The sequence below is a fragment of the Actinoplanes derwentensis genome, assembly GCF_900104725.1.
Taxonomy (GTDB): Bacteria; Actinomycetota; Actinomycetes; order Mycobacteriales; family Micromonosporaceae; genus Actinoplanes; species Actinoplanes derwentensis.
The window spans coordinates 9,682,364-9,797,706 of the sequence record NZ_LT629758.1; the positions used below are offsets into that span (position 1 = coordinate 9,682,364).

At 69.8% G+C, this 115,343-nt stretch carries 105 protein-coding genes and 2 pseudogenes (2 of these 107 running past the window's edge); 76 read left to right on the plus strand and 31 right to left on the minus strand.

Annotated elements, in window-relative coordinates; genetic code table 11:
* Positions 1 to 389: the 3' portion of an ATP-binding protein gene (locus tag BLU81_RS43280; protein WP_092554995.1), read on the plus strand. The gene continues 1,060 nt to the left of window position 1, outside the view; only the last 389 of its 1,449 coding nucleotides appear in the window; the start codon falls outside the window, past its left edge; it ends in the stop codon at positions 387 to 389.
* Between the two features lie 226 nt (positions 390 to 615).
* On the opposite strand, the gene BLU81_RS43285 is transcribed toward BLU81_RS43280, so the two are convergent.
* Together BLU81_RS43285 and BLU81_RS49395 are read right to left on the minus strand one after the other, a co-directional pair.
* Positions 616 to 2,253: a RecQ family ATP-dependent DNA helicase gene (locus BLU81_RS43285; RefSeq protein WP_092554997.1), complete on the minus strand. Its 1,638-nt coding sequence runs from the start codon at positions 2,251 to 2,253 to the stop codon at positions 616 to 618.
* Positions 2,254 to 2,319: 66 nt separating this feature from the next.
* Positions 2,320 to 2,460, minus strand: coding sequence for a hypothetical protein (locus BLU81_RS49395; RefSeq protein WP_172890738.1), 141 nt, complete (start codon positions 2,458 to 2,460; stop codon positions 2,320 to 2,322).
* Between the two features lie 135 nt (positions 2,461 to 2,595).
* On the opposite strand from BLU81_RS49395, the gene BLU81_RS43290 reads away from it, so the two are divergent.
* The gene (locus tag BLU81_RS43290; protein ID WP_092555000.1) at positions 2,596 to 4,152 is read left to right on the plus strand and encodes a glycoside hydrolase family 3 protein; all 1,557 of its coding nucleotides are present in this window, start codon (positions 2,596 to 2,598) and stop codon (positions 4,150 to 4,152) included.
* 2 nt (positions 4,153 to 4,154) lie between these two features.
* Here the strand turns inward: BLU81_RS43290 and BLU81_RS43295 are convergent, their stop codons facing one another.
* Positions 4,155 to 4,439, minus strand: coding sequence for a GNAT family N-acetyltransferase (locus BLU81_RS43295; RefSeq protein WP_092555002.1), 285 nt, complete (start codon positions 4,437 to 4,439; stop codon positions 4,155 to 4,157).
* Between the two features lie 43 nt (positions 4,440 to 4,482).
* Here BLU81_RS43295 and BLU81_RS43300 point away from each other — a divergent pair, with 43 nt between their 5' ends.
* From BLU81_RS43300 to BLU81_RS43330, 7 genes are all read left to right on the plus strand, one after another.
* Positions 4,483 to 4,809 (plus strand): hypothetical protein, encoded by a 327-nt coding sequence (locus tag BLU81_RS43300; protein WP_092555004.1) that lies wholly within the window; start codon positions 4,483 to 4,485, stop codon positions 4,807 to 4,809.
* A gap of 59 nt (positions 4,810 to 4,868) precedes the next feature.
* On the plus strand, positions 4,869 to 5,690 hold the full coding sequence (locus BLU81_RS43305) for a DUF1206 domain-containing protein (protein ID WP_092555007.1): 822 nt from the start codon (positions 4,869 to 4,871) through the stop codon (positions 5,688 to 5,690).
* Positions 5,691 to 5,811: 121 nt separating this feature from the next.
* Positions 5,812 to 6,981, plus strand: coding sequence for a mechanosensitive ion channel family protein (locus BLU81_RS43310; RefSeq protein WP_092555009.1), 1,170 nt, complete (start codon positions 5,812 to 5,814; stop codon positions 6,979 to 6,981).
* A gap of 49 nt (positions 6,982 to 7,030) precedes the next feature.
* On the plus strand, positions 7,031 to 7,465 hold the full coding sequence (locus tag BLU81_RS43315) for a phage holin family protein (RefSeq protein WP_092555011.1): 435 nt from the start codon (positions 7,031 to 7,033) through the stop codon (positions 7,463 to 7,465).
* Positions 7,462 to 7,824, plus strand: coding sequence for a DUF3618 domain-containing protein (locus tag BLU81_RS43320; RefSeq protein ID WP_092555014.1), 363 nt, complete (start codon positions 7,462 to 7,464; stop codon positions 7,822 to 7,824). Before BLU81_RS43315 ends, BLU81_RS43320 begins: the two co-directional genes overlap by 4 nt.
* Positions 7,824 to 8,096: a DUF4235 domain-containing protein gene (locus BLU81_RS43325; RefSeq protein WP_092555016.1), complete on the plus strand. Its 273-nt coding sequence runs from the start codon at positions 7,824 to 7,826 to the stop codon at positions 8,094 to 8,096. The genes BLU81_RS43320 and BLU81_RS43325 overlap by 1 nt, the downstream gene beginning before the upstream one ends.
* A 343-nt stretch (positions 8,097 to 8,439) precedes the next feature.
* Complete coding sequence (locus BLU81_RS43330; protein ID WP_011905669.1) at positions 8,440 to 8,643, plus strand: cold-shock protein; 204 nt, start codon at positions 8,440 to 8,442, stop codon at positions 8,641 to 8,643.
* 98 nt (positions 8,644 to 8,741) lie between these two features.
* Here BLU81_RS43330 and BLU81_RS43335 read toward each other — a convergent pair whose 3' ends face one another.
* Both BLU81_RS43335 and BLU81_RS43340 read right to left on the minus strand, forming a co-directional pair.
* Positions 8,742 to 9,014 carry a hypothetical protein gene (locus BLU81_RS43335; RefSeq protein WP_092555018.1) on the minus strand — a complete coding sequence of 91 codons (273 nt, stop codon included), beginning with the start codon at positions 9,012 to 9,014 and terminating at the stop codon, positions 8,742 to 8,744.
* On the minus strand, positions 9,008 to 9,985 hold the full coding sequence (locus BLU81_RS43340) for an aldo/keto reductase (protein WP_092555020.1): 978 nt from the start codon (positions 9,983 to 9,985) through the stop codon (positions 9,008 to 9,010). Before BLU81_RS43340 ends, BLU81_RS43335 begins: the two co-directional genes overlap by 7 nt.
* Before the next feature lie 63 nt (positions 9,986 to 10,048).
* Between BLU81_RS43340 and BLU81_RS43345 the strand changes: the two genes are divergently transcribed.
* Both BLU81_RS43345 and BLU81_RS43350 read left to right on the plus strand, forming a co-directional pair.
* Entirely contained in the window at positions 10,049 to 10,777 is a 729-nt protein-coding gene (locus BLU81_RS43345; RefSeq protein ID WP_092555022.1) for a trans-aconitate 2-methyltransferase, read from the plus strand.
* 11 nt (positions 10,778 to 10,788) lie between these two features.
* Positions 10,789 to 11,811 carry an adenosine deaminase gene (locus BLU81_RS43350; protein ID WP_092555024.1) on the plus strand — a complete coding sequence of 341 codons (1,023 nt, stop codon included), beginning with the start codon at positions 10,789 to 10,791 and terminating at the stop codon, positions 11,809 to 11,811.
* Here the strand turns inward: BLU81_RS43350 and BLU81_RS49400 are convergent.
* The 4 genes from BLU81_RS49400 to BLU81_RS43365 form a co-directional block, all read right to left on the minus strand.
* Positions 11,802 to 11,948, minus strand: coding sequence for a hypothetical protein (locus tag BLU81_RS49400; protein WP_172890740.1), 147 nt, complete (start codon positions 11,946 to 11,948; stop codon positions 11,802 to 11,804). The genes BLU81_RS43350 and BLU81_RS49400 overlap by 10 nt on opposite strands.
* 28 nt (positions 11,949 to 11,976) lie before the next feature.
* Positions 11,977 to 14,205 carry an RICIN domain-containing protein gene (locus tag BLU81_RS43355; protein ID WP_092555026.1) on the minus strand — a complete coding sequence of 743 codons (2,229 nt, stop codon included), beginning with the start codon at positions 14,203 to 14,205 and terminating at the stop codon, positions 11,977 to 11,979.
* A gap of 221 nt (positions 14,206 to 14,426) precedes the next feature.
* A complete protein-coding gene (locus BLU81_RS43360; protein WP_172890742.1) occupies positions 14,427 to 15,848 on the minus strand; it encodes a HAMP domain-containing sensor histidine kinase in 1,422 nt (473 codons plus the stop codon).
* A gap of 2 nt (positions 15,849 to 15,850) precedes the next feature.
* Positions 15,851 to 16,540, minus strand: coding sequence for a response regulator transcription factor (locus BLU81_RS43365; RefSeq protein WP_092555028.1), 690 nt, complete (start codon positions 16,538 to 16,540; stop codon positions 15,851 to 15,853).
* 97 nt (positions 16,541 to 16,637) lie between these two features.
* Here BLU81_RS43365 and BLU81_RS43370 point away from each other — a divergent pair, with 97 nt between their 5' ends.
* The 4 genes from BLU81_RS43370 (at position 16,638) to BLU81_RS43385 (ending at position 22,252) form a co-directional block, all read left to right on the plus strand.
* Positions 16,638 to 17,555 (plus strand): ADP-ribosylglycohydrolase family protein, encoded by a 918-nt coding sequence (locus BLU81_RS43370; protein WP_092555030.1) that lies wholly within the window; start codon positions 16,638 to 16,640, stop codon positions 17,553 to 17,555.
* 52 nt (positions 17,556 to 17,607) lie between these two features.
* A complete protein-coding gene (gene thrS, locus BLU81_RS43375) occupies positions 17,608 to 19,605 on the plus strand; it encodes a threonine--tRNA ligase (RefSeq protein WP_172890744.1) in 1,998 nt (665 codons plus the stop codon).
* A 78-nt stretch (positions 19,606 to 19,683) separates the two neighbouring features.
* Positions 19,684 to 21,690, plus strand: a complete 2,007-nt coding sequence (locus BLU81_RS43380) for a GGDEF domain-containing protein (protein WP_092555032.1) — start codon at positions 19,684 to 19,686, stop codon at positions 21,688 to 21,690.
* An 85-nt stretch (positions 21,691 to 21,775) separates the two neighbouring features.
* Positions 21,776 to 22,252, plus strand: a complete 477-nt coding sequence (locus tag BLU81_RS43385; RefSeq protein ID WP_092558492.1) for an HIT family protein — start codon at positions 21,776 to 21,778, stop codon at positions 22,250 to 22,252.
* On the opposite strand, the gene BLU81_RS43390 is transcribed toward BLU81_RS43385, so the two are convergent.
* The gene (locus tag BLU81_RS43390; protein ID WP_092555034.1) at positions 22,245 to 24,380 is read right to left on the minus strand and encodes an elongation factor G-like protein EF-G2; all 2,136 of its coding nucleotides are present in this window, start codon (positions 24,378 to 24,380) and stop codon (positions 22,245 to 22,247) included. The two genes, BLU81_RS43385 and BLU81_RS43390, sit on opposite strands and share 8 nt — an antisense overlap.
* Before the next feature lie 177 nt (positions 24,381 to 24,557).
* On the opposite strand from BLU81_RS43390, the gene pgsA reads away from it, so the two are divergent.
* Genes pgsA through BLU81_RS43405 form a run of 4 tightly spaced genes read left to right on the plus strand, consistent with a single transcriptional unit; the run spans position 24,558 to position 27,760 of the window.
* A complete protein-coding gene (pgsA, locus tag BLU81_RS51200) occupies positions 24,558 to 25,178 on the plus strand; it encodes a phosphatidylinositol phosphate synthase (protein ID WP_231953810.1) in 621 nt (206 codons plus the stop codon).
* Complete coding sequence (locus tag BLU81_RS51205; protein WP_231953811.1) at positions 25,175 to 26,041, plus strand: phosphatidylinositol mannoside acyltransferase; 867 nt, start codon at positions 25,175 to 25,177, stop codon at positions 26,039 to 26,041. Before pgsA ends, BLU81_RS51205 begins: the two co-directional genes overlap by 4 nt.
* A gap of 9 nt (positions 26,042 to 26,050) precedes the next feature.
* Positions 26,051 to 27,187: a glycosyltransferase family 4 protein gene (locus BLU81_RS43400; RefSeq protein WP_092555036.1), complete on the plus strand. Its 1,137-nt coding sequence runs from the start codon at positions 26,051 to 26,053 to the stop codon at positions 27,185 to 27,187.
* Positions 27,188 to 27,217: 30 nt separating this feature from the next.
* A complete protein-coding gene (locus BLU81_RS43405; protein ID WP_092555038.1) occupies positions 27,218 to 27,760 on the plus strand; it encodes a hypothetical protein in 543 nt (180 codons plus the stop codon).
* 241 nt (positions 27,761 to 28,001) lie between these two features.
* On the opposite strand, the gene pdxS is transcribed toward BLU81_RS43405, so the two are convergent.
* Positions 28,002 to 28,898 (minus strand): pyridoxal 5'-phosphate synthase lyase subunit PdxS, encoded by an 897-nt coding sequence (gene pdxS, locus BLU81_RS43410; RefSeq protein ID WP_092558496.1) that lies wholly within the window; start codon positions 28,896 to 28,898, stop codon positions 28,002 to 28,004.
* A gap of 113 nt (positions 28,899 to 29,011) precedes the next feature.
* Between pdxS and pdxT the strand changes: the two genes are divergently transcribed.
* The 4 genes from pdxT to BLU81_RS43430 all read left to right on the plus strand — a co-directional run bounded on the left by pdxT (position 29,012) and on the right by BLU81_RS43430 (position 31,128).
* Positions 29,012 to 29,608 carry a pyridoxal 5'-phosphate synthase glutaminase subunit PdxT gene (gene pdxT, locus BLU81_RS43415; RefSeq protein ID WP_092555040.1) on the plus strand — a complete coding sequence of 199 codons (597 nt, stop codon included), beginning with the start codon at positions 29,012 to 29,014 and terminating at the stop codon, positions 29,606 to 29,608.
* Between the two features lie 18 nt (positions 29,609 to 29,626).
* Positions 29,627 to 30,382, plus strand: coding sequence for a YebC/PmpR family DNA-binding transcriptional regulator (locus tag BLU81_RS43420; RefSeq protein WP_092555042.1), 756 nt, complete (start codon positions 29,627 to 29,629; stop codon positions 30,380 to 30,382).
* A gap of 138 nt (positions 30,383 to 30,520) precedes the next feature.
* Positions 30,521 to 30,796, plus strand: a complete 276-nt coding sequence (locus BLU81_RS43425) for a type II toxin-antitoxin system VapB family antitoxin (protein ID WP_157752023.1) — start codon at positions 30,521 to 30,523, stop codon at positions 30,794 to 30,796.
* Positions 30,793 to 31,128 carry a PIN domain-containing protein gene (locus BLU81_RS43430; protein ID WP_092555046.1) on the plus strand — a complete coding sequence of 112 codons (336 nt, stop codon included), beginning with the start codon at positions 30,793 to 30,795 and terminating at the stop codon, positions 31,126 to 31,128. The genes BLU81_RS43425 and BLU81_RS43430 overlap by 4 nt, the downstream gene beginning before the upstream one ends.
* Here the strand turns inward: BLU81_RS43430 and BLU81_RS43435 are convergent, their stop codons facing one another.
* Positions 31,129 to 31,641, minus strand: a complete 513-nt coding sequence (locus BLU81_RS43435) for a hypothetical protein (protein WP_092555048.1) — start codon at positions 31,639 to 31,641, stop codon at positions 31,129 to 31,131.
* A gap of 147 nt (positions 31,642 to 31,788) precedes the next feature.
* Here BLU81_RS43435 and ruvC point away from each other — a divergent pair, with 147 nt between their 5' ends.
* The 11 genes and pseudogenes from ruvC to BLU81_RS43480 all read left to right on the plus strand — a co-directional run bounded on the left by ruvC (position 31,789) and on the right by BLU81_RS43480 (position 42,246).
* Positions 31,789 to 32,304, plus strand: a complete 516-nt coding sequence (gene ruvC, locus BLU81_RS43440; RefSeq protein WP_092555050.1) for a crossover junction endodeoxyribonuclease RuvC — start codon at positions 31,789 to 31,791, stop codon at positions 32,302 to 32,304.
* On the plus strand, positions 32,301 to 32,903 hold the full coding sequence (gene ruvA, locus BLU81_RS43445) for a Holliday junction branch migration protein RuvA (protein WP_092555052.1): 603 nt from the start codon (positions 32,301 to 32,303) through the stop codon (positions 32,901 to 32,903). The genes ruvC and ruvA overlap by 4 nt, the downstream gene beginning before the upstream one ends.
* 210 nt (positions 32,904 to 33,113) lie before the next feature.
* Positions 33,114 to 34,160 (plus strand): Holliday junction branch migration DNA helicase RuvB, encoded by a 1,047-nt coding sequence (ruvB, locus tag BLU81_RS43450; RefSeq protein WP_092555054.1) that lies wholly within the window; start codon positions 33,114 to 33,116, stop codon positions 34,158 to 34,160.
* Positions 34,161 to 34,307: 147 nt separating this feature from the next.
* The gene (yajC, locus tag BLU81_RS43455) at positions 34,308 to 34,700 is read left to right on the plus strand and encodes a preprotein translocase subunit YajC (protein ID WP_092555056.1); all 393 of its coding nucleotides are present in this window, start codon (positions 34,308 to 34,310) and stop codon (positions 34,698 to 34,700) included.
* Positions 34,701 to 34,861: 161 nt separating this feature from the next.
* Positions 34,862 to 36,733, plus strand: coding sequence for a protein translocase subunit SecD (gene secD, locus BLU81_RS43460; protein WP_092555058.1), 1,872 nt, complete (start codon positions 34,862 to 34,864; stop codon positions 36,731 to 36,733).
* Position 36,734: 1 nt separating this feature from the next.
* Positions 36,735 to 37,889, plus strand: a complete 1,155-nt coding sequence (gene secF / locus BLU81_RS43465; RefSeq protein WP_092555060.1) for a protein translocase subunit SecF — start codon at positions 36,735 to 36,737, stop codon at positions 37,887 to 37,889.
* 216 nt (positions 37,890 to 38,105) lie between these two features.
* Positions 38,106 to 38,162, plus strand: a pseudogene (locus BLU81_RS52195) (helix-turn-helix domain-containing protein); the annotation flags it as partial.
* Between the two features lie 31 nt (positions 38,163 to 38,193).
* Positions 38,194 to 38,658 carry a hypothetical protein gene (locus BLU81_RS51210; RefSeq protein WP_231954916.1) on the plus strand — a complete coding sequence of 155 codons (465 nt, stop codon included), beginning with the start codon at positions 38,194 to 38,196 and terminating at the stop codon, positions 38,656 to 38,658.
* The gene (locus tag BLU81_RS50045) at positions 38,550 to 39,092 is read left to right on the plus strand and encodes an RNA-guided endonuclease TnpB family protein (RefSeq protein ID WP_197686042.1); all 543 of its coding nucleotides are present in this window, start codon (positions 38,550 to 38,552) and stop codon (positions 39,090 to 39,092) included. Before BLU81_RS51210 ends, BLU81_RS50045 begins: the two co-directional genes overlap by 109 nt.
* Positions 39,093 to 39,168: 76 nt before the next feature.
* A complete protein-coding gene (locus BLU81_RS43475) occupies positions 39,169 to 39,687 on the plus strand; it encodes an adenine phosphoribosyltransferase (protein ID WP_231954895.1) in 519 nt (172 codons plus the stop codon).
* A 165-nt stretch (positions 39,688 to 39,852) separates the two neighbouring features.
* Positions 39,853 to 42,246 (plus strand): RelA/SpoT family protein, encoded by a 2,394-nt coding sequence (locus BLU81_RS43480; RefSeq protein WP_092555064.1) that lies wholly within the window; start codon positions 39,853 to 39,855, stop codon positions 42,244 to 42,246.
* Between the two features lie 54 nt (positions 42,247 to 42,300).
* Here the strand turns inward: BLU81_RS43480 and BLU81_RS43485 are convergent, their stop codons facing one another.
* Entirely contained in the window at positions 42,301 to 43,176 is an 876-nt protein-coding gene (locus tag BLU81_RS43485) for a peptidylprolyl isomerase (RefSeq protein ID WP_373873252.1), read from the minus strand.
* Between the two features lie 32 nt (positions 43,177 to 43,208).
* Positions 43,209 to 44,090, minus strand: coding sequence for a peptidylprolyl isomerase (locus BLU81_RS43490; RefSeq protein WP_092555068.1), 882 nt, complete (start codon positions 44,088 to 44,090; stop codon positions 43,209 to 43,211).
* A gap of 183 nt (positions 44,091 to 44,273) precedes the next feature.
* Between BLU81_RS43490 and BLU81_RS43495 the strand changes: the two genes are divergently transcribed.
* From BLU81_RS43495 to BLU81_RS43530, 8 genes are all read left to right on the plus strand, one after another.
* A complete protein-coding gene (locus BLU81_RS43495) occupies positions 44,274 to 44,972 on the plus strand; it encodes an MBL fold metallo-hydrolase (RefSeq protein ID WP_092555070.1) in 699 nt (232 codons plus the stop codon).
* A gap of 24 nt (positions 44,973 to 44,996) precedes the next feature.
* Positions 44,997 to 46,343, plus strand: a complete 1,347-nt coding sequence (gene hisS, locus BLU81_RS43500) for a histidine--tRNA ligase (RefSeq protein ID WP_092555073.1) — start codon at positions 44,997 to 44,999, stop codon at positions 46,341 to 46,343.
* A 36-nt stretch (positions 46,344 to 46,379) separates the two neighbouring features.
* On the plus strand, positions 46,380 to 47,309 hold the full coding sequence (locus tag BLU81_RS43505) for an acyl-ACP desaturase (protein WP_092555075.1): 930 nt from the start codon (positions 46,380 to 46,382) through the stop codon (positions 47,307 to 47,309).
* Between the two features lie 29 nt (positions 47,310 to 47,338).
* A complete protein-coding gene (locus BLU81_RS43510) occupies positions 47,339 to 48,145 on the plus strand; it encodes a cyanophycinase (protein WP_231953812.1) in 807 nt (268 codons plus the stop codon).
* Entirely contained in the window at positions 48,142 to 50,880 is a 2,739-nt protein-coding gene (gene cphA / locus BLU81_RS43515) for a cyanophycin synthetase (RefSeq protein ID WP_092555077.1), read from the plus strand. The genes BLU81_RS43510 and cphA overlap by 4 nt, the downstream gene beginning before the upstream one ends.
* A gap of 357 nt (positions 50,881 to 51,237) precedes the next feature.
* Entirely contained in the window at positions 51,238 to 53,163 is a 1,926-nt protein-coding gene (locus BLU81_RS43520; RefSeq protein ID WP_231953813.1) for a serine/threonine-protein kinase, read from the plus strand.
* Between the two features lie 224 nt (positions 53,164 to 53,387).
* On the plus strand, positions 53,388 to 53,639 hold the full coding sequence (locus BLU81_RS43525; protein ID WP_092555081.1) for a hypothetical protein: 252 nt from the start codon (positions 53,388 to 53,390) through the stop codon (positions 53,637 to 53,639).
* A gap of 209 nt (positions 53,640 to 53,848) precedes the next feature.
* A complete protein-coding gene (locus BLU81_RS43530) occupies positions 53,849 to 54,763 on the plus strand; it encodes a sigma-70 family RNA polymerase sigma factor (protein WP_231953814.1) in 915 nt (304 codons plus the stop codon).
* Positions 54,764 to 54,846: 83 nt separating this feature from the next.
* Here BLU81_RS43530 and BLU81_RS43535 read toward each other — a convergent pair whose 3' ends face one another.
* From BLU81_RS43535 to BLU81_RS43570, 8 genes are all read right to left on the minus strand, one after another.
* Positions 54,847 to 55,668 carry an urease accessory protein UreD gene (locus tag BLU81_RS43535; RefSeq protein ID WP_092555083.1) on the minus strand — a complete coding sequence of 274 codons (822 nt, stop codon included), beginning with the start codon at positions 55,666 to 55,668 and terminating at the stop codon, positions 54,847 to 54,849.
* 18 nt (positions 55,669 to 55,686) lie between these two features.
* Positions 55,687 to 56,430: an urease accessory protein UreG gene (gene ureG / locus BLU81_RS43540; protein ID WP_373873249.1), complete on the minus strand. Its 744-nt coding sequence runs from the start codon at positions 56,428 to 56,430 to the stop codon at positions 55,687 to 55,689.
* Positions 56,420 to 57,064 (minus strand): urease accessory protein UreF, encoded by a 645-nt coding sequence (locus BLU81_RS43545; protein ID WP_092555085.1) that lies wholly within the window; start codon positions 57,062 to 57,064, stop codon positions 56,420 to 56,422. The genes ureG and BLU81_RS43545 overlap by 11 nt, the downstream gene beginning before the upstream one ends.
* 104 nt (positions 57,065 to 57,168) lie before the next feature.
* Complete coding sequence (locus BLU81_RS43550) at positions 57,169 to 58,887, minus strand: urease subunit alpha (RefSeq protein ID WP_092555087.1); 1,719 nt, start codon at positions 58,885 to 58,887, stop codon at positions 57,169 to 57,171.
* A 28-nt stretch (positions 58,888 to 58,915) separates the two neighbouring features.
* The gene (locus BLU81_RS43555) at positions 58,916 to 59,335 is read right to left on the minus strand and encodes an urease subunit beta (RefSeq protein WP_231953815.1); all 420 of its coding nucleotides are present in this window, start codon (positions 59,333 to 59,335) and stop codon (positions 58,916 to 58,918) included.
* Entirely contained in the window at positions 59,332 to 59,634 is a 303-nt protein-coding gene (locus BLU81_RS43560; protein WP_092555089.1) for an urease subunit gamma, read from the minus strand. The genes BLU81_RS43555 and BLU81_RS43560 overlap by 4 nt, the downstream gene beginning before the upstream one ends.
* A gap of 132 nt (positions 59,635 to 59,766) precedes the next feature.
* Complete coding sequence (locus tag BLU81_RS43565; RefSeq protein ID WP_157752024.1) at positions 59,767 to 61,797, minus strand: acyltransferase family protein; 2,031 nt, start codon at positions 61,795 to 61,797, stop codon at positions 59,767 to 59,769.
* A gap of 212 nt (positions 61,798 to 62,009) precedes the next feature.
* The gene (locus BLU81_RS43570) at positions 62,010 to 62,579 is read right to left on the minus strand and encodes a TetR/AcrR family transcriptional regulator (RefSeq protein ID WP_157752025.1); all 570 of its coding nucleotides are present in this window, start codon (positions 62,577 to 62,579) and stop codon (positions 62,010 to 62,012) included.
* A gap of 48 nt (positions 62,580 to 62,627) precedes the next feature.
* Between BLU81_RS43570 and BLU81_RS43575 the strand changes: the two genes are divergently transcribed.
* A complete protein-coding gene (locus BLU81_RS43575) occupies positions 62,628 to 65,765 on the plus strand; it encodes a bifunctional cytochrome P450/NADPH--P450 reductase (RefSeq protein ID WP_092555095.1) in 3,138 nt (1,045 codons plus the stop codon).
* Between the two features lie 50 nt (positions 65,766 to 65,815).
* Here the strand turns inward: BLU81_RS43575 and BLU81_RS43580 are convergent, their stop codons facing one another.
* The 5 genes from BLU81_RS43580 to BLU81_RS43600 all read right to left on the minus strand — a co-directional run bounded on the left by BLU81_RS43580 (position 65,816) and on the right by BLU81_RS43600 (position 72,581).
* Complete coding sequence (locus BLU81_RS43580) at positions 65,816 to 67,939, minus strand: acyltransferase family protein (RefSeq protein ID WP_092555097.1); 2,124 nt, start codon at positions 67,937 to 67,939, stop codon at positions 65,816 to 65,818.
* Between the two features lie 211 nt (positions 67,940 to 68,150).
* Positions 68,151 to 69,704: a serine/threonine-protein kinase gene (locus BLU81_RS50050; protein ID WP_197686043.1), complete on the minus strand. Its 1,554-nt coding sequence runs from the start codon at positions 69,702 to 69,704 to the stop codon at positions 68,151 to 68,153.
* 44 nt (positions 69,705 to 69,748) lie between these two features.
* Positions 69,749 to 70,129 (minus strand): RidA family protein, encoded by a 381-nt coding sequence (locus BLU81_RS43590; protein WP_092555099.1) that lies wholly within the window; start codon positions 70,127 to 70,129, stop codon positions 69,749 to 69,751.
* Positions 70,129 to 71,340 carry an amidohydrolase/deacetylase family metallohydrolase gene (locus tag BLU81_RS43595; RefSeq protein ID WP_092555101.1) on the minus strand — a complete coding sequence of 404 codons (1,212 nt, stop codon included), beginning with the start codon at positions 71,338 to 71,340 and terminating at the stop codon, positions 70,129 to 70,131. Before BLU81_RS43595 ends, BLU81_RS43590 begins: the two co-directional genes overlap by 1 nt.
* The gene (locus tag BLU81_RS43600; RefSeq protein ID WP_092555104.1) at positions 71,337 to 72,581 is read right to left on the minus strand and encodes a helix-turn-helix domain-containing protein; all 1,245 of its coding nucleotides are present in this window, start codon (positions 72,579 to 72,581) and stop codon (positions 71,337 to 71,339) included. Before BLU81_RS43600 ends, BLU81_RS43595 begins: the two co-directional genes overlap by 4 nt.
* Before the next feature lie 202 nt (positions 72,582 to 72,783).
* On the opposite strand from BLU81_RS43600, the gene BLU81_RS43605 reads away from it, so the two are divergent.
* The 4 genes from BLU81_RS43605 to BLU81_RS43620 are packed head-to-tail and all read left to right on the plus strand — an operon-like array spanning position 72,784 to position 77,148.
* Positions 72,784 to 74,046, plus strand: a complete 1,263-nt coding sequence (locus BLU81_RS43605) for an extracellular solute-binding protein (RefSeq protein WP_092558506.1) — start codon at positions 72,784 to 72,786, stop codon at positions 74,044 to 74,046.
* Positions 74,043 to 74,930, plus strand: coding sequence for a carbohydrate ABC transporter permease (locus BLU81_RS43610; RefSeq protein ID WP_092555106.1), 888 nt, complete (start codon positions 74,043 to 74,045; stop codon positions 74,928 to 74,930). The genes BLU81_RS43605 and BLU81_RS43610 overlap by 4 nt, the downstream gene beginning before the upstream one ends.
* Positions 74,927 to 75,766: a carbohydrate ABC transporter permease gene (locus BLU81_RS43615; protein ID WP_092555108.1), complete on the plus strand. Its 840-nt coding sequence runs from the start codon at positions 74,927 to 74,929 to the stop codon at positions 75,764 to 75,766. The genes BLU81_RS43610 and BLU81_RS43615 overlap by 4 nt, the downstream gene beginning before the upstream one ends.
* 23 nt (positions 75,767 to 75,789) lie before the next feature.
* Positions 75,790 to 77,148 (plus strand): beta-N-acetylhexosaminidase, encoded by a 1,359-nt coding sequence (locus BLU81_RS43620; protein ID WP_092555110.1) that lies wholly within the window; start codon positions 75,790 to 75,792, stop codon positions 77,146 to 77,148.
* Between the two features lie 98 nt (positions 77,149 to 77,246).
* Here BLU81_RS43620 and BLU81_RS43625 read toward each other — a convergent pair whose 3' ends face one another.
* A complete protein-coding gene (locus BLU81_RS43625; RefSeq protein ID WP_092555112.1) occupies positions 77,247 to 78,245 on the minus strand; it encodes an aminoglycoside phosphotransferase family protein in 999 nt (332 codons plus the stop codon).
* 130 nt (positions 78,246 to 78,375) lie between these two features.
* On the opposite strand from BLU81_RS43625, the gene BLU81_RS43630 reads away from it, so the two are divergent.
* The 6 genes and pseudogenes from BLU81_RS43630 to BLU81_RS43655 all read left to right on the plus strand — a co-directional run bounded on the left by BLU81_RS43630 (position 78,376) and on the right by BLU81_RS43655 (position 85,255).
* Positions 78,376 to 79,554 (plus strand): alanine racemase, encoded by a 1,179-nt coding sequence (locus BLU81_RS43630; RefSeq protein WP_092555114.1) that lies wholly within the window; start codon positions 78,376 to 78,378, stop codon positions 79,552 to 79,554.
* Positions 79,555 to 79,581: 27 nt separating this feature from the next.
* Positions 79,582 to 79,755: pseudogene (locus tag BLU81_RS49405) on the plus strand (hypothetical protein); the annotation flags it as partial.
* A 399-nt stretch (positions 79,756 to 80,154) separates the two neighbouring features.
* Complete coding sequence (locus tag BLU81_RS43640) at positions 80,155 to 80,787, plus strand: hypothetical protein (protein ID WP_157752026.1); 633 nt, start codon at positions 80,155 to 80,157, stop codon at positions 80,785 to 80,787.
* Positions 80,788 to 80,877: 90 nt separating this feature from the next.
* On the plus strand, positions 80,878 to 82,680 hold the full coding sequence (gene aspS / locus BLU81_RS43645) for an aspartate--tRNA ligase (RefSeq protein WP_092555118.1): 1,803 nt from the start codon (positions 80,878 to 80,880) through the stop codon (positions 82,678 to 82,680).
* Between the two features lie 165 nt (positions 82,681 to 82,845).
* The gene (locus tag BLU81_RS43650) at positions 82,846 to 83,067 is read left to right on the plus strand and encodes a hypothetical protein (RefSeq protein WP_092555120.1); all 222 of its coding nucleotides are present in this window, start codon (positions 82,846 to 82,848) and stop codon (positions 83,065 to 83,067) included.
* Between the two features lie 286 nt (positions 83,068 to 83,353).
* The gene (locus BLU81_RS43655; RefSeq protein WP_092558508.1) at positions 83,354 to 85,255 is read left to right on the plus strand and encodes a replication-associated recombination protein A; all 1,902 of its coding nucleotides are present in this window, start codon (positions 83,354 to 83,356) and stop codon (positions 85,253 to 85,255) included.
* A gap of 152 nt (positions 85,256 to 85,407) precedes the next feature.
* On the opposite strand, the gene BLU81_RS51725 is transcribed toward BLU81_RS43655, so the two are convergent.
* A complete protein-coding gene (locus tag BLU81_RS51725) occupies positions 85,408 to 86,457 on the minus strand; it encodes a hypothetical protein (protein WP_092555122.1) in 1,050 nt (349 codons plus the stop codon).
* A 3,411-nt stretch (positions 86,458 to 89,868) separates the two neighbouring features.
* Here BLU81_RS51725 and BLU81_RS43680 point away from each other — a divergent pair.
* The 10 genes from BLU81_RS43680 (at position 89,869) to BLU81_RS43725 (ending at position 100,091) form a co-directional block, all read left to right on the plus strand.
* A complete protein-coding gene (locus BLU81_RS43680) occupies positions 89,869 to 90,567 on the plus strand; it encodes a hypothetical protein (protein ID WP_092555128.1) in 699 nt (232 codons plus the stop codon).
* Between the two features lie 80 nt (positions 90,568 to 90,647).
* Positions 90,648 to 91,097: a DUF948 domain-containing protein gene (locus BLU81_RS43685; protein WP_092555130.1), complete on the plus strand. Its 450-nt coding sequence runs from the start codon at positions 90,648 to 90,650 to the stop codon at positions 91,095 to 91,097.
* A gap of 36 nt (positions 91,098 to 91,133) precedes the next feature.
* Positions 91,134 to 91,424, plus strand: a complete 291-nt coding sequence (locus BLU81_RS43690; RefSeq protein ID WP_092555132.1) for a hypothetical protein — start codon at positions 91,134 to 91,136, stop codon at positions 91,422 to 91,424.
* Positions 91,421 to 94,102 (plus strand): alanine--tRNA ligase, encoded by a 2,682-nt coding sequence (gene alaS, locus BLU81_RS43695; protein ID WP_092555135.1) that lies wholly within the window; start codon positions 91,421 to 91,423, stop codon positions 94,100 to 94,102. Before BLU81_RS43690 ends, alaS begins: the two co-directional genes overlap by 4 nt.
* A gap of 272 nt (positions 94,103 to 94,374) precedes the next feature.
* The gene (gene ruvX / locus BLU81_RS43700; protein WP_092558510.1) at positions 94,375 to 94,839 is read left to right on the plus strand and encodes a Holliday junction resolvase RuvX; all 465 of its coding nucleotides are present in this window, start codon (positions 94,375 to 94,377) and stop codon (positions 94,837 to 94,839) included.
* Positions 94,840 to 94,928: 89 nt separating this feature from the next.
* Positions 94,929 to 96,017, plus strand: a complete 1,089-nt coding sequence (gene mltG / locus BLU81_RS43705) for an endolytic transglycosylase MltG (protein WP_231953816.1) — start codon at positions 94,929 to 94,931, stop codon at positions 96,015 to 96,017.
* Positions 96,018 to 96,192: 175 nt separating this feature from the next.
* Positions 96,193 to 97,374 carry an endolytic transglycosylase MltG gene (mltG, locus tag BLU81_RS43710; RefSeq protein WP_092555139.1) on the plus strand — a complete coding sequence of 394 codons (1,182 nt, stop codon included), beginning with the start codon at positions 96,193 to 96,195 and terminating at the stop codon, positions 97,372 to 97,374.
* A 104-nt stretch (positions 97,375 to 97,478) separates the two neighbouring features.
* Positions 97,479 to 98,330 carry a shikimate dehydrogenase gene (locus BLU81_RS43715; RefSeq protein ID WP_092558512.1) on the plus strand — a complete coding sequence of 284 codons (852 nt, stop codon included), beginning with the start codon at positions 97,479 to 97,481 and terminating at the stop codon, positions 98,328 to 98,330.
* 79 nt (positions 98,331 to 98,409) lie between these two features.
* Positions 98,410 to 99,588, plus strand: a complete 1,179-nt coding sequence (gene aroC, locus BLU81_RS43720; RefSeq protein WP_092555141.1) for a chorismate synthase — start codon at positions 98,410 to 98,412, stop codon at positions 99,586 to 99,588.
* Positions 99,588 to 100,091: a shikimate kinase gene (locus BLU81_RS43725; protein WP_092555143.1), complete on the plus strand. Its 504-nt coding sequence runs from the start codon at positions 99,588 to 99,590 to the stop codon at positions 100,089 to 100,091. The genes aroC and BLU81_RS43725 overlap by 1 nt, the downstream gene beginning before the upstream one ends.
* A gap of 40 nt (positions 100,092 to 100,131) precedes the next feature.
* On the opposite strand, the gene BLU81_RS43730 is transcribed toward BLU81_RS43725, so the two are convergent.
* Positions 100,132 to 100,854 carry a Clp protease N-terminal domain-containing protein gene (locus BLU81_RS43730; protein ID WP_092555145.1) on the minus strand — a complete coding sequence of 241 codons (723 nt, stop codon included), beginning with the start codon at positions 100,852 to 100,854 and terminating at the stop codon, positions 100,132 to 100,134.
* Between the two features lie 43 nt (positions 100,855 to 100,897).
* Between BLU81_RS43730 and aroB the strand changes: the two genes are divergently transcribed.
* The 4 genes from aroB to nusB all read left to right on the plus strand — a co-directional run bounded on the left by aroB (position 100,898) and on the right by nusB (position 103,481).
* On the plus strand, positions 100,898 to 101,998 hold the full coding sequence (gene aroB, locus BLU81_RS43735; protein WP_092555147.1) for a 3-dehydroquinate synthase: 1,101 nt from the start codon (positions 100,898 to 100,900) through the stop codon (positions 101,996 to 101,998).
* The gene (gene aroQ, locus BLU81_RS43740) at positions 101,995 to 102,414 is read left to right on the plus strand and encodes a type II 3-dehydroquinate dehydratase (RefSeq protein ID WP_092555149.1); all 420 of its coding nucleotides are present in this window, start codon (positions 101,995 to 101,997) and stop codon (positions 102,412 to 102,414) included. Before aroB ends, aroQ begins: the two co-directional genes overlap by 4 nt.
* 75 nt (positions 102,415 to 102,489) lie before the next feature.
* Positions 102,490 to 103,047, plus strand: coding sequence for an elongation factor P (gene efp, locus BLU81_RS43745; protein ID WP_092555151.1), 558 nt, complete (start codon positions 102,490 to 102,492; stop codon positions 103,045 to 103,047).
* Positions 103,047 to 103,481, plus strand: a complete 435-nt coding sequence (gene nusB / locus BLU81_RS43750) for a transcription antitermination factor NusB (RefSeq protein ID WP_092555153.1) — start codon at positions 103,047 to 103,049, stop codon at positions 103,479 to 103,481. The genes efp and nusB overlap by 1 nt, the downstream gene beginning before the upstream one ends.
* A 244-nt stretch (positions 103,482 to 103,725) precedes the next feature.
* Here nusB and bldD read toward each other — a convergent pair whose 3' ends face one another.
* The gene (bldD, locus tag BLU81_RS43755) at positions 103,726 to 104,214 is read right to left on the minus strand and encodes a transcriptional regulator BldD (protein WP_014446326.1); all 489 of its coding nucleotides are present in this window, start codon (positions 104,212 to 104,214) and stop codon (positions 103,726 to 103,728) included.
* Positions 104,215 to 104,522: 308 nt separating this feature from the next.
* Between bldD and pyrR the strand changes: the two genes are divergently transcribed.
* The 9 genes from pyrR to mihF all read left to right on the plus strand — a co-directional run.
* A complete protein-coding gene (gene pyrR, locus BLU81_RS43760) occupies positions 104,523 to 105,083 on the plus strand; it encodes a bifunctional pyr operon transcriptional regulator/uracil phosphoribosyltransferase PyrR (protein ID WP_092555155.1) in 561 nt (186 codons plus the stop codon).
* Positions 105,080 to 106,000, plus strand: coding sequence for an aspartate carbamoyltransferase catalytic subunit (locus BLU81_RS43765; RefSeq protein ID WP_092555157.1), 921 nt, complete (start codon positions 105,080 to 105,082; stop codon positions 105,998 to 106,000). Before pyrR ends, BLU81_RS43765 begins: the two co-directional genes overlap by 4 nt.
* On the plus strand, positions 105,997 to 107,265 hold the full coding sequence (locus tag BLU81_RS43770) for a dihydroorotase (protein WP_092555159.1): 1,269 nt from the start codon (positions 105,997 to 105,999) through the stop codon (positions 107,263 to 107,265). The genes BLU81_RS43765 and BLU81_RS43770 overlap by 4 nt, the downstream gene beginning before the upstream one ends.
* Positions 107,262 to 108,368 carry a glutamine-hydrolyzing carbamoyl-phosphate synthase small subunit gene (carA, locus tag BLU81_RS43775; protein WP_092555161.1) on the plus strand — a complete coding sequence of 369 codons (1,107 nt, stop codon included), beginning with the start codon at positions 107,262 to 107,264 and terminating at the stop codon, positions 108,366 to 108,368. The genes BLU81_RS43770 and carA overlap by 4 nt, the downstream gene beginning before the upstream one ends.
* 5 nt (positions 108,369 to 108,373) lie before the next feature.
* The gene (gene carB / locus BLU81_RS43780; RefSeq protein WP_092555163.1) at positions 108,374 to 111,688 is read left to right on the plus strand and encodes a carbamoyl-phosphate synthase large subunit; all 3,315 of its coding nucleotides are present in this window, start codon (positions 108,374 to 108,376) and stop codon (positions 111,686 to 111,688) included.
* Between the two features lie 85 nt (positions 111,689 to 111,773).
* Positions 111,774 to 112,802 carry a quinone-dependent dihydroorotate dehydrogenase gene (locus BLU81_RS43785; RefSeq protein WP_092555165.1) on the plus strand — a complete coding sequence of 343 codons (1,029 nt, stop codon included), beginning with the start codon at positions 111,774 to 111,776 and terminating at the stop codon, positions 112,800 to 112,802.
* Positions 112,799 to 114,073, plus strand: a complete 1,275-nt coding sequence (locus BLU81_RS43790; RefSeq protein ID WP_092555167.1) for an adenosylmethionine--8-amino-7-oxononanoate transaminase — start codon at positions 112,799 to 112,801, stop codon at positions 114,071 to 114,073. The genes BLU81_RS43785 and BLU81_RS43790 overlap by 4 nt, the downstream gene beginning before the upstream one ends.
* Before the next feature lie 33 nt (positions 114,074 to 114,106).
* On the plus strand, positions 114,107 to 114,937 hold the full coding sequence (gene pyrF, locus BLU81_RS43795) for an orotidine-5'-phosphate decarboxylase (RefSeq protein ID WP_092558514.1): 831 nt from the start codon (positions 114,107 to 114,109) through the stop codon (positions 114,935 to 114,937).
* Positions 114,938 to 115,121: 184 nt separating this feature from the next.
* Positions 115,122 to 115,343 carry the 5' portion of an integration host factor, actinobacterial type gene (mihF, locus tag BLU81_RS43800; protein ID WP_043528493.1) on the plus strand. The gene runs 96 nt beyond the window's last position, so the window shows 222 of its 318 coding nt (coding positions 1–222); the start codon lies at positions 115,122 to 115,124; its stop codon lies off the right edge, out of view.

The window sequence follows — 115,343 nt, forward strand, 5'->3', positions numbered from 1 at the left end:
GATGGCCCACCTGGCGCGGTAGGGCTGTCGAGCCGATCATCCGCGACGCGCTCGCCATCGCTGCGGGCTCCGGCACGTTGCCCTGGACCGACACATGGGAAGTCGGCGGCTGGTGGAACCGGCAGTCCAACCCGGAGATCGATCTGGTCGGAGCCGACCGCGCGCCGATCGCCTCCCGGATCGCGTTCGCCGGTTCCGTCAAGTGGCAGGACGCACCGTTTGACCGCCACCATCTCGACGAACTGCGCCGCCAGGCCACGTTGATTCCGGGTTTTCAACCCGGAATCAGCGGCCTGGTCGTGGTCAGCCGCTCGGGAGCCGACCTCCCCGACGGGGCCGCCGATCTGATCTGGGGCCCGGACGACGTCGTCCGGGCCTGGCCGGTCTGACAGCGGAGGACGTGCGATGACGGCGAGAATGAAGATCGGTGTGGCGCACTCGGCCTGATCGTTGAGCTTCTTCAGTTGAGACCGCCCACGCCGTCGATGGGACGCCGCCGTTGCGGCTGCATCGATGCCCTCCCCGTGTGCACGCGATTCGCGTGTCTACGGGAACGTACGCCGGTGTAGAGGGTTCGGTTCGCTCCTCCGGTTCAGGTTCTCGGCGCTCGGTGAGTCACGCCCGCTCGAGAAGGTTCTGCTTGACCACGACGGGGACGGACAGCGTCTTGTAGCCGACGGTGTCGAACAGGACCGTCATCCGGTCCTCCTCGTAGTTCATCACCATGCCGCTGCCCCACTCACCGTGACTGACCTTGCTGTGGACCGGGAACGGGCCCTCCGGCTCGGCGGCGGCGATCTCGTGGGCGGTGCCGTCGGCGCAGTTGTCGCAGTGGCCGCAGGGCTTTTTCAGGTCCTCGCCGAAGTACGCCAGCAGTGTCTCGGTGCGGCACTGCCGGGATTGCGCGAAGACACGCATCATGTCGGTTCGGGACCGGACCACGGCCTGCTGGCGTTCGTACTCCTCGACCGCCGCCGTGGCCGCGGCGGCCGGCAGTGGCGCGCGGGCCGGGACGGTCAGCTTGTGGCCCGAACCGGCGGTCACCGCACCCACCTGTTCCAGCAGGTTGAGGTACTGGCCCAGTTTGCGGGGCCCCATCCCGGTGGCCTTCTGCAGTGCCGTCTTGCTGGCCGGGCCTTTGTGCAGTTCACCGGCGAGGTCGCGGAGTTCTTCTTCGGACGGCGACCCGCCCTGGAAGAACCGCTGGATGGCCTCGTCCTCGGACCGCCACAGCAGCAGCGCGCGGCCGGGTTCACCGTCGCGGCCGGCCCGGCCGATCTCCTGGAAGTAGCTGTCCGGGGAGTCGGGCAGGGCCACGTGCGCGACCCAGCGGATGTTCGACTTGTCGATGCCCATACCGAACGCCGAGGTCGCCACCATGATGTCGACCTTGTCGTCGCTGAAGTCGGTGTGGCGTTGTTCGCGCAGGCCGGCGGGCATGCCCCCGTGGTAGTACTCGGCCGGGTACCCGGAGGTGGTGAGCCGTTCGGCGAGTTCCTCGGCGGCGCGCCGGGTGGCCACGTAGATGATGCCGGGCCGCTGTTCCTCGTCGAGCATCCCGGTCAGCCGGCGCCACCGATAGCTGTCGTCGGGGCAGTACGCGACTTCGAGGAACAGGTTGCGCCGGTCCAGTCCGGACACGTGGATCTCGGGTTTGTTCAGGCGCAGCCGGGCGATGATGTCCTCGCGGACCGGCGGTGACGCGGTCGCGGTGAGGGCGAGGATCGGCGGCCGGCCGATCTGCTTGATCATCTCGCCGAGGGCGAGGTAGTCCGGACGGAAGTCGTGGCCCCAGGCGGAGATGCAGTGCGCTTCGTCGACCGCGACCAGTCCGGGTTTGAGCGCGCGGACCTCGGCCAGTTTCTCCGGATCGGTGAGCTGCTCCGGAGTGATGAACAGGAATTCGGCCTCACCCCGGCGGAGCGCCTCGAACGTCTCGCGCTGCTCCTTCGCCGTCTCCTGCGAGCTGACCCGGACCGCGCGGATCCGGGAGTCGCCGCGGTCGTTGAGGGCGGCGATCTGGTCCTGCTGCAGGGCCAGCAGGGGGGAGATCACCACGGTCGGGCCGGGCAGCAGTACCGCCGGGATCTGGTAGATGGCCGACTTTCCGGCTCCGGTCGGCAGCACCACCAGGGCGTCCTTGCGGCGCAGCACGGCACGCATCGGCTTGAACTGGCCGGGGCGGAGTTTGCGCCAGCCGAACTGGTTACGGGCGACCCGTCGCAGGCGGGGACCGTAGATGGGGAGTTTCATCGAGCGGAGGCTATCCGATCTTGGGTGGGGGGTGTCCGGGGGCTTTTCGGTGCCGCCCCGTTACCCCTATTTGCCGCCGAACATGCGGCGGATCGCCCAGATCAGGATCAGGACGGCCAGGGCCACGCCGAGTAGGCGGACGGCGTGCACCTCGGACCAGTCGATGTCGGTCCAGTCGGTGCCGGTCGCGGCGAGCGGAGTGAGCACGTGCACATTCTAATGACCACGGCGTCACGGGAAATAGAAAGGTTTGTTGACTAAACCCGGTGGCGCGTGTGAACGTGTTCCCCGCAGGAGACGCGAGGGACGCGGACGACGAACACATCGGAGGTACGGGGGCTCATGTCGATTCACGGCGAATTGCCGGAACTGGCTGCTGCGGTGCTGCAACCCGGTTTTGTCGGCACCACCGCACCGGACTGGGTCCGCCGCTGGCTCGGCGTCGGGCTCGGCGGTGTCGCCCTCTTCGCCCGCAATGTGGAGTCCCCGGCTCAGGTGGCGGCTCTCACCGCGCGGCTGCGCGCGGAGAACCCGGATGTGATCGTTGCCATCGACGAGGAGGCCGGTGACGTCACCCGGTTCGAGTCCCGTCTCGGCAGTTCCCGGCCCGGAAACCTGGCCCTCGGTACGATCGACGACCCGGAACTGACCGAGGCCGTCGCCCGCGACCTCGGCCGGGAGCTGGCCGTCGCCGGGATCACCCTCGACTACGCGCCCGACGCCGACGTCAACAGCAACCCCGCGAACCCCGTCATCGGCGTACGGGCATTCGGCTCCGAGCCCCGGCTGGTCGCCCGGCACACCTCGGCCTTCATCCGCGGTCTCCAGGACGCCGGGGTGGCCGGCTGCGCCAAACACTTCCCCGGCCACGGTGACACCGCCGTCGACTCGCACCACGACGTGCCGGTGATCGACCGCACCGAGGACGAACTGATCGCCTGCGAACTGGTCCCGTTCCGGGCGGCCATCGCGGCCGGCGCCCGTTCGGTGATGACCGGTCACCTGCTCGTCCCGGCCTACGACCCGGAGGTCCCGGCCACCCTGAGCCCGCGGATCCTGACCGGACTGCTCCGCCGGGAACTGGGCTTCGACGGCCTGATCGTCACCGACGGCATCGAGATGCAGGGGGTGCGCCGCCGCTACGGCCTGGAGGGCGCCACGGTCCGGGCCCTCACCGCCGGGGCCGACGCCATCTGCGTGGGCGGCGGCCACGACGACGAACAGACCGCGATCCGCCTGCGGGACGCCATCGTCGCCGCGGTCCGCTCCGGCGAACTGCCCGAGGAGCGGCTGCGCGACGCGGTCGCCCGGGTCCGTGCCCTGGCCGCCTGGACCACGAGCACGCAGACCGCCACCGGAGCCCGCGCCGTCGCCGACGCGGCGGCCGCCGACGGCGCCACCGTCCTCGGCTCGGTCATCGGTTTCGAGGCCGCGCGCCGGGCGGTCCGGGTGACCACCGGCGGAGACGGTCCGGCGTTGCCGGTGCACGGGGTGCCGCACGTCGTCGAGTTCGCGCCACCGCGCAACATCGCGATCGGCAGCGAGACCCCGTGGGGTGTCGGCGGCCCGCTCACCGAACTGCGGCCCGGCACCACCTCGGTGCGGTTCTCCGCCGAGGACCTGGAACCGCTCGCCGACCCGGCCGCCGCGGTGCTCGCCGGGGTGGGGGAGCGACCGTTGATCCTGGTCGTGCGGGACGTGCACCGCCACCCGTGGATCGAGCGGGCGCTGCGTGCCGTGCTCGAGGTCCGCCCGGACACCATCGTGGTCGAGATGGGCATCCCGGTCACCGTGGCCGGTGGGGTGCACATCGCCACCCACGGCGCCACCCGGGCGCTGGGCCGGGCCGCCGCCGAGCTGATCGCCGGTGCCCCGGTGCCGCAGCCGGTGGCCGTCTGAACTCAGTGGGCGACCAGGTCCCGGTACTCCGGGTGCGCGCCGATGTACTCGGCGAAGAACGGGCACGCGGGCACCACGCGTTCGCCGCGTGCCCGGATCTGGTCGAGGGTCTGCCGGGCCAGTTCCCCGGCCAGGCCCCGCCCGCGCATCTCCGGGGCGGTCTCGGTGTGCAGGATGGTCACCACGTCGTCGCGGGTGCGGTAGGTGGCCAGAGCGCCGACTTCACCGTCGACCAGGAGCTCGAAGCGGTGCTCAGGGGCGTTGTCGCGTACCGAAAGGTCACTCACCTCTCACAGCTTATGTTCAACTGAATCCCGTACCGTCGGATGGGTGTTGATCTCCGCTCCTCGCCGCCGCATCGCCACCGCCCTCGCCTCGGCCGCCCTGGGCCTCACCCTCCTGACCGGTTGCAGTGACGACGTGAGCTGTGGTCTCGACCAGTGCACCGTCAGCATCGCGCGGGAGACCAACGCCAAGGTCGAGGTGCTCGGGGTGGAGGCCAAGTTCGTCTCCGCCGACGAGAACACCGTGACCGTGGACATCGCCGGCGAGCAGATCCAGCTCACCAAGGGCCAGCAGGCGGTCGACGTCGGCGGTCTCCAGGTGTCCCTCGCGAGCGTGACGTCCGACGCGATCCAGCTCGAGGTCTCGCGCTAGACGCCAGGTGCGAGATGCGGCAAGTTTGACGATCGTCGCTCCTGGTCACATTGGGGGGCATGTCCACAGCCTCGAACGTCAAGCACACCGCGTCACGGGCCGCCGAGAGCAAGCCCCTGGAGTACCTGGCCCGGGGCGGCTTCATCGGATACGGCATCATCCACCTGCTCTTCGCCTGGATCGCCCTCCAGGTGGCCATGGGCGGTTCCGGTCAGGACAGTGACCAGTCCGGAGCCCTTCAGGCCATCGCCAAGCAGCCGTTCGGCAAGACACTGCTGATCATCATCGCCGTCGGCCTCGTCGCCATGGCGATCTGGCAGGCCTTCGAGGCCGCGATCGGTGAGAGCGGCCCGCAGGACCGCCGCGCCATGGCCGAGCGGGTTCTCAACGGTGTCCGCGCCGTCCTCTACTCCTACCTCGCCTGGAACGCGGTCAAGGTGGTCCAGGGCGCCGACGCCTCGATGGGTGACAGCAACGCCGGGATGACCGCCGGGCTGATGGACTCCGACGGCGGGCGCATCCTGGTCGGCCTGATCGGCCTGATCGTTCTCGGTGTCGGTGTCGGCATGGCGATCTACGGCTACAAGAAGAAGTTCACCCGTCACCTGAACACCCAGGAGATGCCGGCCGGCACCCGCAAGCCGATCATCCGGCTGGGCATGGCCGGTTACATGGCCAAGGGCACCGCGTACGCGATCGCCGGTCTGCTCGTGGTCTCCGCCGCGCTGAACTACGACCCGGAGAAGGCCCGTGGCCTGGACGCCGCGCTCAAGACGCTGGCTGCCAACTCGTGGGGCGTGTGGCTGCTGGTGCTGATCGCCGCCGGGATCGCCGCGTTCGGTGTCTACTGCCTCGCCCAGTCCAAGTACCGCAAGATCTGACCCTTCTGCACCACCGCGGCGGATGTGAGCTTTGTCTGACATCCGCCGCTGCCGTGTGTCAGCCCTCCGGAGCGGGCAAAGCTTGACGCTCGTGTGACATCGCTCGTGGGAGGGAAGGCAAGTGTCAAGCGTATTGACCGCTCTGCTCGCCGTCGCCGGAGCAGCGGCCGTGGCGATCATCTTCGTCGAGATCGTGCACCGGATCATCAAACGGATCGGCCGCCGGTCGACACTCGCCGCCGACATGGCCCGCAAGATCCACCGGCCGTTCCTGGCCGCCGTCACCCTCGTCGCGGTGCAGCAGGCGATCAGGATCTGGGCCGGTGAGTTCCCCGGCCGGTCCGGTCTCGTGCACACCCTGGTGCTGCTCGTCATCGCCGCCTTCGCCTGGCTGGTCGGCGCGATGCTGCTGGTGCTGGAGGACGTGGCGCTCGCCAAGTGGCGCACCGACGTGCCGGACAACCTGCGCCGCCGCCGGATCAAGACCCAGGTGGTGATGCTGCGCCGGGTCACGGTGGCGATCATCGTGGTGCTGGCCGGCGGCGTCATGCTGATGACGTTCCCGGACATCCGGGCACTCGGGGCCAGTGTGCTCGCCTCCGCCGGTCTGATCAGCGTGGTGGCGGCCCTGGCCGCACAGAGCACTCTCGGCAACGTGTTCGCCGGGCTCCAGATGGCTTTCAGCGACGCGATCCGGGTCGACGACGTGGTCGTGGTCGAGCAGGAGTGGGGCCGGATCGAAGAGATCACCCTGACGTACGTGGTGGTACAGATCTGGGACGACCGGCGACTCATCCTGCCGACGTCGTACTTCACCACCAAGCCGTTCCAGAACTGGACCCGCACGTCGTCGGCGGTGCTCGGGACGGCCGAGATCGACGTCGACTGGTCCACCCCGATCGAACCGGTCCGGGCCGAGCTCCAGCGGGTCTGCGACGGCTCCGACCTGTGGAACGGCAAGGTCTGCGTGCTGCAGGTGACCCAGGCGACCGACGCCCGGATCCGACTGCGGGCCCTGGTCAGCGCGGACGACGCGGCCGCCCTGTGGGATCTGCGCTGCCTGGTCCGCGAGCGCCTGGTCGGCTGGATCTGGGAGCACCAGCGTGGGTCGGCGCCGCGGGTGCGTGCGGAGGTGGAGGCGAAGGTGCCTGCCGCGCCCCAGCCGGACGACCATCGCGGGCCGGGCGCCGAGTCCTCCGCCGCCCGGGTGTTCAGCGGCGGGATCGACGGTGATGCCCGTGGAGTGGTTTTCGGTGGTCCGGTGCCGGTTGCGTCCGACAGTAAGGATTGAGTGACTCCTGATCAGGGCATACCCCTGTCACACGGAAAGGGGGAACACGATGGCCGACGTCTTGAACGGCGTTCCCGTACGGCCACTGGCCGATCAATCCACCGCCGAATTGGTGCAGCGTGCCAGCGAGCAGCTCAGTCACCTGGTGCGTGATGAGATCACGCTCGCCAAGGCCGAACTCGCTGAGAAGGGCAAGCGGGCCGGCATCGGCGCCGGCCTGTTCGGCGGCGCGGGCGTACTCGCGATGTACGGGGTGGGCGCGGCGATCGCGACCGGGATCATCGCCCTCGACCTGGTCCTGCCGCTCTGGCTGGCGGCCCTGATCGTCACGGTGGTCCTCTTCGTCATCGCCGGGGTGCTCGCCCTGCTGGGTAAGGGCCAGGTGAGCCGGGCCGTCCCGCCCGAGCCGTCGGCCGCGATCGAGAGCGTGAAAGCCGATGTCGACGAAGTGAAGCACGCGGTCAAGGAGCGTAGCCGGGCATGAGCGACAAGAATGGGAACGTCAAACCGGACCTGGCCGAGCTGCGCGCCGAGATCCGGCAGACCCGCGCCGAGCTCGGTGCCACCGTCCAGGCCCTCGCCGGCCGGGCGGACGTCAAGGCCCGGGCCCGTGAGCAGGTCGAGGAGACCAAACAGCGTGCCCTGGTGCACGTCGAGGAGACCAAGCAGCGAGTGCTGACCCGGGCGGCCGAGATGACCGGCCGCGTCCGCGAGACGCCGCCGCGCGAACTCGCGCACGAGGCCGGCGTCCGGGTGCGGGCCAATCCGCTCCCGTTGATGCTGACCGTCGCCGGGATCGCGGCACTCGCCGGAATCATCCTGATCGTCCGAGGGAGGCGCTGATGGCGGGCAAGATGTCGAAAATGGCGCTGAAGCCGATGAACGTGGCCGCCGGTTTCGCGGCCGGTGCGGCCGCCGGTTTCCTCTTCAAGCAGGCGTGGAAGGTCGTCGCCGGCGAGGACGACGCGCCGGACGCGGGCGACCCGGATCGCGGCTGGACCGAGATCCTGATCGCCGCCGCACTGCAGGGCGCGATCTTCTCGATCGTGAAGGCGGCGGTTCATCGTGGGGGTGTCATCACCACTCACAAACTGACCGGAACTTGGCCTGACTAGATCAACTTCTGCATAGACGAGAGTCTTGCCGGTCCTCCGCTTCGCACCGTGGAAGTGGGGGACCTTTTCCATATCGGTCACCCATTTTTGGATACCTTCCCGGGGCAGCTTTACGGCCCGATTTTCGGGTACAGTGTGGCCAGTTTTTGCGTACGTGGTTCGCTGCTTCTGCTTGACCCGAGTGACACCGACCCTTCCCGGGATGGTCGACAGGTGTCGTGAGGGCCGGGTGGATGGGACGTCCTCCTGAAAGGCCGCCTCGTGGCACCGCTGCTCGAAAACGGTCATCGGCCCCGCGCTGCCGCGGTTGGGCGGGCCGGCATTTTCAGAAGGAGAGTTCAGCATGGCGCAAGGAACCGTGAAGTGGTTCAACGCAGACAAGGGCTTCGGCTTCATCACCGTCGACGGCGGGGGTGCTGACGTGTTCGTCCACTTCTCGGCCATCCAGACGAGCGGCTACCGCACTCTGGAGGAGAACCAGCGGGTCGAGTTCGAGATCGCCCAGGGCCAGAAGGGCCCGCAGGCGGAGCAGGTTCGCCCGCTCTGAGACCTATCAACCGGTCCTGAGACCGTGCGCCGACCGCCTGGCGGAGGTCGGCCCGACCGTGGCCCCGCACCCTCATCGAGGTTGCGGGGCCTCTTTCGTCAGCCCGGGTTCGGCCCGGCGGTGTCACCGGGGCCGCCCGGATTCTGGCCCGCGGCCGTGCGCCGGCGCATCCCCAGGACCACGAGCAGCAGGCCGACCGCGATCAGGGCACCGCCCACCGCCGCCCACAGAGTCTTGCCGCTCATCAGGCCCGTGCCGAGGTAGTCGAGGCCCTGAAGCGTCCATACCCCGCCGATGGTGATGGCCAGCAGACCGAGTGACATGGCGAGCCAGCCCATCAACCGCGGTGATTCGCTTTCATGCTTCACCATTTGTCGTGCACCTGCGGGCGAATCAACTCATCGTAGACCGCGGTGATCAATTCTCCGGTTTCCGGCGAGAGCGGAGGAAGGGCAGCCGAAGCCGCGTTCGCGCGTGCCTGTTCCGGGTTGCGCGCGCCCGGGATCACGACGGTGACGGCGGGCTGATCAATGATCCATCGCAGGGCGAATTGCGCCATCGTGGCGTTTTCCGGCACCAGCGGGCGAAGGCGGCGGACCGCCTCCAGGCCGACCTCGAAGTCGACACCGGAGAACGTCTCGCCGACGTCGAACGCGTCGCCGTTGCGGTTGTAGTTGCGGTGGTCGTCGGCGGCGAACGTGGTGCTCGTGTCGTAACGCCCGGAGAGCAGGCCACTGGCGAGCGGAACCCGGGCGATGATGCCGACCCCGGCCTCGGCCGCGGCCGGCAGCACCCGCTCCAGGGGCTTGAGGCGGAGCGCGTTCAGGATGATCTGGACGCTTGCCACGCCGGGGCGGGCGATCGCGGTCAGAGCCTCGTCCACCCGCTCGACGCTCACGCCGTACGCCGCGATCCGCTTCTCCTCGACCAGCGTGTCCAGCCAGCCGTAGACCTCGTCCGAGCTGTAGACCGAGGTGGGCGGGCAGTGCAGCTGCACCAGGTCCAGGGTGTCGACGCCGAGGTTGGCGCGGGAGCGGTCGGTCCAGGCCCGGAAGTTGTCCAGGTTGTAGTTGGCGTGCTCCTGCGGCAGGCGGCGGCCCATCTTGGTGAAGACGGTCAGGCCGGGCCGGTCCTTCACGAAGGAGCCGACGATCTGCTCGCTGCGGCCGTCGCCGTAGACGTCGGCGGTGTCGATGAAGGTCACGCCCGCGCCGACGGCCGCCTCCAGGGTGGCGTGCGCGTCGGCCTCGCTGACCTCGCCCCAGTCGGCGCCGAGCTGCCAGGCGCCCAGACCGACCACACCGACACTGCGTCCCAGCTTGCCAAAGGTTCGATTTTCCACGTTGAGACCCTACCGCCCGAGTGTTAGGTTCAAACAAAACGTACGTACGGTTTGGAGGCTGTCATGTGGGATCCCGCCGTCTACTCACGCTTCGGTGCCGAGCGCTCCCGGCCCTTCTTCGACCTGGTCAACCGGATCGGCGCCCAGGAACCACGGGCCGTCACCGACCTGGGCTGCGGCCCCGGCGACCTGACCCGCACGCTGACCGAGCGCTGGCCGGGTGCCCGGGTGACCGGCATCGACTCGTCCCCCGAGATGATCGAGAAGGCCGGTCCCGGATTCCGGCTCGGCGACATCGCCGACTGGCATCCGGAGCCGGACGTCGACGTGGTCGTCACCAACGCCGCCCTGCAATGGGTGCCCGGCCATCAGCGGATGCTGGCCCGCTGGGTGACCGAGCTGCCGTCCGGGGCCTGGATCGCGATGCAGGTCCCCGGCAACTTCGACAGCCCCGCCCACCGCGCGATCCGTGAGCTGGCCCCCGTCGAGCTGCGTGCCGACCCGGTCGACGACCCGGCCGACTACGCCGCCCTGCTGACCGGGGCGGGCGCGACCGTCGACGCCTGGGAGACCACCTACCTGCATCTGCTGCCGGTCGTCCCGGACGCCGGTCATCCGGTGCTGAACTGGGTCGAGGGGACCGCGCTGCGGCCGGTGCGGGCCGCGCTCGACGACGAGCAGTGGGCCGCGTTCCGCACCGAGCTCGCACCCCGCCTCGCGGAGTTGTATCCGGAGCGGCACGGCCTCGTCGCGTTCCCGTTCCGCCGTATCTTCGTGGTGGCAACTACCTGAGGAGAACTCTCTTGACCGACCTGACGTCGTTCATCGCCGGCCTGCCCAAAGCCGAGCTGCACGTCCACCACGTCGGCTCGGCGTCCCCGCGGATCGTCGCCGAGCTGGCCGCCCGGCACGAGGGCAGCTCGCCGGTTCCGGCCGACCCGGAACTGCTGGCGAAATACTTCGAGTTCCGGGACTTCGCGCACTTCATCGAGGTCTACCTGAGCGTCGTCGACCTGATCCGCGACGACGAGGACGTCCGGCTGCTGACCTACGAGATCGGCCGCGAGCTGGGCCGGCAGAACGTGCGGTACGCCGAACTGACCGTCACGCCGTACTCCAGTGTCCGCCGGGGCATCGCCGCCAAGGCGTTCTGCGAGGCGATCGAGGACGCCCGGACCGCCGCCGCCCGCGACTTCGGCGTCGACCTGCGCTGGTGCTTCGACATCCCCGGTGAGGGCGGTCTGCCGGCCGCCGACCAGACGCTGCGGATCGCCCTCGACGAGCGACCGGACGGCCTGATCAGTTTCGGGCTGGGCGGGCCGGAGATCGGGGTGCCGCGGCAGCAGTTCAAGCCGTACTTCGACCAGGCGCGCGCGGCCGGGCTGCACAGCGTCCCGCACGCCGGCGAGACCACCGGCCCGGAGACCATCTGGGACGCGATCCGGGAACTGGGCGCAGAACGGATCGGGCACGGCATCTCCGCCGCCCAGGACGAGCAGCTGATGGCCTACCTGGCCGAGCACCAGATCCCGCTGGAGGTCTGCCCGACGTCCAACCTGCGCACCCGGGCGGTCGCCGACCTGGACGAGCACCCGATCGGCCGGCTGATCGCAGCCGGGGTGCCGGTCAGCGTGAACTCCGACGACCCGCCGATGTTCGGGACCACCCTGGAGCAGGAGTACGCGACCGCCGCCCGCCTGCTGAACCTGGACGCCACCGGAGTGGCCGGGCTGGCCCGCACCGCGGTCCGGCACAGTTTCCGGACCGCGGACGGCAAGGCCACGCTGTTGGCCGAGATCGACGCCTACGCGGCGGCTCAGAGGTAGAGCGGGTCCTGCCAGCAGGCCCACATCATCGCGGTGCCGATGGTCAGGATCGTCAACCATCGCACCAGGCGTTTCCGGGAGAACCGGGCCGGATCCTCGTCCGGCTCGGTCTTCTGGCCACTCAGTACGTCGGGCATGGAAGTTCGTCTCCTGTCGCCGGCGGCGTCAGTCCGGCACTGCCGTCCAGCTCTGATGCCGCTGCTCGGTGTCCTTCTGCAAGACCAGCACGCGGTACGTGCCGAAGCGCTGAGCGCCCGCGCCGATCACCAGATCACCGGTCGCGGCGCGGATCGTGAAACCGTACGCCGAAGCGCGCAGCGTCCATCGGGTGGCTGTTCCGGACCGGCAGTCACCCTGCACCAGCGGTGCCCCGGCGACCGCCTCGCCACCGAGCGGGACGGCACACCTGTTGCTGGCCTTGGAGACCATCGAATAGGTGTTGTTCCCGGCCGGTACGAGCTGCCACTGCTGCTGAGTGCCACCCTCGTCGTTGCCGAGCGTGATCGGGGTGCCGTCCGCGGACCGGGCCGCGTACAGATCGGCCGCGCCGCCGGTCAGCGAGTTGGTCAGCACGAACCACGAGTTCTGCACCGGGCGGGCCGCCGGGGCCGTCTCCGCAGTGCCCTTGGCGCGGTAACCGAGCTTGCGGTTCCGGACCTCCACCAGGTACTTCGCGTCCGGTTTCAACCCGATCAGCCGGGCTCGGGTGGCACGGGTGGAGGCCACCGGCTCACCGTCGACCGAGACTTCGTATTCGGCGTCCGCGGCGGCGGCACTCCAGGTCAGGCGGACCGAACCGCTGGTCGCCTCACGGATCTCCAGCACCGCCTGCACGCCGTCGTCGGTGAGAGCCGGCGGCACATCCGGGCTGGCGTTCTCGTCCTGGTCACCGGTGCCGCTGGTGGCGTTGTACCGGGCCACCGGCGCCACCGCCACCGACGGAACCACCCCGTCCGGAATGCTCGGCAGCGGCAGAGGAAGACCCGGCCCGGCGTTCGTGACCGAGGGGTCCGGCGCCGGCGGGACGGAACCGCTGGCACTCGGGGCGGCGCTGCTCGGCACCGGGACGGTCGAGGCCTCGGCGTCCGGGGCCGGAGCGCCCTGGTCCGGGACCGTGGCGCCGGGTGCGTCCGGGATGTCGTCGCCGCCGTCACTGCGCAGCAGGAAGTCGCTGAGCGCCACGTTCCAGTGGTCGGCCAGGTAACTGTCCGGCTCCGGGTTGGTGCTGAAGTAGTCGTCGTGCCCGCAGTCGAGACGGATGAAGTTCTGCTTCGGGCACACGCTCTTCATCGGCTTGCCGGTGCGGTCCTCGCCGCAGAGCAGGTCGTACCCGTCGGTGCAGCTGCCCGCGCCGGTGGCGTTCGGCGAGTCGGTGAGCACCGCGCCGAGCGATCGGGTGAGCTGATGGGCGGCCATCGTGGCGCTCCAGCAGCCGGCGTCGACCCGGGCGTACGACGGGCCGCCGTTGTTGCGGTTGCCCCGGCCCGGCCGGGTGTCGTTCACGTAGGTGGAGATGCCGCAGTAGAGGTTAGTGTCGGCGAACATCAGGTACTTGCGGTCGGCCCGGTTGTAACCCAGGCTCCGCAGCGAGTCGATGGTCGACGCGAACGACCGCAGCGAGCCGCCCGGCAGCTGTACCTCGACCACGTCGGCCCGGCACTCGGGCGTCGTCACGTAGCGGATGTGCCGGGACCCCCCGGTCTCGCCGGCGCTCGCGTCGTAGATCGCGTCCACCCCGGCCGCCCACGTGCGGAACGAGTTGAGGAACTTCGCGTACCGGCTCGCACCGCCCGCCTCGTGCAGGTAGAGCAGCTGCACCCGCTTGCCGGTGCGGCCGTCACCGGCGCAGGCCACGTCGTCCGGCCCGAGGATGAAGTCGGCCTGACCGGGGGCCGCGTCCGGGATCAGCGCCGGCGCGTTCGCGGTGATCGCGCTGCCGCCCTCGTCGCGGGCGATCTCGGCGTCACCGGGAACGGTGTCGGTCTCCTGCCGGACCGGGGTCACCTCACTGCCGCCCGCCGTCACCGGAGCCACGTCCCGGCGTACCGCGAGACCGGCCGGAGCCGGATCGGGGCCGTGCGTGCAGGTCTGGTCGAACACCTGGTACGCCCCGGCGCAGACCGAGTCGGACGAGGCGAGACGCAGTCCGCTGTAGACCAGGCCCTCCTCGGGTGCGTCGGCCGGCAGGGAGGTCAGGGCGAAGTCGTCAGCGGACCGGCTGGAGCCGATCACACTGGGCCCGACCACGCCGCCGACACCGAGCAGTGCCAGGCCGAGGGCTACCGGAAGGAACCGGAAAGTCGCTGAGCGTGTTCGCAGTTGCTTCTGCGCGGTCGCCGCGCGGCGCCGTCCTGGCGGCGACCCGCGGAACGTCGGCCGGCGATGCGCGGACACGGCGTCTCCTTGTCGAGCTTGGTGGCGGTGGGAGGGGTCCATGGGGTGACCGCCTCCCACCGCGCGGTGGCTTCGCGGATCGCGGCGCGGGGGACGCGCTGCGGGATGCGAACCGGGAAACCCGATGGGATCGGAGGGAACCTTGCCACTGAGGCGGTTCCGAAGGAACGTTCCTAAAGAAGATATAAGCAAGCGCTGTCCCGAACGAGGGACCCGTCGGCTCATTCGTCTCCTCGCCGGCTGCGGCGTCGTTCCGGGCTCCGGTCGCGGGCCAGCCGGCCCCGGCCGACGAGCCCGAACCGGCTCGCTTGTTTCGGTGCCGCGTCGGCATCGGTCAGCAGCATCACCACGCTGGCACCACCCAGAGTGGCCCGGTCCAGGCTCACCGAGCCGCCGGTGGCCTGCGCCGCCCGGCGGGCGATGTCCAGGCCCAGCCCGGTCGAACCCTGCTGGCTCTGGCCGCGGCGCAGCGCGTTCTCCGGGTCCGGGATGCCGGGGCCGGCGTCGTCGATGCGCAACGCCACCCATCCGTCCCGGCGCGACAGCGCCACCTCGAACGCGGTCCCCTGCGGGGTGTACCGGAAGACGTTGCCGAGCACCGCGTCGAGCGCGGCGGCCAGCTCGGCCCGCGCCACCGGCACCGGGATGCGCAGATGCGCCCCGATCACCCGGTACTGACGGTCCTGGTCGGCGGCGAGCGCGGACCAGAACATCATCCGTTCCCGGACGACCTCGCTGACGTCGCAGAGCCCGTCCTCCGGCTCGGCGGCGACCCGGTCCGCGACAGCCTGCCGGGTCGTGTTGATCAGGTGGTTGACCTCGTCCTCCAAGGTGCCGATCGCCTGCCGGATGCGCCTGATCCCCCGGCGCCGGTCCACCTCGTCGGCGGTCAGATCGATGATCTGGGTGTCGTCGGGGTCGAGCGCCTCGGCGTCCAGTCGCAACGCGGTCAGCGGAGTCCGCAGCCGGTGCGACAGGTCGGCGACCAATTCACGCTCGTCGGTGCGAGAGGTTACCAAGCGGTCGGCCATTCGGTTGAAGGCGTACCCCGCTTCGGTCAGCTCCCGTGGGCCGGACGGGTGAACCCGGACCGCCAGATCGCCACCACCGACCGCGAGAGCCGCGTCGACCAGATGCCGCGCCGACGAGACCGCGCCCCGGGCCAGCCGGTCCACGGCGAACACCGAGCCGCCGACCAGGACCACGGCCAGGCCGATCAGCAGCCACCAGTCCCGGGCGGTGTCCTCGTTGAGCACCGGGCCCGGCACGAACGCCTCGACCACCAGGGTCCGCCCGCTCAGGGTGACCGGCTGGAGCCGCACCACCCCGCCCGCGACGTCCTCGACGGTCGGCTCGGACGCGGTCGCCGCCCGGTCGATCAGCGCGGCGCCGGCCCGGCCACCCGGAGCCGGCGCGACACCGGGCGTGTGCACCACCGGCTCACCACCGGCCGCCGCGATCGCCGCGGCGACACCCTTGCCGTCGGCGCCGGCCGTGATGGCGCCGGCCACCGTGGAGGTCCGCTCGGCGGCCTGCGCCAGAGCGGCGTCCCGATGGTCGTTGCGCAGACTCCAGCCCAGCGGGACGAGGAAGACGAGCGCGGCGACGGTGGTGGTGGCGGCGGTGGTGTACGCCAGCCGCAACCTCAGTCCGGCGCCACCAACCGGAATCCGACCCCCCGCACGGTGCGCAGGAAGCGGGGCTTCGCCGCGGACTCGCCCAGTTTCCTGCGGAGCCAGTACAAATGGACGTCGATGGTCTGGTCCTCGCCGACCGATGGCTGTCGCCATACCTCCTCCAACAGCTCACGACGGGAAACCACCCGGCCCGGCCGGGCAGCCAGGTAGGCCAGCAGGTCGAACTCCTTGCGGGTCAGCGCCAGCGGCTGATCGCCGAGGGTGGCACTGCGCTCGCCGACGTCGACCCGGAGCTCGCCCACCTCGTGCACGGCCGGTTGCGCGGCCCGGCTGGCCCGGCCCACCCGGCGCAGCACGGTGGCGATCCGGGCGTCCAGATGGGCGCCGGTGAACGGCTTCACCATGTAGTCGTCGGCGCCGGCCCGCAGCAGGCGCACGACGGTCTGCTCGTCGTCGCGCGCGGTGGCGATGATGATCGGCACATCGGTGATGCCACGCAGCATCCGCAGCGCGTCCGAACCGTCCAGATCGGGCAGCCCGAGGTCCAGGACGACCAGATCGGGAGTCTCCGCGGCGACCCGCCGCAGAGCTTCCAGCGCGGTGCCGACGGCGTGCACGGCGTGCCCCCGGTCGGCTAGCGAACGGAGCATGGCGCCGCGCACGACATGGTCGTCTTCGACGAGCAACACCGTGGCCATGCGAAGACCGTAGCGTCCCTGGCAAGGCCGGACCTAAAGGGTGATGGAGCGAGAACCTTTGATGACGCTCAGTGATGGAATACGATCCGAAGTACCGATGTCATTCACACTTTTCCCCGGTACGCGCCTCGCGCTGGCCCTCGACAGCCTGGCCGGCCTCAGTGTCGGCGACGCCCTCGGCGCGCAGTACTTCGTGCCCGGCAACAAGCCCTCCGACCTGCTCGAAGCCCGCGTTCCACCGGCGCCGTGGGAGTGGACCGACGACACCGAACAGGCCTGCTGTCTGGTGTCCGTCCTGGCCGCGAACGAGTCCGAGGGTGATTTCGATCGCGATGGTTTCGCCGAGCTGCTCGCCGCCCGTTTCGAGCCCTACCGCGGCTACGGTCCGGGCGCCGTCGTGATGCTCCGCCAGATCCGCGAGGGCCTGCCCTGGCCGATCGCCGCGTCGGCGGCGTTCAACGGTCAGGGGTCGTGCGGCAACGGCGCGGCGATGCGGGCCGCACCGTTGGGCGCCTGGCATGCGGATTCCCTGGCCCACGCGGCGATCGCGGGGGTACGCGCGGCCGAGGTCACGCACGCGCACCCGGAGGGGATCGCCGGCGGGGTGGCGGTGACCGTGGCCGCGGCGGTGGCCGCCGCCGCCCGTCTGAACGGGCACCGCCCGGACCGTGGGCAGCTGCTCCGGGCCACCGCCGGGCACACTCCGGCCGGGGCGGTGCACGACGGCCTGATCGAGGCGGCCGGGCTGACGGTGCCGGTGCCGGAGGCGGCGCATCGGCTCGGCTCCGGCGGGCAGGCGACCGCGCAGGACACCGTGCCGTTCGCGCTCTGGGTCGCCGACCGTTTCCTGGACGACTACCCGGCGGCCGTCGCGGCGTGCGTGGTCGCCGGCGGGGACGTGGACACCACCGCCGCGATCGCCGGGGGAGTGGTGGCCGCGTACACCGGCGTGGACGGCGTCCCCGGGGCGTGGCGTGCCGCCCGCGAGCCGCTCCCCTCCTGGACCGCGTGGTGACGCCCGGCGGATAACATCAGGGCGCCTAATCGTTTTCCGAATGGAGATCACCGTGTCTGCACCCCGTACGCCCGTCGTGGCCGACCCCCTAGTCGTCCCGGCCGGGACTACGGCGGCCGACGCGGTGGCCGCCGCCGGGCTTCCGGCACACGGGCCGAAGGCGATCGTCGTGGTCCGCGAGGCCGACGGCCGGCTGCGTGACCTGACCTGGGCGCCCGCCGCCGACACCGAGGTGACCCCGGTCGCCATCGACACCCCGGACGGGCTCGACGTGCTGCGCCACTCGGCCGCGCACGTCCTCGCGCAGGCCGTGCAGGACGTCTTCCCGGAGGCGAAACTGGGCATCGGCCCGCCGATCCGGGACGGGTTCTACTACGACTTCGACGTGGAGAAGCCGTTCCAGCCGGAGGACCTGACGAAGCTCGAGAAGCGGATGCAGGAGATCGTCAAGGCCGGGCAGACCTTCCGCCGCCGGGAGTACGGCACGCTCGACGAGGCCAAGGCCGAGCTGAAGGACGAGCCGTTCAAGCTGGAACTGGTCGACATCAAGGGTGACGTGGACGCGGAGGCCGCCGCCGTCGGTGCGGGCGAGCTGACCCACTACGACAACGTCGACAAGGACGGCAACCGGGTCTGGGGCGATCTGTGCCGGGGGCCGCACCTGCCGTCGACCCGGCTGATCCCGGCGTTCAAGCTGATGCGCTCGGCCGCCGCGTACTGGCGCGGTTCGGAGAAGAACCCGCAGCTCCAGCGGGTTTACGGCACGGCGTGGCCGTCACGTGACGAGCTGAAGGCGTACCTCAATCGTCTTGCCGAAGCGGAGCGCCGCGACCACCGCAAGCTGGGCAGCGAGCTGGACCTGTTCTCCTTCCCCGACGAGATCGGCTCCGGCCTGGTGGTCTTCCACCCCAAGGGCGGTGTGATCAAGCGGGAGATGGAGGACTACGTCCGGGCCCGCCACATCGAAGAGGGCTTCCAGTACGTCGGCAGCCCGCACATCAGCAAGGAGAACCTCTTCCAGACCTCGGGACACCTGCCCTACTACAAGGACACGATGTTCCCGCCGATGGAGCTGGAGGGGGCGAACTACTACCTCAAGGCGATGAACTGCCCGATGCACAACCTGATCTTCAGGTCGCGCGGGCGGTCCTACCGTGAGCTGCCGATGCGCCTGTTCGAGTTCGGCACCGTCTACCGCTACGAGAAGTCCGGCGTGGTGCACGGCCTGACCCGGGTGCGCGGCCTGACCCAGGACGACTCGCACTCGTACGTCACCGCCGAGCAGGCCCCCGGCGAGATCAAGCACCTGCTGAACTTCGTCCGTTCGCTGCTGGACGACTTCGGCATGGACGACTACTACCTGGAACTGTCGACCCGGGACCCGGACAGCGACAAGTTCATCGGCACCGACGAGCAGTGGGAGACCGCCACCAAGGTCCTGGAGGACGTGGCGACCGAGTCCGGCCTCGACCTGGTGCTCGACCCGGGCGGCGCGGCGTTCTACGGCCCGAAGATCAGCGTGCAGTGCAAGGACGCGATCGGCCGGACCTGGCAGATGTCGACCATCCAGTACGACTTCAACATGCCGTCCCGGTTCGGCCTCGAATACCAGGCCGCCGACGGCACCCGCCAGGAACCGGTGATGATCCACTCGGCGAAGTTCGGCTCGCTGGAGCGGTTCTTCGGCGTGCTGGTCGAGCATTACGCGGGCGCGTTCCCGGCCTGGCTGGCCCCGGTGCAGGTGGTCGGCATCCCGATCCGCGACGACCACGCCGACTACCTCGCCGAGTTCGTGGCGAAACTGAAGAAGGCCGGCATCCGCGCCGAGGTCGACTACTCCACCGACCGGATGCAGAAGAAGATCCGCACCGCGCAGCAGCAGAAGATCCCGTTCATGGCGATCGCCGGCGACGACGACGTCAACGGCGGCACCGTGTCGTTCCGCTACCGGGACGGCTCACAGCGCAACGGCGTCTCGATCGACGAGGCCGTCGCGCACGTCGCCGACGTGGTTCGCTCCCGAATCAACACCGGCCCCTCCGCCGCCTGACCTAAGTTTCGGCTCCCGCCGCCCGACCTGAACGCGGAGTAGTCACCGCTCTGGTGCGGCGGCGGGAGCGGAGATGGCATGCGGTTCCGGACGCCGAGACCGGCACTGGCGGGGTACGCACTGGCAGCGGTCCTGTTCGTGGTGCACGTGCTCGGAGTGGGCGGCTGGGACCTCCAGATCACCCTCTCCAAGCTCGCCGCGCCGCTGCTGAGTGGAGTACTGGCCTGGACCGGCTGGCGGGCCTGGGCCGCCGCTCGTGACGCCGGACAGGAGGCCGCCGGGCGGCACCTGTTCCTCACCGGCTGCGCCTGGTCCGCGATGGCGCTCTCCACCGTGATCCAGCTGGTGCACCTGCTGGCGGCCGGCGACCGCTCGTTCCCGTCGGCGTCTCCACTGGTGGTCCTGCTGGACCTGCTGGTGCCGGCCTTCCTGATCCCGGCCCTGCTGACCACGCCGGTGCGGACCCCCTGGTCGGCGAGCCGGCTGCGGCTGGGCCTGGACATGGCCACCGTGATGACCGCCGGTGCGGTCTTCGTCTACTGCTTCCTGGCCGGGCCGGGAACGTCCGCACGGTCGATCCTGACCACCGTCGCCCCACTGGCCGGGCTCTTCGCGATCGCCCGGCTCTGGATCAGCGGGGTGGCCGGAATCAGCCGCCGGGCGATGGGCTGGGCGATGACCGCCGCGATCACCCAGCTGGCGATCGGGCTCCTGCAGCCGGTGCTGGCCGGCACCGGGTACCCACATCTCGTACTCGCCGCGGAGCAGATCTTCATCGTCGCGGTGATCGCCGCGAACGTCGCGCACATCCGCCGAGCCACCCACGGCGAACCGGTACGGGAGCCCTCGGTCCGCCGCCCGGCGAGCCTGCTGCCCTACGTGGCCGTCGCCGCCGTAGACCTGCTGCTGGTCGGCATGCTGAGCCGCGACGACCTGGACCGGGGCGCCTGGGCGGTGCTGAGCGGGGCGATCCTGCTCACCGGCCTGGTGGTGGCCCGGCAGGTCGCCGGGGTACACGACAACGGCCGGATGGCGCTGCGGGTCGACGCCGGGATGACTGCACTACAGGTGGCGATCGACCGGGAACACGTTCTCAGCGACCTGGGCACCGCACTGCTGCGCACCACCGAGGCCGCCGAGGTGCACCGGCTCGCCGCCGAGGCGTCCGCCACCCTGCTCGCCGGGCAGCCGGGTGCCCGGACCTCGATCGTGATCGCCGGGCCCGAGGCTGAGTACTGGACCGTGGTGCAGACCTCCGGGGCGGACGCCGCCGACCTGCTGGGCGTCGAACTGCCCGGTTCGGCGGTGCCGTCCGCGCTGCTCGCCCGGCTGACCGCGGGTGACGTGGTGGCGGCGGCCGGCTGGTCCGCGCTCGGCGTCACCGGGCTCGAATCGTACCCGGACCGGCCGATCTTGATTTTGCCGTTGCTCAGCGGCGAACGGTTCTTCGGCCTGATGATCGTCGCCGCCGGCCAGGAACTGCCGGACGAGCTCGTCAAAGCCCTGCACACGCTGCGGACCCAGGTGTCACTGGCACTGGGCAGCGTGGCACTGACCGCCGAACTGACCATGCAGGCGATGCACGACATGCTGACCGGACTGGGCAACCGGGCCCTGCTGCGCGAGCGGCTGACCGGCGCGCTGGCCCGATCCCGGCGCACCGGACGCCCCGCCGGAGTGCTGCTGCTCGACCTGAACGGGTTCAAACCGGTCAACGACACCCACGGCCACGACGTGGGGGACACCCTGCTGACGGTGATCGCGGACCGGCTGCGGACCTGTGTGCGCACCGAGGACACGGTGGCCCGGCTGAGCGGCGACGAGTTCGCGGTGGTGACCGAAGACCTGCACGACAAGATCGACGCGGTGCTCATCGCGGAACGGATCATCGCCGCCCTGAACGAACCGGTGATCATCGGCGGACACGAACTGCGCACCCCGGCGAGCATCGGCATCGCCCTGTCCCGGCCCGGCGACAGCCCCGACGACGTCCTCCGCTACGCCGACTCGGCGATGTACGCGGCGAAGCGCGCCGGCGACGGCCGGTTCCACCTGTACGGAGTGTTCCCCCAGCTGCGGAACTGACGGTTCCGCATAGGATGCGATCGTGGACGAGGGGCTGGGCACGGGCGAACCGGACGGGCTGGAGCGACTCTGGACGCCGCACCGGATGACCTACATCTCCGGGGAGGACGCGCCGGAGGGCGGTTACGACAAACCCGCCGGCTGCCCGTTCTGCCTGGCGCCAGGCCTGCCCGCAGCACAGTCCCTGGTGGTGGCGCGCGGCGAGCTGGTGTTCGCGGTACTCAACCTGTACCCGTACAACCCCGGGCACCTGATGGTCTGCCCCTACCGGCACGTCGCCGACTACACCGACCTGACCGACGCGGAGACCGTCGAGGTCGCCGCGTTCACCCGGACCGCGATGCGGGTGCTGCGCACCGTCAGCGGCCCGCACGGCTTCAACCTCGGCATGAACCAGGGCTCCATCGCCGGCGCCGGAATCGCCGCCCACCTGCACCAGCACGTCGTGCCCCGCTGGGGCGGCGACGCCAACTTCATGCCGGTGATCGGCCGGACCAAGGTGCTGCCCCAACTGCTGCACGACACCCGCGACCTGATCACCAAGGCCTGGCCGGTCACCTGACCGACGCGCGAACCCCTTCGGCCAACTGCGACGGCATCGGCTCGTGCCGCAGGTACCGGCGGGAGAACGTCCCGGTGCCCGACGTCAGGGCACGCAGTTCCACCGCGTACCGGACCAGCTCCGTCGCCGGAACCTCGGCCCGGACCAGGCTGACCCCGCCCGCACCGCCGGACTCACTGCCCAGCGGGCGGCCCCGCCGCCCGGAGAGATCACTCATCACCACACCCACGTAGGTCTCCGGCACCCGCACCTCGATCTCGTCCACCGGCTCCAACAGGGTGATCTGCCCGTTCTCGGCAGCCGAACGCACCGCCAGCGCCCCGGCGGTCTGGAACGCCGCATCCGAGGAATCGACACTGTGCGCCTTGCCGTCATACAGCGTGACCCGCAGATCCACCACCGGAAAACCCGCGGTGACGCCCTTCTCCAGCTGCGCCCGGACACCCTTCTCCACCGACGGGATGTAGTGGTGCGGCACCGCACCGCCGACCACCTTGTCCACGAAGACGAAACCCGCGCCCCGCGGCAGCGGCTCCACCTCGATGTCGCAGACCGCGTACTGCCCGTGACCGCCGGACTGCTTCACATGCCGGCCGTGCCCGCGCGCGCCACTGCCGAAGGTCTCCCGCAGCGCCACCTTGACCGGCTCGGTGTCCAACTCCACCCCACCGGAGCGAAGCCGGTCCAGGACCACGTCGGCATGCGACTCACCCATCGTCCAGAGCACCAGTTGCCGGGTGTCCCGGTTACGCTCCATCCGCAGCGCCGGATCCCCGGCCACCAGCCGGGCCAGATTCTTGGCCAGCGCGTCCTCGTCGGAACGGGTCTTCGCGACGACCGCGATCGGCAACAGCGGCTCCGGCATCCGCCACGGCGTCATCAGCAGCGGGGCATCCCTGGCCGACAGGGTGTCGCCGGTCTCGGCGCTGCCCGACTTGGTGATCGCGCACAGATCACCCGCGACCGCACCGGGGATCTCGCGCAACTGCGCGCCGAGCGGGGCGTAGACATGCGCCACCCGCTCGTCGGCGTCGTGGTCGGGATGCCCACGTTCGGCCAGACCGTGTCCGGACACGTGCAGGGTCTGATCCGGGCGCAACGTTCCGGAGAAGACCCGGACCAGCGACACCCGGCCGACATGCCGATCGATCGTGGTCCGGACCACCTCGGCCACCAACGGACCGTCCGGATCACAGGTCAACGGGGCACGCGGCGAGCCGTCCAACCCGGTCACCACCGGCAGAGCGTGCTCCAACGGCGTCGGAAAACCACTGACCAGCAGATCGAGCAACGCGTCCAAGCCGACACCGGTGTACCCGCAGACCGGGACGACCGGGAAGAAATTGCCCTTCGCGACGGCCTTCTCCAGATCCCGGATCAGAGTGCCGGCATCGATCTCCGCACCACCGACGTAGCGGTCCATGAGAGTCTCGTCCTCACTCTCCGCGATGACACCCTCGATCAGGGTGTCCCGGTCGGCGGCGACCAGCGCCAGCTGCTCCGGGCCGGCCAGGCCGACCCGGGGCGGATGACCGTTCGCGTAGTCCAGCACCCGCAGCGTGACCAACCCGATCAGGCCCGGACCGGGAACCGGCCGGAACACCGGCAGCACGTTGTCACCGAACGCCGCCTGACAATCCTGCAACGCCTGGTCGTAGTCGGCCCGCGGATGGTCCAACCGGGTCACCGCGACTGCGCGCGGCATACCGACCGCGGCACACTCGTCCCACAGAGCCACCGTCGAATCGTCCACCCCGTCGGCCGCCGACACGACGAAGAGCGCGGCATCCGCGGCCCGCAGACCGGCGCGCAACTCCCCGACGAAATCGGCGAAACCCGGAGTGTCAAGCAGATTGACCTTCACGTCCTGATGCAGCAGCGGCGCACACGACAACGCCACCGAACGCTGCTGCCGGATCGCCGCCGGATCATGATCGGTGACCGTGGTGCCGTCCGCCACGCCACCGGCCCGGGAGATCGTGCCCGTCGCGGCCAGCAACGCCTCGACCAAGGTCGTCTTACCGGAACCGGAACGGCCGACCAGCACCACGTTACGAACCCTGCCGGGCTCGGTCACCGCCGGCGCGCCAACGCCGGCCTGTCCCTTCTCCGAAGCCTTCTGCGCCATGCCGAGTGCTCCCGTCGTATCCCGTTCGTTACGCCGCTGTTCCTCGAATCCCACACCCGGCGCGGTATTGGTCACAAGGACCCTCAGCCCTGGAAAGCTGCCGGATGATGACGATCCGGCCAAGGCCGGGGCTGTCCCGTGCCGCTGCAGGTCGCACGCCGATAAGGTGGGACGGCCATGGCAAAGATCGTTCAAGCAACAGCCCGTGCCGTCGCCTCGTACGGCGTCAACCCGGTCGCCCGATTCCTACTCCGGATCGGGGTCACACCCAACGCGGTCACCGTCGCCGGCACCGTCGGCGTGCTGATCGGCTCCTACTTCGGTGCGCGCGGCCACCTCTTCTGGGGCACCGTGATCGTAACCGCCTGTGCCCTCACCGACGCGCTCGACGGGACAATGGCCCGGATGCGCGGCGGCTCCGGCAAATTCGGCGCCCTCCTCGACTCCTCGATGGACCGGATCGCCGACGGCGCCGTCTTCGGAGCCGTCGTCTACTACCTCGCCACCGAGGGCAACCCCTACGGCGGAGTCGTCGCCGCCCTGATCAGCCTGGTCTTCGGACAGGTCGTGTCATACGTGAAGGCCCGCGCCCAGAGCCTCGGCCTGAACGCCGACGTCGGCATCGCCGAACGCCTCGAACGACTACTGATCGTCGGCTTCGGCGGCCTGCTCGGCGCAGCCGGACTGGACTGGGGACTCCCCGCCGCCCTGTGGGTACTCGCCGTACTCTCCGTGATCACTGCCTTCCAGCGGCTCATCCACGCCGGCCGGACCGAACCGAAGGTGACCAGCGAGTGAAGGACCGTCTGACCGAACTCGGCTACATGGCCGGGTGGAGGATCGTGCGCGCACTGCCGCTGCCGGTGGCGAAAGCCCTCTTCCGGGCCGGCGCCGACCGGGCCTGGAAAGCGAACGGCCCCGGCACCCAGCGCCTGCGCAGCAACCTGCGGCAGGTCGTCGGCGAGGACATGCCGGAGACTCTGGTCCGGGACGGGCTGCGTTCGTACGCCCGGTACTGGATGGAGGCCTTCCGGCTGCCGTCACAGAGCCGCGAGCAGTTCCTCGACGGGTACCGGATGGAGACCGAGTGGCACGAGCAGCTCAAAAAGGGCGTCGCCGACGGTGACGGGGTGATCCTGGCGCTGCCGCACGTGGCGAACTGGGACGCCGCCGGCGCCTGGGTGACCAGTCAAGGCTTTCCGCTGATCACGGTCGCCGAGCGCTTCAAACAGGAAGCGGTGTACGAGCAGTTCCTGGCGTACCGGGAAAAGCTCGGAATGAAGATCCTCCCGCACTCCGGCGGCGAGCGCTCACCCCTGGACGTGCTCGCCGAACACCTGGCGAAAGGCTGGGTCGTCGCACTCCTCGGAGACCGGGACCTGTCCCGCCGCGGGATCGAGGTCGAGTTCTTCGGCGGCCGGACCCGGATGCCGGCCGGCCCGGCGATCCTCGCCATCCGCACCGGGTCGCCGCTCTACGCGGTCGACATCTGGTTCGACGAGACCCGCGTCCAATCCCGGATGCGCCGGATCGTGCCACCTACCGACGGACCGCTCGACGAACGGGTCAAGAAAACCACCCAACTGCTCGCCGACGCCTACGCGGCCGGCATCGCCGAACACCCCCAGGACTGGCACATGCTCCAGAAGCTCTGGCTCTAGGAGGAGCGGGTGCGGATCGGGATCGTCTCGCCCTACTCGTTCGACGTCCCCGGCGGTGTACAGAACCACATCATGGACCTCGCCGAAGCCCTGATCGGTCTCGGTCACGAGGTGAGCGTGCTGGCGCCCGCCGACGACGACGCCGAACTACCCGCCTACGTGGTGCCAGCCGGCCGGGCCGTACCACTGCCCTACAACGGCTCGGTCGCCCGGATCTCCTTCGGCCCGGTCTCCACCGCCCGGGTCCGGCGCTGGCTGCGCCGCGGCGAATTCGACGTACTGCACGTCCACGAACCGTTCACCCCCAGCCTGTCGTTCCTCGCCGTGCTGTCGGCGCGCGGGCCGGTCGTCGCCACCTTCCACACCGCGATGACCCGATCCCGGGCCCTGTCGGCCGCGCAGAACTTCCTCCAACCCGCCATGGAGAAGATCACCGCCCGGATCGCCGTCAGCGAACTCGCCCGGAAAGTACAGGTCGAACACCTCGGCGGCGGCGCGGTCGAAATCCCCAACGGGGTCGCGGTCGCCAAATTCGCCTCGGCGGCGCCATTGCCCGGATGGCCCGGCGAAGGCGGTGCACTCGGTTTCCTCGGCCGTTTCACCGAACCGCGCAAAGGCTTCCCCCTGCTGCGTACGGCGTACGTCAACCTCGCCCGTGAACGCCCCGGCCTGCGGCTGCTCGTGGCCGGGCCCGGCGACCGGGACGAACTGTTCGAAGACATCCCCGCCGAACTACACGACCGGGTCGAATTCCTCGGCCTCGTCTCCGAGCCCGACAAAGCCCGGATGCTGCGCAGCGTGGACGTCTACGTGGCCCCGAACACCGGCGGCGAGAGTTTCGGCATGATCCTCACCGAAGCGATGGCCGCCGGAGCCGCCATCGCCGCCAGCGACCTCGACGCCTTCCGCCGAGTCCTGGACGGCGGCCGCGCCGGAGCACTGTTCCCCAACGGCGACCCGGCCGCCCTCACCACCCTGCTCGGGGACCTGCTCGACGACCCGGCCCGCCGTGCCGCCCTGTCGTCGTGCGCCCGGCAGGCGGTCGGCGCCTTCGACTGGCCGAGCGTGGCCAACCGGGTCCTCGAGGTCTACGCGACCTCGATCGAAGCCACCGACGGCAGAGTTTTCGACGACGAGTGGTCCTGACCACTGGCGTGGTAAACGCCGGGCACTACGATGCCCCGCATGTGGTGGGTGGTGGGAGTCGTCGTGCTGGCCGCGATCTTCTCGGCGTACCTCGGCTGGACCGCCCAACGGGTGGAGCGTCTGCACACGCGGGCGCAGTCGGCCGAGCGCGCCCTGGACGCGCATCTGTTGCGCCGTGCGGCCGCGGCCGCGGTGGTCGCCGAACAGGTCGAATCGGTGGAGCTGTACGCGGCGGCGCGGCTCGCGCTGGACGCCGAACCTGGTGAACGCGAGACCGCCGAGAACGACCTGACCCGGCAGCTCCAGACGGTCACGCTGGATCCGGGGGATCCGGTGGCCCGGGCTCTGATCGGCACCAGTCGGCGCGTCATGCTGGCCCGTCAGGTGCATACCGACCTGGTGCGGGACGCGCTCAGTGCCCGGCGGCGGATCATCGTCCGGATGTTGGGGCTGACGCGGCGGTATCCGCGGCCGGAGTACTTCGACATCGTCGAGGTGGCGTTGACGGACCTGCCGCCGTTGCCGTCGCCGGCGCTGCCGGTCGAGGGCCCGTTGATAGCCCAGGCCCTCTAGGGTGGTCCCCGTTAACCCTGTTTTCTCGCGGCCAGCCGTAGCTCAGCGCTGTTAAACGGCTAGCCGTAGCTCAGACATGTCTTGGCAGGTCCATAACAGTCCTGAGCTACGGCTCGAGTCGCCCGGCCGTAGCTCAGGACTGTTATCCGACCCTCATAAGACACCTGAGCTACGGCTAGCCGTAGCTCAGGACGTAGTCGTGGCCGGGCGGGCGGGCCGGGCCGGGGTAGGGTGGGGTCGGTTACCAGCCTCGCTCGGAGAGGCGGTGCGGGACCGGCTCGTCCTCGACGTTGATGCCGACCATGGCCTCGCCCAAGCCCCGGGAGACCTTGGCGATCACATCAGGGTCGTCGTGGAACGTGGTGGCCTTGACGATCGCGGCGGCACGCAGTTCCGGATTGCCGGATTTGAAGATCCCGGAGCCGACGAAGACCCCCTCGGCGCCGAGCTGCATCATCATCGCGGCATCCGCCGGAGTCGCGATACCACCGGCGGTGAACAGCACCACGGGAAGCCGCCCGGCCTCAGCGACCTCCTTGACCAGCTCGTACGGCGCCTGAAGCTCCTTCGCGGCAACGTACAGCTCGTCCTCCGCCAGGGTCTGCAGGCGGCGGATCTCGGCGCGGATCCTCCGCATGTGGGTGGTGGCGTTCGAGACGTCACCGGTGCCGGCCTCCCCCTTCGAGCGGATCATCGCTGCGCCTTCGGTGATCCGGCGCAGCGCCTCGCCCAGGTTGGTGGCGCCGCAGACGAACGGCACGGTGAACTGCCACTTGTCGATGTGGTTCGCGAAGTCGGCCGGGGACAGCACCTCGGATTCGTCCACGTAGTCGACGCCGAGCGCCTGCAGCACCTGCGCCTCGACGAAGTGCCCGATCCGGGCTTTGGCCATCACCGGGATGGAGACCGCCGCGATGATGCCGTCGATCATGTCGGGGTCGGACATCCGGGAGATGCCGCCCTGGGCGCGGATGTCGGCCGGTACCCGTTCCAGGGCCATCACCGCGACGGCGCCCGCGTCCTCGGCGATCTTCGCCTGGTCGGCGTTGACCACGTCCATGATCACGCCGCCCTTGAGCATCTCCGCCATGCCGCGTTTGACGCGGGCCGTGCCGACGGCGGGCTGGTTCTCAGACATGGAAATCGGCTCCTCGTGGTGTTTCGGCTTCTTCACGCCGATGTTATGAACCGGCGGTGCCGGTTCCGATAGCCAATCGGCTTGCCGGTGGACTGCTTCCCTATTGTTGGGCCGTGAACATCGGAGTGCTGGCCCTTCAGGGCGACGTGCGCGAACACCTGACCGCGCTGGCCGAGTCGGACGTGCTGGCCCGGCCGGTCCGCCGGCCCGAGGAGCTCGCCGAGGTCGACGGCTTGGTGATCCCGGGCGGGGAGTCGACCGCGATCAGCAAACTGGCCGTGTCGTTCGGGTTGCTCGATCCGATCCGTAAGCGGATCGCCGACGGGATGCCCGTCTACGGCTCCTGCGCCGGCATGATCATGCTGGCCACGACCGTGCTGGACGGCCGTTCCGACCAGGAGACGTTCCAGGGCATCGAGATGACCGTACGGCGTAACGCGTTCGGCCGGCAGGTCGACTCGTTCGAGGCGTCCGTCGAGATCGACGACGTCGACGGCGGCCCGTTCCACGCCGTCTTCATCCGCGCCCCGTGGGTCGAGCAGGTCGGCGGCGACGTGCGGGTGCTGGGCCGCGTGGCGGAGGGTGCCGACGCCGGTAGGATTGTGGCCGTTCGGCAGGGGAACCTGCTCGCCACGGCTTTCCACCCGGAGCTGACCGGCGACCTTCGTGTCCACCGGTACTTCGTCGAGATGGTCCGCCAGGCCCTTTGATCAAAGCGGAGGTTACGCATGTCCGGCCACTCCAAGTGGGCGACGACCAAGCACAAGAAGGCTGTCGTCGACGCCAAGCGCGGCAAGATGTTCGCGAAGTTGATCAAGAACATCGAGGTAGCGGCCCGGACCGGTGGCGGCGACCCGTCCGGTAACCCCACGCTCTACGACGCCATTCAGAAGGCCAAGAAGAGCTCGGTCCCCAACGACAACATCAGCAACGCCGTCAAGCGGGGCTCCGGTCTGGAGGCCGGCGGCGCCGACTGGCAGTCGTTCATGTACGAGGGGTACGGCCCCAACGGTGTCGCCCTGCTGATCGAGTGCCTCACCGACAACCGGAACCGGGCCGCCACCGAGGTGCGCACCCGGCTCACCCGTAACCACGGCACGTTCGCCGACGCGGGCTCGGTGTCGTACCTGTTCAACCGCAAGGGCGTGATCATCGTCCCCAAGGGTTCGCTCAGCGAGGACGACGTCATGCTGGCGGTCCTGGACGCCGGCGCCGAGGAGATCAACGACCACGGCGACGCGTTCGAGGTCGTCAGCGAGGCCACTGACCTGGTCGCGGTGCGGACGGCTCTGCAGGACGCCGGCATCGACTACGACTCGGCGGAGTCGTCGCTGGTTCCGACGATGAGCGTGCCGGTCGACGAGGACGGCGCCCGCAAGGTGCTCAAGCTGATCGACGTGCTCGAGGACTGCGACGACGTCCAGAACATCTTCTCCAACGTCGAGATCTCCGACGAGGTAATGGCGGCCATCGACGAGGAGTGAGTGTCACTTGACGAAAAGCCGGTCCGGTGGGCCGGCTTTTCGTGGTTTCGGGGCTACCCTCGGGGTGACAGGCACTTGCCTAGTGCGCACTGTCTAGTGACAGGTTTGTATGAGACTAGTAAGGTGGGGGTGTTGTTGATGGCTGATCTGCCGGAGGTGCAGATGACAGTTATGGCAGTCCGTCCCGACGCGGAAGTCGAGACCACAGGCACCCCACCACCCATCGATCCGGAGTTGTTGGAGGAAGCACAGCGCCAGATCCAAGCCGGGTCGTCGAACGAGGCGATCAACGAGGCGCTGCGGCGGATGGTTCTGGAGGAGCGAGACAAGCGGCGTGCCGCCATGGAGTCTCTGTGGAAGATGAATGAAGAGGGCCGATTCGACTACAGCCACTTCGAGGCGGCCGACGAGTGAAGTATCTGGGTGATGCGAGCGCGTTGATCCGCATTCTGCGGAAACAAGTCGACGAAGCCTGGTTCGCGACCGTGCAGCGGGGCTTGGTGTCGATCTGTGAGCCCGCTGTCGCGGAAGCTTTGCTGGCCGCGGACGCGCGGGACTACACAGCGACCGAGGCCAAGCTGGAGGCGACATATCCCGTCGCGGTCATCCCGGACGATGTCGGGGATCTCACTGCGGCGATTCGGCTGAAGATGACCGTGCTGCACGAGGACAGCGACTTCGAGACGATCGCACGCTATGTGCCCGATTTGAAGCATCGTCGAATGAGTAAGGGCCCGGAGAACTAGTCAGAGGGGGTCGGCGCTCAGCCATGCCATGTATTGGATGAGGGCGCCGACCACCAGCAGCACGAAGAGAGCGTGGCGGAGTACGCGGTGCCGCTGTGCTCGTAGGTGGGCGTGGATCCACGCGATCTCGGCGTCGGCCAGGGCGTCCAGTGAGGCCCTGGCCGTACCGGGAATGATCGTGGCCTTGCGCAGTGCCAGGCTCCCTGCCCTGGGCCGGGCCGGCGGCGGCGGTGGGGGTAGGACGCGGACCTCGACCTCGTAGACCTGGTCCTCGCGCCAGTGGGCGGTTCGGGCTGTCAGGCGCTGCCGCATGTAGGTGTCGGTGCGGTGCAGCAGGCGCAGGCGGCGCCAGTGGCCGGCCAGGTCGGTGAGGACCGCCAGGTAGATCTCCTCGTGCACGGGGGCGCCGCCGGCCAGGCGGTGTGCTTCGGTGCGCAGGCCGGAGGCGTGCCGGGCGACGAAGGCGACGTAGTCCGATGGCGGCTCGTCGGCCATCGGCGCGATGAGGTGCATGACAGACCTCCGGGAACCCGTCGGCGGGAGACGTGCCGGGTGACGTGCGTGGTGGGCCTCCGGAAACCATCGTCGGGGCGTGTCGGCGGATGGCGCAAGGTGTGGGCGTACTAGGGTGTCGAACACACGTTCGCGAGGAGGCTGTCTGTGCGGGTGCTCGGCATCGATCCGGGGCTGACGAGGTGTGGTGTCGGCATCGTCGATGGTGTGCCGGGGCGGCTGGGCAAGCTGGTCGGCTACACCGTGGTCCGCAGTGATCCGGACCAGGACATCGCCGAGCGCCTGCTGCATCTGGACACTTCGCTGGGTGAGCTGGTGGCCGCCTACAAGCCGGACAGTGTCGCCGTCGAGCGGGTGTTCGCGCAGCACAACGCCCGGACCGTGATGGGTACCGCGCAGGCCAGCGGGGTGGCGATCCTGGCCGGGGCGCGGGCGGGGCTGCCGGTGCAGACCTACACTCCGAGTGAGGTGAAGGCGGCCGTCACCGGGTCGGGCACCGCGGACAAGGCTCAGGTCACCGCCATGGTGACGCGGCTGCTGAAACTGGACGCCCCGCCGAAACCCGCCGACGCGGCGGACGCCATCGCCATCGCCATCTGCCACATCTGGCGCGGGGGGACTCGCGCGCGGATCGAAGCCGCTGCCCGCAGGAGCCTCCGATGATCGCCAGTGTGCGCGGTGTGGTCGCCGCGATCTTCCACGACAGTGCCGTGGTCGAGGTGGGTGGTGTCGGCATGCGGGTCTTCTGTACGCCGAACACGCTCGCCGGATTGCGGACCGGTGGGGAGGCGCGGCTCGCGACCACGCTGATCGTGCGGGAGGACTCGCTTACGCTGTTCGGGTTCGCCGACGACGCCGAGCGGCAACTCTTCGACCTGCTGCTGACGGCTAACGGGGTGGGCCCGCGGATCGCGCAGGCGGTGCTCGCGGTGCACCAGCCCGACGCGGTGCGGCGTGCGCTGGCCGGTGGTGACGTCGCCGCTCTGACGAAGGTCCCGGGTATCGGTAAGCGGGGCGCCGAGAAGATGATCGTCGAGCTGAAGGACAAGATCGGCCCGATCGCGATCGGTGACGGCGGCCCGGCCGGTGTGCTCAACGGTGCGTGGCAGGAGCAGGTCCGGCAGGGTGTGCTGGCGCTCGGCTGGTCCGCTTCGCAGGCCGATCAGGCGGTGGCCGCGGTGGCCGAGTCGATCGATGGGGAGACGCCGTCGGTGCCGGTGCTGTTGCGTCAGGCGATCCGGCTGCTCGGAAAATCCCGTTGAGATCGGCTGGCGTCAATTGCTGAGAGTGATCGGCGGGCGTGGCGAATTCCGTTTGCCCGGTCCATTGCCGGAGCGTGCTCACGGTGAGTGCCGAGCGTTTTCCGGCCGTTGCGCGGGGGATGCCGCCGACGCCCGGCGCCGTCGCGACGGTAGGCTGATTCGAACGGTTGTACAGGTCAGGAGGCTGTCGATGTCACGGTGTGACGCCCGGTGAACGACGAGATCGTCTCCCCGGATCCGTTCGACGAGGATCTGGACGCCGAGGCCAGTGTCCGCCCGCGGCGGCTGGCCGACTTCATCGCCCAGCACCGGGTCCGTGACCAGCTGGAGTTGCTGCTGCAGGCTTCGATGGGCCGCGGCAGCCCGCCGGACCACATTCTGCTCTCCGGCCCGCCCGGTCTCGGGAAGACGACCTTGGCCAACATCGTGGCCGCCGAGCTGGGCACCGGGATCCGCACCACCAGTGGGCCGGTGATCGAGCGGTCCGGGGATCTGGCCGCGATCCTGACCGGTCTGGCCCCGGGTGACGTGCTGTTCATCGACGAGATCCACCGCATTGCGAAACCGGCCGAGGAGTTGCTGTATTCGGCGATGGAGGACTTCCGGGTCGACGTGGTCGTCGGCAAGGGCCCGGGTGCGACCGCGATCCCGCTAGACGTGGAGCCGTTCACCCTGGTCGGGGCGACCACCCGGGCGGGCCTGCTGTCCGGGCCGATGCGGGACCGGTTCGGTTTCGTCGCGCATCTGGATTTCTATTCACCGGCCGATCTGGACGCGCTGTTGCACCGGTCGGCCCGGATTCTCGGGGTGCGGATCACCGCGGAGGGCGCGGCGGAGATCGCCGGCCGGTCCCGGGGCACACCGCGGATCGCCAACCGGCTGTTGCGCCGGGTGCGGGACTTCGCGGAGGTCCGGGCGGACGGTGTGGTCACCGAGGAGGTGGCACGGGCGGCCCTGCAGGTGTACGACGTCGACGCGCTCGGCCTGGACCGGCTGGACCGTGCCGTGTTGCGGGCGCTGATCGAGTCCTTCAAGGGCGGTCCGGTGGGCCTGTCCACCCTGGCCGTGGCGGTGGGGGAGCAGTCCGACACGGTCGAGGAGGTGTGTGAGCCGTTCCTGGTGCGGGCCGGGCTTCTGGCGCGAACCCCGAGGGGCCGGGTGGCCACCGAGGCCGGGTGGGCGCATCTGGGCAAAACGCCACCCACCGATGGGCGCGCCGGGGTGTTCCAAGGTGACCTGTTCGCCCGAGACGTATAAATATCCCTCGTGATGTGAACGTGACGTGTGCCGCATTCGTTATCTCCAGGTTGACCTATTAGACTCGCCGCCGTTCCAACCGGAATCTGCAGATCACTCCCGGCGCCCGCCCACTCGTCGCGCCGGTGGCTGACGGAAGGCTTTTTTGTGCTCGACGCAAGCGACGCGCCGGCCGGCGGCGGCAATTACTCGTTCCTGCTGATTCTCGTTCTGCTCTTCGGTTTCATGTACTTCGTCATGATCCGCCCGCAGCAGAAACAGCGCCGCAAGGCGATGGAGATGCAGAGTTCGCTCGGCCCCGGCGACCAGATCGTCACCATCGGTGGCTTGCACGGCACGGTCGCCGGGGTCTCCGACGACGAGGTCCTCATCGAGATCGCTCCGGACGTGCAGGTGCGCTTCGCGCGTCCGGCGATCGCCCGGATCGTTCACAAGTCCGGTGAGGAGATCCCGGAGCCCGACGTCGAGGTGCCCACCGCTGAGGAGTCCACGCCGGAGCAGCCGGAGGGTCCCGTCACCGAAGTGCGCAAGCAGGACTGACCAGTAAGTCCCCGCGCACCGGTCCGGTGGTGATCTCACCGACCCGGTGCGTCAGCCCGCCGTTCGACCGTCGACGGCCGGTCACAGAAACTTAGCGCCGCGCAGCCACGCGGCCGAACACAGGGAGACCTAAAGCCGTGGCACGACCACCTCAGGGACAGATGCATCCTGGACGCCAACTCGGCGTGCTCGGTCTGGTCTTCGTCGTCCTGTATCTGCTCGTCTTCTTCGGAGCCGGCGCCACGGGCACCGTGGCGCAGCGGCTGGAGCCGAAGCTGGGCCTCGACCTGATCGGCGGGACCCAGGCCACCTACATCGCCACTCAGCAGGGTGCGCCGCCCACCAAGGAGGCGATGGAGCTGGCCCAGGAGATCATCGAGAGCCGGGTCAACGCTCTCGGTGTCTCCGAGGCCGAGGTGGTCATCCAGGGCAACAACACGATCGTCGTCTCGCTCGCGGGCAAGGCCGACGACCAGTTGAAGGACCTGTCGAAGGCCGCGAACATGCGGTTCCGGCTGCTCACCGGGGTCACCGGTGACGTCGCTTCGGTGGCTCTGAACCCGCCGAGCCCGTCGCCGAGCGTCTCGGCCAGCGGCAGCGCCGCCCCGGCCGCGTCGGGTTCCGCCAAGCCGTCGGCGAGCGGCAGCGCCCCGGCGGTGTCGGCGTCGGCGTCGACCGGTGGTCAGGGTGGCGGCGCGGCCGCGCCGAGCCCGTCGGTGGCCCCGTCGGCCGCTCCGTCCGCGGCCCCGACCGCGTCCGCCCCGGCGGCCGAGGTCCCGGTCACCGCGGACGTGAAGGAGCAGCGCGCCGCGATCGCGAAGAAGGTCGGTGCCCCGGTCTGGGCCGCGGCCGAGAAGCTGACCGCCCCGGTGGACCTGTCCACCGACACGAAGGCCGGCCTGGCGTACAAGGCGTTCGCCACGCTGACCCCGCTGGAGGTCAACGCACTCGACCCGCAGATGCAGTTCAACGTGCCGACGATCAGCTGTGAGCAGTTGGACAAGCGGCCGAACGGCGCGATCGACGACGTCGACAGCGAGGTCATCGCCTGCTACCAGGGCGCCAAGGTGCTGCTGGACAAGGCCGAGGTCGTCGGTGACGACATCGACAAGGCCAGCCCGCAGCTCGACACCACCCAGAACCAGTGGGTCGTCTCGCTCGACTTCAAGAGCGCCGGCCAGAACAAGTGGGCCGCCCTGACCCGTAAGGCGTTCGAGGCGACCACCAGCGACCCCTGCTACATCGCGGCCAGCTCGCTCTACCCGAGCGTCGAGCACTGCGCGGTGGCGGTGGTCCTGGACAAGGAGATCGTCTCCGCGCCGCAGATCCAGGGCGTGCTGACCGGTCAGTCGCAGATCACCGGTGACTTCAACTCGGCCTCCGCCAAAGAACTCGCGGACCAGCTGAACTTCGGCGCCATCCCGGTCACCTTCGAGTCCGGCCCGGCGCAGACCGTCTCCGCGACCGTCGGTGACCAGCAGCTCGAGGCGGGCCTGCTCGCCGCCGCGATCGGCCTCGGCCTGGTGGCGATCTACTCGTTCTTCTACTACCGGATGCTCGGCCTGGTGATCTTCCTGAGCCTGGCCCTGTCCGCTCTGCTCACCTTCGGCGCGCTGGTGTTCCTGGGCCGCTCGATCGGCTTCACCCTGACGCTGGCGGGTATCGTCGGTTTCATCGTCTCGTTGGGTGTGGCGGCGGACTCGTTCGTCATCTACTTCGAGCGGTTGAAGGACGAGATCCACGAGGGCCGGAGTCCACGCAGCGCGGTTCCACGGGCGTGGCACCGGGCCCGGCGCACGATCATCTCGGCGAACGCGATCACGATCATGTGTGCGGTCGTCCTGTACATCGTGTCGATCGGGCAGGTGCAGGGCCTGGCGTTCGCGCTCGGCCTGTCGACCGTGCTCGACCTGGTCGTGGTGTTCCTCTTCCGCCACCCGATCATGACGGTGCTCGCCAACACCAAGGCGTTCCTGTCGCCCAGGGTGAGCGGTCTCGGCCGTGCTCTGCGTACCAGCCAGAAGGAGGCCTGACATGGCCGGTTCCGGTTTCGCGAATCGCCTGTACCAGGGCGAGGCGAACATCAGCATCATCGGCCGCCGCAAGATGTGGTTCACCATCGCGGCCGTGCTCGTGGCGATCTCCCTGGGCAGCTTCATCTTCCGTGGCTTCCACCTGGGCATCGAGTTCGCCGGTGGCAGTGAGTTCACGGTTCCGGCGCAGGTCGCGAGCAAGACGCTGACCCAGGACGAGGTCGGCAACGCGGTGGCCGACGCGGTCCGCGGGGTGGCCCCGGACGCGCAGGTCAACGCGGCCCAGCAGATCGGTGAGGGCACCGAGGCCAACTTCAAGATCCGTTCGTCGGCGCTGGACACCCAGCAGATGGCCGAGGTCAAGACCGCGCTCGAGGCCGATCTGGGGCTGGAAGCGGGTCAGATCAGCGACCAGCAGGTCTCCTCGGCCTGGGGTGGCGCGGTCATCGACAAGGCCATCCTCGGTCTGATCATCTTCCTGATCCTGGTCACCGTGTACCTGGTGGTCCGGTTCGAGTGGCGGATGGCGGTGGCGGCCCTGGCCTCGCTGATGCTCGACATGATCGTCACGGCGGGTGTCTACTCGCTGGTCGGGTTCGAGCTCACCCCGTACACGGTGATCGGGTTCCTGACGATCCTCGGTTTCTCGCTCTACGACGTGGTCGTGGTGTTCGACAAGATCCAGGAGAACACCCGAGGGATCACGGCGGGCAGCACCCGGACGTACGCCGAGGCCACCAACCTGGCGGTCAACCAGACCCTGATGCGTTCGCTCAACACCGGTCTGGTGGCTCTGCTGCCGGTCGGCGGTGTGCTCTTCATCGGTGCCGGCCTGCTCGGCGCGGGCACCCTGAAGGACCTCGGCCTGGTGCTCTTCGTCGGTATGGGGATCGGCGTCGCGGCGTCGATCGTGTTCGCCGCCCCGGTCCTGAGCTACCTGAAGGACCAGGAGCCGCGGATCAAGGCCCACAACGCCCGGGTGCTGGCCCGGCGGGCCCAGCGTTCGGACGACGTGGTCCGCACCGGCGACGACCGCCCGGCTAACCTGACCGCCTCGGACGAGGTGCCGGCCTTCGCGGGCAGCACCACGCCGCGGCCGGGCGCGCGTCCCGCGCAGAAGCGCGGCGGCAACCGCCCGGGTGGCAAGCGTCCCTGACGCCCCGCCTGACGTCTCACCGGCCCGCCACCCCGCAGGGGTGGCGGGCCGCGTCATCAGATTCTTCCGTGGATACTCCGGCTCTTCAGGCCGGAGAGGAAACGGACCCCTGCGGAGCAGGTCAGGGGTAGCCGATTCGCCGTCGAGGCGAACTCGGTGTCTACCCGCAGACCGCCCGCACGGGCGCTCGCGAACAGGTGTGCTAAAACAGGTGGCATGTCCCAGCGTGCAGTGAAGCGGGCGTTCAAGTTCCGTTTCTACCCGACTCCGGAGCAGGCCGATCTGCTGAACCGGACGTTCGGGTGTGCACAAGGTCTACAACCTGGCGTTGCAGGCCCGTACCGAAGGCTGGTCTCAGCGGCGGGAGCGGGTCGGTTACAGCGCGACCAGCGCCCTGTCGACCGCGTGGAAGAAGACCGAGGATCTGGCGTTCCTCAACGAGGTGTCCTCGGTTCCGCTGCAGCAGTGTCTGCGGCACCTGCACGGTGCGTTCGTGGCGTTCTGGGAGAAACGGGCCCGGTATCCGCGGTTCAAGTCCAAGCGTAAGTCGCGGGCGTCGGCGGAGTTCACCGCGTCCGCGTTCCGCTGGAGGAACGGTGAGCTGACCCTGGCCAAGATGTCCGTCCCGCTGGACGTCGTCTGGCCCGCGCGCAACGGGCCTTGGCCCGCAAGGAGAAGGGCTCGAAGAACCGGGACAAGGCCCGGCGTAAGGTCGCCCGCGTCCACGCCCGGATCGCCGACCGGCGCCGTGACACCCTGCATCAGTTGACCACTCGGCTCGTTCGTGAGAACCAAACGATCGTGATCGAGGACTTGGCCGTGCGCAACATGGTCAAGAACCACACGCTGGCCCGCGCCGTCAGCGACGCGGCCTGGACCACCTTCCGCGAGTTTCTGACCTACAAATGTGAGTGGTACGGCCGGACCCTGGTCGTGATCGACCGCTGGTACCCGTCGTCCAAGCTCTGCTCGCAGTGTGGAGCCATCGCTGACACCATGCCGCTCAGCGTCCGGTTCTGGACCTGTCCCTGTGGGGCCGTCCACGACCGGGACGTGAACGCGGCGCGTAACATTCTGGCCGCCGGGCTGGCGGTGTCTGCCTGTGGAGCCTGCGTCAGACCTCAACGGGGGAACCTCCGTTCGGGGCGGCGGGCTGTGAAACAGGAAACCCGGCGGGCGACCGCCGGAATCCCCGTCCCTTGAGGGCGGGGAGATGTCAACTAGGCTGTCCGCCGTGAGTAGCGAGAACGCGCCGGGGACCGGCGACAGCGGGCCCGAGATGGCGGCACTGGTCGCCAGTGGCACCGTCGACGTGCCGGACTTCCCGAAACCGGGCATCCTCTTCAAGGATCTGATGCCGTTCTTCGGTGACGGCCCGACCTTCAAGAAGGTCGTCGACGGCATCGTCACCCATTGGGGCCCGGACTCCTTCGACGTGGTCGCCGGGGTGGAGGCGCGCGGGTTCGTGCTGGCGGCGGCCATCGCGTACGCCACCGGCCTCGGGGTGGTCCCGGTCCGCAAGGCCGGGAAGCTGCCGCGACCGGCCTTCTCCGCGACGTACGCGCTCGAGTACGGCGAGGCCACCCTGGAGGTGCACGAGGGTGCTTTCGTGCCCGGACAGCGTGTCCTGGTGGTCGACGACGTGCTCGCCACCGGTGGCACGGCGGGTGCGACGATGGATCTGGTGGAGCGGGCCGGTGGCGTGGTCGCCGGTTTCACCGTATTGATGGAACTCGGTTTCCTGGACGGCCGGGAGCGGCTCAGCCCGCGTAAGGTACACGCTCTGCTGACCGTTTGATCCGTCTTCGATGTTCTTCGCCCGGCCGGGCCTGCTTATTCGTAGGTTCGGCCGGGGTATTCGGCAACGCGGTGCGGGTAGGATGGGCGTTCCAAGGTGACCTTTGATCCCGGCGAACCTTCAGATTTCGGTGTTTCAGATTCCGGCGAACGTGTGAGGAGGCCGGTGTCCAGCGACGTCGCCCCTTCGGCGGAGGGCACGGTGCAACCGACCCAGAACACGGGCGACGGCCCGCCCACTGATCCTGAGACCACCCAGCCACTCGCACCAGCGGATGAGCCGGGCACCGGTTTCGGTCTGGCCAGCGCCCCCACCGGCCGGCGGGTGCGGGCCAGGCTCGCGCGCTTCAACGCGCCCTGGCAGAGCACGCAGGTCAGCGAGGTTCTCGAGCCGCTGATCGCGACCCACCGGGCCAGCCACCCGAAAGCGGACGCGCGGGCGCTGCAGAAGGCGTTCGACGTCGCGGCCCGCTGGCATTCGGGGCAGTACCGCAAGTCCGGCGACCCCTACATCACGCACCCGCTCGCGGTGGCGACGATCCTGGCGAACCTGGGCATGGACACCACGACGCTGGTGGCCGCGCTGCTGCACGACACGATCGAGGACACCGACTACTCCCTGGAGAGCATGCGCAACGACTTCGGCGCCGAGGTGGCGCTGCTGGTCGACGGCGTGACCAAGCTCGACCGGGTCAAACTGGGTGACGCGGCGAAAGCCGAGACGATCCGCAAGATGGTCGTGGCGATGGCCAAGGACCCGCGGGTCCTGGTGATCAAGCTGGCGGACCGGCTGCACAACATGCGCACCCTGACCTTCCTGCCCCGCGCGAAGCAGGAGCAGAAGGCCAAGGAGACGCTGGAGATCCTGGCCCCGCTGGCCCACCGGCTCGGGATGAACACGATCAAGTGGGAGCTGGAGGACCTGGCGTTCGGCACGCTGTTCCCCAAGCGGTTCGAGGAGATCAACCGCCTGATCGGGGAGCACCAGCCGCAGCGTGAGGCCCTGCTCCGGCAGGTCACCAACCGGGTCAGCCTCGACCTCAAGTCGGCGAAGATCAAGGCCGAGACGACCGGCCGCCCGAAGCACCTCTACTCGATCTATCAGAAGATGATCGTGCGGGGCCGGGACTTCAACGACATCTACGACCTGGTCGGCGTCCGCATCCTGGTCGACACGGTTCGCGACTGCTATGCCGCGCTGGGTGTCATCCACGCGAACTGGCAGCCGGTGCCGGGCCGGTTCAAGGACTACATCGCGATGCCGAAGTTCAACATGTACCAGTCGTTGCACACGACAGTCATCGGCCCGACCGGTAAGCCGGTCGAGATGCAGATCCGGACGTTCGCGATGCACCGGACCGCCGAGTTCGGTATCGCCGCGCACTGGAAGTACAAGGAGCAGAAGGGCGCGACGATCGTCGGCCCGCCGGCGCACATCGACGAGATGACCTGGCTGCGACAGTTGCTCGACTGGCAGCGGGAGGCGAGCGACCCGTCCGAGTTCCTGGACGCGCTGCGGTTCGACCTCTCCAGCCAGGAGGTCTACGTCTTCACGCCGAAGGGCGACGTGATCCCGTTGCCGACCGGCTCGACCCCGGTGGACTTCGCGTACGCGGTGCACACCGAGGTCGGGCACAAGTGCATCGGTGCCCGGGTCAACGGCAAGCTGGTGCCGCTGGAGTCCCCGCTGTCGAACGGCGACGTGATCGAGATCTTCACGTCCAAGTCGGCGACGGCCGGTCCGACCCAGGACTGGCTCGGCTTCGTGAAGAGCCCGCGCGCCCGGACGAAGATCCGGCAGTTCTTCAACAAGGAGCGCCGCGAGGAAGCGATCGAGGACGGCAAGGAGGCGATCGTCAAGGCGATGCGCAAGCAGGGGCTGCCTCTGCAGCGCATGCTGACCAGCGAGAACCTGATGACGATCGCCCGCGATCTGCACCTGGCGGACGTGGCGTCGCTTTACGCGGCGGTCGGCGAGAGTGCCGTCTCCGCCCAGTCCGTGGTGCAGAAACTCGTCGCCGGGTTCGGGGGCGAGGAGGGCGCGGTCGAGGACATCGCCGAGACCGCCGTCGCGACCCGTCCGCCGCGTAACCGCAGTGCCACCCAGGACCCGGGTGTCGTGGTGAAGGGCGTCTCGGACGTCTGGGTGAAACTGGCCCGCTGCTGCACGCCGGTTCCCGGTGACGCGGTCTTCGGTTTCGTCACCCGCTCCGGCGGGGTGAGTGTGCACCGCGACGACTGCGCCAACGCCGAGGATCTGCGGGACCAGAGCGAACGGATGGTCGAGGTCAGCTGGAAACCGACGTCGGCGTCCACGTTCCTGGTGGCGATCCAGGTGGAGGCCCTCGACCGGCACAAGCTGCTGGCCGACGTGACCCGGGTGCTGTCCGAGGAACGGGTCAACATCCTCTCCGCGACGGTCACCACCACCCGGGACCGGGTGGCGGTCAGCCGGTTCACGTTCGAGATGGCCGACCCGAAACACCTGGGTCACCTGGTCGCCGCGGTGCGCAAGGTGGACGGCGTCTTCGACGCCTACCGGGTGACGTCCGGAGCCTGAGGACACGAAGAAGCCCCGGTGCGGATCGCACCGGGGCTTCTTTCCTGCCGAGAACTAGGCCGCGGCCATCGTCAGCGACTTGATGGCGACCTCTGTCTTGGGGTGACCGTCGCTCTGGCCGTTGGCGTTGTCGCTGCCGGCCTTCCCGACCTTCTCCACGAACTCGATACCCGAGGTGACCTTGCCGAGCACGGTGTACTGCGCCGGCAGGGACGTCGCGGGGATGTCCTCGTAGACGATGAAGAACTGGCTGCCGGTGGTGGCCTCCTGCTGGGTCCGCGCCATGGCGATCGTCCCCTTCGGATAGGTCACCTGCGCGTCGACCGGAAGGTTCTCCTCCGGGTACATGAAGTTCGGGCCGCCGGAGCCGTCGGTCTCGCGGTAACCCTTGCCGGTGGCGAACGGGTCACCACACTGCAGGACCTTGATGCCCTCGGTGACGATCCGGTGGCACTTGGTGTTGTCCCAGAACTTCTTGGCCGCCAGGTACTCGAACGCGGCCGCGGTGCACGGGGCCTTCGTCTTGTCCACCGTCGCCGTGATGGCGCCGATGCTGGTGTCCAGTTTGAGGGTGTCGGTGCCGGTGGCCGGGACGTTGGCCGGCGGGGTGCCACCGGTGTCCTTGACCTTGCCGCCGGTCGCCTCGTCGGAGGGGATCCAGGTGCAGTTGGCGGTGCCGGCCGGTGCGGGTGGCACGTTGGCGCCGGCGCTGGCGCTGGCATCGGGCGCGGCGGCCTCGGTGCTCTTGTCGTCGTCCTTCAGCGTCTGCACGACGAAGAACGCGATGCCGGCGATCACCACGACCGCGAGCGCCGAGCCGACGATCGCCTGCCGCTGCCGGCGCTTACGAGCGGCCGCTGAACGCTCGGCCATCTCCTTCTCGAGCCGGGCACGCGCTGCCGCGCGCTGCCGGTCCTTGATCGACGACACGGTCTCCTCCATGCTGCTCTCTGCCTTCGCACTCACGACTGGACACTCGCCGCGGGCGCGGCCCCGGCCGAAGCCGAGGGGGCCGTGCCGACGGTGCCCGTACCGACGGTCAGGGTCTTGATGGTGATCTTGTCCTTGGGTTTGACCTTGTCGCCCGCTTCGTTCTCGACCGCGGGGATCTTCGCGATCGCGGCCAGGGTGTCCAGGCCGCCGGTGACCGTGCCGAGTACCGAGTACTGCGGGTCGGCCGACGTGAAGTCCTTGTGGAAGATCAGGAACTGGCTGCCGTTGACGCCCTTCGGGTTACCGAGCACGGCGACAGTCCCTCGGGGGTAGGTCACCTCGGTGGTGGGGGCCGCGCTGGCGCTCGGCTCCGGCTCCGGGGCGCCGGCCGGGAGGTTCTCGTCGTAGTAGCTGTAGGTCGGGCCGCCCTGACCGGTGCCGGCCGGGTCGCCGCAGTGCAGCGCGCCTTCGGTGGTCAGCTCGTGGCATTCGGTGTTGTCGAAGAACGACCGGCCCGCCAGGTAGGAGAAGCTGGCCGCGGCACACGGCGAATTAGTCACGTCGACGGTGACGACGATCGGGGCACCCTTGTCGGTGGTGATCGTCATCGTCTCGGTGCCGTCCTCCGGAATGTCCTTGGTGGGCGGTGTCCCGACGTTCTTGAGGTCGGGGTTGCTCTCGGTGCTCAGCGGCGTCCACAGGCAATCGTCGGAGGCCGACGTGTCGGTCTTCTCGCTGTCGAAGACGCCGCCGATCCAGGCGCCGCCCGCGGCGATCAGCAGGACTGCCAGGGTGGCGCCCACGCCGGCCGAGACCCGGCGGCGGCGGTGTTCACGATCGGCTCGGCGGGCTTGCTGCCGGTCGTATTTCGCCCGTGCGAGCTTGCGCTGCCGGTCCCTGCTGGAAGCCACCGAAAGCCTGTCCTTCCCTGTGCCTCAGGATGAGGCGCGTCGCCCCGAGAGAGGCTCTGTATGTCAAGGGGTGCGGCACGCCACACGCCCGCAAGAGTGTACGGGTACCTCCTGAGAAAGTGGCGTGCGGCCGCCCGGCTAGGCTCGTTACGATTTGCGCCCGCTCCAGAGAGGTCTGCCACCGTGCTCGTCACCGGCTTTCCGGCCGACGCCTTCGGCACCAATTGCTACCTGGTCGCCGTCGGTGAGGGCGAACAATGCCTGGTCGTCGACCCCGGCATCGGTGTGCTGGACCGGCTGGAGGAGACCCTCGCCAAGCACCGGCTGCACCCGGCCGCGGTGCTGCTGACCCACGGTCATCTGGATCACACCTTCTCGGTGGCGCCGGTCTGCGGCGCCCGGGGCATCACCGCCTATGTGCACCCGGCGGACCGGGAGATGCTGGCCGATCCGTCGAAGGGCCTGAGCGCCGACCTCACCTCGCTGTTCGGCGGGCGTCTGCAGTACACCGAGCCCGACGACGTCGCCGAGCTGACCGACGGCGCGGTGCTGAGCATCGCCGGTCTGGAGATCACCGTCGACCACGCGCCCGGCCATACCGGCGGGTCGGTGCTCTTCCGGCTGCCCGGGGCGGGTTCGTCCTGGGCAGCGGAGCAGATCTGCCTCTCCGGCGACGTGCTGTTCGCCGGGTCGATCGGCCGCACCGACCTGCCGGGTGGCAGCACCCCGACGATGATGACCAGCCTGCGGGACAAGATCCTGCCGCTGGCCGACGACACCGTCGTGCTGCCCGGCCACGGACCGTCCACCACCATCGGCCGTGAGCGCGCGTCGAACCCGTATCTGCGGGATCTGACCGCCGCGCCCGGCCGGGGACTCTGAAATCTTTTCGCGCTAGGAGCAACAGTGCCCATTTCCGGCTTCCCTGAATGGCTGCCGCCGCAGCGCATCATCGAGCAGCAGATCCTTGACAAGATCAGATCCACATTCGAGCTGTACGGCTACGCGTCCCTGGAGACCCGGGCCGTCGAGCCGCTCGACATCCTGCTCAGCAAGGGGGAGACCTCGAAGGAGGTCTACCTGCTGCACCGTCTGCAGGAGGACGAGAACGCCAGACGCGACGATCAGCTGGGCCTGCACTTCGACCTGACCGTCCCGTTCGCACGGTTCGTCACGGAGAACCACGGCAAGCTGCAGTTCCCGTTCAAGCGTTACCAGATCCAGAAGGTGTGGCGGGGCGAGCGCCCGCAGGAGGGCCGGTACCGCGAGTTCCTGCAGGCCGACATCGACGTGGTCGGCCGGGACACCCTGCCGTTCCACTTCGACACCGAGATGCCGCTGGTGATCGGCGACGTCTTCCGGTCACTGCCCATTCCGGACGCGGTGATCCTGGTCAACAACCGCAAGGTCTGTGAGGGCTTCTACCGAGGTCTGGGCCTGGAGGACACCGCGCAGGTGCTGCGCACCGTCGACAAACTCGACAAGATCGGCCCGGAGAAGGTGGCCGCCGCTCTGGTGGAGACGGCCGGCGCCACCGACGCGCAGGCCGCCGCGTGCCTGGCTCTGGCCGGGATCTCGGCGGCCGACGGCTCGTTCGCCGACCGGGTCCGGGCGCTCGGTGTCTCCGACCCGCTGCTCGACGAAGGTCTGGCCGAGCTGCTGCAGGTGGTCGAGACGGCCGGCGAGCACGCTCCGGGCCTGGTCCGGGCCGAGCTGAAGATCGCCCGCGGCCTGGACTACTACACCGGCACGGTGTACGAGACCCAGCTCAAGGGTTACGAGCGGTTCGGTTCGATCACCTCCGGCGGCCGGTACGACAACCTGGCGTCGGTGGGCAACACCCGGTTCCCCGGAGTGGGCATCTCGATCGGGGTGTCCCGGCTGCTCGGCCTGCTGTTCGGGCAGAACGCGCTGTCGGTGTCCCGGTCGGTGCCGACGGTCGTGGTGGTGGCCCTGCCCAGCGAGGACCGGCGGGCCGCGTGTGACCGGATCGCGGCGAAGCTGCGCCGCCGGGGCATCGCGACCGAGGTGGCGCCGGCCGCCGCGAAGTTCGGCAAGCAGATCCAGTTCGCCGACCGCCGGGGGATCCCGTTCGTCTGGTTCCCGAGTGAAGCGGGTGCGGCGAGTGAAGCGGGTGAGACGGGTGAGACGGACACCGTCAAGGACATCCGGTCCGGAGAGCAGGTCGACGCCGATCCGGAGACGTGGCAGCCGCCCACTGTTGATCTTCACCCGTCGGTGTCCGCGAGCTGACCCGTGTGAGCCTGGTCCGGCGGTTACCGTGAGTGGATGCCGCTGGACCAGACCGCGCTGCTGATCGAGCTGGAGCCCGTCGTGGCCGCCAACCTCGACCGGCACCTGTCACTCGCCAAGGAATGGTTCCCGCACGAGTTCGTGCCGTGGAGCGAGGGGCGGACCTTCGACGGGGTCCTCGGCGGCGAGCCGTGGCAGCCGGGCGACTCGAAACTGCCCGACGTGGCGAAGACCGCGCTGATCGTCAACCTGCTCACCGAGGACAACCTGCCCTCCTACCACCACGAGATCGCCTCCCTCTTCGGCCGGGACGGCGCGTGGGGCACCTGGGTGCACCGGTGGACCGCGGAGGAGGGCCGGCACGGCATCGCGATCCGCGACTACCTGACGGTGACCCGCGGCGTGGACCCGGTCGAGCTGGAGCGCGCCCGGATGGACCACATGCAGGCCGGGTACGTGAACGTCAACGGTCACGAGATGCTGCACTCGATCGCGTACGTCGCGTTGCAGGAGCTGGCGACCCGGATCTCGCACCGCAACACCGGCAAGGCCACCGGCGACCCGATCGCCGAGCAGATGCTGACCCGGGTCGCCGCCGACGAGAACCTGCACATGGTCTTCTACCGCAACATCCTGACCGCGGCCTTCGACCTGTCCCCGGACCAGACGATGCGGGCGGTCGCGAACGTGACGGCCGGTTTCCAGATGCCGGGTGCCAACATCGAGGGGTTCGGCCGTAAGGCGGTGCTGATCGCGCTGGCCGGCATCTACGACCTGCGCCAGCACCGCGACGAGGTGCTGCAGCCGGTGCTGCGGCAGTGGAACGTCTGGGATCGCACCGATCTGCGTGGGGACGGCGAGCGGGCGCGCGACGAGCTGGCCGCGCAGATGAGTGAGCTGGAGACGCAGGCGTCCCGGTTCGAGGAACGGCGATCTGCGCGGGCGAAGCGGCATAAGCCGGAATAAAACTGAAACATCCGTTTAATCTCAGCAGTGTGGAGGGCGGCAACCGGCTTCTGATCATGGGTGGGGCGGCCGGGACCGCGCTGCTCGGCCGGTTCGTGGAACTCGCCGGAGCGGCCGCCGCCCGGATCGTGGTCATCGCCACCGCCAGTCAGGCCCCGGCGACCGCCGAACAGGTCTACCTCCAGCGGTTCTCCGATCTGGGCGCCGGCACGGTTCGCGCCCTGCGCCTGTCCTGCCGCACCGAGGCGAACGCGCCCACCTCCGAAGCCGTCCTGCGTGAGGCCACCGGGGTCTTCTTCACCGGCGGCGACCAGGAGCGGATCACCGGGACACTGGGCGGCACCGTCGTCGACACCCTGCTGCACACCCTGGTCGCCGAGGGCCGGGTGGTGCTCGGCGGGACCAGCGCGGGCGCGGCGATGATGGCGAGCACCATGATCATCGGCGGCGACGGCCCCGGCGTGACCGCGGACAGTGTGCGCACCGGCCCGGGGCTGGAGTTCCTGCCGTGCGTACTGATCGACCAGCACTTCGCCGAGCGGGGCCGGCTCAACCGGCTGCTCAGCGCGGTCGCCCGCTACCCGCACGAACTGGGCGTGGGCATCGACGAGGACACCGCCATCCTGACCGGGGGCGACAGTTTCGAGGTTCTCGGCAGCGGGGCGGTGACGGTGGTCGACGCCGGTGCCGCCACCGACATCCGAGTCCCGCAGGCCGGGCCGATCGCGCTCGCCGGGGCTCGCCTCCACGTGCTGCCCGCGGGCTGCACCTTCCATCTGACGGGCCGCAGTCCCGTCACCGGTCCGCCGTCGGTAGAACGGGAACGAGCCATATGAAGATCGAGAGCCTGCGCCGTCTACGGGGTCCCAACGTCTACCTGTCCCGGCCCGCGATGGTGGCCCGGCTGCACCTGGGCGGCCTGACCGGGGTGGAGACCACCGACATCACCGGGTTCACCGAGCGCCTGCTGCGGGCGATGCCCGGCCTGGCCGAGCATCACTGCGCCGCGGGCACCCCCGGCGGGTTCGTCAGCCGGCTGCGGGGCGGCACCTACTTCGGTCACGTCGCCGAACACGTCTGCATCGAGTTGTCCCAGCTCATCGGCCGCGACGTCACCTTCGGCCGGACCGTCGGCACCGGGGCCGACGGCGTCTACGACGTGATCACCGAATGCCCGGCCGACGAGTCCCCCGAGTCGCCGCTCCCCGGTGAACTGCTGACCGCCGCGATCGGCCTGGTGCTCCAGGTGTCCGCCGGCGGCGGCCCGGCCGCCCCGCGGCTCGCTGAACAGCTCGCCGGACTGGCCGCGCTCGCCGAACGGGAGGCCACCGGCCCCAGCACCCGGTCGATCATCGAGGCGGCCCGCCGCCGCGGCATCCCGGTGGAACGTTTCGACGACCTCAGCCTGGTCCGGCTCGGCTGGGGACACCGGCGCCGGATGGCCTGGGCCGCGATGACCGACCGGACCAGCGCGGTGGGCGTGGACATCGCCGGGGACAAACACGTCACCCGGCGGCTGCTCGACGAGGCGGGTGTCCCGGTCGCGGCCGGTGGCGCGGCCGGCACCGAGGCCGAGGCGATCCGGCTGTTCGGCCGGCTGGGCGGCCCGGTCGTGGTGAAACCCCGCAACGGCCGGCACGGGCGCGCCGTGGCCCTGCACCTGACCAGTGCGGAGGACGTCCGGCGGGTGTTCGCCGCGATCGGTGGGGACGCGGTCGTCGAGCGGCAACTCGACGGCCGGGACTACCGGGTGCTGGTGGTGGCGGGCGAAGTGGTGGCGGCGGCCGAGCGGGTGGCCGCGCACGTGGTCGGCGACGGCCGGGCGACGATCACCGAACTGATCGACCGGGTCAACGCCGATCCGCGCCGGGGGACCGGGCACTCCCGGGTGCTGACCCGGATCACCGTGGACGAGACGGTCCGCCGGGTGCTCGCCCGCGACGGCCGTACCCCCGCGACGGTCCTCGCCGACGGCGAAGTGGCCCGCCTCCGCGACACCGCCAACCTGTCCACCGGCGGGACCAGCCGGGACGTGACCGACCAGGTGCACCCGGATGTCACCCGGATCTGCCGCCGGGTGGCCGCGCTGCTCGGCCTCGACATCGCCGGCATCGACCTGCGCCTTCCGGACGTGGCCGCCCCGGTCCCGCCGGTCGCCGGAGTCACCACCGCCGGGGTGATCGAGGTCAACGCGGTGCCGGGACTGCGGATGCACCTGGCACCGGTGGAGGGCCGGCCCCGCGACGTGGGCGACGCGATCGTGCGGGCGATGTTCCCGGGCGGCTCCGACGGGCGGATCCCGGCCGTCGCGATCACCGGCACCAACGGCAAGACCACCGTCACCCGGCTGACCGCCCATCTGCTCAGCGGAAGCGGCCTGCGGGTCGGCACCGCCACCAGCGACGGAGTCGCGATCGACGGGCGGGTCGTCCAGGTCGCCGACGCCACCGGGCCCCGCTCGGCTCAGATGGTCCTCGGTGACCCGCAGGTGGAGATGGCGGTGCTGGAGACCGCGCGCGGCGGCCTGCTGCGGCGCGGCCTCGGGTACGACTGGTCGGACGTCGGCGTGATCACCAACATCACCGCCGACCACCTGGGCCAGGACGGGCTCGACTCGGTCGAGGACCTGGCGCACGTCAAGGCGGTGGTGGCCGAGCGGGTCCGGGACGGCGGGACCCTGGTCCTCAACGCCGACGACCCGTGGGTACGCAGCCTGGCCGACCGGCCGCGGGTGCGGGCCGACCACAAACGGCTGGTCTGGTTCTCGCTGGACCCGCAGAACCCGGTGCTGGCCGGGCATCTGGCCCGGGGCGGGTCCGCCTACCTTCTGCACGACGGCTGGCTGGTGCAGGCGACCGGGGCGCGGCGTACCCCGCTGCTGCGGCTGGCCGAGGTGCCCGGGGCGTACGGCGGTGCGGCTCTGCACGTGGCCGCGAACACTCTTGCCGCGATCGCCGCCGCCCGGGCACTGGGGGCCCGCCCGGAGACCCTGGCCGATCGGCTCGCCGAGTTCGACCCGGCGGCCGACAACCCGGGCCGGGGCACCCTGTTCCGGCTCGGCGACGTGTCGCTGTACCTGGACTACGCGCACAATCCGGCGGCCCTGGCGACCACCCTGCGGACCCTGCACCGGCTGTGGGGCCCGGACCGGTGCGTGGGCGCGGTCACCCTGCCCGGCGACCGGCGTGCGGACCTGCTGGCGGCGTCGGCGCAGGTGCTGGCCGACGGCCTGACCCGGGTGGTGCTCTACGAGGACGAGGACCTGCGTGGCCGGCCGCGCGGGGAGGTCTCCGGGCTGGTCGAGCGGGAGATGCGGGCCCGCCGGCCCCGGCTGACCGCGGTGCGCACCGAGGGGTTCCGGGCCGCGCTGACCAGCGCACTGGAGATGGCCGAGCCGGGCGACGTGGTGCTGGTGATCTACGAGTCGTGGGGTCCGCTGCGGTCGTTCCTGGCCGGGCTGGGAGCGGTTCCGGCCGCTGGGGTGCCGGTGCACGCCGCGCTGCCGTCGGCCGGGCCCGGTGCGGGTCTCCAGCTGGCGCGCCGGCTCACCGGCAGCCCCGCACGCCGCTGACAGATCTTGGACAGACTTGATCTCGCCCGGTAGCGAATTGTTGACCGATCGTGAACACCTCCACCGTGGACTCACTCGAAAGGTTGAGAGTGCAAGTTCCGACGAAGCGGGCATACACCAGCGCTGTGGTGGCCCTGCGTGTCCCACTGGTTGCGGAAAGCTGCGAACTGCTCGCAACAGACAGTAATTAGCCCCAGGTGGATCGGTATGTGACGGGTCGAACTGCGGGCCGATGGGGACTAACATCCTCGCCGTCGATGGGGGATGCTCGGAGTCCGACGGTGGGCCCGAGCTCACCCGACGCCGGGAGCATGGCGGTGCGGCCCGGTGTTTCTCGAAGCGCGCATGTGGGGGCACATGAGCACGGCGGACCTGCCCGGGTCGGGATTGCTCGCCGGTCGATACCGACTGGTCGAGCGTCTCGGTGCCGGCGGGATGTCAGTGGTTTGGCGAGGGTTCGACGAAGTGCTCGGACGGCAGGTCGCGGTCAAGGTGCTGCCACCGTCCACGAGCGCCGATCCCTCGTTCCGGCGCAGGCTGCGCTCGGAGGCTCAGGCCGCGGCCCGGCTGACGCATCCGAACATCACCAACGTCTACGACTACGGCGAGGCCACCACAGCCGACGGCGAACCCGTGCCGTACGTCGTGATGGAACTCGTCGACGGCGAGTCCCTGGCGGCCGTGCTGGCCCGGGTGCGGACCCTGCCGTGGCCGACCGCGGTGCGGATCAGCGCCGAGGTCGCGGCCGCGCTGGCCTCGGCCCACGCCCGCGGCATCGTGCACCGCGACGTCACCCCCGCCAACGTGATGCTGACCCAGGCCGGGGTGAAGGTCGTCGACTTCGGCATCTCGGCCCTGATCGGGGAGAACGACACCGACCCGGACGGCAGCCTGATGGGCACTCCCGCCTATCTGGCGCCGGAGCGTCTGGAGGGCGGCCAGGTCAGCCCGGCCACCGACGTCTACGCGGTCGGCCTGCTGATCTACCGGATGCTGATCGGCCAGCTCCCCTGGGACGTCGGCACCACCACGGCCCTGCTGCGCGCCCATCAGTACACCGAGCCCGAACCCCTGCCGCCGGTGGAGGGCCTGCCGTACTCGGTGGACGCCCTGATCGCCCGCTGTCTGGAGAAACACCCGGGCGACCGGCCGTCCACCGCCGAGGTTGCCGGGGCACTGTCCGGCATCGCGGCCGGGGCGCCGCTGGTCACCTCCGGTTTTCAGGGCGACTGGCGCGACGGCGAGGACACCTTCATCCTGCCCTCGGGCTACCCGTACTCCGGGTTCGGCCCGGCCGCGGCCGCCGCCGGTGACGTGGCGACCGACCCGGTCGTTCCGTCGGCCGCCGAGCCGCCGCCGTCGTCGTCCCGGCCGCCGTCGTTGCGGCCCGGCGCCGGGGGACCCCAGCCGGCCCCGCCCGGTGGCCGCCCGCCGGTCCGGACCCACGTGCGGGTCCGCCGGATCGTGCTGGTGGCCGGGACGGTCGCCGTGCTCAGCGGTCTCACCTACGGCTGGACGGCGGTCGGCCAGCAGCACACCACCGACCGGGCCGCCGGTGCCACGCCGCAGCCGACGGTTCTGCCCGCCTCCGGCAAATGCGTGATCAGCTACGCGGTCTGGGCCGACAAGGCCGGGCGGTTCAAGGCCCAGGTGACCCTGGCCAACCGCGACGCCGTCGCGATGAACGAGTGGAACCTATGGTTCCTGCTCAACGGCGACCAGGTGCTCTCCGGCAAGGGGAAGCTCGACCTCACTCAGGACGGCCAGGCCGTCCAGGTCGCGTCGAAGACCGCGATCGCCCCGCAGCGCACCACCACCATGCAGATCACCGGACGTTACACCGAGAGCAACGCCGCCCCGATGGTCTTCAAACTCAACGACCAGACCTGCGAGACGTACGTGTCGGCGAAGCCCGGCGACCCGCCCCGCCCGGTCGAGGTCCTGCAGGACGGGCGGATCCGTCTCGGCGAGCCGACCACCTCGCCCGGAATCTCGATCGGCCCCAGCGGCAGCGTGATCATCAACCCGACGGTGAGTCCGGGGGCGAGTGGTTCCCCGTCGGTGGTCCCGCCGAGCACCAGTGCCGGCACCTCGCCGTCGGCGTCACCGTCGCCCAGCGAGACGAGTCCGAGCCCGATTCCGCCGTCGCTACCGCCGGTGGTGGTGCCGTCGTCGGAGAACCCGGGTGTCAACGAGCCGGAGACGAGCACTTCGCCGCCGGCCCCGCTGCCGCCGGACGTGAACTGCGACGACGAGGTGGACGATCTGTGCGCCGACGGCTGACGAAGCCCGGAAAATGACAGGCCGAAAGGCCTGTTCCGGAGTTACGGTGAACGGAGACCGACAGGCGCTTCCGCTCGGAGACGGGTGCCCGGTTCGTGGCACTTCGGCACGGCGTGGCTGCCGGCGCGCGCGACACCCGAGTGGATGATGGGCGAGAGCCCGGGCAACCCAGGTGGTGTCAGCCGAGTTCAAGCAGGTCGTCGACATCGGGGAGTTCGACAGAAATGATCAGCACAGTGAAGGACCTGGCTGCCGAGGCGTTGTTCGTCTCGTACCTGCAGCCCTCCGAGAGCCCGAACCAGGCCGCGGTGGAGGAGGCGATCACGGTGACGATCCTGCGCTACGGCAGTGACGGATGTGCCGCCGGTGTCGCCGTCGAGTTCGGTGACCACCCGGACGTGGCCGTGCAACGCATGACGTGGGTGCACGAGGAGCTGGCCGACGTGCTGGCGCCCCGCACTCCGGTGTTGTACTGACATCCCCCTCCCGAACCCGGCCGTGAACGCGGCCGGGTTCTTCGGCGTTGCCTTCACCTCAGCCCGTGCCGCTCCTCGCCGGGCTGAGGTTTTTCGTGAAAAAACTCCACAAATACAACCGAGTTCGGCCGCCGCTGCACCCTGAGACGGCCACTGTTCTTCTCGTCAGCCGGCTTCATCAGCCGGTTAGTACCAGCGAGGAGGACTACGTGATCTCCACGACGATCACCACGACTCAACTCCCCGCCACCATCGGCATCGCCCACGATGTGCCCTCCGCGCGCGACATCGAGGACCTGATCCGCGAGAACATGCCGATGGTTGGCCACCTGGTCCGGGAACTGCTCAATCGGGTACCCGGCCACGTCCACGCGGACGATCTCTCGTCCGCCGGATTCGCAGCCCTGCTCGGCGCCGCCCGGTCCTTCGACGTGACCCGTGGCATACCGTTCCACCGGTTCGCCGCCGTCCGCATCAGAGGCGCCCTGCTGGACGAGCTTCGCGGGCAGGACTGGGCCAGCCGATCGGTGCGGGCCAGAGCCCGGCGAGCGGCCACCGCCCGCCAGGAACTCACCGCCGCGCTCGGCCGCACACCCAGCGACGCCGAAGTGGCCGGGGTGCTGGGGATCGGGGTCAACGAACTCGCCAGCGTCGAGGACGACGTGCAGAAGGCCTCCCTGCTCAGCCTCCAAGGCTTCCCCACCGGGGCGGCCGAGGAGATGGTGCCGGAGACCTCTGAAGGGCCGGAGGACCTGCTGCTCAAACGGGAGCGTCTCGGATACCTGCATCAGGCGATCCAGGCCCTGCCCGAGCGGCTGCGCCAGGTGGTGGAGGAATCGTTCCTGCAGGAACAGCCGCTCAGCGAGGTGGCGTCCCGGCTGGGCGTCACCGAGTCCCGCATCTCCCAGTTGCGGACCGAGGCGCTGCGCCTGCTCCGGGAGGGCCTGAACAGCTCTCTCGCGCCCGAACTGCTCACCGTGGCGGCCGGGGGGCCGCGTACCCGGAAAGGTTGTCTGCAGAGACGCCGCACCGAGTATTTCGCCCGGGTGGCCCAGCAGGGCAGCCTGCACACCCGGCTGGCGCTGACCGACGCCCACGGTGTGCCGATCGCGGTGGCGGCCTGACGGACGGATGTGGAGGGCGGCCCACCAGGTCGCCCTCCGCCGCACCGTCCGCCGTGTCTGTCAACCCCGCGGCGGTACGTTCCTCAAACCGCCAGTCTCGACCGCGCCCCGGCCCCGCACAGGGGATCCAGCACCGCCTTGACCTGCCGGATGTCCACGCCCACCGCGGTCGCGACGACCCCCGGCCCGGCCAGCCGCATGAGAGCCGCGTCCACTCCGGCCCCCACGGTCCGCCCGTCCCGGGCGCCACCCGCGGCCCGCCCCGCTCCGCCGTCGCCCGCGTCCACTCCGAGTACCGCCGGCTCCGGCAGGTCGGCGCCCGCCATCACCACGGTTCCGGTCGCCTGCCCGCCACCGAGCACCGCCGCACCGTCCCAGCCCGGCGCGCGCGGCCCGACGGTCAGCTCGTGCCGGTACAGGGTGACTCCCCCGTACCGGACAGTGGTGTCGGCCCGAACCGCCCCCGACGCCTCCGCGTGCCGCCCGCAGACCAGGTCGTCGCGCCACAGCAGCGTTCCGCCGTCGGCCACCTCCACCCGCGTCACCACGACGTGGTCGCAGCCCGCCGCCGCGATCAGCGGTTCCGGCAGCCACCGCAGGACCCCGCCCGCGGCGACCGACGCGGTGACGGTCATCCGGGACGCCGGCGCCGGCCGTCCGGGCAGCGCCAGCGAGGCCGCCACACTCAGCATCTCCAGGCGCGCACCCGGCCCGACCTCGATGTCCAGCCGCAGTTCGTCGCCGCGTAACGGCCCGGCGGCCCCGCCGACCAGGTGAACGGTGACCCCGTCCGCGTCACGCGGCCCGGTTCGCCGCAACAGCAACGGCGACTCACCGCGCAACACGGCGAGCCGCGTCCCGCCCCGCCCGTCGGCCTCCGCGACGACACAAGCCTGAGCCCGCATCAGCGAAGCCCTCCGCGATCAGGCACCGGCAGCGGCGGTCCGGGCGGCGACCAGCCCTCGGATCCAGTCGGCCACCGGCGTGGCCTGCTTGTCCTCGGCCAGCGACAGGAACACCGTCGGCAGCTCGTGCCGCCGCGCCTTGGCGTCCCGGTCCATCACCGCGAGATCCGCTCCGACCAGCGGCGCCAGATCCGTCTTGTTGATCACCAGCAGGTCGGCCGCGGTGACACCGGGCCCACCCTTGCGCGGAACCTTGTCCCCACCGGCCACGTCCACCACGAAGATCTGCTGGTCGATCAGCCCTTTACTGAACGTGGCGGTCAGGTTGTCGCCACCGCTCTCCACCAGCACCAGATCCAGCGGCCCGAGCTTCTCCTCGAGATCCTCGACCGCGTCCAGGTTCGCCGAGATGTCGTCGCGGATCGCGGTGTGCGGGCAGCAGCCGGTCTCCACCGCGCGCACCCGCTCCTCCGGCAGCACCCCGTTGCGCAGCAGGAAGTCGGCGTCCTCAGTGGTGTAGATGTCGTTGGTCACGACCGCGAGCCGCAACTCGTCGCCGAGGGCCCGGCACAGGGCCGCGACCAGCGCGGTCTTCCCCGACCCGACCGGCCCGCCGATGCCGATGCGCAGAGCCCGAGGCCCACCGCCCAGCGGCGTGTGCGGATCGACCCCCGGCTCAGGGTGCGTGTGCGGAACCTCGTCAGGCCCGTGTTCATGCAGTTCAGGGTGCTGCGATTCAGGGTGCTGCGATTCAGGATGCAAAGAGACGCACCTCCCAGGTGGCGTGGTGCTCGGCGCCGATGTCGAGCAGGGGAGCGCCCGCGGCCGGCAGTTCGTCGACCGGGTCGCCGGACCGTTCCGCGGCTTCTTCCGCGACCCGGTCACATTCAGGAGCGAGCCGCGCCAGCAGCGCGTGCACCGCATAGGGATCAAGCCCCAACAGCCGGACCGCAGCACTGGCCGCCCCGGTCACGGTCCCATGAGCAGCCGCCACCGCAGCCTCGACCGGCGTCAGCCCGGCCGCCGCCGCAAGCGTGCCGAGGGCAACGGGTTGATGAGGTTCCCGCCCGACATCCGGAAGAACCCACATCGCCCGCCCGGCCCGTAGCAGCGCGCGCCCTTGCGCACGCGATGCCTTCCGCAGAGCAACAGACGGAGTCCGGGCATCAAGCCCACCATCAAGATCAAACCACTCGCCGGTACGCCGGCAGGCAGCCGCCGCGAACGAAGCCGACACCAGCCCACCGGTGGCAAGCTTCCCCAGCAGAAAACCATGAAGTCCGCTGATGTCGCGAACCCGCCCGTTGGCGATCTGCGGCTCCAACCCTCCGGAGTGCGCATGCCCCCCAGAGGGCAACCGCCCATCCGCAAGCAACAGCAAGGTAGCCAGACTCAACCCGTCACCCCCTCGCGCTACCTAGGTTTTGGGCCGGGTGTGGCCCACGGAGGGATCAAGCCTGACCGCCCGGAGCGGGCCACGCCCGGCCCAAAACCGACCCATCAGAAGAGGAAATACCGCTGAGCCATCGGCAGAACGTCGACCGGATCGGGCTCGATCACTTGCCCGTCGATACGCACCTCGAAAGTGTCAGCCTTGACCTCGATCCGAGGCATAGCGGCGTTCCGGACCATGTCCTCCTTGCCCACCGAGCGGGTGTCGGCCACCGGGACCAGCGCCCGTTTCACGCCGATCCGGTCGCTGAGCAGCGCGTCGATGGCCGCCGGGGCGACGAACGCGACCGAGGTCTGCGCCGGCACCACGCCGTAGGACCCGAACATCGGTCGGGGGAGCATCGGCTGCGGGGTGGGGATGGAGGCGTTCGCGTCGCCCATCTGCGCGTACGCGATCATGCCGCCCTTGATCACCAGGGCCGGCCGGACGCCGAAGAAGACCGGGTCCCAGAGCACCAGGTCGGCGAGTTTGCCCGGTTCGATCGAGCCGACCTGTTCGGCCATGCCGTGAGCTTGGGCCGGGCAGATCGTGTATTTGGCGACGTACCGCTTGGCCCGGTTGTTGTCGGCGGCCCCGTCACCCGGCAGGGATCCGATACGGGCCTTCATGACGTGCGCGGTCTGCCAGGTCCGGGTGATGACCTCGCCGACCCGCCCCATCGCCTGCGAGTCGGAGCCGATCATCGAGATCGCGCCGAGGTCGTGCAGGTAGTCCTCGGCGGCCATGGTGGACGGCCGGATCCGGCTCTCGGCGAACGCCAGGTCTTCGGGCACCGACGAGTTCAGGTGGTGGCAGACCATCAGCATGTCGAGGTGTTCGCTGAGGGTGTTGCGGGTGTACGGCCGGGTCGGGTTGGTCGACGACGGCAGGATGTTCGGGTGCGACGCGACGGTGATGATGTCCGGTGCGTGCCCGCCACCGGCGCCTTCGGTGTGATAGGCGTGGATGGATCGCCCGCCGATGGCCCGCAGCGTCTCCTCGACGAAACCCGCTTCGTTCAGCGTGTCGGTGTGGATGGCGACCTGGACACCCGAGGCGTCGGCGACCTTGAGGCAGGCGTCGATCGCGGCCGGGGTGGTGCCCCAGTCCTCGTGCAGTTTGAACCCGCCGGCCCCGCCGCGCAGCTGTTCCCACATCGACTCGGCGGACATCGTGTTGCCCTTGCCGAGCAGCAGCACGTTGATCGGCCAGGTGTCCAGGGATTCCAGCATCCGGGCCAGGTGCCAGGCGTTCGGGGTGACCGTGGTGGCCTTGGTGCCCTCGTCCGGCCCGGTGCCGCCGCCGATGATCGTGGTGATGCCGGAGGCGAGCGCGGTGTCCAGGATCGTCGGGCTGATCAGGTGCACGTGACTGTCGATCGCGCCGGCCGTGAGGATCTTGCCGTTGCCGGCCAGGATCTGGGTGCCGGGGCCGATGACCAGGTCGGGGTGTACGCCGTCCATGGTGTCCGGGTTGCCGGCTTTGCCGATGGCCACGATCCGGCCGTCGCGGATGCCGACGTCGGCCTTGACGATGCCCCAGTGGTCGAGCACGACGACACCGGTGATGACGGTGTCCGGGGTGCCTTCGGCGCGGGTGGCGGCGGCCTGGCCCATCGACTCGCGGATCACTTTGCCGCCGCCGAAGACGACCTCGTCGCCCGGGACCGGCCCGGCGCTGTGGTCCTCTTCGATCTCGATCAGCAGGTTGGTGTCGGCGAGCCGGATCCGGTCGCCTTTGGTGGGGCCGAGCAGCGCCGCGTAGCGACGGCGGTCGAGGCTGGTCACGCCGCTCCTCCGAAGTCGGTCTCCAGGGTCACCGGGGGCTCCCGTTGTGTTCGCCCTCACCGGTGTCCTCGTCGAGGGAACCGGCCGGCTCGATGTCGGTGGGGTCGGGTTCCGGCGCTGATGCCGGCGTGTCCAGCGGGCCGCCGGCCAGGCCACGCAGGCCGGGCACGACGCGCCGGCCGGCGAACGCCACCAGGGTGATGTCGCGGGGGATGCCGGGTTCGAAGCGGGCCGACGTGCCGGCCGGGATGGCCAGCCGGTGCCCCCAGGCGAGTTCGCGGTCGAAGTCCAGGGCCGCGTTGGTCTCGGCGAAGTGGAAGTGCGAGCCGACCTGGACGGGCCGGTCACCAGTGTTGCGGACGGTGAGCGTCACGGTCGGGCGGCCCGGGTTGATCTCGATCTCGCCGTCGCCGAAGAGGATCTCGCCCGGAATGATCGGCCCGGTCATGAGATCGGCCCGTGCACCGTGACGAGCTTCGTACCGTCCGGGAAGGTGGCTTCGACCTGCACCTCGGCGAGCATCTCGGGCACGCCGTCCAGCACGTCGTCGCGGGTCAGCACCCGGCGGCCGGAATCCATCAGCTCGGCGACCGTCCGCCCGTCCCGGGCACCTTCCAGCAGGAAGGCCGTGATGATCGCGGTGGCCTCGGGGTAGTTGAGCCGCAGGCCCCGTTCGCGGCGGCGCCGCGCCACGTCGGCCGCGACATGAATGAGCAGGCGTTCCTGCTCGTGCTGGCTGAGGAACAAAGGGAACCCTCCTGATCGCCACGGAATGCTCGCAGGGGGAAGTTTCGGACGTGTAACCCCGGACTGATCAAAACACGGAACGGCCCCGCCACTGTGTGCTTCGGTGGAGTGGCGGGGCCGTTTCCGAACTGTTTACTTCGGGAGCCGGGCTCCCAGCAGCGGGGCCAGCATCGTCGCGTACTTCGTGGTGATGTGGTCGTCGTCACGCCACACCAGCAGGTTGCCGACCACCGAGGGGCAGGAACCGCCGACGCAGAACCACGGCGCCGGGTCGATCACCGAGACACCGTCGGCCTTCACCGTCGCCGCGACCAGGGCCTGCCGCTCCGGCAACGCGACCGACTCGCTGGCCGGCGCGACACAGCGGGAGATCTTGCGGGAGTGTTCGGCCAGGCATTCCGGGACGTTGCGGCCGGGCCACGGGGTGTCCTGGATCAGCGCGATCCGGGTGCCCCTGGCCTTGATCGCCTTGATGGTGCCGGTCCAGCCGGCTGCCCACTTCGGGTCGATCTCGGCGGCCGTGCCCTTGAGACGGCCACCCGACTCGTTCAGCAGCGGGTTGCCGTCGTTGGCGCTGGAGGAGATCACCACCAGGTACGGCTTGGCCTGCTTGATCTCGGTGAGCACCTGGTCACGCCAGGCCGGGCATTCGGTGTAGGCACGCTTGAGAGCCGTGCTGTAGACGGCGACCGAGGCCGCGTGGCAGGCGCTCTTGGTACGGACCAGCAGCTTCCAGCCACGCTGTTTGGCGATCGCGTCGACCGCCGGGAACCAGTGCGCGGCGTGCGAGTCCCCGTACAGATAGACGGTCCTGGTCCCGGCGGGGTCGCCGAAGGCGCACTCGCTCGGCGCGACCGTGTCCAGGTATTCCAGGTGGCACTTGACGTCGTAGTACGTCGGCTTGTCCCGGCGGGCCGTCTGCACCCGCGGCGTGGTGTTGGCCGGCAGTTCACCGGTGCCGGCCGAGGCGGTGATGATCCGCTGCAGCTCGGCCTGCGGGTCGGCGGCGGTGGCCACCACCTGCGTGGTGTCGACGGCCGGGTCACCCTTGGCGAGCTGCGGCGGCTTCATCGCGCCGACCTGGGCGACCAGGGCGGCGAGGCAGGACAGGGCCAGGCCGACGGCGATCCCGCGGCGGGCCTTGGCCTTGGCCCACTTCTGGTTGCGGGCCGGGTTCTCGATCAGGTGGTACGAGGCGACGGCCAGCAGCAGGGCACCGGCCGCGAGACCGAGGTTGAGCGGGATGTTCGGCTCGACGTCCAGCATGTGCGGGACGATCATCAGGACCGGCCAGTGCCACAGGTACCAGCTGTAGGAGTACCTGCCGATCTGCTGGAACGGCCACGTCCTCAGGATCGCGACCACACCGTGTGGCGAGCCCGCGGCGCCACCGGCGATGATCGCTGCCGCGCCGAAGACGGGGAGGGCGGCGGCGTACCCGGGGAAGGGTGTCTCCTCGGTGAACAGGAACGCCGCGACCACGATGGCGGCGAGACCCACCCAGGTCAGGGTTGCGGCCAGAGCTTTGGGGAGCCCGGCGAACCGGGCCGCGCCGACCGCGATGAACGCGCCGATCGCCAGCTCCCAGGCGCGGGTGTGCGCCCCGAAGTAGGCCCACGGCGCCGACGACGCGGTCTGCAGCACGCTCACGGTCAGGGACGCGGCCACCACCAGGATCAGCGAGATGATCACCGGGGCGCGGCGCTTGCCGAAGAGCAGCGCGAAGATCAGCAGGAGCAGCGGCCAGACCAGGTAGAACTGTTCCTCGACCGCGAGTGACCAGAAGTGCTGAAGCGGGGAGGGTTCGGCGTCGGCGTTGAGGTATTGCACGCCCTCGTTCGCGAGCCGCCAGTTGATCCCGTAGAAGGTCGCGTAGATCGCGTCCAGCGAGATCGACTTGAACCGGGTGGCCGGCATCCACAGCCAGCTCGCCGTGACGGTGACCAGCAGCACCACGGTCGACGCGGGCAGCAACCGGGTGGCCCGCCGGGCATAGAACGTGGCGAGCGAGATCTTGCCGGTCCGATCCAGCTCCTTGAAGAGGAGCGTGGTGATCAGGAATCCGGAGATGACGAAGAAGACATCGACGCCTACATAGCCGCCTTCCAAGCTCGCGATGCCGGCGTGCGAGAGCACGACGAGCACGACCGCGATGGCCCGCATACCCTCGATATCCGGTCGGAAACCGAGGTGTGGGCGTGCGGTCTGAGGCCCTGCGGAAGACGACTCCGGGCGGGCACTGTGGAGTTGATTGTCGTAAGCGACCGACATGTCCTACCTAGCGATGAGTGACCGGGCCGGGATCGGGGGGAGCTTACCCGCGATGACACAGGTCTTCCACAGTCGGTTCATCACCACTTCATCGCGAAGTAGGTTCAGGTTCGCGCGGTGATCCCGTCGATCAGGAGCTCCACCGCGAGCGCGAAACCCGTGTCGTCGGCCTGATCGGCCCCGACCAGGCGGCGCATGGTGCCGTTGACCTCGGTGTGCAGCAGTCCACCGACCAGAACGACCAGGACCGCCCCGGTACGGTCCACCTCGGTCTCGGGAAGTCCGGCCGAACGGAGGACGGCGCGCAGGGTCCGCCACATCGGCCCGTCCCTCTGGATGAAATCGTCACCCGCGAAGGCGTACCGCAGCAGATTGCGATGGGCGAGGCTCTGCGCGCGAAACGCGTACGCCAGTCTCCGCAGTTGATCCTGCCAGGGGCCGTCACCGACAGTGAGCTCGTTCGCTCCATCGGTGACCAGGCGGGTGATCCCGTCCAGCAGTGCGGCCTTGTTGTCCACATGGTGGTAGATCGACATCGGATTGACGCCCAGGTCGGCGGCGAGCTTGCGCATGCTCAGCGCCTCCACGCCGTCGGTGTCGACGATTCTGAGTGCGGATCGGAGGATCACGTCCTTTGTTAAACGTTGATCACCGACTTTCCGGTTTTCAGCCATACGCCGTATGGTAGCTGCCATACACCGTATGGCTGAGGAGGATCCCCTGTGACCGCCGAGATTCCGAACCCCCGCGGACTCCCGATCGTCGGCAACGCCCTGCAGCTCCCGGTGGAGGGCACACACCAGTTCCTCGCCGATCTGGCGGCCCGCAACCCCGGCGGCATCTTCAAGCTCAACCTGGCCGGCCGGCACGTCGTCTTCGTCTACGACCCCGACCTGGTCGCCGAGGTCTGCGACGAGTCCCGCTTCGTCAAACCGATCGACCCGCCGCTCGCCCACGTCCGCGACTTCGCCGGTGACGGCCTCTTCACCGCGAGACAGGACGAGCCGGTGTGGGGTCAGGCGCACCGTATCCTGCTGCCGGCGTTCAGTCAGCGGTCGATGAAGGCCTACTTCCCGCAGATGCTGGAGGTCGCCGACAAGCTGGTCGCGCACTGGTCGGCGCGCGGCGCGGTGGACGTCACCGACGACATGACCCGGCTCACCCTGGACACCATCACGCTCGCCGGGTTCGGCCAGACCTTCGACTCCTTCGACCAGGCCGAACTGCACCCGTTCCTGCAGGCCATGGGCCGCGCACTGACCGAGGCGATGAACCGGACCCGGCAACTCCCGATGGTCACCGGCCTGAAGAAGAAGGCCGACGCCGCCTACCAGGCCGACATCGCCGTCATGCAGGAGACCGTCGACGAGGTCATCCGCACCCGCCGGACCTCCGGGGTCAAGGCCAACGACCTGCTCGGCCTGATGCTCGACGCCGCCGACCCGGTCACCGGCGAGAAGCTCTCCGACGAGAACATCCGTAACCAGGTCCTCACCTTCCTGATCGCCGGGCACGAGACCACCAGCGGCACTCTCTCCTTCGCGCTGCACCTGCTGCTGCGCAACCCGCACGTGCTCGCGCAGGCCTACGCCGAGGTCGACCGGATGCTGCCCGGCGACACCGTGCCCACCTACGAGACGATCATGAAGCTGGACGTGATCCCGCGGATCCTCGACGAGACACTGCGGCTGCTCTCGCCGATCCCCTTCATCGGGCTCGCCTCCCGCGAGGCCGGCACGCTCGGCGGACGCTACGAGATCCCGGCCCGGCAGAAGATCGCCGTGCTGCTCAGGCCGCTGCACACCTCGTCGGCCTGGGACGACCCGGAGGCCTTCGACATCGACCGCTGGCTGCCCGAGGCCAAAGCCGGGCACCACCCGCACGGCTACAAGCCGTTCGGCAACGGCGAGCGGGCCTGCATCGGCCGGCAGTTCGCGCTCACCGAGGCCCGGCTCGCCCTCGCCCTGATCCTGCAGCGGTTCGCGATCGCCGACCCGGACGGGCACCAGCTGCACATCAAGCAGACCCTGACGATCAAGCCGGAGGACTTCCGGCTGCGGATCCGGCCCCGGCAGGAACACGAGCGGATCGCCGCCGCACCGTCAGCCGAGGTCGACGCGGCGCCGGCGGTGGCCGACGTCCAAGCCGCGGGCGTACGGATGAGAGTCGCCTACGGATCCAACCTCGGGACGTCCGAGGACCTCGCTCAGCAGATCGCCGACCGGGCCCGGCGCTCCGGGTTCGACGTGACCGTGCAGACCCTCGACGAACTCGCCGGTGACCTGCCCACCGAAGGGCTGCTCGCCGTCGTCACGTCCAGCTACAACGGTCACGCGCCGGACAACGCGCTGGCCTTCGACGAGCTGTCCATTCCCGCCGGGGCACTGGACGATGTCCGGTTCGCGGTGCTCGGGAACGGCAACACCCAGTGGTCGACCTATCAGGCGTACCCGCGCCGGGTCTTTGAAAAGCTCTCCGGCGCCGGGGCGCGACCGGTTGTCGACCGCGGTGAGACCGACGCCTCCGGCGACTTCGACGGCATGGCCCAGGCCTGGCTCGACAAGCTGTGGGGTGCCCTGGGGAGCGAGTTCGGGACGGCCGCCGCGATCGGCCCGCGTTACCGGGTCGAGGTGCTCGGCGAGGACCAGATCCGGCCCGCCGTCGTCTCCGGGCAGGCGCACCCGGTGACGATCGTGGCCGTCGACGAGCTGGTCGGTGACCCCACCGGGCTGTGGGACTTCAGCCGGGAAGCGCCCCGGCCGGGAGTCAAGGCGATCACCGTCCGGCTGCCCGCCGGTGTCACCTACCAGGCCGGTGACCACCTGGCCGTCTACGCCAAGAACGACCCGGAACTCGTCGAGTGGGCGCTGACCACCCTGCGGGTGTCCCGTGACCTGGTGATCCGTCTCGGACAGGACGGGGAACGGCCCACCGGGCTGCCGATCGGCGTGCCGGTCACCGCCGGGCTACTGCTCACCGACTTCGTGGAACTCCAGGACCCGGCGGGCCGCGGACAGATCGAGGTCCTCCTCCAGCACACCCGGTGCCCGTGGACCACCCGGCAGCTCACCGAGCTCCTCGCCGGTTCCGGGTACGCCGACGAGATCCTCGCCAAACGGGTCTCGCTGCTCAGCCTGCTCGAACGGTTCCCGGCCATCGAACTGCCGTTCGGGGTCTTCCTCGAACTCGTCGGCACGATCAAACCGCGCTTCTACTCCATCTCGTCGTCGCCGCGGGTCGACGAGTCCCTCGTCACGATCACCGTCGGGCTCGTCGACGGGCCGTCCCGGACCGGCAACGGCCGCTACCGGGGGATGTGCTCCCAGTACCTGGCCCGGCTCCAGCCCGGTGACGTCTTCTACGGGCACGTCCGTGTCCCGGCTCCGCCGTTCCGCCCGCCGGCCGACCCCGCCACCCCGATGATCCTGATCGGTCCCGGCACCGGCTTCGCCCCGCTGCGCGGTTTCCTCCAGGAACGGGCGCTGCTCCCCGGACGCGGGCCCGCCAAACTGTTCTACGGCTGCCGGCACCCCGAGCACGACTGGCTCTACCGCGCCGAGATGCAACAGTGGGCCGCCGCCGGCGTCGCCGACCTGCACCTGGCCTTCTCCGCGGTGCCGGACCACCCGCACCGGTTCGTCCAGGAGGCGCTGGCCGCCGAGGGCGACGCGGTGTGGGAGCTGCTGGAACAGGGCGGACACGTCTACCTGTGCGGCGACGGCGCCCGGATGGCGCCCGCGGTCCGGGGCGAACTGCTGACGCTGCACCGCCGCAACACCGGATCCACCGCCGAACAGGCCGAGGCGTGGCTGCGGTCCCTCGAAGCGGCCGGGCGCTACCAGCAGGACGTCTTCGCCTGACCGGCCGTCACCGTCCGCCGGGGAGAAGACTCCCCCGGCGGACGGCGATCTCAGACCGGCAGACGGGCCGACAGCAGAGGCACGAGCATCGCCGCGTACCTGGTGCTGATGTGGCTGTGATCCCGCCAGGTGACGATGTTGCCGACCACGGCCGGGCACACCTGATCGGTGCAGAACCAGGGCCGGGTCGGGATCACCGTGACACCCAGCGCCCGCGCCTGCTCCGACACCAGCGCCTGCCGGGCCGGGAAGGCGAACGAGTCACCGGGCGGCCGGGCACACCGGGCGGCGTGCTCCGAATGGGTCGCCAGACAGTCCGGGACGTCCTTGCCCGGCCATGGCGTGTCCTCGATCAGCACCAGCTTCGTGTCGGTGTTGCGGATCGCCCGGAACGTGGCCGACCAGCCGGCCGCCCACAGGGCGTCCCGCTCCGGCGCCGGGCCCTCATCGATCCGGTTCCCGGCGGCGTCCAGCAGACCGCCGTTGTTGTTGCCGTTCGACGAGATCACCACCATCGCCGGACGGGCCTGCCGGATCTCGGCGAGCACGCCGTCGCGCCACTGCTCGCACTCGGTGTAGGGCCGCTTGAACTCGACGGCGTAGGTGCGGACCAGCGGAGCCTGACAGGCGCTCTTGGTCCGGACCATCAGCTTCCAGCCACGTTCCCGGGCGATCAGTTGCATCGCCGGGTACCAGTGCGCGGCGTGCGAGTCGCCGAACAGGTACATCGACTTCGTGCCGGCCGGATCGCCGAAGACACACGGCCCCGGCGCGGCGACGTCCTCGAACTCCAGATGACACTTGCTGGCGTAGAACTTCGGCAGATCCCAGCGGGCCCGCTCGACCTTCGGCGTCACGTTCACCGGCAGCTCACCCAGCCCTGCCGACGCGGCCAGGATCCGCTGCAACTCGGCCTCCGGGTCGGCGGCCGCGGCGACGGCCTTCCTGGTGTTCACCGCCGGATCGCCCTTGGCCAGCTGCGGCGGATTCATGATGCCGACCTGGGCCACGATGGCGGCGATCGCGGACAGCGCGAGACCGACAGCGATCCCGCGCCGGGCCCGGGCCTTCGCCCACCCGTGCTTGCGGGCCGGGTCCTCGACCAGGTGGTACGAGCCGACCGCCAACAGCAGCGCACCGGCGGCCAGACCCAGGTTCAGCGGCAGATTCGGTTCCACGTCCAGGATGTACGGGACGATCATCAGGACCGGCCAGTGCCACAGGTACCAGCTGTAGGAATACCTGCCGATCTGCTGGAACGGCCACGTCCGCAACAACGTGACCACACCGTGCCGCGGGGCCGCGCAGCCACCCGCGATGATCGCCGCCGAACCCAGGACGGGAAGGGCCGCGGCGTACCCGGGGAAGGGTGTCTCCTCGTTGTAGAGAAACGCCGACACGACGACAGCGGCCAGGCCGCCCCAGGTCAGGACCGCCGCGATGGTACGGGGGAGTCCGGCCAGCCGCACCGCGCCGACCGCCACGAACGCGCCGATCGCCAGCTCCCAGGCGCGGGTGTGCGCCCCGAAGTAGGCCCACGGCGCCGACGACGCGGTGAGCAGCACACTGACCGTGAGCGACGTCGCCACCACCAGGACCAGAGCCACGATCACCGGGGTCCGGCTGCGGCCCCGGAACAGCGCGAAGATCAGCAGCAGCAGCGGCCAGATCAGATAGAACTGCTCCTCGACCGCGAGCGACCAGAAGTGCTGCAACGGCGACGGGGCGGAGCCGGCGTTCATGTACTGCACGCCCTCGCTGGCCAGACGCCAGTTGATGCCGTAGAAGGTGGCGTAGATCGCGTCCGTCGCGATCGAAGCGAACCGGGTGGCCGGCACCCACAACCAACTCGCCACCACCGTGACCAGCAGAACCACAGTCGACGCGGGCAGCAGGCGGGTGGCCCGGCGCGCGTAGAACGTGGCGAGCGAGATCCGCCCGGTCCGGTCCAGCTCCTTGAGCAACAGCGTGGTGATCAGGAAGCCGGAGATCACGAAGAAGACGTCGACGCCTACATAGCCACCTTCGAGGGTCGCGATGCCCGCATGCGAGAGGACCACGAGTGTGACCGCGATCGCTCGCATGCCCTCGATGTCGGGGCGGAACCTCAGGTGGGCCGGTGTCGAGACGGGTGCTTCGGTGCGCTCTTCAGTTGTGGTGCTTATCGATGACATGTCCTGCCTAAAAGGATCGCCGTGCCAGCCTTCGCGCCTCGATCAAGGGCTGGCAGATCCTACATAGGTAGTTCACAGGTCTCGCACAGTCCGCGCTTGGCTTTCCAGCCGCCGATCCGGGGTGGGCCGTTCGTCGGATCTCGGGGTCACGGCTGCTCCCGTGCCGTCCGTTCTCGGGGTCACGACTGCTCCGTGCTGTCCCTTCTCGGGGCTACGGCTGCTCTGCGGTGCCCGTTGCGGGGGCGCTCTCCTCGGGTTCAGCCGGTTCGGTGTCGTCGCTGGTCGGCTCCGTCGTCGGTGGAGTCGTCTCCGGTTCCTCTTCGGCGGGCGGTGTCGTCGCCGGGGCCTCCTGCGGGCGGGTCTGCTCCGGGCTGGGGGAACGGGCCGGATCCGACCGTTCCCGGCCTCCGGGTTCCTTCCGGGCCGGGTTCTCGTCCGCCGTGTCGTCGCCGCCGCCCTTCGCCTCGGTGGGTGCCGGGGCGACACTCGCCGGGACCACCGGAGTGCTGATGGACGGCTTCGGACCGTCTTCGAAGAGCCCGGCCACGTTCGCCAGCCCGAAAGCCGCCGCCACGACGGCGACGAACGAGACCAGCACCACGACCGGCCCAAGCCGCCGCGAACCGGCCCTACCGACAGCGCTCACCGAACCCAGCCCGGCGCCCGAGCCCCCGCCCGAGCCCCCGCCAGGGCTTGAACCCACGCCAGCGCCTCCGCCGGGGCTTGAACCCACGCCAGCGGCTGAGCCTCCTCCAGCTCTTGAGCCCCATCCAGCGCCGGAGACTTGGGTGGCGTCGACATCGGCGTCATAGGCGGCGACATCGGCGTCATAGGCGGCGTCGGCGTCGTCATCGTCGGTGTCGGCGGAGACCGGGACCGGGACCGGGACCGGGCTGACGCCGAGCCATGCGACGGCGACCTTGGTCGCGGCGAGGTCGTCCACCGGGCTCGCGGTCTTGGCCGCGTCGGCGGTCTCGGCCATCGCGCCCGCCGAGGGGAAACGGTCGGCCGGTTGTTTGGCCATCGCCCGCATCACCAGTGCCCGCACCTCGGCCGGCACGTCCCCGGGCAGCGGCGGCGGTTCGTCCTCGATGTGCTGGAGGGCGATCGCGATCGGGTTCGCCCCCTGGAACGGCGGATGCCCGGCAAGACAGTGGTAGGCCAGGGCACCCAGCGCGTAGACGTCCGCTGGCGGCCCGGTCTCCTGCCGGGTGACCTGCTCGGGCGCGATGTAGAGGGCGGTGCCCACCACTTCCCGGGCGCCGGTGAGGGTGGCCGAGCCGGCCGACCGGGCCACCCCGAAGTCGACCAGGACCACCGTCCCGTCCGGCTCGACGATCAGGTTGCCCGGTTTGACGTCGCGGTGCACGATCCCGGCGACGTGGGCGGTCTCCAGAGCCCGGCCCGCCTGCGCCACGATCGCCATCGTCTCGGCAGCCCCGAGACGCCCGCGATCGGCGAGGACGTGATTGAGCGCCCGCCCGTCGACGCGGGCCATCACCAGATAGGCGTCCTCGTCCTCGGTGCTCCCGAAGTCGTAGACGGGCACCACGCCGGGGTGGCGCAGCGCCGCCAGGGCCTGCGCCTCGTGCCGGAACCGGCGCTGGAATCCCGGGTCGGTGGCCCGATCGGCGAGCAGCGTCTTGACCGCCACCGGCCGTTCGAGCACGGTGTCGGTCGCCTGCCAGACTTCGCCCATGCCTCCGGCGGCGATGGGATCGTCCAGCCGGTAACGTCCGCCGAGCAACTCTCCGGGGTGAGGCATGGATGTCCCTCTACCCAGGAGAGTGCCCGGTTACCCGTGTGGTGTCAGGCTCCGATGTAGAGAACGGCGTCGATCTCGATGTCGAAACCGACGAGCGGGACCGGCAGTGTGGTGCGTACCGGCAGGTCGTCGCCCTTGATGTACTGCCGGTAGATCTCGTTCATCTCCGGGAAGTCGGCGAAGTCGCGCAGGTAGACACCGACCCGCACGGCGTCGTCCAGACTCGACCCGGCCGCCTCGGCGACCGCGGCCAGGTTCTGGAAGGCGGAGTGCGCCTGCTCGGCGAAGGTGCCGGTGATCCGGGTGCCGTCCGGCAGCGCGGGAATCGCACCGGCCAGGTAGATGGTGTCGCCGGCGACGACGGCGTGCGAGTACGGCCCACCGGCCGGCGCCGCCTTGTCGGTGATCACAGCGCGCTTGGGCATCAGGAACTCCTCGGTTCTGTTCTCGGGAACTGCTCGGCCAGCCCGTCCACCCCCACCAGGGGAGTGGTGAGCAGGGCACGGATGTCACGGTCGCGGCGCTGCAGGGCCGCGTGCTGCGCCTCGGTGAGGGGGATCCACGGGGCGGGCGGCGCGGGTAGTCGCGGGGCCAGCAGACGGCCGCCCACGTAGGTCGCCTCGTTGATCAGCCGCACCGGGGAGGTCCGGATCTGCCGGTGGGCGTCGACGAGATCGAGCGGTTCCGCCCGTACGTCGAAGATCGCCAGGTCCGCGGGCTCGCCGACGGCGAGGGAGCCGCCCGGCAGGCCCAGCGCCCGGGCCGGACGTGCGGTGACGGCATCGATCACCTCGGCCATCGGCACTCCGACCGCCAGGAGTTTCGCCATCGTGGTGGGCAGGTCGAAGACCGGCCCGTGCAGGGACCGGGCGTGCAGATCGGTGGAGACGGTGAACGGCCGCAGCCCCGCCGCCAGCTGCGCCTCCAGCACGTCGAAGGCGAATCCGCCGGAGCCGTGCCCGAGGTCCAGCAGCACGCCCCGAGCGGCGGCGGCGCGCACCGCCGGGCCGAGCGGCGCCGCGATGCCGCTGGCGCAGTGGGTGACCAGGTCACCGGGCCGCATCAGGTCGAGCACCTCGTCCAGAGCCGGTGGTGCGGTGCCGATGTGCGCCATCACCGGCACGCCGCACGCCTGCGCCGCCGCCAGCCCACGGCGCAGTGGTTCCACCCCGTTGGTGCCGACGGTGTCGCTGTCGATGCGCACCTTGACACCGTGGAACAGGTCACGGTTGGCCTGGATGGTGTCGATCGCCAGTGGCACGTCGCAGTTGGCGAGGTCGCGGCTCTCTCCGGTGCGCCCGGCGAGACCGACCGCGGAGATGTTGAGCAGCGCGCGGACCCGGACCGCGCTGGTCTGCGCGACGTGGCGCAGGCCGGCCACCGTGTACGCCCCGGCTGACCCGGCGTCCACCCAGGTGGTGACGCCGGAGCACCACGCGACGGGGTCGGGATCGATGCCCCAGTAACCGGGGCCGACGTGGGTGTGCGCGTCGATCAGGCCCGGGGTGACCAGGCGCCCGGTGACGTCCACGATCCGGTGCGCGTCCCGTGACAGGTCCGCGCCGACCGCGGCGACCAGCCCGGCACGGACCGCGATGTCCTGATCGGTGCCGGTGAACAGCAGGTCCCAGGTCATAGCGCCGCCGTGATGGACAGCCGGTAGAGACGGGTGGGCCGGCCCTTGCGGTTCTCCTGGGCGCTACCGGTCTCCTCGACCAGGCCGGCGACGGTGAGTTTGCGGATCAGGCGCCGGCCGCTGGGGTCGGTGATGCCGAGGGCTCGGGCCAGCTCACCGGGGGAGATCGGGCGGCCCTCCAGACTCCGCTCGATCGCGGTGAGCCGGGAGAGTGTCGCGGGGCTGAGCCCGGCCCGGCCGGCGAGCTGCTCCAGCGGGCCGTGTTCCCGGTAGGTATAGGTGAGCGGCATGCCGGTGGCGCCCATCGGGCCGATCGTCATGCCGTCGCCGGTGAAGAGATAGGCGCCGGGATCCGGATCCTGCTCGGCCCGGGCCGCGGCCCGCTCGGCCAGGGCGACGCTCAACCGGGCCGAGGAGCCCATGCCGAACCCGGCCACCGCCTGCGCCTCGCTGAGGATCGGCAGGCCAACCCACTGGTTGGTGACCGTCTCGAACAGCGAGGCGGGCGCCAGCACCAGCACGCCCCGGCCGCCGTGCCGGTCGATCCAGGCGTCGGCGAACTCCGGGGTGCCGGTCAGCAGCCGCTGCAGGGCCGGACGCTGCTCCGGGTCGCGGGCCAGGAACAGGCCGGCGGCGAAACGGTGGCCGTCGGCGCGTTTGTTGCGAATGCGCAGGGCCAGTTCGTGCAGGTCGGCGCGGATGGTGCCGGGGGTGGCGAGAGCGTGCAGCACCGGGGTCTGCCCGTCCAGCGCGGCGGCCACACCCATCCGGACACTGATCACGTAGGGCGCGCCGGTGCGGGACAGGTGCTGCCGGTGGAAGCCGACGACCTCGTCGATCGGCTGGTCCGGGTCGAACGGCAGCGCGGAGATCGCGGTCCGGTCCAGGCCGAGCGCGGACGCCACCTCGTCGATCGTCTCGCTGGCGAAGGTGTCGACGCTGACCGGGGTGGCTGGCCAGCCGTTACCCCGGGCCCGGGCCCAGGCCAGGGCCAGGTCGAGCGCGGCCGAGCGGGTGACCGAGAACGGCAGGTCGGCGGGGATCAGGTCGCGGGCCCTCGCGAACGGCACCAGGCCCAGCAGCAGCCCGCCGAGCCGGTGGTCGCGGAGCAGCCCGGCGACCCGGTCACGGACCTCGTCCTCGCGCTGGTAGACCGCCCAGGCGAAGTCCACGCCGGTGAGCGTGCTCGCCGCGTCGGCGAAACGTGCCCGGTGACCGGTGTGCACCACCAATCCGATCATGTCGGCCCCGTCCCCGTGCCAGTTCCCAAGTGGTTCGTTTGTCGCCAGCGTAGCGTGGCCGACCCGCGGCGCCCGGGTCAAGTCACATCCTTGTTTCCACGGTTACGACGCAGATTCAGGCCTTGACGGCCAGTGCCTCGGCCGAGCACTCTTGGCCGCACTGAAACGAACTATTTACGAACCTGGCTCGCTGGGAGTGCTGATGAGACTGCGCATCGCGGTGGCCGCCGCGCTGGTTTTGACTGTGACCGCCTGTGCCCCTTCCACTTCGGCGCCCACCGGCACCGTGACGGATGGCGGCCCGAAAACCGGGGCCCTGAAAGTGTGGCTCTTCGACGAGCCCAACCGCGCGCCGAAGGAGGCCGTGGTCCAGGAGGCGATCACCGAGTTCACCGCCGCCCACCCGGACACCACCGTCGACGTGCAGTACATCGCCGTCGACACCCGCGGTGAGCGTTTCAAGGGCGCCTTCAACGACCCGGCGAGCGCGCCCGACGTGGTGGAGTTCGGTAACACCGACCTCCCCGAGTACGCCGCGGCCGGTGGCCTGGCCGACCTGGGTTCGATCGTCTCCGGCTGGTCCGAGGGCGCCGACCTGCCCGCCGACGCCAAGGCCAGTGCCACCTATCAGGGCACCCTGCTCGGCGTGCCGTGGTTCGTCGGCGTCCGCGCCCTCTACTACCGCACCGACGTCTTCCAGGAGCTGGGCCTGAAAGTGCCCACCACCCTGGCCGAGCTGACCACCACGGCCCGGGCCGTGCGGGCGAAGAAGCCGGACATGTTCGGCATCGCGGTCGGTGGTAAGTACACCTTCGGCGCTCTCCCCTTCGTCTGGGCCAACGGCGGTGACATCACCTCGATCGACTCGGCGCCGTCACGGGCCGGGCTCACGGCCTACACCGGCCTGATCGCCGAGGACAACTGCCCGCCGCAGAACTGCGCCGACCTGACCGGCGGCAAGACCGTCGAGCTGTTCGCCAGCGGCAAGGCCGCGATGGGCATCATCGGCAACTTCAACCGCGCCGCCGTCGACGCCGGTGCCGCCAAGGGGAAGTACGCCGTCGTCCCCCTGCCCGGCGTCACCGCCGGCTCGGTCGCGCCCGCCTTCGCCGGTGGCAACAACCTCGGCATCATGAAGAACGCCCAGCGTCCGGCGCTGGCCGCCGACTTCCTCACGCTGCTGGCGAGCAAGAAGTACCAGGGCAAGATGTATGACGCGATGGGCAATCTGCCGACGCTGAAGTCCGCAAGCGACGAGGTCGCCGCCAAGGACCCCTTCGTCAAGCCGTTCGTCGACACCATCAACGCCGGTACCAGGTTCGTCCCGCTCGACCCGGGCTGGGGCAAGATCGACGCCTCCGCCGTGCTGCCCACCATGATCGAGAAGGTGGCCACCGGCAAGGCGAGCGTCGACCAGGCCACGACCGAGGCCGCCAAGCAGATCGACGAGGCGCTCACCCAGTGAGCCGGGTCCGCGCCGTGGTGCGGGCACCGCTGTGGCTGCTTCTGCCGGCCACGGTGGTGCTCGGGGGCCTGTTCCTCTACCCGATGTACCAGCTCGGCCTGCTCTCGGTGCTCGACTTCACCCAGGCGCAGGTCAGCGGCGGGCAGCCGACCCGATTCGTCGGCGCGGAGAACTACACCCGGCTCTTCGCCGACTCCCGGTTCTGGGAGGTGCTCACCGCCACGGTGCTCTTCGCCGCCGCGTGCGTGCTCGCCACGCTCGCGGTCGGCGCCGGGCTCGCCGTCCTGCTGACCCGGATCAGCCGGATTCCGCGGCTGCTGCTGTCGCTGGCCGCGATGGCCGCCTGGGCGGTGCCCGCCGTCTCCGGGTCGACCACCTGGATGTTCCTCTTCGACACCGACCTGGGGTTCGTCAACCAGCTTTTCGGCATCGAGGGATTCAACTGGATGTACGACCGGTACACCGCCTTCGGCCTGGTCGGCGCGGTGGTGGTGTGGGCGTCCTTCCCGTTCGTGATGGTCACCCTCTACGCCGGGATCGAGGCCATCCCCCGGTCGGTCCTGGAGGCTGCCGCGCTGGACGGCGCGAGCACCTGGCGCACCTTCTGGCAGATCATGGTGCCGATCCTGCGCCCGGTGCTCGCCATCGTCGTCATCCAGTCGATCATCTGGGACTTCAAGGTCTTCACCCAGATCTACATCATGACCCGTGGCGGCGGCCTGGCCGGTCAGAACATGACCCTCAACGTCTACGCCTACCAGCAGGCCTTCGCGTCCAGTGAGTACGGCCGCGGTGCCGCGATCGGCGTGGTGATGATGCTGATCCTGCTCGCCGTCACCCTCGTCTACCTTCGTGCACTGCGCCGGTCGGGAGAACAGTTATGAGACTCGGCAGGAGGATGCTCGACGCGGTGGCGGTGCTCATCGCGCTGATCACCGTCTTCCCGATCTACTGGATGGTCCTGTCCGCGGTGAAACCCGCCGGCGAGATCCAGTCACTGGACCAGCGACCGTGGACCCTGGCGCCCTCCCTCGACGCCTTCCGCCGGGTCCTCGCGGTCAACGACTTCGGTCGCTACCTGCTCAACAGCCTGATCGTGGCAATGGTCGTGGTCGCGATCTCCGGACTGATCGCCTTCCTCGCCGCGGTCGCGCTGACCCGGTTCCGGTTCAGGTTCCGCACCACCATCCTGGTGACCTTCCTGATCGCCCAGATGGTGCCGATCGAAGCCCTGACCATCCCACTGTTCTTCCTGGTCCGCGACATCGGCGGGGTCGTACCGGGCATCGGGCTCAACACGCTCGGCTCGCTGATGCTGGTGCACACCGCGTTCACGCTGCCGTTCGCCATCTGGATGTTGCGCGGTTTCGTTCAGGCGATCCCCGAAGAACTCGACGAGGCGGCCCAGCTCGACGGCGCCGGCCGGTTCACCGTCCTGTGGCGCATCCTCTTCCCACTCGTCGCCCCCGGACTAGCCGCGACCAGCGTGTTCTCGTTCATCCACGCGTGGAACGACTTCCTGTTCGCGCGCACCTTCATCATCAGCGAAGCGGACAATCAGACACTGCCGATGGCACTGCTGGTCTTCTTCAAACCCGACGAGAACGACTGGGGCGCGATCATGGCCGCTTCGACGCTGATGACGGTGCCCGTGCTGATCTTCTTCCTCATCGTCCGGCGCCGCCTCGTCGCGGGTCTCGGAGGGGCGGTCAAAGATTGATTCCCAAGCCCGCTTCGGTACGGATGACGCCCGGTCCCGTTCCGCCCGGCGCGGAGGTCCGGACCCGTGTCGACCCCACCCTCGCCGCGGAGGGCTACGTCCTGTCCTGCGGGCCGGCCGGCATCGACCTCGCCGGTGGCTCCGAGGCCGGCGTCTTCTACGGACGGCAGACGTTGCGCCAACTGGGGCCGGACGTGCCCGGAGTACACATCGAGGACGCGCCCCGATTCACCTGGCGGGGCGTGATGCTCGATGTGGCACGGCACTTCATGCCCGTACCCGATGTGCTCAGGTTCGTTGATCTGATCGCCTTCCACAAACTCAACGTGCTGCACCTGCACCTCACCGACGACCAGGGCTGGCGCATAGAGGTGCCCGGCTGGCCACGGCTCACCACGGTCGGCGCGTGGCGTTCGTCGACCATGCTCGGATCTCGCGTCCACGACCTCCACGACGGCGAACCGCACGGTGGCTTCTACACCACCGCCGACCTGCGGCAGATCGTCGAGTACGCGGCGCGGCGGCACGTCACCGTGGTTCCCGAAGTGGACATGCCCGGGCACATGCAGGCGGCCGTCGCGGCGTACCCCGCGCTCGGCAACGGTTTCGACGGCCCGGTCCGGACCGGCTGGGGCATCTCCAGCCACGTCCTCAACCTGTCCGAGGCGACCTTCGACTTCTGCCGCCGGGTCCTCGACCACGTCTGCGACATCTTCCCGTCCGAGTTCATCGGCATCGGCGGCGACGAGTGCCCCACCGTCGAATGGCCCGGCGGCCGCGAGCTGCAGGCCGACTTCACCGCACGGATGGCGTCCCACCTGGCCACCCGGGGCCGCCGTGTCTACGGCTGGGACGAGATCCTGGCCGGTGGGGCACCCGACGGGGCGGTGATCGCCGCGTGGCGCGGTGTCGAACCCGCCGACGTGGCTATCCGGGCCGGCCACCAGGTCGTCTGCTGCCCCGACGTGAAGCTCTACCTCGACTACCGGCAGTCCGACGACCCCGGCGAACCCACCCCCGTCGGTACGCTGCTCACCCTCGAAGACGTCTACACCTACGAGCCACCGAGCTCGCCGCTCGTCCTCGGTGCCCAGGCCAACATCTGGACCGAACACATGGAGTCGCGCAGCCGGGTCGAATACATGGCGTTCCCGCGACTGTGCGCCCTGGCCGAAGTGGTGTGGGGCCCGGCGGAACGCGACTTCGGCGACTTCACCGCACGCCTGCCCGCGCACCTGGCCCGGCTCGGCGCGCTCGGCGTGAACTACCGCCCGCTGAGCGGCCCGCGGCCCGCCGACGCGCGACCGTCCGCTCCCGGCAACCCACGGACCCTCGCCGACCGCCTGGCCGAACTGCACGAGATGACCGCGGACCTGCGATGACGCCGCCGCTGCCCACACGGTCGTCATCGCGCTCGCCGGCTTCCGCACCGTGTTTGCCGATCTTCTCGCCCCGCCCGTCAGTTTCCTCGCCGGGTCCGTCAGCTCAGCAGCGGCAGCAGCCGTTCCGCCAGGCGCAGCGCCCGGGTGTTCGCCACCCCGTCGCCTTCGAAGGTCCACACCTCGGAGAGGACACCCTTGACGAAACCCCAGGCCAGCACCCGCTCCACCGGCATACCGAGGCCGTCAGCGAGCTGCTCGGCCCGAGTCTCGGCCAGATCCAGGACGGTGTCGTCCGTACCCGCCGGGTCCGGGTTGTAAAGGAGGGCCCCCACCTCATAGCCGGGATCACCCACGACCCCGTGCGGATCGATCGCCAGCCACGGCTCCCGCTCCGCCGCGAGAACATTGTCGTGATGCAGGTCCCCGTGCAGAACCACCCGCCCGGTCGCCGACGCGCAGAGCTCGCCGAAGAGCCCCGCCGCCCGCACCACGAGATGCCGTGGAACGGGCCCGCCGTCCGGAAACCGGCGCAGGTGCCGCTCGAACGCGCCACTCCGCCCGGCCAACTCCGGCAGAGCCACCCTCCCCGGCGCCCCGCCCTCGGGGACCGTCCCGGCCGGCTCGTGTCCCGTCGGTGCCAGGCCCGCCGGCTCGATCCCGGTGTGCTCCTCCCTGGCAGGGGCCGGGCGGTGCAGCCGTCGCATGATCTGGATCAGCGCGGCGGTCGCCTCCTCGTCGCGGTGCGGGACCAGAGACCGAACCTGGGTTCCCGGCCGGGCCTCCTCCAGCAGCAGGGCACCCCTAAGGTCGTCGCGGGCCAGCACCTCGATCGCCCCGCACCCGGCGAACCACTCCAGCGCCGTGGCCTCATCCGCCAGATGTCCCGCCTCCGGCACCCCGAGCTTGAGTACCGCCGTCGACCCGTCCGCCCGCCGAACCCGGCTCACCCAGTTCATGCTCAACGGGAGAAGCCCCGCCGGGCTGAGCTCCCACTCACGCATCATCTCCGCAGCGATTCCGGGGAGAGCGGCGAGCCAGGCCCGGCCACCGTCACCCCAGCACTCCTCGACATTCCGCACGAACGTTGCAGGCAGCATCCGTCAATGGTCGCCGCCGTCCGGCCGTGTCCGCGAAACGACCTCCGACCAGCCGATTCCCAGACGACTTCCCGCTGGGAATCCGTCTCCATTCCGGCTCGACGGCCGGAGCATCCCCGGAAGGAACGCGATGACCATCGACTGGCGTAGCAAGGGCTTCTGGCAGCCGGAAGGCTCTCTCGCCGATGTGGAGCGGCCCGGCATCTTCGACGGCGGTTTCACCTGGCCACTGATGGTGGTGCGCCGGGACGCGGTCGAGGCCAACATCGCCACCATGGCCGCGTACTGCCGCAGGCACGGTTTCGACTTCGCTCCCCATGCCAAGACCACGATGGCCCCGGTACTGCTGGAGGCCCAACTGCGGGCCGGTGCCTGGGGGATGACGGTGGCCACGCCCAACCAGGCGCTGGTGATGAGAAGACTCGGTGTCGATCGGGTCCTGATCGCCAACCAGATCCTCGACCCGACGGTGCTGCGCTGGCTGGCCGCGGAGACCGCGGCGGGCTGGCAGGTCTGGTTCCAGGTCGATTCGCTGGCCGGGGTCACGGCCGCCGCCGCCACCGGTGGCCCGCTTCGCATCCTGGTGGAACTGGGCCACGCCGACGGTCGCACCGGCGTCCGTGACCTCGACGAACTGGAGACGGTGGCCCGCGCGGTGACCGCCGCGCCCGGCCTGGAACTGTCCGGTGTGACCGGCTACGAGGGCCAGCTCCAGACCCGGGAGGACGTGGACGCCTACCTGAACCGCCTGGTAGCCGGAGTGGTCCGGTTGAACGCCGCGGGACTCCTCCCGCCACGCCCGATCGTGTCCGCCGGAGGTAGCGCCTGGTTCGACCGGGTGGCCGACCGGTTGGCAGCCCTCGACGTCTTGGCCCAGTTGATCCTGCGCAGCGGCGCTTCGGTGACCCACGACGACGGCTTCTACCGGGAGATGACCCCGTTCACCCGGATTCCCGAGGAAGGCCCGCTCACGGCAGCGGTGGAGATCTGGGCCCAGGTGCTGTCGACTCCCGAGCCGGGCCTGGCACTGGCCGGAATGGGTAAACGCGACGCCCCGTTCGACGAGGGCCTCCCGATCCCTGAACAGATCCGCCGCCCCGACGGAACCCTGACTCCCGCCACCGGCCTGACAGTCACCAAGCTGAACGACCACCACACCTACTTGAAGGTCACCACCTCCGCCCTGACCCCCGGCGACCTGATCCGTTTCGGCATCTCCCACCCGTGCACCGCCTTCGACAAGTGGCGATCGATCCCGCTGGTGGACGATTCCCACCGCATGGTGGACATCCTCCACACCCTCTTCTGATGCCGAGCGGCCATTTTGAGGTGCGGCGTGACGCGCTTCGAGATCGACGCGGACTTCGGCGCCCGCTACCCGATCCGGCAGGCCGGCGGCGGCGACATCCTCGAACTGTGGGTTCCCGCCGAGGAACTGGAAGAGTTCAACGACCACATCATCGGCACGATCGAGGTGACTCACGAGTTCCGTTGGTCGTACCGATGGTGAGCGAGTGCCGGGTGAATCGGTAGGCGGGGGCCCGTACTGACGGAGGCCTTTCCCCTCGTGGGGGATGGTCCGGCGAATCGACAGTGTTTACGGTGATTGAGCACTGAACGAGCGCTTTCCGCCTATGCGCTGCGGGAGTCTGTCATGTCTGTTTTCCGTGGAGCCGCCAGCGAACCCACCTCCCGCCGTCCGGCACCTCAGCGACATCCCACTACGCCCAGCCAGTGGGCTCCGCCACGAGCTCCTGGGCCGGCCTATGCCGAGGGCCCGACTGAACCGCTCGGCGCAGCCAGGGAATCCGCTGGGGCGCCCCGGAAACCTGCCTGGGACGCTGAGGAACCCACCGCCGCAGCCAGGGAATCAGCCGCCGGGGCCCGTTCCGCTATCGAGCCACGAGCAGTGACCGAGTCGCCGGCCGTCTTCGGGAAAAGCCCGGTCAAGCCTCGTAGGGCCCGTCGTGGGGTGGCCGTCGCCGTGGTCTTCAGTCTTCTCGCGTTCGCTGTCGCGGCGGGCGCGGGATTCCTCTCCTGGCGGACCTTCGAAACGGTCGACGGGCTCGGCCCGCTTCCGTTGGTCACGGCGGTGCCGTCACGGGAAGCGGCCACCCGGCCCCGACCGCTGGATCCGGTCCGATATCCGGTCTCGTACGCCAAGGAACCGCTCCGTCTCGACCTGGCCTGCGCGGCCGTGATCCATCTGGATCTCGATGAGCCGCGCGCCGACGTGGCCGAGAGCCTGGCCGACCTCAGGTACGAGAGTCGCTGTGGCGCCGAACCGCCGAAACTGAGCCTGGGTGCCGGTGCGGCGGCCGGAAGCCGGCAGGTCAGCGCCGACAGCGACGCGGCCGGATGCGACCGGGCCATCCGGACCGGTCCGCTCGGCCGAGGGCTGCAGATCGAGGTCAAGAGTGGCTCGGCTCTCTGCGTCCTCACCGCGGCGACACCGGCCGAACTGGTCCTCGTGGAGGTCATCGACGTCGGCGGCTCCGGCACCGCCGGCCTGCGCGCCACTTCGTGGCAGGTGCCGAAGTAGAGAGCGGTAACCGGCCCGTGGCACGCGGCGCGGGGCGCCCCTGACAGAATGTCGGGTGGCGCCCCGCGAACTCTGTAAGGAGACATTTCCGTGATCCGTACCCATGACGCCGGCACTCTGCGCGCGAGCGACGCCGGCACGACGGTGACGCTCGCCGGCTGGGTCGCGCGTCGGCGCGACCACGGCGGTGTCATCTTCGTCGATCTCCGTGACGCCTCAGGTGTCGTCCAGGTCGTCTTCCGCGAGGAGGACGCGCACGCGCTGCGCAACGAGTTCTGCGTCAAGGTCGTCGGCGAGGTCAACACCCGCCCGGCCGGCAACGAGAACCCCGACCTGGCCACCGGTGAGATCGAGGTGGTCGCGAGCGAGTTGACCGTGCTGTCCGAGGCGGCCCCGCTGCCGCTGCCGGTCGACGACACGATCACCGCCTCCGACGACCTCCGCCTGAAATACCGTTACCTCGACCTGCGCCGCTCCGGCCCGGCCAACGCCCTGCGCCTGCGCAGCCGCGCCAACCAGATCGCCCGCGAGATCCTGCACGCCCGCGACTTCAACGAGATCGAGACGCCGACGCTGACGCGCTCGACGCCGGAGGGCGCCCGCGACTTCCTGGTCCCGGTCCGCCTCCAGCCGGGGACGTGGTACGCCCTGCCCCAGTCGCCGCAGCTGTTCAAGCAGCTCCTGATGGTCGCCGGCATGGAGCGCTACTACCAGATCGCTCGCTGTTACCGCGACGAGGACTTCCGCGCCGACCGGCAGCCCGAGTTCACCCAGCTCGACATCGAGATGTCCTTCGTCACTCAGGACGACATCATCGAGCTGGGCGAGGAGATCGTCTCCCGGCTGTGGAGCGAACTCGCCGACTACCAGGTGCAGCTGCCGATCCCGCGGATCACCTGGACCGACGCGATGAACCGTTACGGCTCGGACAAGCCCGACCTGCGGTACGGCGTCGAACTGGTCGAGCTGACCGACTACCTGCGGGGCACGGCCTTCCGGGTCTTCGCGGGCGCGATCGACGCCGGCGGTTACGTCGGTGCGGTCGTGATGCCGGGCGGTGCCTCGCAGACCCGCAAGGAGCTCGACGGCTGGCAGGACTGGGCGAAGGCCCGTGGCGCCCGTGGTCTGGCCTATGTGGTCCTCGACGCCGAGACCGGCGAGGCGAAGGGCCCGGTCGCGAAGAACCTGTCGGCCGAGCACCTTTCCGGCCTGGCGGACGTCGTCGGCGCGAAGCCGGGTGACGCGGTCTTCTTCGCCGCCGCCAACGAGCGCCGTGAGGCGCAGGAACTGCTCGGTGCGGCCCGGATCGAGATCGCCAAGCGGGCGAAACTGATCGACGAGTCCGCCTGGGCGTTCTGCTGGGTGGTCGACGCGCCGATGTTCGAGAAGACGGACGACGGCGGCTGGACCGCGGTCCACCACCCGTTCACCTCACCGAACGACGAGTGGATCGACAACTTCGAGACCGCTCCGGACCAGGCCCTGGCCTACGCCTACGACATCGTCGTCAACGGCAACGAGATCGGCGGCGGTTCGGTCCGTATCCACCGTGCCGACGTGCAGAGCCGTGTCTTCGAGTTGCTCGGCATCACGCCGGACGAGGCGGCCGACAAGTTCGGCTTCCTGCTGGAGGCATTCAAGTACGGCCCGCCGCCGCACGCCGGTATCGCCCTCGGCTGGGACCGCACCTGCATGCTGCTCAGCGGCAACGAGTCGATCCGCGAGGTCATCGCCTTCCCGAAGACCCGCGGCGGTTTCGACCCGCTGACCACCGCGCCGACGCCGATCACCTCGCAGCAGCGCCTCGAGGCCGGCATCGACGCCAAGCCGAAGGCAGCGGCCGGAGCCCCGGGCACCGACGGCCAGGCCGCCCCGGTCCAGCACTCCAGCTAGATCGTCACCAGGAACCGGCAGCCGGGGAACCTCCCGGCTGCCGGTTCCTGTCGTATCGGCATCTCGAAAAAGCCGCGATCAAGTTCGCTCGGGATGGCGTTTCGGGAGCATTCCCATCCGGGTATCAGCCTGTTCACAGGCTCTCTGACCCCCCGGAGGAAATCGATGCTCGCCATCGCCGCTGCCGTCGTCTTCGGCATCTATCTGCTCGCCGATCTGCTGGACACCAACTTCGGTGCTCCCGATCTCTTCAACTTCTCGACCATGGCGTCTCTGGGGCTCCTGCTCCTCTCGCTGTACCTGGCAGGCATCGGCAGTGGCCCGCGCAACGCTTCGGGCTCCGGCACCGGCCGCCGCTTCTACGGCCGTCGTCCCGGTCGCGGCTGATCGGAGCGGCCCCCGGCCGCCAGCCCTCCGGCTACTCCGGCCCGTCTGCCCCCAGACGGGCCGGAGCCGTGTCCGGGGACGATCCGCCGGCTCGTGATCTCGTTGATGTGTGCCCGTTCGTCGATCGGTTCCTGGTGCAGGCGAGCCTCAGGACAGAGACGCCGGCATGTGGCGGTGATCGATGGGAACACACTCGGTGAGTCCGTCGTGGCTGCTCGGGAGGTTGTCCACAGGTCGGTAGGTGGCGTTTCGGATCGGGTCGGTTCGGCCGGTACTGTCGGTTCTGATGGAAACGGATGGGCTCTTCTCCCTCACGCCGCCGGACGCGCGGACCACGGAACCGGCTGGTGCCGGCACCGCTGGATTCGGGCGTCCCGCCGGTGACGCGCCGCTTCCGGTGCGCATGCGGCCAGCCTCGCTGGACGAGCTGATCGGGCAGGGGCACCTGCTGGCGCCCGGCGCCCCGTTGCGCCAGCTGGTCACCGGTGCCAGCCCGATGTCGGTGATCCTGTGGGGGCCGCCCGGCACCGGCAAGACCACCATCGCGCACCTCGTCGCCAACGCGACGGACCGCAAGTTCGTCGCCATGTCCGCGCTGACCGCAGGTGTCAAGGACGTGCGCGCGGTGATCGACACGGCGCGCCGGGAGCGGCGTTACGGCGGACCGCCGACCGTGCTGTTCATCGATGAGGTCCACCGTTTCAGCAAGACTCAGCAGGATTCGCTGCTCGCCGCGGTCGAGGACCGGACGGTCACCCTGCTCGCGGCGACCACCGAGAACCCCTACTTCTCGGTCATTTCGCCCCTGCTCTCCCGCTGTGTGCTGCTGACTCTTCAGCCCCTCGACGAGGACGACGTCCGCCGTCTCCTCCGCCGCGCGGTCACCGACGAGCGCGGGCTGGGCGGTTCGGTCACGCTCACCCCGCAGGCCGAGGAGCATCTGGTGCGCCTGGCGTCCGGTGACGTCCGCAAAGCTCTGACCGCGCTGGAGGCCGCAGCCGGTTCGGCGCTCGCACAGGACGTCGCGGAGATCGACCTCTCCACCGCCGAGAAGGCGGTCGACGTGGCGGCGGTCCGTTACGACCGCGACGGCGACGCGCACTACGACATCATCAGCGCGTTCATCAAGAGCATGCGCGGCAGCGATCCCGACGCGGCCCTGCATTACCTGGCCCGGATGCTGGTCGCGGGCGAGGACCCGCGGTTCCTCGCCCGGCGCATCGTCATCTTCGCCAGTGAGGACATCGGGATGGCCGATCCGCAGGCGCTGCTGGTGGCGACCGCGGCGGCCCAGGCGGTGCAGAACGTGGGGCTTCCCGAAGCCGGACTCAATCTCGCGCACGCGGTGGTGCACCTGGCCACCGCGCCCAAGTCGAACAGTGTCACCGTCGCCCTCGGCGAGGCGATGGCCGACGTCCGGGCCGGGCGAGGCGGGCCGGTCCCGTCGCACCTGCGGGATGGGCACTATCCGGGTTCGCGGGGGCTCGGGCACGGAATCGGCTATCGCTACCCGCACGACGATTCGCGAGGTGTGGTCCGCCAGCAGTACGTTCCGGACGATCTTGTCGGTACCGACTACTATCGCCCGACCGATCACGGTGCCGAGCGGGCGGTGGCCGAGCGGGTGCCGCGACTCCGGCGGATCGTGCGGGGTCTCGGCCCGGCGGCCCGGCCGCCCGCTGGTGACGTCTCGGAAGGGCGGCGAGTGACTACGGGTGGCCCACAGGTAGCGCGTGGTGATCATTCGGATGGATCTTCCGAGACTGCCGAGAAAGCGAATTCCGGCGCGCTGAGCAGCGCGAATGACGATTCGGTGTCAGTCGCGGACCCCGTGGTGGGTGGTGCTTCAGGCTCGGATGAGTCACAGTTTTCGGCGGACTCCGAACCGGAAAACGCGAAGACGACTTCGGTGCGTCACATAACTGTGGCGGAAAGTGTTGAAGTCGCTGGCGGTAACGATCCAGATCCAGCGGACGGAACCGATGATCCCGGTTCCCCGCCGGGGAAGAGACCACCCGGGAGAAAACGGCCCGGGAACAAGCAGTCCGGGAGTGAACCGGCCGGGAGCGCGACAACCGGAGCCCGGCCGGCCGAGGACGAGCCGGACGGACGAGGTTCGGCTGAGGCAGCAGGCCGGAACGCGAGTGTTGACGACAGCGGCGACAGTGCCGGGAAGGAACAGCGGTGACAGGGCGGGGTGCCGATCGACCCGACGACGAGACGGGTCCGCGCGACGAGCAGGGCGGGAAGAACCGCCGGCGCTTCGGGCGTGGAGGCCGTGCCGAGCAGCCGGTTGTTCCCCAGGAGGTCTCCGGCGAGGAGGTCGGCTGGCTCGATGACCTACGGACGGCCAAGCAGGACCGCAGCGCCATCGGCCCGGGGACCTTCCCCGGTGAGGGGCGGATCAGCAAGTCCGGGCGGATGGCTCCCGGCCCTGACGACGTTCCCGACGACGACTTCGCGTTCCCCGGCGAGCCGGGCGACGACTTCGACGAGCCCGCGGCCCAGCGGGAGCCTCGCGGTGGCCAGCCTGATTCCGGACAGGTGAGTCCGGGCCCGGCGCCCCGGGGAGCGGCCGGTCCGGCCGGTCCGCCCGGCCAGCGTCCCGGTCCGGCTGGACCTATGGGTCCGGGCCAGCGCCCGGGAGCGGGACCGTCGGGTCCGGTCTCGCCCGGCGCGGGCCAGCGTGGGGCCGCCGGTGTGCCCGGACAGATGCCGCCGGGTCAGATGCCGGCAGGTCAGATGCCGCCGCCGGGGCAGCGGTCCGGTGCGATGCCGCACGGCCAACTTCCGCCCGGCGTGGTCGGTCCCGGCCAGGCGCCGTCGGGGCCCGTCCCTTCCGGTCAGCTCCCACCCGGCGGTGCGCCGGCTGGTCAGATGCCGCCCGGACAGGGCCAGTTCGATCCGGCGGGCCGCGGACGCCGTGGCCCGGGCCCGGCCGGACAGCGCCCTCCCACCGGTCAGATGCCACCTGGCCAGATGCCTCCCGGTCAGGGCGGTCCTGTTCAGGGCGGCCCTGGTCAGATGCCGCAAGGACCGGGCGGACCCGGCCAGATGATGCAAGGACCGGGCGGACCTGGTCAGATGCCGAATGGGCCCAGCGGTCCCGGTCCGGTGGCGCAGGGTCAGGGCCGACCCGGCCAGATGTCCCAGGGTGGACCCGGTCAGATGCAGCCGGGTCCCGGCGGACCCGGTCAGATGCAGCCGGGTCCCGGTGGGCCTGGTCAGATGCCGCAGGGCGGGCCGCCCGGTATGGGCGCGGGGCAGATGCCGCCCGGCGCGCGCCGGGCAGGCCCGCAGCCGGGCGGTCGTGCGCAGGTCGGTCAGGAGCCGGGCAGTGGGCGCCGCCAGATCGACGCGGACCTCTCCGGGCAGATGTTCCCCGGACAACCCCCAGCTTCTGGTACGGCGGTCCCGCTCTCCGGCAACGCCCCGGAGATCCCGGCGCCCCGCCCCGGGACACCCGCTGCTCGCGGTGCCGCTTCCGGGGTCCGCCCGGTGTCGCCGGGTCAGCGTTCGGCGGGTCCCGGTATTCGGCCGACCTCACCGGCCGGTCCCGCGCGAGACCGTTTCCGTCCCGCGGACCCGGTCTCGGGTGGTCCTGACGCGGCGCACCGTTCCGGCCCCATCCCGCGTGGCTTCGACGAGGTGCACCAGTCCGGTCCGATCCCGAACGCCTATGACGCTGTACATCAGTCGGGCCCCATCCCGCGTGGTTACGACGAGGTCAATCAGTCCGGGCCGATTCCGCGTGGCTTCGACGAGGTGCACCAGTCGGGGCCGATTCCGCGTGGCTATGACGAGGTCCATCAGTCCGGGCCTATCCCGAACGCCTATGACGAGGTTCACCAGTCCGGCCCGATACCGAGCGGGTATGACGAGATCCACCAGTCGGGGGCGATCCCGAACGGGTATGACCAAGGCCGGAGCTATGGGAGCGCGGCGCCGACGTCGCCGGGTGCGGTCGGCGAACAGCCTGGCCGGGGACGGAAGCGGCGGGCGCGTGCCGAAGAAGGCGTAGCCGAGGAGCGAACCGGACGCCATGGGCGGGCCGGGCAGCCGGACCCGGAGGGCGACTTCGGCCACCGGGCCGACCAGGACGCGCCGGGAGACGAGGGCTCGGGCCGGCACGGTGCTTCGTGGGCCGCCACCGGTACCGGCTCGCACGCCGCCTTCCCCCGGACTGGCTCCGAGACCGGTTCGCACGCGTTCGTACAGACCGGCAGCGAGACCGGAAGCCACGGTGTGATCCGTCGCGGCGACGAGCAGTCGCCCGCTGACGGATGGCCCGGAGCGGACGGGCAGTCCGGAGAGGCGCGTTCGCCGGGCGAGTCGCGCCGTCGCCGGAACGCGCGTCGAGGTGAAGACCCGGACGAGCCTGAGATCGGCGGATTCACCGGCACGCCGGACGTTCCCGGCCCGCGCCGCATCGGCCCTGGTGACGGGCGTCCGGTGCGAGCAGCGGCGGTTGTCCCGCCGGTGGTCCCGGGTCGGCAGGGTGCCCGTACCCCCGCAGTCCCCGGTCGTGCCGGAGCCATGGCCGACAGTACCTCCGGAATCATCCAGCGCCCCGGAACCGGGCGTGTCCAGCGCGGACCGGGAGTCCCGCCACAGACCGGCGAGGACCGCACCTCCGGCGCCGGTGTCTCGGTTCCGGAACAGGCCGGACCCGGCCGCCGAGCGGCCCGAGCGGATGGTCCGGGCCGTGGGGATGGTTCGGGGCGAGCGGATGGTCCGGGTGGCGTGCAAGCCGCCGGAGCCTTCCCGGCTGACGGCGAGGAGCACACCGGACGGCACAGCGGGGTACGGCCGGACGCCCCCGGGATGGCCCGGGCCGGAGCGGCAGCGCCCGTCTCCGGCAACGGTCCCGCCCAGCAGATGGGGCCCGGCCGAGCCGTGGCCGGTCAGCCCGGCCACGGTGGAATGCCGCCCAACGGGCCTGGCGGAATGCCGTCTAACGGCCCGGGTGCGATGCCGCCCACCGGTCCTGTCGGCCTGCCCGGGAACGGTCCCGGCGGCCCTGGTGGTCCTGGCGGTATTTCTGCGGGTGGCCCTGGTGGGATGGCTCCTGGCGGTCCCGACGGTGGTCCTGCCCGTGGCGGAGCTCAGGTACCGGGCCGAGGCCCGGTGCGGGGTGGCGCGGCGGTGCCCGGACGTGGGCCGGATGGAACGAATCCGGCCGCCATGGGTGCGGTCGCCCCCGGCCGGGGACGACCCGGACGGGGCCCGGGGGGCACTGACAACGGCCCCGCAGGTCTGAACGGCCCGGATGGCGGCACCGGTGTGGTGTCGCGGCACGGTAGGCCTGGACCGGACGGCGGTCCGGCCGACCGGGATGGCGGGACCGCTGCGGTCTCGCGTCGCGGGATGCCGGGGCCGGAGAGTGGTACCGGTGCGGTGTCGCGTCATCAGCGGCCCGGCCCGGACGACGATGTGACCGGGATGGCCGGGCGTGGCGCGGCTGGTTCGGGCGATGGGCCCGGACGTGCGGGCGCCGGGCCCGACGGTGGACCCAACGGTCCGCAGAGGCGTAGTGGACCGGGCCGTCGTGGCGCCGGTCCCGGAAATGGACCGTCCGGGGCGCCGCCTCGTGGAGCTGACGGTTCGCGGGCGACGGGCGGTGCGCCGGTACCGGGACAGGGCCTGGACGGCCCGTCGCGGGCGATGGGCGGAGCCGCTGTACCGGGCCGCGCCGGGATGGGGCCTGACGGCTCGCCGCAGGGGGCACATGCCGGCAACGGCCCGGACGGACCGTCCCGTGCCATGGGTGGCGCGTCGATCCCCGGCCAGGGGCCGGACGGCCCTTCGCGGGCGATGGGCGGTGCCTCGGTTCCCGGTCAGGGGCCGGACGCATTCTCGCGTGCCTTGGGTGGCGCGCCGGTTCCCGGACCGGGACCGGACGGCCCTTCTCGGGCGATGGGCGGCGCTGCCGTTCCCGGACGGGCTATGCCCGGACCGGACGCCGGCGAGGGTCGGCCGATGGGCCCGGGGCCGAGAGACGGCATGGGCCCGGGAGGGCCTGGTCCACGCGACGGTATGGGTGCGGGTTCGCGTTCCGGGATGGGACCAGGCGGTCCCGGTGCCCGCGACGGGATGGGTCCTGGCGGCCCCGGTCAGCGTGACGGCGGCGGTCCGGCCAGTGGCATGGGCCCTGGTGGTCCTGGTTCGCGTGAGGGCAGAGGGCCCGGTGGTCCTGGGCATCGGGACGGGACGGGGCCTGTCCGGGGCGGTGCGGTGGTGCCCGGGCGGGCTGTTGGAGGGCCTGACGGTGGTTCTGGGCAGGCTACGGGTTCGGTGATGCCGGGCGGGGCGGCGATGGGTGCTGCCTCCGTCGGTGCGGCTCCGGCCGGGTCGGCTTCGGTGGGTTCCGCTTCGGTGGGTTCCGCTTCGGTCGGGGCTGCCGCGGTGGGCGGTGCCTCGGTCGGTGCTGCCTCTGTGGGAATGGGCGCCGGGCGAGGTGGTCCTGAACGGACGGACGGGCGGCCGGGCGCGGGACGGGCCGGGGTCGCTGGTGGGCCGGGTGCCGGGTCCGGAGCAGGGCTGGGCGGTAACGGCAGCGGCGGCTCGAACGGCGTCGGTGATGGCCCTGACGGCGGCGTCGGCACTAACAGCGGCGGCAATGGCGGCAACGGCCCGAACCGGGGCAATGGCCCGAACGGCGGCAGCGGCGGTGGCCCTAACACCGGCGGTCCGAACGGCGGCGTCGGTGGGAACGGCAGTGGTGGTGGGAGTGGCCGGGCGGGTGCCGGTGGTGTTCGCGGTGGGGCTTCGGTCGTACCGGCGGCGGGGTTTGATCCTCGGGTGGAACCGGCGGCGGACTCGGCGGATGAGAAGGCTGAGGGTGGTCTGGCTGAGCTGCGCCGCAAGATGCGGACTCAGCGGCGGCTGCGGCTGGTGACGTTGATCTCGCTCGCCGCGATGGTGCTGCTGGTGCTGCCGGTTTTCTTCGGGGTTCGGGCGATGAGTACCGACCCGGTCTTCGCCTCGCTGGACCGGTTGCAGGTGGACAGCTGGGCGGAGACCGCGCCGCCGAAGGATCAGGAGTTCGGCAGCGCCCTGTGCATCGAGGAGTGTTCGTTCCGGGAGCGGGAGGCCGCGTCGGATCGGCCGTTCCCGGAGACGGCCACCGAATATTCGGAGGCGCTGTCCAAGGCGGGCTGGACGCAGTGGAAGGCGGCGGCCTGTGAGAAGCCGGCCCGCCCGGAGGAGGAGAGTCACAGCTGCTGGCGGCTGGACGAGCTGACTCTGGATCTCTTCGTGGGCCTGCCGGGGTGTGCGGTGGACCAGTTCGCGGCCGAGTTGAACCCGCTGGCCGCCGAGGAACCGGTGGAACCGCAGGAGCCGGGGGAGTGCGCCGGGTCGTCGGTGCGGATCAAGGTGCAGAACACGATCGTCGACACTCGGGGCAAGACGGACACCGCTCCGGGGCCGCTGGGGGAGACGCCGGACACCGTGTTGCCGGACACGGATTCCATCTTCCCGACACCCCAGGCGTCCTGACGCGGGTGGTGGTCACGGACGGTAGGGTCTGCTAGTCGTCTCGCCGAATCCGTGACCACCCGAATAGGAGACCGCGCCACATGAATGCCGGAGATATCGCAGGCCTTGTCGCGGCGGGCGCCTTCCTCATGCTCGTTCTGGTGCTGGCAGTGCCGATCCTCAAGCTGGGGCGCACCATCGACGCCACGACCAACGCGATCAACGACGTGGTCGACCGGACCGGGCCGCTGCTCACCAACGTGAATCACACGGTGGAGAACGTGAACGTGGCGTTGAGCCAGGTGCAGGTCTCTTTGGACGGTGTGAACGTGCAGCTGGCCAAGGTCGACACGATGACCGAGCACGCGCAGAACGTGTCGGCGAACATCGCGAACCTGGTCACCGTCGTGTCGGCGGCTGCCGCGAACCCGCTGGTCAAGGTCGCTTCGTTCGGGTACGGCCTGCGTAAGGCCGCGAACGCGCGCCGCAGTGCCGAGGACGAGCGTGAGGTCCGTGCCTCGATCAAGCAGCGCCGCAAGGCCGCCCGCTGACCGAGCCCGACCACCGGAGAGAGGTATCACGCCGTCATGAAGCGTCTGCTGTGGCTCGGTGTCGGCTTGGCCGTCGGCGCCCTGGTCGTCCGCAAGCTGAACCAGAAGGCCAACGAGTTCACCCCCACGGGCATCGCCACCTCGCTGTCGGAATCCGCTGGCGGCCTCGTCGAGTCGGTGCGTAACTTCGTGGAAGACGTCCGCGAGGGGATGACCGAGCGGGAGCAGCAGATCCACGAGGCCTTCGCCGCGGGTGAGCTGTACGAGGACAAGTTCGCCGAGTTGCGTGACGATGCGCAGCCCGGATCGCAGGAGGAGAACCGATGAAAACGGCGGAGATCAAGCGGCGCTATCTGGCGCATTTCGAGGCGAACGGCCATACGGTCGTCCCGAGCGCTCCGCTGCCCGCTATCGACGACCCGAACCTGCTGTTCATCAACGCCGGCATGGTGCAGTTCGTGCCGTACTTCCTGGGTCAGCAGACCCCGCCATTCAACCGGGCGGTCAGCGTCCAGAAGTGCATCCGGACGCCGGACATCGACGAGGTCGGCAAGACCAGCCGGCACGGCACGTTCTTCCAGATGAACGGCAACTTCTCGTTCGGTGACTACTTCAAGGAAGGCGCGATCAAGCTCGCCTGGGATCTGTCGACGAAGTCGGTGGCCGACGGCGGTTTCGGGCTGGACCCGTCGCGGATCTGGCCGACCGTCTACCTGGACGACGACGAGGCGTTCGAGTTGTGGCGCGGGATCGGTGTGCCGGACGAGCACATCGTGCGCCGGGGCAAGAAGGACAACTACTGGTCGATGGGCATTCCCGGCCCGGCCGGCCCGTGTTCGGAGCTGTTCTACGACCGTGGCCCGGAGTACGGCAAGGACGGCGGCCCCGAGGTCGACGAGGACCGGTTCATGGAGTTCTGGAACCTGGTCTTCATGCAGTACGAGATCACCGATGTGAAGTCGAAGGAGGACTTCACGATCGTCGGTGACCTGCCGAAGCAGAACATCGACACCGGCATGGGCCTGGAGCGCATCGCGTCGATCCTGCAGGGTGTCGACAACCTGTACGAGATCGACGAGGTCCGCCCGATCCTGGCCCGTGCGGCCGAGATGACCGGTAAGAACTACGGCGCCAACTCGGGCCACGTCGCGGGCGAGTCGCACCCCGACGACGTCCGCCTGCGGGTGATCGCCGACCACGTGCGGACCGCGCTGATGCTGATCGGCGACGGTGTGGTGCCGGCGAACGACGGCCGTGGTTACGTGCTGCGCCGCATCATGCGCCGGGCGATCCGGTCGATCCGGCTGCTGGGCTGGCAGGAGCCGGCGCTGCCGATCCTGCTGCCGATCGCGCGGGACTGCATGTCCCCGTCGTACCCGGAGCTGGCGTCGGACTTCGAGCGGATCTCCACGTACGCGTACGCGGAGGAGGACGCGTTCCTCTCCACGCTGAAGTCGGGCACCACGATCCTGGACACGGCGATCATCGACACCAAGAGCGGTGGACGGACGCAGCTCAGCGGGGACAAGGCGTTCCAGCTGCACGACACGTACGGCTTCCCGATCGACCTGACCCTGGAGATCGCGCAGGAGCAGGGCCTGGAGGTCGACCAGGAGGGTTTCCGGCGGCTGATGGCCGACCAGCGGAACCGGGCGAAGGCGGACGCGGCGGCGCGCAAGACGGGTCACGCCGACCTGTCCGCGTACCGTTCGGCGCTGGACTCCGGCGGCGCGGTCGAGTTCACCGGCTACCAGGAGATCACCCGGGAGTCGCGGGTCCGGGCGCTGATCGGCGCGAGTGGCCGGATCGAGGTGGCCGGTGAGGGTGACTTCGTCGAGCTGGTCCTGGACACCACCCCGTTCTACGCCGAGGGCGGTGGCCAGCAGGCCGACAACGGCGTGATCAACGTCGGCGGCGGCCGGCTGGAGATCGTCGACGTGCAACAGCCGTTGCCGGGCCTGATCGTGCACAAGGCGCGGGTGGTCCGGGGTGAGGTGCGCGCGGGTGAGACGGCGCTCGCCGAGATCGACGTGACCCGCCGTAAGGCGATCTCCCGGTCGCACACCGCGACCCACCTGGTGCACCAGACGATGCGCAACTTCCTCGGTGAGTCGGCGACCCAGGCGGGTTCGCTGAACGCTCCGGGCCGGCTGCGGTTCGACTTCCACACCCCGGGCGCGGTCAGCCCGTCGGTGCTGTTCGACGTCGAGCAGCAGATCAACGAGGTGCTGCTGCGTGACCTGGAGGTCACCGCGTTCACCACCTCGCAGGCGGAGGCGCGGCGGCTGGGCGCGATGGCGCTGTTCGGCGAGAAGTACGGCGACGAGGTCCGGGTCGTCGAGGTCGGTGACTACGCGCGGGAGCTGTGCGGTGGCACCCACGTGGCCCGTTCGGGTCAGCTGGGCCTCGTGAAGATCCTCAACGAGCAGTCGATCGGTTCCGGCGTACGCCGCGTGGAGGCCCTGGTGGGTCTGGACGCGTTCAGCTTCCTGGCCAAGGAGCACCTGCTGGTGTCGCGTCTGGCGGACCTGTTCCGGGTGCCCGGCGACCAGGTGGCCGACCGGGTCGAGCAGACCGTCACGGCGCTGCGCGACGCGGAGAAGGAACTGGAGAAGATGCGGGCGCAGATGGTCCTGGGCGGGGCGGGCGCGCTCGCCGGCCAGGCCAAGGACGTGCGCGGTGTCGCCTACGTGGGCACCGAGGCGCCGGAGGGTGCGGCCGGCAACGACGTGCGCACGCTCGCGCAGGAGATCCGCGGCAAGATCGACGCCGCTCGTCCGGCGGTCGTCGCGGTGACCGCGCGGGCCAACGGCAAGGCCTCGCTGATCGTGGCGATCAACGCGGCGGCCAAGAGCCGTGGTGTCTCCGCGCAGGATCTGGTGAAGGCGGCGCTGTCCGGCCGGGGTGGCGGTAACGCCGATCTGGCGCAGGGTGGTGGTGTCCCGGCGGAGCAGGCGCCGGTGCTGCTCGCCGCGATCGAGAAAGCGATTGCCGACCTGGCATGAGTCGGTCGATCTGAGGTCTACGATTCAAGGGCGCTCCGGGGGTTCCGGGGCGCCCTTGCGTTTCTTTCACCCAAAGTGATCAAAAATGTCGTCTGTGTGGGTCATTTCTTAGCGGAACTTTAGGCCTTGTACCGGGTGGCGGCACGCGAACGGGTGATGCGGTTAAGCTCTGGGCGCGATCGGGTAGGCGATCATCTAAATGGTCGATCGCTACTCTTCGCATCAAGCGTTCGGTACGGGAGGCACGTGTTGGTGCTGTGCAGGTTGAAGGCGTGACTCAAGACTTCGCTCGGGGCGTCCGCCTGGGGGTGGACGTGGGGCAGGTGCGTGTCGGGGTGGCCAGGTGCGACCCGGACGGCATTCTGGCCAGCCCGGTGGTGACCGTGCCTCGGGACCGGGAGACCGGTGACGACGGCACGCCGAAGGACATGACGGAGCTGGCCCGGTTGATCGCCGAGTTCGAGGCGGTCGAGGTCGTGGTGGGGCTGCCGGTGGCGCTCAACGGGCGTGAGGGTGTGGCCGCCGGCCACATCCGGGCGTACGTGGAGCGGCTCGGTGCCGTGATCGCGCCGATTCCGGTGCAGCTGACCGACGAGCGGATGTCGACCGTCGTGGCCAGTCGCCGTTTGTCCGAGCGTGGTGTCAGAGGCAAGCGCCAGCGTGCGGTCGTCGACCAGGCGGCGGCCGTGGAGATCCTGCAGAGCTGGCTCAACGCGCAGCGGAGGCAGACTAATTGATCGGCGAGATGGAAGATCTCAGGTTCGAGGACAACCCGGATCCCGGGCGATGGCGACATCGCAAGCGGGAGGGATCCGGTCGGTCCGTCGTGGCGTTCGTCCTGGTACTGCTGCTGTTCGGCGTCCTCGGCGGCGGTGCCTGGTACGGCTATGACAGATTCTCCGGTTACTTCCTCGCCGCGGACTACGACGGTCCCGGCAGTGGTGAAGTGGTCGTCGAGGTCAAACCGGGTGACGGTGGCTCCGCGATCGGGGCGACCCTGGAGGCGGCCGGGGTGGTGAAGAGCGCCCGGGCTTTCGTCAACGCTGCGAACGATAATTCCGACAGTACGGGCATTCAAGTCGGATCGTACAAGCTCCGCAAAGAGATGAAGGCCAGCGACGCGGTGCTGGCGCTGCTGGACCGCAAGAACATGACGATCAACGGGGTGACCATCCCCGAGGGCTGGACCAAGATGCAGGTCTTCGAGGAGTTCTCGAAGAAGACCGGCATCAAGTACGCGGAGTTCGAGAACGCCGCCAAGGACATCTCGAAGCTCGGTGTCACCGCCGAGTGGCTCAAGCGCACTGACGGCAAGAAGGTCGACAAGTCCAACATCGAGGGCTTCCTGTACCCGGCGACCTACGAACTCCCGGACGACCCGAACGCCACCGACATCCTCAAGGCGATGATCAAGAACTTCAACGCCGAGATGGACAAGCTGAACTTCGCGGCAACCGTCAAGGAGAAGTACAACATCTCGCCGTACGAGGCCCTGGTCGCGGCGTCGATCACCCAGGTCGAGGCGCTGCTGCCGGAGGACATGGGCCCGGTCTCCCGGGTGCTCTACAACCGGGCGTACTCCGGCGACTTCCCGTGCGGCTGCCTCCAGCTGGACAGCACCGTCAACTACTGGTTGCGGCTTCAGGGCAAGGAGGGCAAGTCCTCCGAGAAGCTCACGATCGACGAGTTGCACGGCGAGGCGAACCCGTACCGGTACAACGCTCCGGGCATGTCGATCGGCCCGATCAGCAACCCGGGTGACATCGCTCTGAAGGGTGCTCTCAACGCCAAGAAGAGCCCGTACTTCTTCTTCGTGACAGTCGACGCGAAGGGCCGCATGGCGTACGGCAAGACCTTTGCCCAGCACCAGGCAAACATCCAGGTGGCGTGCAAGAACGGCATCCCGATCTGCTGAAGTCCCCGACGTGTGTTCCTGTGGCCGACCGGATTCGCTCCGGTCGGCCACAGTCGTCAGACAGGTTGAGGGGTGGGCGACGGGGTATCGATGTGGGTATGGTGCCCGTCAGTGCTGATGCGGCCGCGGTGACGATCCCGCGGAGTCGGCCGGACTGGCAGCGGAGGCAGACGACATGATCGATGAACTGGACGTGGCGTTCGAAGAGGACGCCGAACCGAGCGGATCGGACCTGCGGCGCCGCTCCGGAAAAGGTGCCGGCAAGTCCGCGATCGCCCTGTTCATGACCCTTCTGTTGTTCGGTGTCCTGGGCGGTGGCGTCTATTTCGGCTACACCAAGGTGGCCGACCTCTTCATCGCGGCCGACTACGACGGGTCCGGCAGTGACCCGATCGAGGTGACGATCGCCAAGAACTCCTCCCTCACCGAGATCGGCAACAAGCTCGTCGAGGTGGATGTGGTGAAGAGCACCAAGGCGTTCCTCAACGCCGCCGAGGCCGAGCCACGCAGCAAGAACATCCAATCCGGGACGTACGTGCTGCGCCGCCAGATGTCCGCCGCGCAGGCCGTGACCCAGCTCCTCGATCCGAACACCCGGCTCAGCAAGGGTGTGACCATCCCCGAGGGCAAGACCGCCAAGCAGACGTACGAGCTGCTCGCGAAGGCCACCGGCATCCCGGTCAAGCAGTTCCAGGAGGCCGCAAAGGATCCCGAGGCGCTCGGCGTGCCGGACTGGTGGTTCAAGCGCGACGACAAGAAGCCGGTGTCCAAGACCGCCGAGGGTTTCCTCTTCCCGGACACCTACGAGCTCGACCCGAAGGCGAACGCCACCCAGGTGCTGCGCACGATGGTGGAGCACTTCCTCACCGTCACCGGCGAGATCGGTTTCGCCGACGGAGTGCAGAAGAACCTGGGTGTCGCGCCGTACGAGGCTCTGATCGTGGCGTCACTGGCGCAGGCCGAGGCCGGTGTCCCCGCCGATCTGCCCAAGGTGGCCCGGGTCGCCTACAACCGGGCGTACAAGAAGAAGATGCCGTTGCAGTTCGACGTCACCACGAACTACTGGCTGGAACTCAGCGGCAAGAAGGCCAAGCACTCCGGCAAGCTGACCGTGGCCGAGATGACCGACCCGAAGAACCCGTACAACTCGGAGAACGTGATCGGCCTGCCGATCGGCCCGATCAACAGCCCCGGCAAGGCGGCCCTGAACGGTGCGATGAAGCCGCCGACCGCGTCCTGGCTGTTCTTCGTCGCGGTCGACAAGAAGGGCAACTCGGCGTTCGCCTCCACCGACACCGAGCACGAGAAGAACAAGAAGAAGGCGTGCGACAACGGGATTCCGCTGTCCGACTGCTGACCACGGCGTGTGGGTGAGGGCACCCGGCGGGCGTCCACCCGTAGAGTGAGCCCGTGCAGAAGCCCGAGGAGACTTTGCCGACCGCCGGAGTGAAACCGGCAGCGATGAAGGCCGCCGTGTGCGGCAAACCGATCGCGCACTCACTCTCACCGTTCATCCACACCGCCGGTTTCGCCGCGGCCGGCCTGCCCGGCTGGAGCTACACCTCGATCGAGTGCGCCGAGTCGGAGCTGCCCGATCTGGTCAGCCGGCTCGGCCCGGAGTGGGCGGGTCTGTCGCTGACCATGCCTCTCAAGGAGGCGGCGCTGCGGCTGGCCGGTTCGGCTTCGCCGCTGGCGATCGCGGTCGGCTGCGCCAACACCCTGATCCACCAGCCGGACGGCAGCTGGCACGCGGACAACACCGACGTCCCCGGCATGGTCCACGTGCTGCGGTCCGCCGGTCTGGGACTGAGTCGGGGCCGGCACGCGGTCCGGGAGTCGCCGCCGCGGGTCACCGTGCTGGGTGGTGGTGGCACCGCGCGTGCTGCTCTGGCCGCCGCCGCGGAGCTGGGTGCGGAGGCCGTCAACGTGGTGACCCGCCGGGCCGACGCCCGTGAGGAGCTGGGCCCGGTCGCGGTGGCCCTCGGCCTGACCCTGACCGGTGTCTCCTGGCCGGAGGCGGCCGGGGCCTTCGACGCCGACGCGGTCATCTCCACCGTGCCCAAGGGTGCCGCCGACGACCTGGCCGGCCGGGTCACCTGGAAACCCGGCAGTGTGTACTTCGACGCCCTCTACGACCCGTGGCCGACACCGCTCGCCGCGTCGGCGATGCAGCACGCGGTCACCGTGGTCTCCGGCCTGGACCTGCTGCTGGCGCAGGCGCTCGGACAGTTCGAGCAGTTCACCGGCCTGCCCGAGGCGCCGGAGGACGCCATGCGCCGGGCTCTGGAGGACGCGGTCCGCAGCCGGGTCTGAATCACGTGGTGAATGTCCGCAGGGCGGGACGGAGGCGGCCACCCGCCGTGCGGTGAGGGAGCCGTGCCAGACTGTTGCGGTGTTGCGCTGGCTGACTGCAGGGGAATCGCACGGACCGGCGCTCGTCGCCATGCTGGAGGGTGTGCCCGCCGGCGTCGAGGTGACGAGCGCGGACATCACCCGTGATCTGGTACGGCGTCGTCTCGGTTACGGCCGTGGTGCCCGGATGAAGTTCGAGCAGGACGAGCTCGAGATCATCGGTGGCATCCGGCACGGGGTGACGCTTGGTTCGCCGGTGGCGATCCGGGTGGGCAACAGCGAGTGGCCCAAGTGGGAGACCGTGATGGCGGCCGACCCGGTGGACCCCGACGTGCTCGCCGCCCAGTCGCGCAACGCGCCGCTGACCCGCCCGCGTCCCGGCCACGCCGACCTGGCGGGCATGCAGAAGTACGGGCACACCGACGCCCGCCCGATCCTGGAACGCGCGAGCGCCCGGGAGACCGCGGCCCGCGTCGCCGTCGGGGTGGTCGCCAAACAGCTGATCAAGCAGGCGCTCGGCATCGAGATCGTCTCGCACGTGATCGAACTCGGCTCGGTCGCCGCCAAACCCGGCGTCGTCCCGGTGCCGGACGACTTCGACCGCATCGACGAAGACCCGCTGCGCTGCCTCGACCCGGAGGCCAGCGCCCGGATGGTGGCCGAGGTCGACGCCGCGAAGCAGGACGCGGACACCCTCGGCGGCATCGTCGAGGTGCTGGCATACCACGTACCGCCGGGTCTCGGATCGCACGTCCAATGGGACCGCAAGCTCGACGCCCGCCTCGCCACCGCCCTGATGTCGATCCAGTCGGTCAAGGGTGTCGAGATCGGCGACGGTTTCACCCAGGCCCGCTCGCGGGGTTCGGTCGCGCACGACGAGATCGTCCCGACGCCGGACGGCGTCAAGCGGATCACCGACCGGGCCGGTGGCCTGGAAGGCGGCATCACCAACGGCGAGCCGCTGCGGGTGCGGGCCGCGCTGAAGCCGATCTCGTCGCTGAACCGGGCGCTGCAGACGATCGACATCACCACCGGCGAGGCCACCACCGCGATCAATCAGCGTTCCGACGTCTGTGCGGTCCCGGCCGGCGCGATCGTCGCCGAGGCGATGGTGGCACTGGTGCTGGCAGAGGCCGCGACTGAGAAGTTCGGTGGCGACTCGGTTGCCGAGATCCGCCGCAACCTGGCGTCGTACCTCGACAACCTGATCATCCACTGATGGCCCCGGTCGCGGTCTTCGTCGGCGTGATGGGCGCCGGCAAGACCACCATCGGCCAGGCCGTCGCGGCGCAGTGGGGCGTGCCGTTCGCCGACACCGACCTGATCATCGAGGCGCGGGCCGGCAAGCCGATCCCGGAGATCTTCGTCGACGACGGCGAGGACGTCTTCCGCGCTCTGGAACGCGAGACGGTGGCGTCGTCGCTGGAGAGCTTCGGCGGCGTGCTCGCGCTGGGCGGCGGAGCGATCCTCGACGAGGGTACGCGGAAGCTGCTCGCCGCCCAGACGGTCGTCTACCTGTCGGTGGAGTTGACCGACGCGATCCGGCGTGTCGGCCTGGGTGCCGGCCGCCCGTTGCTGGCGATGAACCCCCGGGCCACGCTGAAGTACCTGCTCGACCAGCGCCGTCCCCTCTATCAGGAGGTGGCCACCCACACGGTGCTCACCGACGGCCGGGCGGAGCCGGAGATCACCGCCGAGGTGATCGGTCTCCTGCGAGGCTGACTAAGCACAGGCTGATGAGGCACAGGCTGACCGAAAACGGTCAACCCGCCCGCTTTTCCAGCGCCTCGATGCGCCCGATGATCGGGCGCAGTTCGGCACGCAGTGCGGTCAGCATCGCGGCCGGCGACGCGGCGTCGTGGGAGGCGGCCGGGTTCGTGGCCCGGAGGTGGGCATAACCCTCCAGGGCCGCGGCCACCGTCCGCCGGGCCGACTTGCCGTCGACGGCCCGGGAACGCAACAGTTCGCCGGCCGCGCCGTCGGGTTCGGCGGCCAGGCCGATCAGCAGATGCTCACAGCCGACGTAATTGTGCCCGAGACCGATCGCCTCGCCGACGGTCAGTTCCAGCGCGACCGCGGCCGGAGCGCTGAAACGCAGCGTGCTGTCGGCGGTGGCCGGTTCGGCGGTGTCCGGTGCGGTCAGCGAGGACGGGGCCACGTCCATCGAGGTGAGCAACCGCAGCGCCAGGTTCTGACTCTCGGTGAGGACGCCGTGCAGGAGGTCACCGGTAGTGACGGCGACGGCGCCGGATTCGGTGGCGCGGCGGGCGGCCAGGGCGATCACGGTGACGAGGCGGGCGGTGAAGGTCGGCAACTGGCCGGCCAGTTTCTCCGGGGCGAGGTCGGTCAGGACGGCCTGGCGGATCGTGGTGATCCGGCGGACCGCCTGCTCCAGGGCACGCTGGCAGATCGGCGAGACGGGCAGGCCGGTGTCCCGGACCGCTTCGGCGAGATCGTCGGGCAGGTAGACGTTGATTTTCGGCATGCCGTCATATGTAACCCCTCTGGGGTCATCTGTATATAACCCCATGGCGGCCCGCAGCCGTACGAATAGGGTGTATCCCGTGGTGACGCGGATTTCAGTGACGGGTGACCGTCCATATGACGTGGTCGTGGGCCGAGGGCTCGAAGGCGAGCTGCCCGCGATGATCGACGGCGCGGCCCGGGTGGCGGTGCTGCACCCGCCGACGCTGCGCGGGCGCGCCGAGGCGGTGGCGAAGTCGGCCGGGGTGGCGACCGTGGTGCCGATCGAGGTGCCGGACGCCGAGGCCGGCAAGTCGATCGAGGTCGCCGCCCGGTGCTGGGACGAGCTGGGCGCCGCCGGTTTCACTCGAACGGATGTCGTCGTCGGCGTCGGTGGCGGCGCGACCACCGACCTGGCCGGCTATGTGGCCGCCGCCTGGCTGCGCGGGGTCCGCTGGGTGCCGGTGTCGACGTCGGTGGCCGGCATGGTCGACGCCGCCGTCGGTGGCAAGACCGCGGTCAACATCGCGGCCGGCAAGAACCTGGTCGGCGCGTTCCACCCGCCCGCCGGGGTGATCTGCGATCTGGACGCGCTGGACACGCTGCCCGCCGAGGACCTGGCGGCCGGTCTGGCCGAGGTGGTGAAGGGCGGTTTCATCGCCGACCCGCGGATCCTCGAGCTGATCGAGGCCGACCCGGCGCGAGCCCTGGACCCGCACTCGGACGTGCTGCGGGAGCTGATCGAGCGCAAGATCCGGGTGAAGGCGGACGTGGTCGGGGTCGACCTCAAGGAGTCCGGCCTGCGGGAGATCCTGAACTACGGGCACACCCTGGCGCACGCGATCGAGCGCCGGGAGCGGTTCTCCTGGAAGCACGGTCACGCCGTCGCGGTCGGCATGATCTTCGCGGCTGAGCTGGGCCGGCTCACCGGGCGGCTGGACGACGCCACTGCGGCACGGCACCGGAGTGTCCTGGTTTCACTCGGCCTGCCCACCTCGTACGACGAAGGCGCCTGGGACGACCTGCTGCCCGCCATGCGCGTCGACAAGAAGGCCCGTGCGGCGACCTTGCGGTTCGTGGTCCTGAACGGCCTGGCGAAACCGGGCATCCTGAGCGGCCCGGACGAACAGACGCTGCGCGAGGCGTACACGGCGGTGGCCCGATGATCTACGTGCTGAACGGGCCGAACCTGGGCCGGCTGGGCCTGCGGGAGCCGGGTGTCTACGGCTCGGCGACCTATCAGGATCTTGTCGACATGTGCCAGGGCGTGGCCGAGGCGCTGGGCCGGACGGTCGAGGTGCGGCAGACGAACGCCGAGCACGAGATGCTCGAATGGCTCTATCAGGCCGCCGACGAGGGTGCCGATGTGGTGCTGAACCCGGGCGCGTGGACCCATTACAACTACGCGGTCCGGGACGCCTGTGCGATGCTCCGCGGCAAATTGGTGGAAGTACACATCTCCAACGTCCATACCCGGGAGGAGTTCCGGCACCATTCGGTGATCTCGGCCGTCGCGACCGGTGTGATCGCGGGTCTCGGCTTTGACGGATATCGGCTGGCTCTGGAGCACATCGCGCGATAGGCCCGATTCGCTCCCGGCGGGTCAACGTCGGTAGAGTGGTTCGGTCACCGATACCCGTCAAGATCAAGGCAGGACATGGCTTCCACCAACGACCTGAAGAACGGCCTGGTTCTCAACCTCGACAAGGAGCTGTGGTCCGTCGTTGAGTTCCAGCACGTCAAGCCGGGTAAGGGTCCCGCCTTCGTGCGCACCACGCTGAAGCACGTGCTGTCTGGCAAGGTGGTCGACAAGACCTTCAACGCCGGTACCAAGGTCGAGACGGCGACCGTCGACAAGCGCACGATGCAGTACCTGTACCAGGACGGTGAGGACTACGTCTTCATGGACCTGGACAACTACGAGCAGATCCACGTCCCCGGCGCCACCGTCGGTGACAACGCGAACTACCTGTTGCCCGAGGCTGAGGCCACGGTCGCGCTGCACGAGGGTGTGCCGCTCTACATCGAGCTGGCGACCAGCGTGTACCTCGTGGTCACCTACACCGAGCCGGGTCTGCAGGGTGACCGCTCCACCGGCGGCACCAAGCCGGCCACGGTCGAGACCGGCGCCACCGTCAACGTTCCGCTCTTCATCACCAACGGTGAGAAGATCAAGGTCGACACCCGCGACGGCCGCTACCTCGGCCGCAGCTGATGGCGGAAGGTCCCAAGAAGGAACGGCTCGCGCGTCGCAAGGCTCGCAAGCGCGCGCTCGACGTCCTCTTCGAGGCAGACCTGCGTGACCTGCCGCCGAGTCAGGTGCTGCTCACGTACCTGGAGCGGATCGCCAAGCCGCACCCCGAGCACCTGGAGTACTCGAAGACGATCATCGACGGTGTCGGCAAGCACCTCGATCGGATCGACGAGCTGATCGCGAGTTACGCCGAGGGCTGGACCATCGACCGGATGCCGGCGGTGGACCGCAACCTGGCCCGGATCGCGGTTTACGAACTGCTCTTCGAGCCCGACGTCGACGACCCGGTGGCGATCACCGAGGCGGTCGAGCTGGCCAAGGAGATGTCGACCGACGACAGCCCGCGGTTCCTCAACGGGTTGCTCGACCGGATCGCGGCTTTCGCGACACGCTGAGGCATTCGCTTTCTGCGGGGAACGGCTCGGATCGAGAGGTCCGGGCCGTTTTCATACCCGGGTCCGGAAATACCCGGGGTCCGGAAATGCCCAGGGGTACGGAGATATCCGGGATACCGAACTGTCCGTCACGGGGTTCGGGAGAAGCGAATGCGAAAGCCCGCGCCGGGGGGACGCGGGCTTTACGGGGGGCGCTACAGGGTGTTGCTGATTTTGTTCAGTTGACGCAATCGCTGAAAAGAATTCAGCTGGCGAAGAACGCGCGGGGGTCGGCCACCAGAACACCCTGCTCGGTCAGGCGCTCGATGAGGCCGGACGGCGAGATGTCGTAGACGATGGCGAGCGCGCGCAGGTCGTCGGCGCGGATGGACAGAACGCGACCGTTGTAGTCGCCGCGCTGCTGCTGGATGGCCCGGGCGTAACGAGCCACGTAGGCGAGGTCCTCGCCGGTGGTGTCGTACAGCTTCTCCAGGTCGAGGACGATCTTGTTGGTGGCCTCCAGGCGGATACCGCTGCCGTCGGGCAGCAGCTCCGAGACGGGCACCCGGTAGAAGTCGGCCAGTTCGGCCAGGCGCGACACGGTGACCGCGCGGTCGCCGCGCTCGTAGGAGCCCACCACGACCGCTTTCCAGCGACCGTTGGACTTCTCTTCGACGCCCTGCAGGGACAGGCCCTGCTGCTGGCGGATGGAGCGCAGGCGAGCGCCCAGCGACTTCGCGTACTCAGACGGCATATGGACACTCCCGGTACTGTGCTGGCACCGTAAGGGTTCTTTCCTCACGGTTCGCTACGCTGCGTGACGGTACGGAGTTTGCGACCGCCGGTCAAGTGTTGGTTACCGATGAGTCGCGCCATCCCGTACGAAAGTCACCGGCTGTATCCCAAGTAGACGGGATATGTCCGGTCTGCTCTAGTCAGGCACGTCACCATGGTCAACGCTGCGTTCACTGGTAACGTAGCGTCAGCCATCGGGCCTGTTTTCGCAGGCCCGACCGACATCCTTTAACGACCCGTCCCGTGAGGCGGGGAAGGAGGTCCGCCGTGGCGCAGCCACGCGCAGACGCGCCCAGCAAGATCATTCTGGAAGAGTCCGACCTGCATCGGGTCGTCGACCGCATCGCGCACCAGATCCTCGAGAAGACCTCCGGCGCCACCGGCACCGTGCTGCTCGGCATCCCCACCCGCGGTGTCCCCCTCGCGCACCGGCTCGCCGCCCGGATTCACGCCTTCGAGGGCGTCGAGGTTCCGGTGGGTTCTCTGGACATCACCCTTTACCGCGACGACCTGCGCCTGAAGGCCACCCGCGCGCTCGGCCGCACCGAGTTGCCGCCGGCCGGCATCGACGGCCTGCGGGTCGTCCTGGTCGACGACGTGCTGTTCTCCGGACGCTCGGTGCGTGCCGCGCTGGACGCGCTCAAGGACCTCGGCCGGCCCAGTTCGGTGCAGCTCGCCGTGCTGGTCGATCGCGGTCACCGGCAGCTGCCGATCCGCGCTGACTACGTCGGTAAGAACATCCCCACCGCGCTCAGCGAGAGCGTCAAGGTGGCCCTCACCGAGACCGACGGGGCCGACGAGGTCCGCCTGATCGGAGGCCTGAGTTGATCAAGCACCTGCGCTCGGCCGCCGACCTGGACGCGGCCACCGCCACCCTGATCCTGGACACCGCGGGCGAGATGGCGGCACTGTCCGGGCGAGAGGTCAAGAAGCTGCCCGCGCTGCGCGGCCGGACCGTGGTCAACCTCTTCTACGAGGACTCGACCCGCACCCGGATCTCGTTCGAGGCGGCCGCCAAGCGACTCTCCGCCGACGTGATCAATTTCTCCGCCAAAGGCTCCAGCGTCTCCAAGGGCGAGAGCCTCAAGGACACCGCGCTGACCCTGCAGGCGATGGGCGCCGACGCGGTGGTGATCCGGCACTCGGCCAGCGGTGCCCCGCACCGGTTGTCCAACTGGGTGGAGGGCTCGGTCGTCAACGCCGGCGACGGCACCCATGAGCACCCGACGCAGGCCCTGCTCGACGCGTACACCATGCGCTCTCGTCTGGGTCGTCTCGACGGTCTCAAGGTCGCCATCGTCGGTGACGTGCTGCACAGCCGGGTCGCCCGGTCGAACGTCCTGCTGCTCACCACACTCGGCGCGCAGGTCACCGTGGTCGGCCCGCCCACCCTGATCCCGCTCGACGTCGCCGCCGCGCTCGGCGAGAAGACCCAGGTGTCGTACGACCTGGACGCGGTGCTGCCGGACAGCGACGTGGTGATGATGCTGCGGGTGCAGACCGAGCGCATGCAGGACTCCTACTTCCCCTCGGCGCGGGAGTACAGCCGCCGCTACGGGCTCGATGTGCCTCGTCTCCACAAGATGCCGGAGCACGCGATCGTCATGCACCCCGGTCCGATGAACCGTGGGATGGAGATCGCGCCCGAGGTGGCCGACTCCGCCCGCTCCACCATCGTCGAACAGGTCGCCAACGGTGTCAGTGTCCGGATGGCCGTCCTCTACCTGCTTTTGGGAGGCAAGTGATGGCGTACCTGCTCAAGGGCGTCTCGATCCTCGGCGCCGCGCCGACCGATCTCCACATCGTCGACGGCGTCGTTTCCGACACACCGGAAGAGGGCGCTGAAGTCATCGACGCGACGGGACTCGTCGCGCTGCCCGGCCTGGTCGACGTGCACACCCACCTGCGCGAACCCGGCCGCGAGGACGCCGAGACCGTCGAGACCGGATCGAGGGCCGCGGCCCTGGGCGGTTACACCGCGGTCTGCGCGATGGCGAACACCTCGCCGGTCGCCGACACCGCCGGTGTGGTCGAGCAGGTCTGGCGCCTGGGCCGGGAGGCCGGCCTGGTCGACGTGCAGCCGATCGGCGCCGTCACCGTCGGGCTGGCCGGCAAGCAGATGGCCGAGCTTGGCGCGATGGCCACCTCCGCGGCGAACGTGCGGATCTTCTCCGACGACGGCTTCTGCGTCGCCGACCCCAAGCTGATGCGCCGCGCCCTGGAGTACGTGAAGGCGTTCGACGGCGTCATCGCCCAGCACGCCGAGGAGCCCCGCCTCACCGAGGGCGCGCAGATGCACGAGGGCGAGGTCAGCACCCGGCTCGGCCTGACCGGCTGGCCCGCGGTCGCCGAGGAGGCGATCATCGCCCGCGACGTGCTGCTGGCCGAGCACGTCGGCAGCCGCCTGCACGTCTGCCACGTCTCCACCGCCGGTTCGGTCGAGGTGCTGCGCCAGGCCAAGGCCCGCGGCGTCCGCGTGACGGCCGAGGTCACCCCGCACCACCTGCTGCTCACCGACGAGCGCGCGGAGGGCTACGACCCGGTCTTCAAGGTCAACCCACCGTTGCGTACGCGTGACGACGTCGAAGCCCTCCGCCAGGCCCTGCGCGACGGGGTGATCGACGTGGTGGCCACCGATCACGCCCCGCACGCGGTGCAGGACAAGGAATGCGAGTGGTCGTACGCCCGCCCTGGCATGCTCGGTCTGGAGACCGCGCTGTCGATCGTGCTGAGCGTCTACGGCCCGCAGTGGGACCTGATCGCCGACCGGATGTCGACCGCTCCGGCCCGCATCGCCGGGCTGACCGGGCACGGCGGTGACCTGACCAAGGCCGGCACCCCGGCCAACCTGACGCTGGTGGACCCGTCGGTGCAGCGGGTCGTCGACCCGGCCGAACTGGCGAGCCGCAGCCGCAACACGCCGTACGCCGGCATGACCCTGCCCGGTCGCATCGTCGCGACCTTCCTGCGGGGCGAGGCCACGGTTCTGGACGGAAAGGCAGTCAAGTGACCAAAGCGATCCTCGTTCTTGAAGACGGTCGCACGTTCCACGGCACGTCGTACGGCGCGGTCGGGGAGACGTTCGGCGAAGCGGTGTTCACCACCGGCATGACCGGGTACCAGGAGACGCTGACCGACCCGTCGTTCCACAAGCAGGTCGTGGTGCAGACCGCGCCGCAGATCGGCAACACCGGCGTGAACGCCGAGGACGACGAGTCGGACCGCATCCACGTCGCCGGTTACGTGGTCCGCGACCCGGCCCGCCGCCCGTCCAACTGGCGCTCCACCGGCGACCTGGGCGAGCGCCTGGCCGCCGAGGGCATCGTCGGGATCAGCGGCATCGACACCCGCGCCCTCACCCGCCACCTGCGCGAGCGGGGCGCCATGCGGGTCGGCATCTCGTCGCTCGACCTCGACGTCGAGGGCCTCCGGCAGCGGGTGCTGTCTCAGCCGGAGATGCTCGGCGCCGACCTGTCCGCGCAGGTCACCACCTCCTCGCCCTACAAAGTCGAGGCCGAGGGCGAGCACCGCTACACGGTCGCCGCCCTGGACCTGGGCATCAAGCGCAACGTCTCGCGCCGCCTGGCCGCCCGGGGTGTCACCACGCACATCTTCCCGGCGTCGTCCTCGATCGAGGACCTGCTCGCGGTCAGCCCCGACGCGGTGTTCTTCTCGCCCGGCCCCGGCGACCCGGCCACCGCCGACGGCCCGGTCGCCCTGGCCCAGGAGGTGATGCGCCGCCGGGTGCCGCTGTTCGGCATCTGCTTCGGCAGCCAGATCCTCGGCCGCGCGCTCGGCTTCGGCACCTACAAGCTGGGTTACGGCCACCGCGGCATCAACCAGCCGGTGCTCGACAAGACCACCGGCAAGGTCGAGGTGACCAGCCACAACCACGGTTTCGCCGTGGACGCACCCGTAGGGCAGCGCATCGACACCGAGTTCGGCGGCGTCGAGGTCTCGCACGTCTGCCTCAACGACAACGTGGTCGAGGGCCTGCGGGGCCTGGAGGTCCCGGCTTTCACCGTCCAGTACCACCCCGAGGCCGCCGCCGGCCCGCACGACGCCGACTACCTGTTCGACAGGTTCGTCGAGCTCGTGGAAAAGAAGGGCTGACCCACATGCCGAAACGTGACGACATCAAACATGTGATGGTGATCGGGTCCGGCCCGATCGTCATCGGTCAGGCCTGCGAGTTCGACTACTCCGGTACCCAGGCCTGCCAGGTGCTGCGCGCCGAGGGCATCCGGGTCTCGCTGGTCAACTCCAACCCGGCCACGATCATGACCGACCCGGAGTTCGCCGACGCCACCTACGTCGAGCCGATCACGCCTGAGTTCGTCGAGTTGGTCATCGCCCGGGAACGCCCCGACGCGATCCTGCCGACGCTGGGCGGCCAGACCGCGCTGAACACCGCGATCGCCCTGCACGAGAGCGGCGTCCTGGAGAAGTACGGCGTCGAACTGATCGGCGCCAACGTCGAGGCCATCCGCAAGGGTGAGGACCGGCAGCTCTTCAAGGACATCGTGGCGCTCGCCGGTGGCGAGACCCCGCGCTCGCGGGTCTGTCACTCGATGGACGAGGTCCGGGCGACCGTCGAGGAGATCGGCCTGCCGGTCGTCATCCGGCCGTCGTTCACCATGGGCGGCCTGGGTTCCGGCATGGCACACACCCCCGAGGACCTGGACCGGCTCGCCGGTGCCGGCCTGGCCGCGTCCCCGGTGACCGAGGTGCTCATCGAGGAGAGCGTGCTCGGCTGGAAGGAATACGAACTCGAACTGATGCGCGACAAGCACGACAACGTCGTGGTCGTCTGCTCGATCGAGAACATCGACCCGATGGGTGTGCACACCGGTGACAGCGTGACCGTGGCCCCGGCCATGACGCTCACCGACCGGGAGTACCAGAAGCTGCGTGACCTGGGCATCGCGGTGCTCCGTGAGGTCGGCGTCGACACCGGCGGCTGCAACATCCAGTTCGCGATCAACCCGGACGACGGCCGGATGATCGTGATCGAGATGAACCCGCGGGTGTCCCGGTCGTCGGCGCTCGCGTCGAAGGCCACCGGTTTCCCGATCGCCAAGATCGCGGCGAAGCTGGCCATCGGCTACACCCTCGACGAGATCCCGAACGACATCACCCTCAAGACGCCGGCCGCGTTCGAGCCCGCGCTGGACTACGTGGTCGTGAAGATCCCGCGGTTCGCGTTCGAGAAGTTCCCCGGCGCCGACAAGGAACTCACCACCACGATGAAGTCGGTCGGTGAGGCGATGAGCCTGGGCCGCAACTTCGCCGAGGCGCTGAACAAGGCGATGCGCTCGATGGAGACGAAGGCCGCCGGTTTCTGGACATCTGCTTCTTTCGAGGATGTCGACGAGGCCCTCGAAGCGTTGAGGATCCCGCACGACGGCCGGCTCTACACGGTCGAGGCGGCGCTGCGGCTCGGCGCGACCGTCGAGCAGGTGCACGAGGCGTCCGGCCGGATCGACCCGTGGTTCCTGGACGAGATCAAGGCCCTGGTCGACCTGCGCGCCGAGATCCTGGCCGCCCGGGTCCTCGACGAGGAACTGCTGCGCCAGGCCAAGCGGGCCGGGCTCTCCGACAAGCAGATCGCCGGTCTGCGGCCGGAGTTCGCCGGCGAGGACGGCGTCCGGGCGCTGCGGCACCGGCTCGGACTGCGGCCGGTCTACAAGACCGTCGACACCTGCGCGGCCGAGTTCCAGGCGGACACCCCGTACCACTACTCGTCGTACGACGAGGAGACCGAGGTCGTCCCGAGCGACCGTCCCAAGGTGATCATTCTCGGCTCCGGTCCGAACCGGATCGGCCAGGGCATCGAGTTCGACTACTCGTGTGTCCACGCCGTACAGGCGCTGCGGGCGGTGGACTTCGAGACCGTCATGGTCAACTGCAACCCGGAGACGGTGTCCACCGATTACGACACCGCCGACCGGCTCTACTTCGAACCGCTGACCTTCGAGGACGTCCTCGAGGTGTTCCACGCCGAGGACAGTTCCGGCAAGGCGGCCGGTGGCCCCGGTGTCGTCGGCGTCATCGTCCAGCTCGGCGGGCAGACCCCGCTCGGCCTGGCCAACCGGCTCAAGGCCGCGGGTGTCCCGATCGTCGGCACCAGCCCCGAGTCGATCGACCTGGCCGAGGACCGCGGGCTGTTCGGCGCGCTGCTGGCCGAGAACGACCTGCGCTCGCCGGACCACGGCACCGCCACCAGCTTCCCGGAGGCCAAGGCGATCGCCGACACGATCGGCTATCCGGTCCTGGTCCGGCCGTCCTACGTGCTCGGCGGCCGGGGCATGGAGATCGTCTACGACGAGCCCACCCTGCAGGGTTACATCGAACGGGCCACCGAGATCTCGCCGAACCACCCGGTGCTCGTCGACCGGTTCCTGGACGACGCCATCGAGATCGACGTGGACGCGCTCTGCGACGCGACCGGTGAGGTCTACCTCGGCGGCGTGATGGAGCACATCGAGGAGGCCGGCATCCACTCCGGCGACTCGGCCTGCTCGCTGCCGCCGATCACCCTCGCGGCCTCGCACATCGCCGAGGTGCGCCGTTACACCGAGTCGCTGGCCCGGGGCATCGGCGTACGCGGCCTGATGAACGTGCAGTACGCGCTCAAGGACGAGAGCCTCTACGTCCTGGAAGCCAACCCGCGCGCCTCGCGGACGGTGCCGTTCGTCTCCAAGGCGACCGCGGTGCCGCTGGCCAAGGCGGCCGCCCGGATCATGCTCGGCGCCACCATCGCCGAACTGCGTGCCGAGGGCATGCTGCTGCCGAAGAGCGACGGCGGGACCACACCGCCGAACGCGCCGATCGCGATCAAGGAGGCGGTGCTGCCGTTCAAGCGGTTCCGCACACTCTCCGGTAAGAACGTGGACAGCCTGCTCAGCCCGGAGATGAAGTCGACCGGCGAGGTGATGGGCATCGACGCCGGTTTCGGTCACGCGTTCGCCAAGTCGCAGGCCGCGGCGTACGGCTCCCTGCCCACCAGCGGCAAGGTGTTCGTCTCGGTCGCGAACCGGGACAAGCGCTCGATGATCTTCCCGGTGAAGCGGCTCGCCGACCTGGGCTTCACCATCGTCACCACGGCCGGGACCGGCGAGGTGCTGCGGCGGTACGGCATCGACTGCGAGATCGTCCCGAAGCACTACGAAGACCCGGGCAAGCGGAACGCGGTCGAGCTGATCCTGGCCGGCGAGATCGCGCTGATCATCAACACGCCGCAGGGCTCGGGCGCGAGTGCCCGTCTCGACGGCTACGAGATCCGCAGCGCCGCCGTCACCGCCGACGTGCCGAGCATCACCACGGTGCCCGGTGCGGCCGCCGCGGTGATGGGCATCGAGGCCCTGCGTGCCGGCGACATGACCGTCCGTCCGCTCCAGGAGCTGCACAAACTGCTCAGGGGCCAGGAATGACCGCCTGCACCGAGCGGCACCATGCCGAGCCGTCGGACGACCTCGCGGGCGAGGGCCAGAAGGGCAATCCGAAGGTGGGTCCAGCGTGAGTCTGTTCACGAACGTCGCCCGGCCGGCACTGTTCCGGCTGGGCGGCGGGGACGCCGAGCACGCCCACGAGTGGACGCTGAACCGGCTCGCCCAGCTGCCCGCCCCGGCGCTTGCGGCGATGCGCCGGTGGTACTCGTTCGCCAACCCGGTCGAGGTCTTCGGCGTCCGGTTCCCGAACCGGGTCGGCCTGGCCGCCGGCGTCGACAAGAACGGGGTGGCGCTGCCCGCGTGGCCGGCGCTCGGCTTCGGTTTCGTCGAGGTCGGCACGGTCACCGCGAAGCCGCAGCCGGGCAACGACAAGCCGCGCCTGTTCCGGGCCAAGTCCAGCGAGGGCATCGTCAACCGGATGGGCTTCAACAACGCCGGCGCGGCGGCTCTGGCCGACCGGCTGGCCGCGCTGGGCCCGCTCGACGTGCCGCTCGGTGTCTCGCTCGGCAAGTCCAAGGTCACTCCGCTGGAGGACGCGGTCGAGGACTACCTGACGTCCTACCGGCTGCTGCACCCGTACGCGGACTACATCGCGGTCAACGTCTCCTCGCCGAACACGCCCGGCCTGCGCACCCTGCAGGACAAGGACGCGATCGGGGCACTGCTGAAAGCCCTCGACGGCCCGGTCCCGGTGCTCGTCAAGATCGCCCCGGACCTGACCGAGCCGGCCATCGCCGAACTCATCGAGGTCTGCCTGGCGCACGGCGCGGCCGGGATCATCGCCACCAACACCACGCTGTCCCGGAACGGGCTGGCGCCGGAGGACCAGCACCTGGCGAGCGAGGCGGGTGGCCTCTCCGGCGCGCCGTTGACCGCTCGCGCCCGGGAGGTGGTCCGGTTCGTGCACACCGAGAGCGGCGGACGGCTGCCGATCATCGGGGTGGGCGGGATCATGTCGGCCGACGACGCGTCCCGCATGCTCGACGCCGGTGCCGCGCTGGTGCAGCTCTACTCCGGTTTCATCTACAAGGGCCCGGACCTGGTCCTGGAGGTCGCCCGGGGCGCCCGCCCATCACGGGCTGCTGTTACGCGATGAGCCCGGCCGGGCGCGATCTGATCGCACTCGACCGGGCGCACGTCTGGCATCCCTACGGGCCGATGCCGGGGCGCAGCGACCCCTACCTGGTGGAGAGCGCCCAGGGTGTCCGGCTGCGCCTGGCCGGCGGGCGTGAGGTGATCGACGGGATGTCGTCGTGGTGGGCCGCGATCCACGGGTACCGGAACCCGGCCCTGGACGCGGCACTCACCGAGCAGGCGGGCCGGATGAGCCACGTGATGTTCGGCGGCCTGACCCACGAGCCGGCGATCAACCTGGCCACCGAACTCGTCGAGATCACCCCGGCGGGGCTGGAGCACGTCTTCCTCTGCGACTCCGGCTCGGTCGGGGTCGAAGTGGCGATCAAGATGGCGTTGCAGGCCCAGCTCGCGCTCGGGCGGCCGGGCCGGCGACGGCTGGCTACCTGGCGCGGTGGCTATCACGGCGACACCTTCCACCCGATGAGCGTCTGCGACCCGGTCGGAGGCATGCACTCGCTGTGGACCGGGGTGCTGCCGGCGCAGGTCTTCGCCGGGCCGCCGCCCAGGGAGTTCGACGAGGTCTACGCCGCCGAACTCACCACGATGATCGAGCGACACGCGGACGAGATCGCCGCGGTGATCGTCGAACCGGTCGTGCAGGGCGCCGGGGGGATGCGGTTCCACCATCCGGAGTACCTGCGGGTGGTCCGGGAGGCCACCGCGGCCCACGGGATCTTTCTGATCTTCGACGAGATCGCCACCGGCTTCGGCCGGACCGGGCGGTTCTTCGGGGCCGACCACGCCGGGGTGACTCCGGACATCATGTGCCTGGGCAAGGCGCTGACCGGCGGGTACCTGACCCTGGCCGCGACCCTGTGCACCCCTGAGGTGGCCGAGGCGGTCTCGGCGGGGGAGGGCGGTGGCCTCGCGCACGGCCCGACCTTCATGGGCAACCCGCTCGCCTGTGCCGTCGCAGGAGCCTCTCTGCGGCTGTTGCGCGGGGGCGGGTGGCAGGAACCCGTACGAATGATCGAAAAAGGCCTCAGAGACGGTCTGGAGCCGCTTCGCGGTATGTCCGGGGTCGCCGACGTGCGGGTCCTGGGCGCGATCGGCGTCGTGCAGATGGACCACGACGTGGATGTGCCCCGGGCGACCGCCGCGGCGGTCGGGGCGGGCGTGTGGCTGCGGCCGTTCCGGGACCTGATCTACACCATGCCGCCGTTCGTGACGGACGAGGCGGACGTGGCCCGGATCGCGGCCGGTATCGCCGCCGCGGTCGCGGCCACCTGACGACTGTTGCCGACTCGAAAGTGGGAAATGTTGATGGAAACCTTCGGTGAACGACTCCACGCGGCGGTAGCGGAGCGTGGTCCTCTCTGTGTCGGCATCGATCCGCACGCCGCGCTGCTGGCCCGCTGGGGCCTCCCGGACGATGTCTCCGGCCTGGAACGCTTCGCCCGTACGGTCGTTGAAGCGCTGGCCGATCGGGTGGCAATTCTGAAGCCACAGTCGGCGTTTTTTGAGAGATTTGGGTCACGTGGAGTCGCGGTTCTAGAGTCAACTATCCGACAGTCCAAAGAGGCCGGAGCTCTTGTCCTGCTCGACGTGAAGCGGGGCGACATCGGCTCGACGATGGCCGCGTACGCCGACGCCTATCTGAATCCGGCCAGCACTCTCTGTAGTGACGCCATTACGGTGAGTCCCTACCTCGGAGTCGGTTCGCTGCGTCCCGCGTTCGATTCCGCGGCCGCTCACGGGGGCGGTGTCTTCGTCCTGGCGCTCACCTCGAACCCGGAAGGGCCGGCCGTCCAGCATGCCGTCGGGCGTGATGGAAAAACCGTCGCGCAAACCGTCATCGATGAGATTTCCCAGGTCAACGCGGGTGTGAAGCCGCTCGGAAGTTTCGGCCTCGTGGTCGGCGCGACGATCGGCGAGACCGGCCACGACCTCTCGGCGGTCAACGGTCCGCTGCTCGCGCCGGGCCTCGGAGCACAGGGTGGAACCCCTGATGACCTGCGCGCCGTCTTCGGTGAGAGCCTTCACAACGTGTTGCCGTCGTACTCACGCGAAGTTCTCTCCGCGGGGCCGGAGATCGCCGCTCTGCGGGCCGCGACGGAGCGCGTTCTGGACGGCTGCCGGACCGCGCTCGGGTGAAACGGCCTGCTTAGCAGGGTTCCGATCAGGCGGTTCGGGGGTACCCCCACGTTGCCGAAAGCGGTTTTGACCGCTAGTTTTCCCGGCGCTAGGGAACCACATGCCCCTTTGGTTCCCTGGCACACCACGTTTCACAGAAGCGCCGGTATTGAACTACCGCCGCTCAGGGACCTGAGGAGAACTGGTGCCGCTCCCGTCATTGAGCCCCGAACAGCGTCAGGCTGCGCTGGAGAAGGCCGCGGAAGTTCGCAAGGCTCGGGCTGAGCTGAAGGAACAGCTCAAGTCCGGCAAGACCACCCTCGCCGCCGTGCTCGAGCGCGCGGAAGGCGACGAGGTCGTCGGCAAGCTGAAGGTTTCGGCAGTGCTTCAGGCACTGCCGGGCATCGGCAAGATCCGCGCGACGCAG

Bases quoted from the DNA above. Each gene is read 5' to 3' on its own strand.
- BLU81_RS43285 (WP_092554997.1), bottom strand. From the start codon at position 2,253: ATGAAACTCCCCATCTACGGTCCCCGCCTGCGACGGGTCGCCCGTAAC.
- BLU81_RS43290 (WP_092555000.1), top strand. From the start codon at position 2,596: ATGTCGATTCACGGCGAATTGCCGGAACTGGCTGCTGCGGTGCTGCAA.
- BLU81_RS43305 (WP_092555007.1), top strand. From the start codon at position 4,869: ATGTCCACAGCCTCGAACGTCAAGCACACCGCGTCACGGGCCGCCGAG.
- BLU81_RS43315 (WP_092555011.1), top strand. From the start codon at position 7,031: ATGGCCGACGTCTTGAACGGCGTTCCCGTACGGCCACTGGCCGATCAA.
- BLU81_RS43320 (WP_092555014.1), top strand. From the start codon at position 7,462: ATGAGCGACAAGAATGGGAACGTCAAACCGGACCTGGCCGAGCTGCGC.
- BLU81_RS43325 (WP_092555016.1), top strand. From the start codon at position 7,824: ATGGCGGGCAAGATGTCGAAAATGGCGCTGAAGCCGATGAACGTGGCC.
- BLU81_RS43330 (WP_011905669.1), top strand. From the start codon at position 8,440: ATGGCGCAAGGAACCGTGAAGTGGTTCAACGCAGACAAGGGCTTCGGC.
- BLU81_RS43335 (WP_092555018.1), bottom strand. From the start codon at position 9,014: ATGGTGAAGCATGAAAGCGAATCACCGCGGTTGATGGGCTGGCTCGCC.
- BLU81_RS43345 (WP_092555022.1), top strand. From the start codon at position 10,049: ATGTGGGATCCCGCCGTCTACTCACGCTTCGGTGCCGAGCGCTCCCGG.
- BLU81_RS49400 (WP_172890740.1), bottom strand. From the start codon at position 11,948: ATGCCCGACGTACTGAGTGGCCAGAAGACCGAGCCGGACGAGGATCCG.
- BLU81_RS43365 (WP_092555028.1), bottom strand. From the start codon at position 16,540: ATGGCCACGGTGTTGCTCGTCGAAGACGACCATGTCGTGCGCGGCGCC.
- BLU81_RS43370 (WP_092555030.1), top strand. From the start codon at position 16,638: ATGTCATTCACACTTTTCCCCGGTACGCGCCTCGCGCTGGCCCTCGAC.
- BLU81_RS43380 (WP_092555032.1), top strand. From the start codon at position 19,684: ATGCGGTTCCGGACGCCGAGACCGGCACTGGCGGGGTACGCACTGGCA.
- BLU81_RS43385 (WP_092558492.1), top strand. From the start codon at position 21,776: ATGACCTACATCTCCGGGGAGGACGCGCCGGAGGGCGGTTACGACAAA.
- BLU81_RS43390 (WP_092555034.1), bottom strand. From the start codon at position 24,380: ATGGCGCAGAAGGCTTCGGAGAAGGGACAGGCCGGCGTTGGCGCGCCG.
- pgsA (WP_231953810.1), top strand. From the start codon at position 24,558: ATGGCAAAGATCGTTCAAGCAACAGCCCGTGCCGTCGCCTCGTACGGC.
- BLU81_RS43405 (WP_092555038.1), top strand. From the start codon at position 27,218: ATGCCCCGCATGTGGTGGGTGGTGGGAGTCGTCGTGCTGGCCGCGATC.
- pdxS (WP_092558496.1), bottom strand. From the start codon at position 28,898: ATGTCTGAGAACCAGCCCGCCGTCGGCACGGCCCGCGTCAAACGCGGC.
- BLU81_RS43420 (WP_092555042.1), top strand. From the start codon at position 29,627: ATGTCCGGCCACTCCAAGTGGGCGACGACCAAGCACAAGAAGGCTGTC.
- BLU81_RS43425 (WP_157752023.1), top strand. From the start codon at position 30,521: ATGGCTGATCTGCCGGAGGTGCAGATGACAGTTATGGCAGTCCGTCCC.
- BLU81_RS43435 (WP_092555048.1), bottom strand. From the start codon at position 31,641: ATGCACCTCATCGCGCCGATGGCCGACGAGCCGCCATCGGACTACGTC.
- ruvA (WP_092555052.1), top strand. From the start codon at position 32,301: ATGATCGCCAGTGTGCGCGGTGTGGTCGCCGCGATCTTCCACGACAGT.
- secD (WP_092555058.1), top strand. From the start codon at position 34,862: ATGCATCCTGGACGCCAACTCGGCGTGCTCGGTCTGGTCTTCGTCGTC.
- secF (WP_092555060.1), top strand. From the start codon at position 36,735: ATGGCCGGTTCCGGTTTCGCGAATCGCCTGTACCAGGGCGAGGCGAAC.
- BLU81_RS43475 (WP_231954895.1), top strand. From the start codon at position 39,169: ATGGCGGCACTGGTCGCCAGTGGCACCGTCGACGTGCCGGACTTCCCG.
- BLU81_RS43505 (WP_092555075.1), top strand. From the start codon at position 46,380: ATGCCGCTGGACCAGACCGCGCTGCTGATCGAGCTGGAGCCCGTCGTG.
- cphA (WP_092555077.1), top strand. From the start codon at position 48,142: ATGAAGATCGAGAGCCTGCGCCGTCTACGGGGTCCCAACGTCTACCTG.
- BLU81_RS43520 (WP_231953813.1), top strand. From the start codon at position 51,238: ATGAGCACGGCGGACCTGCCCGGGTCGGGATTGCTCGCCGGTCGATAC.
- BLU81_RS43525 (WP_092555081.1), top strand. From the start codon at position 53,388: ATGATCAGCACAGTGAAGGACCTGGCTGCCGAGGCGTTGTTCGTCTCG.
- BLU81_RS43535 (WP_092555083.1), bottom strand. From the start codon at position 55,668: ATGCGGGCTCAGGCTTGTGTCGTCGCGGAGGCCGACGGGCGGGGCGGG.
- BLU81_RS43555 (WP_231953815.1), bottom strand. From the start codon at position 59,335: ATGACCGGGCCGATCATTCCGGGCGAGATCCTCTTCGGCGACGGCGAG.
- BLU81_RS43565 (WP_157752024.1), bottom strand. From the start codon at position 61,797: ATGCGGGCCATCGCGGTCGTGCTCGTCGTGCTCTCGCACGCCGGCATC.
- BLU81_RS43570 (WP_157752025.1), bottom strand. From the start codon at position 62,579: ATGGCTGAAAACCGGAAAGTCGGTGATCAACGTTTAACAAAGGACGTG.
- BLU81_RS43580 (WP_092555097.1), bottom strand. From the start codon at position 67,939: ATGTCATCGATAAGCACCACAACTGAAGAGCGCACCGAAGCACCCGTC.
- BLU81_RS50050 (WP_197686043.1), bottom strand. From the start codon at position 69,704: ATGCCTCACCCCGGAGAGTTGCTCGGCGGACGTTACCGGCTGGACGAT.
- BLU81_RS43590 (WP_092555099.1), bottom strand. From the start codon at position 70,129: ATGCCCAAGCGCGCTGTGATCACCGACAAGGCGGCGCCGGCCGGTGGG.
- BLU81_RS43595 (WP_092555101.1), bottom strand. From the start codon at position 71,340: ATGACCTGGGACCTGCTGTTCACCGGCACCGATCAGGACATCGCGGTC.
- BLU81_RS43600 (WP_092555104.1), bottom strand. From the start codon at position 72,581: ATGATCGGATTGGTGGTGCACACCGGTCACCGGGCACGTTTCGCCGAC.
- BLU81_RS43605 (WP_092558506.1), top strand. From the start codon at position 72,784: ATGAGACTGCGCATCGCGGTGGCCGCCGCGCTGGTTTTGACTGTGACC.
- BLU81_RS43615 (WP_092555108.1), top strand. From the start codon at position 74,927: ATGAGACTCGGCAGGAGGATGCTCGACGCGGTGGCGGTGCTCATCGCG.
- BLU81_RS43620 (WP_092555110.1), top strand. From the start codon at position 75,790: ATGACGCCCGGTCCCGTTCCGCCCGGCGCGGAGGTCCGGACCCGTGTC.
- BLU81_RS43625 (WP_092555112.1), bottom strand. From the start codon at position 78,245: ATGCTGCCTGCAACGTTCGTGCGGAATGTCGAGGAGTGCTGGGGTGAC.
- BLU81_RS43630 (WP_092555114.1), top strand. From the start codon at position 78,376: ATGACCATCGACTGGCGTAGCAAGGGCTTCTGGCAGCCGGAAGGCTCT.
- BLU81_RS43650 (WP_092555120.1), top strand. From the start codon at position 82,846: ATGCTCGCCATCGCCGCTGCCGTCGTCTTCGGCATCTATCTGCTCGCC.
- BLU81_RS43655 (WP_092558508.1), top strand. From the start codon at position 83,354: ATGGAAACGGATGGGCTCTTCTCCCTCACGCCGCCGGACGCGCGGACC.
- BLU81_RS43685 (WP_092555130.1), top strand. From the start codon at position 90,648: ATGAATGCCGGAGATATCGCAGGCCTTGTCGCGGCGGGCGCCTTCCTC.
- BLU81_RS43690 (WP_092555132.1), top strand. From the start codon at position 91,134: ATGAAGCGTCTGCTGTGGCTCGGTGTCGGCTTGGCCGTCGGCGCCCTG.
- alaS (WP_092555135.1), top strand. From the start codon at position 91,421: ATGAAAACGGCGGAGATCAAGCGGCGCTATCTGGCGCATTTCGAGGCG.
- mltG (WP_092555139.1), top strand. From the start codon at position 96,193: ATGATCGATGAACTGGACGTGGCGTTCGAAGAGGACGCCGAACCGAGC.
- BLU81_RS43715 (WP_092558512.1), top strand. From the start codon at position 97,479: ATGAAGGCCGCCGTGTGCGGCAAACCGATCGCGCACTCACTCTCACCG.
- BLU81_RS43725 (WP_092555143.1), top strand. From the start codon at position 99,588: ATGGCCCCGGTCGCGGTCTTCGTCGGCGTGATGGGCGCCGGCAAGACC.
- BLU81_RS43730 (WP_092555145.1), bottom strand. From the start codon at position 100,854: ATGCCGAAAATCAACGTCTACCTGCCCGACGATCTCGCCGAAGCGGTC.
- aroB (WP_092555147.1), top strand. From the start codon at position 100,898: ATGGCGGCCCGCAGCCGTACGAATAGGGTGTATCCCGTGGTGACGCGG.
- aroQ (WP_092555149.1), top strand. From the start codon at position 101,995: ATGATCTACGTGCTGAACGGGCCGAACCTGGGCCGGCTGGGCCTGCGG.
- efp (WP_092555151.1), top strand. From the start codon at position 102,490: ATGGCTTCCACCAACGACCTGAAGAACGGCCTGGTTCTCAACCTCGAC.
- nusB (WP_092555153.1), top strand. From the start codon at position 103,047: ATGGCGGAAGGTCCCAAGAAGGAACGGCTCGCGCGTCGCAAGGCTCGC.
- bldD (WP_014446326.1), bottom strand. From the start codon at position 104,214: ATGCCGTCTGAGTACGCGAAGTCGCTGGGCGCTCGCCTGCGCTCCATC.
- carB (WP_092555163.1), top strand. From the start codon at position 108,374: ATGCCGAAACGTGACGACATCAAACATGTGATGGTGATCGGGTCCGGC.
- BLU81_RS43790 (WP_092555167.1), top strand. From the start codon at position 112,799: ATGAGCCCGGCCGGGCGCGATCTGATCGCACTCGACCGGGCGCACGTC.
- pyrF (WP_092558514.1), top strand. From the start codon at position 114,107: ATGGAAACCTTCGGTGAACGACTCCACGCGGCGGTAGCGGAGCGTGGT.